The 110,866-nt window shown below is 50.7% G+C and carries 100 protein-coding genes and 1 other annotated feature (1 of these 101 running past the window's edge); of the genes, 53 read left to right on the top strand and 47 right to left on the bottom strand.

The window, feature by feature from the left end; translation table 11 throughout:
* Positions 1-249: 249 nt before the first annotated feature.
* Positions 250-1,602 (bottom strand): molecular chaperone, encoded by a 1,353-nt coding sequence (gene yegD / locus NUX24_RS13710; RefSeq protein WP_257832194.1) that lies wholly within the window; start codon positions 1,600-1,602, stop codon positions 250-252.
* 130 nt (positions 1,603-1,732) lie between these two features.
* On the opposite strand from yegD, the gene alkA reads away from it, so the two are divergent.
* Complete coding sequence (alkA, locus tag NUX24_RS13705; protein ID WP_257832192.1) at positions 1,733-2,611, top strand: DNA-3-methyladenine glycosylase 2; 879 nt, start codon at positions 1,733-1,735, stop codon at positions 2,609-2,611.
* Here alkA and NUX24_RS13700 read toward each other — a convergent pair.
* On the bottom strand, positions 2,570-5,899 hold the full coding sequence (locus tag NUX24_RS13700; RefSeq protein WP_047652475.1) for a diguanylate cyclase: 3,330 nt from the start codon (positions 5,897-5,899) through the stop codon (positions 2,570-2,572). The genes alkA and NUX24_RS13700 overlap by 42 nt on opposite strands.
* Positions 5,900-6,243: 344 nt before the next feature.
* On the opposite strand from NUX24_RS13700, the gene udk reads away from it, so the two are divergent.
* From udk to asmA, 3 genes are all read left to right on the top strand, one after another.
* Positions 6,244-6,885: a uridine kinase gene (udk, locus tag NUX24_RS13695; protein ID WP_008500855.1), complete on the top strand. Its 642-nt coding sequence runs from the start codon at positions 6,244-6,246 to the stop codon at positions 6,883-6,885.
* Positions 6,886-6,976: 91 nt separating this feature from the next.
* Positions 6,977-7,558 (top strand): dCTP deaminase, encoded by a 582-nt coding sequence (gene dcd, locus NUX24_RS13690; RefSeq protein ID WP_023312408.1) that lies wholly within the window; start codon positions 6,977-6,979, stop codon positions 7,556-7,558.
* A 22-nt stretch (positions 7,559-7,580) separates the two neighbouring features.
* Positions 7,581-9,431: an outer membrane assembly protein AsmA gene (asmA, locus tag NUX24_RS13685; protein WP_257832188.1), complete on the top strand. Its 1,851-nt coding sequence runs from the start codon at positions 7,581-7,583 to the stop codon at positions 9,429-9,431.
* 109 nt (positions 9,432-9,540) lie between these two features.
* Here the strand turns inward: asmA and NUX24_RS13680 are convergent, their stop codons facing one another.
* Positions 9,541-11,124, bottom strand: coding sequence for a TerC family protein (locus NUX24_RS13680; RefSeq protein WP_023312406.1), 1,584 nt, complete (start codon positions 11,122-11,124; stop codon positions 9,541-9,543).
* 693 nt (positions 11,125-11,817) lie between these two features.
* On the opposite strand from NUX24_RS13680, the gene NUX24_RS13675 reads away from it, so the two are divergent.
* The 36 genes from NUX24_RS13675 (at position 11,818) to ugd (ending at position 52,068) form a co-directional block, all read left to right on the top strand.
* Entirely contained in the window at positions 11,818-12,957 is a 1,140-nt protein-coding gene (locus tag NUX24_RS13675) for a polysaccharide export protein (protein WP_014170829.1), read from the top strand.
* Between the two features lie 6 nt (positions 12,958-12,963).
* On the top strand, positions 12,964-13,407 hold the full coding sequence (gene wzb, locus NUX24_RS13670) for a low molecular weight protein-tyrosine-phosphatase Wzb (RefSeq protein WP_023312405.1): 444 nt from the start codon (positions 12,964-12,966) through the stop codon (positions 13,405-13,407).
* A gap of 2 nt (positions 13,408-13,409) precedes the next feature.
* Complete coding sequence (gene wzc, locus NUX24_RS13665) at positions 13,410-15,572, top strand: tyrosine-protein kinase Wzc (protein ID WP_257832185.1); 2,163 nt, start codon at positions 13,410-13,412, stop codon at positions 15,570-15,572.
* A gap of 95 nt (positions 15,573-15,667) precedes the next feature.
* A complete protein-coding gene (wcaA, locus tag NUX24_RS13660; RefSeq protein ID WP_023312403.1) occupies positions 15,668-16,510 on the top strand; it encodes a colanic acid biosynthesis glycosyltransferase WcaA in 843 nt (280 codons plus the stop codon).
* Positions 16,510-17,001, top strand: a complete 492-nt coding sequence (gene wcaB / locus NUX24_RS13655) for a colanic acid biosynthesis acetyltransferase WcaB (protein WP_023312402.1) — start codon at positions 16,510-16,512, stop codon at positions 16,999-17,001. The genes wcaA and wcaB overlap by 1 nt, the downstream gene beginning before the upstream one ends.
* A complete protein-coding gene (gene wcaC / locus NUX24_RS13650; RefSeq protein WP_257832182.1) occupies positions 16,998-18,215 on the top strand; it encodes a colanic acid biosynthesis glycosyltransferase WcaC in 1,218 nt (405 codons plus the stop codon). The genes wcaB and wcaC overlap by 4 nt, the downstream gene beginning before the upstream one ends.
* A complete protein-coding gene (gene wcaD, locus NUX24_RS13645) occupies positions 18,190-19,410 on the top strand; it encodes a colanic acid polymerase WcaD (protein ID WP_257832180.1) in 1,221 nt (406 codons plus the stop codon). Before wcaC ends, wcaD begins: the two co-directional genes overlap by 26 nt.
* Before the next feature lie 16 nt (positions 19,411-19,426).
* Positions 19,427-20,173: a colanic acid biosynthesis glycosyltransferase WcaE gene (gene wcaE, locus NUX24_RS13640; RefSeq protein ID WP_257832178.1), complete on the top strand. Its 747-nt coding sequence runs from the start codon at positions 19,427-19,429 to the stop codon at positions 20,171-20,173.
* A 15-nt stretch (positions 20,174-20,188) separates the two neighbouring features.
* A complete protein-coding gene (wcaF, locus tag NUX24_RS13635; RefSeq protein ID WP_257832176.1) occupies positions 20,189-20,749 on the top strand; it encodes a colanic acid biosynthesis acetyltransferase WcaF in 561 nt (186 codons plus the stop codon).
* A 155-nt stretch (positions 20,750-20,904) separates the two neighbouring features.
* Positions 20,905-22,026: a GDP-mannose 4,6-dehydratase gene (gene gmd / locus NUX24_RS13630; protein ID WP_014884502.1), complete on the top strand. Its 1,122-nt coding sequence runs from the start codon at positions 20,905-20,907 to the stop codon at positions 22,024-22,026.
* 2 nt (positions 22,027-22,028) lie between these two features.
* On the top strand, positions 22,029-22,994 hold the full coding sequence (locus tag NUX24_RS13625; RefSeq protein ID WP_024908102.1) for a GDP-L-fucose synthase: 966 nt from the start codon (positions 22,029-22,031) through the stop codon (positions 22,992-22,994).
* A gap of 2 nt (positions 22,995-22,996) precedes the next feature.
* On the top strand, positions 22,997-23,476 hold the full coding sequence (locus NUX24_RS13620) for a GDP-mannose mannosyl hydrolase (RefSeq protein WP_126330696.1): 480 nt from the start codon (positions 22,997-22,999) through the stop codon (positions 23,474-23,476).
* Positions 23,473-24,696, top strand: a complete 1,224-nt coding sequence (gene wcaI, locus NUX24_RS13615) for a colanic acid biosynthesis fucosyltransferase WcaI (protein WP_047647341.1) — start codon at positions 23,473-23,475, stop codon at positions 24,694-24,696. The genes NUX24_RS13620 and wcaI overlap by 4 nt, the downstream gene beginning before the upstream one ends.
* 3 nt (positions 24,697-24,699) lie before the next feature.
* Positions 24,700-26,136: a mannose-1-phosphate guanyltransferase gene (gene cpsB / locus NUX24_RS13610; RefSeq protein WP_257832170.1), complete on the top strand. Its 1,437-nt coding sequence runs from the start codon at positions 24,700-24,702 to the stop codon at positions 26,134-26,136.
* Between the two features lie 110 nt (positions 26,137-26,246).
* A complete protein-coding gene (gene cpsG, locus NUX24_RS13605) occupies positions 26,247-27,617 on the top strand; it encodes a colanic acid biosynthesis phosphomannomutase CpsG (protein ID WP_029742028.1) in 1,371 nt (456 codons plus the stop codon).
* A gap of 46 nt (positions 27,618-27,663) precedes the next feature.
* On the top strand, positions 27,664-29,058 hold the full coding sequence (gene wcaJ, locus NUX24_RS13600; RefSeq protein WP_257832168.1) for an undecaprenyl-phosphate glucose phosphotransferase: 1,395 nt from the start codon (positions 27,664-27,666) through the stop codon (positions 29,056-29,058).
* A 1-nt stretch (position 29,059) separates the two neighbouring features.
* The gene (gene wzxC, locus NUX24_RS13595) at positions 29,060-30,538 is read left to right on the top strand and encodes a colanic acid undecaprenyl disphosphate flippase WzxC (protein WP_023312393.1); all 1,479 of its coding nucleotides are present in this window, start codon (positions 29,060-29,062) and stop codon (positions 30,536-30,538) included.
* Between the two features lie 17 nt (positions 30,539-30,555).
* Positions 30,556-31,836 (top strand): colanic acid biosynthesis pyruvyl transferase WcaK, encoded by a 1,281-nt coding sequence (gene wcaK, locus NUX24_RS13590; RefSeq protein ID WP_047652464.1) that lies wholly within the window; start codon positions 30,556-30,558, stop codon positions 31,834-31,836.
* Positions 31,833-33,053: a colanic acid biosynthesis glycosyltransferase WcaL gene (gene wcaL / locus NUX24_RS13585; protein ID WP_257832166.1), complete on the top strand. Its 1,221-nt coding sequence runs from the start codon at positions 31,833-31,835 to the stop codon at positions 33,051-33,053. Before wcaK ends, wcaL begins: the two co-directional genes overlap by 4 nt.
* Before the next feature lie 12 nt (positions 33,054-33,065).
* Positions 33,066-34,457, top strand: a complete 1,392-nt coding sequence (wcaM, locus tag NUX24_RS13580; protein WP_257832164.1) for a colanic acid biosynthesis protein WcaM — start codon at positions 33,066-33,068, stop codon at positions 34,455-34,457.
* 176 nt (positions 34,458-34,633) lie between these two features.
* Positions 34,634-35,527: a GalU regulator GalF gene (gene galF, locus NUX24_RS13575; protein WP_023312389.1), complete on the top strand. Its 894-nt coding sequence runs from the start codon at positions 34,634-34,636 to the stop codon at positions 35,525-35,527.
* Between the two features lie 319 nt (positions 35,528-35,846).
* Positions 35,847-36,440 carry a CatB-related O-acetyltransferase gene (locus NUX24_RS13570; protein ID WP_257832160.1) on the top strand — a complete coding sequence of 198 codons (594 nt, stop codon included), beginning with the start codon at positions 35,847-35,849 and terminating at the stop codon, positions 36,438-36,440.
* Positions 36,440-37,024, top strand: coding sequence for a DapH/DapD/GlmU-related protein (locus NUX24_RS13565; protein ID WP_039262641.1), 585 nt, complete (start codon positions 36,440-36,442; stop codon positions 37,022-37,024). The genes NUX24_RS13570 and NUX24_RS13565 overlap by 1 nt, the downstream gene beginning before the upstream one ends.
* Positions 37,025-37,056: 32 nt before the next feature.
* Positions 37,057-38,139 carry a dTDP-glucose 4,6-dehydratase gene (rfbB, locus tag NUX24_RS13560; protein ID WP_039262640.1) on the top strand — a complete coding sequence of 361 codons (1,083 nt, stop codon included), beginning with the start codon at positions 37,057-37,059 and terminating at the stop codon, positions 38,137-38,139.
* Positions 38,140-38,171: 32 nt separating this feature from the next.
* A complete protein-coding gene (gene rfbA / locus NUX24_RS13555; protein ID WP_257832157.1) occupies positions 38,172-39,047 on the top strand; it encodes a glucose-1-phosphate thymidylyltransferase RfbA in 876 nt (291 codons plus the stop codon).
* Positions 39,048-39,073: 26 nt separating this feature from the next.
* Complete coding sequence (gene rfbC, locus NUX24_RS13550) at positions 39,074-39,634, top strand: dTDP-4-dehydrorhamnose 3,5-epimerase (RefSeq protein WP_039262638.1); 561 nt, start codon at positions 39,074-39,076, stop codon at positions 39,632-39,634.
* A complete protein-coding gene (locus NUX24_RS13545; RefSeq protein ID WP_126331311.1) occupies positions 39,627-40,451 on the top strand; it encodes an NAD(P)-dependent oxidoreductase in 825 nt (274 codons plus the stop codon). Before rfbC ends, NUX24_RS13545 begins: the two co-directional genes overlap by 8 nt.
* Before the next feature lie 2 nt (positions 40,452-40,453).
* On the top strand, positions 40,454-41,911 hold the full coding sequence (locus NUX24_RS13540; protein WP_257832153.1) for an oligosaccharide flippase family protein: 1,458 nt from the start codon (positions 40,454-40,456) through the stop codon (positions 41,909-41,911).
* Between the two features lie 18 nt (positions 41,912-41,929).
* The gene (locus NUX24_RS13535) at positions 41,930-42,826 is read left to right on the top strand and encodes a glycosyltransferase family 2 protein (protein WP_126331307.1); all 897 of its coding nucleotides are present in this window, start codon (positions 41,930-41,932) and stop codon (positions 42,824-42,826) included.
* Between the two features lie 13 nt (positions 42,827-42,839).
* On the top strand, positions 42,840-44,114 hold the full coding sequence (locus tag NUX24_RS13530; RefSeq protein ID WP_257832151.1) for an oligosaccharide repeat unit polymerase: 1,275 nt from the start codon (positions 42,840-42,842) through the stop codon (positions 44,112-44,114).
* Positions 44,111-45,166, top strand: a complete 1,056-nt coding sequence (locus tag NUX24_RS13525; RefSeq protein ID WP_257832149.1) for a glycosyltransferase family 1 protein — start codon at positions 44,111-44,113, stop codon at positions 45,164-45,166. Before NUX24_RS13530 ends, NUX24_RS13525 begins: the two co-directional genes overlap by 4 nt.
* Positions 45,167-46,276 carry a glycosyltransferase gene (locus NUX24_RS13520; protein WP_257832147.1) on the top strand — a complete coding sequence of 370 codons (1,110 nt, stop codon included), beginning with the start codon at positions 45,167-45,169 and terminating at the stop codon, positions 46,274-46,276.
* Positions 46,277-46,284: 8 nt separating this feature from the next.
* Complete coding sequence (gene cpsB, locus NUX24_RS13515) at positions 46,285-47,712, top strand: mannose-1-phosphate guanyltransferase (protein ID WP_257832145.1); 1,428 nt, start codon at positions 46,285-46,287, stop codon at positions 47,710-47,712.
* Between the two features lie 18 nt (positions 47,713-47,730).
* Complete coding sequence (cpsG, locus tag NUX24_RS13510; protein ID WP_257832143.1) at positions 47,731-49,101, top strand: colanic acid biosynthesis phosphomannomutase CpsG; 1,371 nt, start codon at positions 47,731-47,733, stop codon at positions 49,099-49,101.
* A gap of 167 nt (positions 49,102-49,268) precedes the next feature.
* Complete coding sequence (gndA, locus tag NUX24_RS13505; protein WP_257832141.1) at positions 49,269-50,675, top strand: NADP-dependent phosphogluconate dehydrogenase; 1,407 nt, start codon at positions 49,269-49,271, stop codon at positions 50,673-50,675.
* 226 nt (positions 50,676-50,901) lie between these two features.
* The gene (gene ugd / locus NUX24_RS13500; protein WP_257832139.1) at positions 50,902-52,068 is read left to right on the top strand and encodes a UDP-glucose 6-dehydrogenase; all 1,167 of its coding nucleotides are present in this window, start codon (positions 50,902-50,904) and stop codon (positions 52,066-52,068) included.
* A 52-nt stretch (positions 52,069-52,120) separates the two neighbouring features.
* Here ugd and NUX24_RS13495 read toward each other — a convergent pair whose 3' ends face one another.
* A complete protein-coding gene (locus NUX24_RS13495) occupies positions 52,121-53,125 on the bottom strand; it encodes an NAD-dependent epimerase (protein ID WP_126331263.1) in 1,005 nt (334 codons plus the stop codon).
* 192 nt (positions 53,126-53,317) lie between these two features.
* Here NUX24_RS13495 and wzzB point away from each other — a divergent pair, with 192 nt between their 5' ends.
* On the top strand, positions 53,318-54,298 hold the full coding sequence (gene wzzB, locus NUX24_RS13490) for an LPS O-antigen chain length determinant protein WzzB (RefSeq protein WP_257832136.1): 981 nt from the start codon (positions 53,318-53,320) through the stop codon (positions 54,296-54,298).
* A 39-nt stretch (positions 54,299-54,337) separates the two neighbouring features.
* Here wzzB and hisIE read toward each other — a convergent pair whose 3' ends face one another.
* From hisIE to hisL, 9 genes are all read right to left on the bottom strand, one after another.
* Positions 54,338-54,949 carry a bifunctional phosphoribosyl-AMP cyclohydrolase/phosphoribosyl-ATP diphosphatase HisIE gene (hisIE, locus tag NUX24_RS13485; protein WP_257832134.1) on the bottom strand — a complete coding sequence of 204 codons (612 nt, stop codon included), beginning with the start codon at positions 54,947-54,949 and terminating at the stop codon, positions 54,338-54,340.
* Positions 54,943-55,719: an imidazole glycerol phosphate synthase subunit HisF gene (gene hisF, locus NUX24_RS13480; RefSeq protein ID WP_023330862.1), complete on the bottom strand. Its 777-nt coding sequence runs from the start codon at positions 55,717-55,719 to the stop codon at positions 54,943-54,945. The genes hisIE and hisF overlap by 7 nt, the downstream gene beginning before the upstream one ends.
* Entirely contained in the window at positions 55,701-56,438 is a 738-nt protein-coding gene (gene hisA / locus NUX24_RS13475) for a 1-(5-phosphoribosyl)-5-[(5-phosphoribosylamino)methylideneamino]imidazole-4-carboxamide isomerase (RefSeq protein WP_257832131.1), read from the bottom strand. The genes hisF and hisA overlap by 19 nt, the downstream gene beginning before the upstream one ends.
* Positions 56,438-57,028 (bottom strand): imidazole glycerol phosphate synthase subunit HisH, encoded by a 591-nt coding sequence (hisH, locus tag NUX24_RS13470; protein ID WP_032646447.1) that lies wholly within the window; start codon positions 57,026-57,028, stop codon positions 56,438-56,440. The genes hisA and hisH overlap by 1 nt, the downstream gene beginning before the upstream one ends.
* A complete protein-coding gene (gene hisB / locus NUX24_RS13465; RefSeq protein ID WP_032636078.1) occupies positions 57,028-58,095 on the bottom strand; it encodes a bifunctional histidinol-phosphatase/imidazoleglycerol-phosphate dehydratase HisB in 1,068 nt (355 codons plus the stop codon). Before hisB ends, hisH begins: the two co-directional genes overlap by 1 nt.
* Complete coding sequence (hisC, locus tag NUX24_RS13460; protein ID WP_257832127.1) at positions 58,092-59,153, bottom strand: histidinol-phosphate transaminase; 1,062 nt, start codon at positions 59,151-59,153, stop codon at positions 58,092-58,094. The genes hisB and hisC overlap by 4 nt, the downstream gene beginning before the upstream one ends.
* Entirely contained in the window at positions 59,150-60,454 is a 1,305-nt protein-coding gene (hisD, locus tag NUX24_RS13455; protein ID WP_257832125.1) for a histidinol dehydrogenase, read from the bottom strand. Before hisD ends, hisC begins: the two co-directional genes overlap by 4 nt.
* A 5-nt stretch (positions 60,455-60,459) precedes the next feature.
* On the bottom strand, positions 60,460-61,359 hold the full coding sequence (gene hisG, locus NUX24_RS13450) for an ATP phosphoribosyltransferase (protein WP_000886595.1): 900 nt from the start codon (positions 61,357-61,359) through the stop codon (positions 60,460-60,462).
* 45 nt (positions 61,360-61,404) lie between these two features.
* Positions 61,405-61,528 (bottom strand) — a sequence feature (His leader region).
* Positions 61,504-61,554 carry a his operon leader peptide gene (gene hisL / locus NUX24_RS13445; protein WP_001364200.1) on the bottom strand — a complete coding sequence of 17 codons (51 nt, stop codon included), beginning with the start codon at positions 61,552-61,554 and terminating at the stop codon, positions 61,504-61,506. Its footprint overlaps the feature before it by 25 nt.
* 175 nt (positions 61,555-61,729) lie before the next feature.
* Between hisL and NUX24_RS13440 the strand changes: the two genes are divergently transcribed.
* The 4 genes from NUX24_RS13440 to NUX24_RS13425 all read left to right on the top strand — a co-directional run bounded on the left by NUX24_RS13440 (position 61,730) and on the right by NUX24_RS13425 (position 65,155).
* A complete protein-coding gene (locus NUX24_RS13440; RefSeq protein ID WP_214576578.1) occupies positions 61,730-62,554 on the top strand; it encodes an SDR family oxidoreductase in 825 nt (274 codons plus the stop codon).
* 41 nt (positions 62,555-62,595) lie between these two features.
* Entirely contained in the window at positions 62,596-63,525 is a 930-nt protein-coding gene (locus NUX24_RS13435) for a LysR substrate-binding domain-containing protein (protein ID WP_047652440.1), read from the top strand.
* Positions 63,526-63,744: 219 nt separating this feature from the next.
* A complete protein-coding gene (gene yoeI, locus NUX24_RS13430) occupies positions 63,745-63,807 on the top strand; it encodes a membrane protein YoeI (RefSeq protein WP_099458931.1) in 63 nt (20 codons plus the stop codon).
* Entirely contained in the window at positions 63,797-65,155 is a 1,359-nt protein-coding gene (locus NUX24_RS13425) for an APC family permease (protein WP_010432055.1), read from the top strand. The genes yoeI and NUX24_RS13425 overlap by 11 nt, the downstream gene beginning before the upstream one ends.
* Before the next feature lie 64 nt (positions 65,156-65,219).
* Here NUX24_RS13425 and sbcB read toward each other — a convergent pair whose 3' ends face one another.
* Positions 65,220-66,656 carry an exodeoxyribonuclease I gene (gene sbcB / locus NUX24_RS13420; protein ID WP_374693107.1) on the bottom strand — a complete coding sequence of 479 codons (1,437 nt, stop codon included), beginning with the start codon at positions 66,654-66,656 and terminating at the stop codon, positions 65,220-65,222.
* Positions 66,657-66,854: 198 nt separating this feature from the next.
* Here sbcB and dacD point away from each other — a divergent pair, with 198 nt between their 5' ends.
* The 4 genes from dacD to NUX24_RS13400 all read left to right on the top strand — a co-directional run bounded on the left by dacD (position 66,855) and on the right by NUX24_RS13400 (position 70,259).
* The gene (dacD, locus tag NUX24_RS13415) at positions 66,855-68,021 is read left to right on the top strand and encodes a serine-type D-Ala-D-Ala carboxypeptidase DacD (RefSeq protein WP_032658759.1); all 1,167 of its coding nucleotides are present in this window, start codon (positions 66,855-66,857) and stop codon (positions 68,019-68,021) included.
* Between the two features lie 119 nt (positions 68,022-68,140).
* The gene (gene sbmC, locus NUX24_RS13410) at positions 68,141-68,614 is read left to right on the top strand and encodes a DNA gyrase inhibitor SbmC (protein ID WP_126331292.1); all 474 of its coding nucleotides are present in this window, start codon (positions 68,141-68,143) and stop codon (positions 68,612-68,614) included.
* A 92-nt stretch (positions 68,615-68,706) separates the two neighbouring features.
* Entirely contained in the window at positions 68,707-69,765 is a 1,059-nt protein-coding gene (locus NUX24_RS13405; protein ID WP_047346451.1) for an FUSC family protein, read from the top strand.
* 158 nt (positions 69,766-69,923) lie between these two features.
* Positions 69,924-70,259, top strand: coding sequence for a DUF496 family protein (locus NUX24_RS13400; RefSeq protein WP_008499467.1), 336 nt, complete (start codon positions 69,924-69,926; stop codon positions 70,257-70,259).
* Positions 70,260-70,306: 47 nt separating this feature from the next.
* On the opposite strand, the gene NUX24_RS13395 is transcribed toward NUX24_RS13400, so the two are convergent.
* Positions 70,307-70,642, bottom strand: a complete 336-nt coding sequence (locus NUX24_RS13395) for a gamma-glutamylcyclotransferase family protein (RefSeq protein WP_257832117.1) — start codon at positions 70,640-70,642, stop codon at positions 70,307-70,309.
* Positions 70,643-71,318: 676 nt separating this feature from the next.
* On the opposite strand from NUX24_RS13395, the gene NUX24_RS13390 reads away from it, so the two are divergent.
* The 3 genes from NUX24_RS13390 to NUX24_RS13385 are packed head-to-tail and all read left to right on the top strand — an operon-like array spanning position 71,319 to position 73,915.
* Entirely contained in the window at positions 71,319-72,098 is a 780-nt protein-coding gene (locus NUX24_RS13390; protein ID WP_257832115.1) for an ABC-three component system protein, read from the top strand.
* On the top strand, positions 72,082-72,306 hold the full coding sequence (locus tag NUX24_RS21845; RefSeq protein WP_110195076.1) for an ABC-three component system middle component 7: 225 nt from the start codon (positions 72,082-72,084) through the stop codon (positions 72,304-72,306). The genes NUX24_RS13390 and NUX24_RS21845 overlap by 17 nt, the downstream gene beginning before the upstream one ends.
* A complete protein-coding gene (locus NUX24_RS13385) occupies positions 72,296-73,915 on the top strand; it encodes a DUF2326 domain-containing protein (protein ID WP_135770574.1) in 1,620 nt (539 codons plus the stop codon). The genes NUX24_RS21845 and NUX24_RS13385 overlap by 11 nt, the downstream gene beginning before the upstream one ends.
* A gap of 151 nt (positions 73,916-74,066) precedes the next feature.
* Here the strand turns inward: NUX24_RS13385 and NUX24_RS13380 are convergent, their stop codons facing one another.
* The 6 genes from NUX24_RS13380 to NUX24_RS13355 form a co-directional block, all read right to left on the bottom strand.
* Positions 74,067-79,607, bottom strand: coding sequence for a DEAD/DEAH box helicase (locus NUX24_RS13380; protein WP_257832111.1), 5,541 nt, complete (start codon positions 79,605-79,607; stop codon positions 74,067-74,069).
* 14 nt (positions 79,608-79,621) lie between these two features.
* Positions 79,622-80,686 carry a hypothetical protein gene (locus tag NUX24_RS13375; protein WP_257832109.1) on the bottom strand — a complete coding sequence of 355 codons (1,065 nt, stop codon included), beginning with the start codon at positions 80,684-80,686 and terminating at the stop codon, positions 79,622-79,624.
* Positions 80,683-83,508, bottom strand: a complete 2,826-nt coding sequence (locus NUX24_RS13370) for a hypothetical protein (protein WP_257832107.1) — start codon at positions 83,506-83,508, stop codon at positions 80,683-80,685. Before NUX24_RS13370 ends, NUX24_RS13375 begins: the two co-directional genes overlap by 4 nt.
* 20 nt (positions 83,509-83,528) lie before the next feature.
* Positions 83,529-84,749 (bottom strand): Druantia anti-phage system protein DruA, encoded by a 1,221-nt coding sequence (locus NUX24_RS13365; protein WP_095101392.1) that lies wholly within the window; start codon positions 84,747-84,749, stop codon positions 83,529-83,531.
* 256 nt (positions 84,750-85,005) lie between these two features.
* A complete protein-coding gene (locus NUX24_RS13360; protein WP_060854645.1) occupies positions 85,006-85,344 on the bottom strand; it encodes a type II toxin-antitoxin system RnlB family antitoxin in 339 nt (112 codons plus the stop codon).
* 5 nt (positions 85,345-85,349) lie between these two features.
* Positions 85,350-86,432 (bottom strand): type II toxin-antitoxin system RnlA family toxin, encoded by a 1,083-nt coding sequence (locus tag NUX24_RS13355; RefSeq protein ID WP_211751104.1) that lies wholly within the window; start codon positions 86,430-86,432, stop codon positions 85,350-85,352.
* A gap of 809 nt (positions 86,433-87,241) precedes the next feature.
* Here NUX24_RS13355 and NUX24_RS13350 point away from each other — a divergent pair.
* Positions 87,242-88,189, top strand: coding sequence for an ArdC family protein (locus tag NUX24_RS13350; RefSeq protein ID WP_257832098.1), 948 nt, complete (start codon positions 87,242-87,244; stop codon positions 88,187-88,189).
* Positions 88,190-88,382: 193 nt separating this feature from the next.
* Here the strand turns inward: NUX24_RS13350 and mobC are convergent, their stop codons facing one another.
* From mobC to NUX24_RS13220, 26 genes are all read right to left on the bottom strand, one after another.
* Positions 88,383-89,129: a MobC family replication-relaxation protein gene (mobC, locus tag NUX24_RS13345; protein WP_110195070.1), complete on the bottom strand. Its 747-nt coding sequence runs from the start codon at positions 89,127-89,129 to the stop codon at positions 88,383-88,385.
* A gap of 9 nt (positions 89,130-89,138) precedes the next feature.
* Positions 89,139-90,998: a type IV secretory system conjugative DNA transfer family protein gene (locus tag NUX24_RS13340; RefSeq protein WP_110195069.1), complete on the bottom strand. Its 1,860-nt coding sequence runs from the start codon at positions 90,996-90,998 to the stop codon at positions 89,139-89,141.
* A gap of 748 nt (positions 90,999-91,746) precedes the next feature.
* A complete protein-coding gene (locus NUX24_RS13335; RefSeq protein WP_044612897.1) occupies positions 91,747-92,052 on the bottom strand; it encodes a hypothetical protein in 306 nt (101 codons plus the stop codon).
* An 18-nt stretch (positions 92,053-92,070) separates the two neighbouring features.
* Positions 92,071-92,373, bottom strand: a complete 303-nt coding sequence (locus NUX24_RS13330) for a TrbM/KikA/MpfK family conjugal transfer protein (RefSeq protein ID WP_044612898.1) — start codon at positions 92,371-92,373, stop codon at positions 92,071-92,073.
* Between the two features lie 49 nt (positions 92,374-92,422).
* On the bottom strand, positions 92,423-93,451 hold the full coding sequence (virB11, locus tag NUX24_RS13325; RefSeq protein WP_044612899.1) for a P-type DNA transfer ATPase VirB11: 1,029 nt from the start codon (positions 93,449-93,451) through the stop codon (positions 92,423-92,425).
* Positions 93,441-94,745: a VirB10/TraB/TrbI family type IV secretion system protein gene (gene virB10 / locus NUX24_RS13320; RefSeq protein WP_044612900.1), complete on the bottom strand. Its 1,305-nt coding sequence runs from the start codon at positions 94,743-94,745 to the stop codon at positions 93,441-93,443. The genes virB11 and virB10 overlap by 11 nt, the downstream gene beginning before the upstream one ends.
* Positions 94,742-95,632, bottom strand: coding sequence for a P-type conjugative transfer protein VirB9 (gene virB9, locus NUX24_RS13315; RefSeq protein WP_374693106.1), 891 nt, complete (start codon positions 95,630-95,632; stop codon positions 94,742-94,744). Before virB9 ends, virB10 begins: the two co-directional genes overlap by 4 nt.
* Positions 95,629-96,312, bottom strand: a complete 684-nt coding sequence (locus NUX24_RS13310; RefSeq protein ID WP_044612901.1) for a virB8 family protein — start codon at positions 96,310-96,312, stop codon at positions 95,629-95,631. The genes virB9 and NUX24_RS13310 overlap by 4 nt, the downstream gene beginning before the upstream one ends.
* Positions 96,305-96,445, bottom strand: a complete 141-nt coding sequence (locus NUX24_RS13305) for a hypothetical protein (protein WP_015696803.1) — start codon at positions 96,443-96,445, stop codon at positions 96,305-96,307. The genes NUX24_RS13310 and NUX24_RS13305 overlap by 8 nt, the downstream gene beginning before the upstream one ends.
* 89 nt (positions 96,446-96,534) lie before the next feature.
* Positions 96,535-97,566: a type IV secretion system protein gene (locus NUX24_RS13300; protein WP_032699265.1), complete on the bottom strand. Its 1,032-nt coding sequence runs from the start codon at positions 97,564-97,566 to the stop codon at positions 96,535-96,537.
* Between the two features lie 73 nt (positions 97,567-97,639).
* Positions 97,640-97,915, bottom strand: coding sequence for an EexN family lipoprotein (locus tag NUX24_RS13295; RefSeq protein WP_050888043.1), 276 nt, complete (start codon positions 97,913-97,915; stop codon positions 97,640-97,642).
* Positions 97,916-97,925: 10 nt separating this feature from the next.
* On the bottom strand, positions 97,926-98,645 hold the full coding sequence (locus NUX24_RS13290) for a type IV secretion system protein (RefSeq protein WP_044613678.1): 720 nt from the start codon (positions 98,643-98,645) through the stop codon (positions 97,926-97,928).
* A gap of 23 nt (positions 98,646-98,668) precedes the next feature.
* The gene (locus NUX24_RS13285) at positions 98,669-101,416 is read right to left on the bottom strand and encodes a VirB3 family type IV secretion system protein (protein ID WP_044613677.1); all 2,748 of its coding nucleotides are present in this window, start codon (positions 101,414-101,416) and stop codon (positions 98,669-98,671) included.
* 11 nt (positions 101,417-101,427) lie between these two features.
* On the bottom strand, positions 101,428-101,706 hold the full coding sequence (locus NUX24_RS13280; RefSeq protein WP_032699349.1) for a TrbC/VirB2 family protein: 279 nt from the start codon (positions 101,704-101,706) through the stop codon (positions 101,428-101,430).
* On the bottom strand, positions 101,687-102,352 hold the full coding sequence (locus NUX24_RS13275; protein ID WP_044613676.1) for a lytic transglycosylase domain-containing protein: 666 nt from the start codon (positions 102,350-102,352) through the stop codon (positions 101,687-101,689). The genes NUX24_RS13280 and NUX24_RS13275 overlap by 20 nt, the downstream gene beginning before the upstream one ends.
* A 76-nt stretch (positions 102,353-102,428) precedes the next feature.
* On the bottom strand, positions 102,429-102,650 hold the full coding sequence (locus NUX24_RS13270) for a hypothetical protein (protein WP_044613675.1): 222 nt from the start codon (positions 102,648-102,650) through the stop codon (positions 102,429-102,431).
* A gap of 395 nt (positions 102,651-103,045) precedes the next feature.
* The gene (locus NUX24_RS13265; protein WP_044613674.1) at positions 103,046-103,255 is read right to left on the bottom strand and encodes a TraR/DksA family transcriptional regulator; all 210 of its coding nucleotides are present in this window, start codon (positions 103,253-103,255) and stop codon (positions 103,046-103,048) included.
* Positions 103,245-103,832: a DUF2857 domain-containing protein gene (locus tag NUX24_RS13260; RefSeq protein WP_044613673.1), complete on the bottom strand. Its 588-nt coding sequence runs from the start codon at positions 103,830-103,832 to the stop codon at positions 103,245-103,247. The genes NUX24_RS13265 and NUX24_RS13260 overlap by 11 nt, the downstream gene beginning before the upstream one ends.
* A gap of 14 nt (positions 103,833-103,846) precedes the next feature.
* Positions 103,847-104,041 carry an AlpA family transcriptional regulator gene (locus NUX24_RS13255; RefSeq protein ID WP_032699280.1) on the bottom strand — a complete coding sequence of 65 codons (195 nt, stop codon included), beginning with the start codon at positions 104,039-104,041 and terminating at the stop codon, positions 103,847-103,849.
* A gap of 301 nt (positions 104,042-104,342) precedes the next feature.
* Positions 104,343-105,047, bottom strand: a complete 705-nt coding sequence (locus NUX24_RS13250; protein ID WP_306460115.1) for a hypothetical protein — start codon at positions 105,045-105,047, stop codon at positions 104,343-104,345.
* A 161-nt stretch (positions 105,048-105,208) separates the two neighbouring features.
* Positions 105,209-105,709 (bottom strand): cupin domain-containing protein, encoded by a 501-nt coding sequence (locus NUX24_RS13245; protein WP_044643385.1) that lies wholly within the window; start codon positions 105,707-105,709, stop codon positions 105,209-105,211.
* Positions 105,710-105,733: 24 nt separating this feature from the next.
* Positions 105,734-106,492 (bottom strand): SDR family NAD(P)-dependent oxidoreductase, encoded by a 759-nt coding sequence (locus NUX24_RS13240; RefSeq protein ID WP_044643384.1) that lies wholly within the window; start codon positions 106,490-106,492, stop codon positions 105,734-105,736.
* A gap of 12 nt (positions 106,493-106,504) precedes the next feature.
* A complete protein-coding gene (locus NUX24_RS13235; RefSeq protein ID WP_032699289.1) occupies positions 106,505-107,677 on the bottom strand; it encodes an acyl-CoA dehydrogenase family protein in 1,173 nt (390 codons plus the stop codon).
* 60 nt (positions 107,678-107,737) lie between these two features.
* On the bottom strand, positions 107,738-109,180 hold the full coding sequence (locus NUX24_RS13230; RefSeq protein ID WP_050500304.1) for an FAD-binding oxidoreductase: 1,443 nt from the start codon (positions 109,178-109,180) through the stop codon (positions 107,738-107,740).
* Between the two features lie 4 nt (positions 109,181-109,184).
* On the bottom strand, positions 109,185-110,294 hold the full coding sequence (locus NUX24_RS13225; RefSeq protein ID WP_070550043.1) for a GNAT family N-acetyltransferase: 1,110 nt from the start codon (positions 110,292-110,294) through the stop codon (positions 109,185-109,187).
* A 21-nt stretch (positions 110,295-110,315) separates the two neighbouring features.
* Positions 110,316-110,866 carry the end of an MFS transporter gene (locus NUX24_RS13220; RefSeq protein ID WP_257832071.1) on the bottom strand. 634 nt of this gene lie beyond the right edge of the window, so 551 of the gene's 1,185 nt are visible here — the last part of the coding sequence; its start codon lies off the right edge, out of view; it ends in the stop codon at positions 110,316-110,318.

The following is a 110,866-nucleotide window of genomic DNA, read 5'->3' as shown; positions in this document are numbered from 1 at the left end:
GTGCCAGTACCATGCGGCGGCAAGGATCACCACAATGATGCCAGCGGCGATTGCCCAGCGGGATTTGTTACTGCCTTTCATCGTTATACGTTCTCATCCTGAATACTTCGGGGAATGATACTAGTTTAGTCAGCTAACACAGCGGAAAAATGGAGGAAATATGGAAGACTGTCAGGAATGGTCTGAGAGTAGCGCCGCGGTTTTCTCCCTCTCCCACAGGGAGAGGGAGAAAACCGGACCGCAACAACATTAGCTAAACATCACCTGCGCCCAGCGCGCCAGCCCTGCGGTAACGGAGCCAAAGTCATCGCCACCGGCAATAGGAATGCCCGGCAGCTGTTCCGCCAGCGCTTTTTTGATCAGCGGCGAACGGGCGCTACCCCCGGTCAGGTAAATCACGTCCGGCTTCTCTTTGCCGTTCTCCAGCGCCAGCTGCACCTGCTCCAGAATACGCTGCAGCGGCTGCGCGAGCGCCGTCTCCAGCCCGTCCTGCGAAATCGCGGTGGCCAGATCGTCGCTGATAAACGGCAAGGAGACCGCATGCTCAGTACGGTCGGAAAGGGCTATTTTGCTCTCTTCGGCAGTACGCACCACGCGGTAGCCCAGGCGCTGACGCCACACTTTATACAGCAGCGCGACTTTTTCGGCGTCCTGCGCGTCGCGAACCAGATCGTTAAGGAAGCGGCCGTTCGCGGTGCTGTAAAAATCACTCTGCGCAGGCACGTCGTTGATGGCAATTGCGTTCCACCACGGCAGGATCGGCAGGGCAATGCCTTTTTCCGTCTGACCGCCCATGCCGAGCAGCGGCATCAGGCTCTTGAATGCCAGCGCGATATCGAGATCGTTACCGCCTACGCGGCAGCCGCTGTGTCCGAGCAGGCTGTTTTCACGATCGCGACGGTTATGCCACTGCGGCCCCATCAGCAGCAGCGAGCAGTCCGTGGTGCCCCCGCCGATATCCACGACTAACACGCGCTTCTCTTCCGTCAGCGTGGCTTCAAAGTCCAGCCCCGCGGCAACCGGCTCGTACTGAAACACCACGTCGCGGAAGCCTGCCCGGTGCGCCGCGCGTTCAAGGATCCCCTGTGCCTGCTGGTTAGCCTCATCGCCGCCCAGCCCCTGGAAGTTGATCGGGCGGCCAATGACCGCCTGGGTAATCACATCGGAGACCTGCGTCTGCGCCTGATTGCGAATATGCAGCATCATCGCGCACACCAGGTCTTCGAACATCGCTACCTGCTGCGGCTTCAGCCCGCTGGCGCCGAGGAAGGATTTTGGCGACTTAACGAAGTAGACCTCTTCAGGATCTTCAATGTAGTGCCCAAGCGAAGAGAGGCCGAACTGCACGCTGGACGGCGTAACGTCGATGTCTTCCTCGCGGTTAAAGCTCACTGCCCGGCGCAGCAGCGCCTGGGTCTCCGCCGCCGTGGCCGGAACCTGATGGTGGCGGAACAGCCATTCGCTCACCGCTTCACGCGTCGGCGCGCAGAGCATTGACGGCAGCAGCGTGCTCTCTTTTTCCATTTTCAGGAGCCGTGGCTGCCCGTTTTGCATAATCGCAACCGAGCAGTTTGCCGTACCGTAGTCGAATCCAATAAACACGATAAATCCCCATGCCAGTGAGAAGGGGCGAGACTTTAACGAAATGTCTTCATGGCGACAACAGGAATATGAAAGCAAGGCAAAACAGGACCTTTCCGTTTATGCTGTGGAGAACCTAAAAGGAGAGACGATGTACACCCTGAACTGGCTTCCCCCTTACGACTGGCAGTGGATGTTTGGCTTTCTCGGCGCGCGTGCGGTGACGGGCATTGAAACCGTCACGCATGACTACTACGAGCGCAGTTTTGCCTGCGAAGGGCATCAGGGAATATTTCGCGTCACGCCGGATATCGCCACCCATACGCTGACCGTGACGCTCAGCCCGGGGTTAATCCCGGTTGCGCAGACGTGCCTTGAACGCATAGAGCGCCTGTTCGATCTCACCTGCAACCCGCAGCACATAGCGGATACGCTGGGCGATCTCGGCGCAGCCCGGCCAGGCTTGCGTTTGCCGGGGGCGATGGACGCGTACGAGCAGGGCGTGCGGGCGATCCTCGGGCAGCTGGTGAGCGTGGCGATGGCGGCGAAACTGACGTCGCGCGTGGTGGCACTGTGCGGCGAACCGGTGGCGGACTGTGCGGGCTATCTCTGCTTCCCCACGCCGGACGCGCTGGCGGCAGCGGACCCGCTGGCGCTGAAAGCGTTGGGCATGCCGGTAAAGCGCGCGGAGTCGTTAATTCACCTGGCGCAGTCGGTCATTGACGGGACATTTCCGCTTTTCCCGCCCGAGAATATTGAGGCCGGGATGAAGGCGCTACAGCAGCGGCCGGGGATAGGGCGCTGGACGGCAAACTACCTGGCCCTGCGCGGCTGGCAGGCGAAAGATGTCTTTCTGCCGGATGATTATCTGATTAAGCAACGCTTTGCCGGGATGACGCCCGCGCAAATTCGTCGTTATGCCGAACGCTGGCAGCCGTGGCGCTCTTACGCGCTGCTGCACATCTGGTACACCGACGGCTGGGCGCCGTCAGTTGATGGCGAAATAGCTGGTGTTGAGCAGAAGATCTAATGGCTGCGGCTCGGCGATAGTGTCGCCATAGATGAAATCAATGCCGATGCCGGAGAGCGTATCCATCATGATGGGCTGATTGCACGGGCCCGCGATGGTTTTCATCCCCAGACGCTGGGCGTGGCCCTGAACAATTGTCACCATCATCTCATCCATCAGGTTGCCATACACGTTGCTTACCACCTCCGCGTCCAGCATCAGATAGTCGGCCATATTGGCGGTCAGGTGGGTAAAGACGTTCATGTCGCGGCCCACTTGGCTGAAGATCACGCGGCAGCCCGCCTGACGAAGCTTTTGCAGACTCCGCTGCAGGTTTTTATCCGGGCTGCACACCACGTCGGCAGAGATAACCAGATGCAGGAGACGGCCAGGCATGGGGCTTTTATCCAGCAGGTCGAGAAGTTCATCGACCAGCGTTACGCTGGCTAAACCGGCCTCAGATAGCGGCAGCGCCACTCCCATGCCTTTACTGGCGATCTGGGCGGCAGAGGCGCGGAAAAACTCATTAAAAATGCGCCTGTCGAGGGCGTGCAAAAGCTCAGGCTCAGCCAGGCCCGAGCGGAAGGCATGCTCTTCCTGGACTTCACCCTGGCTGGTCCACAGGCGTAACGAGAGCAGCCAGAAATTACTGCTTTCCGGGATGCGCGGGGAGGCGACGCTGCGGGCGATCATCATCAGGTGATTGTCTTTAATCATGTGCCACTGTTCATCAAGCGACATCATGCTGCGCGTGTTGTGATCCCGCTCCTGCTGGGGTTCGTAAACCGTCACCATGCCGCGCCCGCTGTTTTTCGAGGCATAACAGGCAATATCCGCCTGCGACATGATTTCCGACGCCTGATGGTTATTTTCATCAATCAGCGTGATACCTGCGCTGGCGCCGATCCGGTGCAGGCGGCCTTCCCACATAAAGTGATAGTCATTGATCGTGTGGATCAGGCGCCCGGCGATATAACGCGCGCTTTCAATATTGCAGTCCGGCAGCAGTAACCCGAACTCGTCCCCGCCCAGACGCGCCAGCACGTCGCTGGAGCGGAGCATGGTCAACATCAGGGAAGAGAGCTCCCGCAGCAGGGCATCACCCGCCGCATGGCCTGCCGTATCGTTGACGGCTTTGAAGCGATCGAGATCGATAAAGACCAGGGCATGACGCTGGCGCGTTTCGCGAACGGTCTGCAGGAGCCGTTTAAGATGATTTTCGAAGCTGACCCGGTTTGCCAAATGGGTCAGGGCATCGTGGGAGGCGCTATAGCTCAGCTGACGCAGCATTTTGCGCGATTCGGTCACGTCCTGAATCACGATAACCGAGCCAATATTCTGCCCGTCCAGCGTGCTGAGCGGCGTAATGCTGTAGTGAATATCAAAATTGCCGCCGGTACGGCAGTTCAGCACCACGTCCTGATCGATATCGGAACGGGACATATCGCCGCTGTGGATATTCTCCATCAGCGGCCCTTTTTCACCAAAGGTGATGTGCAGCACCTTCAGGATCGGCTGGCCGATAGCCTCGGTCTGCAGCCAGCCGCTCATTTTTTCGGCCACCGGGTTCATAAAGGTGACGTTCATGTTGATATCGGTACACAGCACCGCTTCACCGATGGAATCAAGGGTAATGTGCAGACGCTCTTTTTCCTGGAAGAGGGCCTCGTTGAGCTGCTTCACCTCGGTCATATCCATGTTGATACCGAGCAGCCGTTCGACTTCACCCTGCTTATTGAGCACCCGGTTCGCCAGGGAGCGAATATGGCGCACGCCTTCCTTCACGCGGATGCGAAATTCCAGCTTAAACGGCAGGCGGGATATCAGCGAGTCCCGCAGCACCTGCTCGGCGTGGGCACGATCTTCCGGCAGCATCGTGTCATGCCAGAGCTGCCAGGTGGGCTTGATGTGCGGCGGGATTTCATACAGCTCGAACATCCGCTTGTCCCAGCTGATAATGTCTGGCTCCAGATCCCACTCCCAGATGCCGATGCCGCCCGCTTCGTTGGCGAGCGTAATGCGCTCCATCAGGCGTTTATTAACCCACTCGGTCTGCTTCAGGTCGTTAATGTCTTCAATCTGAGCAATAAAATAGAGCGGCGAACCGTCGGCATGGCGCACGACGGAGACGGCAAGCAGCGCCCAGACCACTTCCCCGTCGCGGGTGTAATAGCGCTTCTCGAGGGTATAGGTATTGATGTCGCCGTTGACCAGCTGTTCGAGCTGTTCCAGGTCGGTGTGCAGATCTTCCGGCCAGGTGAGCTGCTGGAAGGTCAGCGACTGGAGCTCCGTCTGGCTGTAGCCGAGGAAATTGCACAGCGCCTTGTTAGCCTGCAGCCATTTGCCCTCAATGCTGACCAGCGCCATACCGATAGCGGAATACTCCATCGCATTGCGAAAACGCTCCTCGCTTTCGGTGATGTGTTTGCGCTCGGCGCGGAAGGCGTACATCACCATGGTCATCACGTTGGCAGGCAGGAGCAGCATCAGGAACGGCAGCCAGGGAGCGTTCAGCATCGCCCCGACGTGCTGGGTTGTCAGCGCCACAGGATTTTGGGCAATCATCAGCGACACAACCATCACGGTGACCAGAAACACCAGGAACGCTTCCATTCGCGGCAAGCGCACGGCGCTCCACATAAGCAAAACGATAACGCAGGTGAAAGGCCACGGCAGCCAGGTGATGGCTGCCCAACTGAGGGCTAGCGTTACGGCCAGCGTGGTCAGGGTTTCCAGCAGCAGTCTCGGGTCACGGTGGCGCAGCAGATAATGCGGTTTAAACAACAGCCCCAGCGGTACCACCGCCAGCGCGCCGATGGCTTCGGACAACACCCAGACGAAGAAATTACGCAGGGGTTCGGGGCCGGGCGCCAGCAGGGAAACCAGCAAGCCGCCAACCAGCGGCGGTATCACCGCGCTGCCGATGGCCACGCGGATCCAGTCATTCAGATTCTGCAGCGGGTTGTACCATGGGAGCAACTTGCGCAACAACAACGCACCGATAAAGGCTTCAACCACGTTAACTGAGGTGTAGGTAAGGTTTATCGATCCCCACGAAAAGAGCATCCAGGTGGCCAGAATATTGCCAAACGAACAGGCCAGGGCGATTCCGGGCCACATTTTTCCTGCGTGGCGATAAAACGCCACCATCATAATGGCGGTGGGGAACCAGAGGGGGGCCAGCAGGGTGCCGAACCGGGTGAGCTCCAGGGAAAATAAGGTAAAGATAAAGGTGACCAGGCCCAGACAGACAAGTCGTATTAAAGGATGTGGGGTGGTAACCAAAACCCGCTGGTATTGTTTATTCATTACCGCTTTATCCAGAGACGCCATGCCGTCAGGGAAGATGTCCGAACGCGTGAATTTGATAATTTGGTTTATGCTAGTACAAACAATTTACAATTCATATGGTGACCGCTCAGAATTTGACACCACAGACTTATTAAATAGAGGCTCCGTGAGAAAAAAACGGTTAAACGCTGAAAAAACGTTCATTTAAATTTCACTCAGGGAATAAAACGTCACTTTTCGGCCAGTCTCGCAGAACCTGTGCATTCGACTGGTATCACGCCCGCGAAATCCCTATAATTGCCGCGTTTGACGCTCCGGCGTCGTCCTTCCTTAACATCCAGGTTAATCAGGTCGCTAAATTTATGACTGATAAGTCTCATCAGTGCGTCATTATAGGCATCGCCGGCGCATCGGCTTCAGGTAAAAGTCTAATTGCCAGTACGCTTTATCGCGAACTGCGTGAACAAGTAGGTGATGAGCATATCGGCGTCATTCCCGAAGACAGCTATTACAAAGATCAATCCCATCTGTCGATGGAAGAGCGCGTCAAAACCAACTATGACCACCCAAATGCAATGGATCACAGCTTGCTGTTCCAGCATTTAGAAGCGCTTAAGAGCGGCCAGGCGATTGAGCTGCCCGTTTACAGTTATGTAGAACACACCCGCACGCAGGAAACCATCCGCATCGAGCCGAAAAAGGTCATTATCCTTGAAGGCATCCTGCTCCTGACCGACGCTCGCCTGCGTGAATCCATGAATTTCTCTATTTTCGTTGATACCCCTCTGGATATCTGCCTGATGCGCCGCATCAAGCGTGACGTGAATGAACGAGGCCGTTCGATGGACTCCGTCATGGCGCAGTATCAGAAAACGGTTCGCCCGATGTTCCTGCAGTTTATTGAGCCATCCAAACAATACGCCGATATCATCGTGCCGCGCGGGGGTAAAAACCGCATTGCTATTGATATCTTAAAAGCGAAAATCAGCCAGTTTTTTGAATAAGCCGCGTGAATTGTGTACCGTTCAGAGATAACCTGGTTTTACCCTGAGCGCTTACCGCCTCAGGGTACGATGCATGAAAGGAGAAATTGGCATGCGTCTTTGTGATCGCGATATAGAAGCCTGGCTGGATGAAGGCCGTTTATCTATTACCCCACGCCCACCTGTTGAGCGTATCAATGGCGTGACCGTTGATGTCCGCTTGGGGAATAAATTCCGCACCTTTAGTGGCCATACCGCACCGTTCATTGACCTCAGCGGGCCGAAGGACGAAGTCAGCGCCGCGCTCGATCGCGTGATGAGTGACGAAATCGTAATCGACGAAGGCGAAGCTTTTTATCTGCATCCAGGTGAACTGGCCCTGGCGGTGACGTTTGAATCCGTCACCCTGCCTCCGGACCTGGTCGGCTGGCTTGATGGTCGTTCTTCGCTGGCGCGACTGGGGCTGATGGTTCACGTGACCGCGCACCGTATCGATCCAGGCTGGTCGGGACGTATCGTGCTGGAATTCTTCAATGCCGGTAAATTGCCGCTGGCGCTGCGCCCGGGCATGATGATCGGCGCGTTGAGCTTTGAACCGCTGTCAGGCCCGGCAGATCGTCCTTATAACCGTCGGCAGGACGCAAAATATCGCGACCAGCAGGGCGCGGTTGCCAGCCGTATTGATAAAGACTGATCGTTAGTCCATTGAGGATGCCATGAGAAGAGTTCTGACAACGCTGATGATTTTGCTGGTGGTGCTGGTGGCTGGCCTTTCGGCGTTGGTTCTGCTGGTTAACCCTAACGATTTCCGCGCTTACATGGTGCGGCAGGTCGAGGCACGCAGTGGTTATCAACTGAAGCTTGACGGGCCGCTGCGCTGGCACGTCTGGCCGCAGCTCAGCATTCTCTCTGGCCGCATGTCGCTCACCGCGCCGGGAGCGGCCCAGCCGCTGGTGTCCGCAGACAACATGCGCCTCGATGTGGCGCTAATCCCGCTCATTTCCCATCAGTTGCAGGTTAACCAGGTGATGCTGAAAGGCGCGGTTATTCAGCTCACCCCGCAAACCGAAGCCGTGCGTGATGCCAGTGCGCCGGTTGCGCCGCGCGAAAATACCCTACCTGATGAACCGTCCGATACCGGCTGGTCCTTTGATATCGGCAAGCTGAAAGTTGCCGACAGCGTGTTGGTTTTCCAGCATGAGCACCAGGAGCAGGTGACCATTCGCAACATTAACCTGCAGATGGAACAGGATGCTCACCATCTTGCGTCGCTGGAATTTAGCGGGCGCGTGAACCGCGATCAGCGTGATTTGACCCTGTCGCTGAATGCTAATGTGAACGCCTCGGACTACCCGCATCAGCTCACGGCCGACATTCAGCAGCTGAGCTGGCAGCTGACGGGTGCCGATCTCCCCACCCAGGGGATAACCGGGCAGGGAACGCTGCAGGCCGTGTGGCGCGAAGAACAAAAGCAGCTGGAGCTGGATAATCTCAACCTGCAGGCAAATGACAGTAGCCTGAAGGGGCAGGCGAGCGTCACGCTCGAAGAGAAGCCGAAGTGGGTGCTGAATCTGCAGTTTGACAAGCTCAATCTGGAAAACCTGCTGCCGCCTCTGCCGGCCAGCGCCACGGATAGCGATGCCACCCAGACGGGGCAAAGCCAGGCACCGGCATCACGTCCGGTTATCTCGTCTAATCTCGATCAGCCTGACTATAACGCCCTGCGCGGATTCACGGCGGATATTCTGCTGAAAGCCAATAGCCTGCGCTGGCGCGGCATTGATTTTACCGACGTGAGCAGCCAGATGTTTAACCATAACGGTTTGCTGGTGATCTCCGAGCTGAGCGGGAAGATGGGCGCAGGAAACCTCTCGCTGCCCGGCACGCTGGATGTCCGTAAAGACGTTGCCAGCGCCGAATTCCAGCCGCGTCTCGACAACGTTGAGATAGGCACCATCCTGAACGCGTTTAACTATCCGATATCCCTGACGGGGCAGTTGACGCTCGCGGGTGACTTCTCAGGCACGAAAATTGATGCAGATGCTTTCCGCCGCGAGTGGCAGGGGCAGGCGCATCTTGAGCTGAGAAATTCCCGTATGGAAGGGCTTAACTTCCAGCAGCTGGTGCAGCAGGCGGTTGAGCGCAGCAGCGATGTGAAGGCCCAGGATAACTACGACAGCGCCACGCGCCTCGACAGCTTCACCACGGACCTGACGCTGGACAACGGGCAACTCACACTCGACGGGATGCAGGGTGCCTCTTCACTGTTATCAATGACCGGTGAAGGTAAGCTGGATCTGGTGAAAGAGACGGCGGATACGCGCTTTAACGTGCGGGTACTTTCCGGCTGGCAGGGTGAAAGCAAGCTCATCGACTTCCTGAAAGAGACGCCGGTCCCGCTGACCGTATACGGCAAATGGCAGGCTCTGAATTACAGCCTGCAGGTGGATCAGATCCTGCGCAAGCATCTGCAGGATGAAGCGAAACGTCGGCTTAGCGGCTGGGCGGATCGCAATAAAGATTCACAGGACGGTAAGGACGTGAAGAAGCTGCTGGATAAGCTTTGATGTCCGTTGCGCCGGGGGGCGTTGCGGCCTGATGCCCTCATCCCGGCCTTCTCCCGTGGGAGAGGGAGCAAACACTAAAAACGGCAACCGTGTTGCCGTTTTGTTTTACCTAAACCTCAAAATCCAGTTCTTCCTCATCCCGCAGCGGAATGAGCTGAACCTTCTGCACGCGATGGTTTTCAATCTGCAGCGTTTTGAGCAGATAGTCGCCCACCTGAACCTCTTCTCCCGGCTGCGGGATACGCTGCAAATACTCCATCAGCAGACCGGCAATAGTGTGATATTCCCGTTTTTCATCCAGCGGCAGCGGCACGTATTGCACCAGGTCTTCCAGAGGCATATGGCCGTTAGCCGTCCACGAACCGTCTGCGTTTTTTTGAATATCATGGCGGGCGTCAATCTCATCCACCTCGTTAGGCAAATTACCGGCAATGGTTTCCATCACGTCGCTGAGCGTGACCAGCCCTTCCACCGAACCAAACTCATCCACCACAAAGGCAAAGTGCGTGCGCGCGTTACGGAATTGCTCAAGGGCGGAAAGCAGCGGTAGTCCCTCCGGGAAAACCAGCGGCTGGCGCACCAGGACGCGCAGATTGAGCGCCTCGCCGTGCAGCTGCTGCTGGAGCAGGTCAATAACGTGCACCACGCCCAGCAGCTCCTCTTCCTCTTCACCGCCGGTCACTACCACGCGGGTGTGCTGGTTTTTATCCAGCAGGGCGCGAATGTGCTCTTCCGGTGCCGTCAGGTCGATATGCTCAATGTCGTGCCGCGAGGTCATGATGCTGCTGACCGTCCGCTGATTCAGATTAAGCACCCGCTCGATCATCCGTCGTTCCTGCGGGTCAAAGATCAGCCCGTCGCTGTGATCGGCCAGCATGGCGGAGGATTCGGCATCCAGCTCCGCATCCTCTTTCTTACCGCTTAGCAGGCGCATAACCGTGTCGGCCGTACGCTGACGCAGAGTCTGATTCGCGGACAGGAAGCGGCGGCGGTTAAATATTGCCAGCTGGTTGAGCGCTTCTATCATGACGGAGAACCCAATGGCGGCGTACAGATAGCCTTTCGGAATATGGAAGCCAAAACCGTCGGCCACCAGGCTAAAGCCAATCATCAGCAGGAAGCTCAGACAGAGGATCACGATGGTCGGGTGACTGTTCACAAAGCGGGTCAGCGCCTTGCTGGCCATGACCATCAGTGTGATGGCAATGATCACCGCAGCCATCATCACCGCAAGGTGGTCCACCATCCCGACGGCGGTGATCACCGAGTCAAGTGAGAAGACCGCATCCAGCACCACGATTTGCGCCACTACCGGCCAGAATTTCGCCCCGCGGCGCTGGGTCGGGTTCTCGCTGTCTTTGCCCTCAAGCCGCTCGTTGAGCTCCACCGTGGCTTTGAACAGCAGGAACAACCCGCCGAAGAGCATGATCAGATCGCGGGCGCTAAAACTCAGGCCGTGAATGGAGAACAGAGGCTGAGTGAGCGTCACCAGCCAGGAGATAGAGGCCAGCAGCAGTAAACGCATCACCATCGCCAGCAGCAGACCCGTTACGCGCGCGCGGTCGCGCTGGGAAGGGGGCAGTTTTTCAGCAAGGATGGCGATAAAAACCAGATTATCAATCCCGAGCACCAGCTCGATGACGACCAGCGTAACCAGCCCGGCCCAGATTGAGGGATCGGCAATCCATTCCATAGTAATAGCAATACCTTCTGTTATATGACGAATGTCACACTTCGATCATGGATAAAGCTGGGGGAAATTGCAATGCCGGGCTGAGATTTCTCTTAATACGACGGTTAAAAAAGAGAGCATTCTCAATAATGTGTAAATAAGCGAAATGCGAATATTTAATTGCAGAGATATCATTTTAGGATATATCGCAGGTGGTGTTTTTTACTCTCATTTTGTCAATATAAAGAAAATCCTAAAAGGTCAAAAATTTGCTCTTAATATTAATCTTAAAAACCGATATTAGGACTGTTGTCTCCTTGCCTGCTATTAGGTTAGCTGCAACAATTCTCCCAGCATCAAATGTTAAATCTCAGTGTTGCTATTAATGTTCGGTCTTCAGGAGATGGTTATTCATTATCCGTTGGGTTTCTCAAGCGACTGATATATTTCCAGAAGACCTTGCTCAAGAGGGTGTCTATCCATAACACATTGTTTAGTCAGTGGATTGGTAACTGAAAGCCAAGGGCGGTAGCGTGCCTGAAAGCGTGTGAATCAGCCTCGATTATTCTGTCAATAGCCAATGGATGAATAAGCTTTTTTTAGGACTGATGCCAGTTATATTTCTATTTGATTAACTGCATGCTGAAACCCAATACGACTCGAGCTTATTTAAATTGCACAGGATAATTACTCTGCCAAAGTGATAAATAATCAATGATGAAATCCAAAATGAAATTGATGCCATTATTGGTGTCTGTGACCTTGATGAGTGGTTGCACGGTCTTTCCCGGCAGCAATATGTCAACAATGGGTAAGGATGTGATCAAGCAACAGGATGCCGATTTTGATCTCGACAAAATGGTGAATGTTTATCCACTTACGCCTCGTCTGGTCGAGCAATTACGTCCACGTCCGAATGTTGCCCAGCCGAATATGTCGCTGGACCAGGAAATTGCGTCTTACCAGTACCGCGTGGGGCCGGGTGACGTGATCAACGTGACCGTCTGGGACCACCCTGAACTGACCACGCCAGCGGGCCAGTACCGTAGCTCAAGCGACACCGGTAACTGGGTGCAGTCAGATGGCACCATGTTCTATCCCTACATTGGTAAAGTCCATGTTGCAGGGAAAACGCTTGCCGAGATCCGTAGTGATATTACCGGCCGCTTAGCGCAGTACATCGCCGATCCGCAGGTGGACGTTAATATCGCCGCATTCCGCTCGCAAAAAGCCTATATCTCCGGCCAGGTGAACAAATCCGGCCAGCAGGCCATCACCAACGTTCCTCTGACCGTACTGGATGCCATTAACGCCGCGGGCGGGTTAACCGACGGCGCCGACTGGCGCAACGTCGTGCTCACCCACAACGGGAAGGAGCAGCGCATTTCGCTGCAGGCGCTGATGCAAAACGGCGATCTGACCCAGAACCGCCTGCTCTATCCGGGCGACATTCTCTACGTACCGCGCAATGACGATCTGAAAGTCTTCGTGATGGGTGAAGTGAAGAAACAGAGCACCCTCAAAATGGACTTCAGCGGTATGACGCTGACCGAAGCGCTGGGCAATGCTGAAGGTATCGATCTGACGACCTCTAACGCGACCGGTATCTTCGTTATCCGTCCGCTGAAAGGTGAGGGCAGTGCGAAAGGCAAGATTGCCAACATTTACCAGCTGGATATGTCCGATGCGACCTCTCTGGTGATGGCAACGGAGTTCCGTCTCCAGCCATACGATGTGGTGTACGTCACCACCGCGCCGGTTGCCCGCTGGAACCGTCTGATCAACCAGTTGCTGCCAACCATCAGTGGCGTTCGCTACATGACGGATACGGCGCGCGACATTCATACCTGGTAATCCGCGATGTTTAACAAAATTCTGGTGGTATGCGTGGGGAACATTTGCCGTTCCCCTACGGCTGAACGGTTGTTGAAACACTACCAGCCCGAACTGACCGTTGATTCGGCAGGGCTGGGTGCACTGGTCGGTAAAGGTGCCGATGAGCGCGCAACGAGCGTGGCGCGGGATCATCACCTCTCTCTCGACGGCCACGTGGCCCGCCAGGTCACTGGCCGCATGTGCCGCGAGTATGACCTGATCCTGACGATGGAAAAACGCCATATTCATGCGCTGTGCGATATCGCTCCGGAGATGCGCGGCAAGGTGATGCTGTTTGGTCACTGGGACAATGAACGTGAAATCCCCGATCCGTATCGCAAAAGCCATGAGGCCTTTGAGGCGGTTTACACCTTACTTGACCAGTCTGCCCAACAGTGGGCGCAGGCACTGAAAGTTCAGCAGGGATAACAATGACAGAAAAAACAAGACCTTCTGCCGCCCCGACTTCGGGCAGTGATGAAATTGATATTGGGCGCCTGGTCGGCACTGTTGTAGAGGCAAAGTGGTGGGTGCTGGGCATTACCGCCGTGTTCGCCGCGGCGGCCGTCGTCTACACGCTCTTCGCCACTCCTATCTACAGCGCCGACGCGCTGGTGCAGATCGAGCAGAATACCGGCAACTCGCTGGTGCAGGATATCGGCTCCGCGCTGGCGAACAAGCCGCCGGCATCCGACGCCGAAATTCAGCTCATCCAGTCACGTCTGGTGCTGGGTAAAACGGTTCACGACCTCGGGCTCGATATCTCCGTCACCAAAAATACCTTCCCGGTCTTTGGTGCCGGCTGGGATCGGCTGATGGGGCGAAGCAACGACACGGTGAAAGTGACTGACTTCGTGCTGCCAAAAGGGGCCGCCGATCAGACGTTTACCCTGACGGTGCTTGGCCCGAAACAGTATCAGCTAACCAGCGACGCAGGTTTTAGCGCCCGCGGTGAAGTGGGGCAGATGCTGACCAAAGACGGCGTCAGCATGATGGTTAGCGCCATCAACGCCCAGGAGGGGGGCGAATTCACCGTCACCAAATTCTCCACGCTGGGAATGATCAACAATCTGCAAAACAACCTGACCGTCACCGAAAACGGTAAGGACACTGGCGTGCTGAGCATGACCTTTACCGGTGAAGATAAGGATCAAATCCGCGACATCCTGAACAGCATTACCCGCAACTATCTTGAGCAGAACGTTGAGCGTAAGTCGGCGGAAGCGGCGAAAAGCCTGGCGTTCCTGTCAAAACAGCTCCCGGAAGTGCGTGCCCGTCTGGATGATGCCGAGAACAAGCTGAACGCCTATCGTCAGGATAAAGACTCCGTTGACCTGCCGCTGGAGGCGAAATCGGTCCTCGATTCGATGGTCAACATTGACGCGCAGCTCAACGAGCTGACCTTCAAAGAGGCGGAGATTTCCAAGCTTTATACCAAACGTCACCCGGCCTACCGCACGCTGCTGGAGAAACGCCGCACGCTGGAAGAGGAGAAGGCGAAGCTCAATGACCGCGTGACCGCGATGCCGAAAACGCAGCAGGAGATCGTGCGCCTGACCCGCGACGTGGAGTCAGGACAGCAGGTTTACATGCAGCTGCTGAACAAGCAGCAGGAGCTGAAAATCACCGAAGCCAGTACCGTCGGTGACGTGCGCATCGTCGACCCGGCCATTACCCAGCCTGGTGTGCTGAAGCCGAAGAAAGCGCTGATCATTCTCGGCAGCATTATTCTCGGCCTGATGCTCTCCATCGTGGGTGTGCTGCTGCGTTCGCTGTTCAACCGCGGTATCGAAAGCCCGCAGGTGCTGGAAGAGAGCGGTATCAACGTCTATGCCAGCATTCCGCTGTCTGAGTGGCAAAAATCGCGTGACAGCGTCAAAACCATCAAGGGCGTCAAGCGTTACAAACAGAGCCAGCTTCTGGCAGTGGGTAACCCAACCGACCTCGCCATCGAAGCGATCCGTAGCCTGCGTACCAGTCTGCACTTCGCCATGATGCAGGCCAAAAACAACGTCCTGATGTTAACCGGCGTGAGCCCGTCGATCGGTAAAACCTTCGTCTGCGCCAACCTGGCGGCGGTGGTCAGCCAGACCGACAAGCGCGTGCTGCTGATCGACTGCGATATGCGTAAGGGCTACACCCACGAACTGCTGGGCACCAACAACGTGAACGGTCTGTCGGAAATCCTGCTCGGCAAAGGTGACATCAGCCAGAGCGCGAAACCCACAACGGTGCCGAAATTTGACCTGATCCCACGCGGTCAGGTACCGCCTAACCCATCCGAGCTGCTGATGAGCGAACGCTTCACCCAGCTGATCGAGTGGGCGAGCAAAAACTACGACCTGGTGCTGATCGATACGCCGCCAATTCTGGCCGTAACCGATGCGGCCGTCGTTGGCCGCCACGCGGGCACCACGCTGATGGTAGCGCGTTACGCGGTGAACACCCTGAAAGAGGTGGAAACCAGCCTGAGCCGCTTCGAGCAGAACGGGATTGAGGTGAAAGGGGTGATCCTGAACTCCATCTTCCGCCGCGCGACCGGGTACCAGGATTACGGTTATTACGAGTACGAATATAAATCTGACAGCAAATAAAAATCCCCCTCACCCTAACCCTCTCCCCAGAGGGGAGAGCAACTTTCTCCCTCTACCTCCGGGAGAGGGGCGGGGTGAGGGATAAGGGGAAGACTATGACCACACAACGCCCTTTAGTTTCAATCTATATGCCGACATGGAATCGTCAGCAGCTGGCGATCCGCGCAATCAAGTCGGTGTTACGTCAGGATTACGATAACTGGGAGCTGATCATCGTTGATGACTGCTCTTCCTCGTATGAACAGCTGCAAAAGTTTGTGACTGACCTCAACGACCCGCGGGTGGTCTATACCCACAACGCCATCAACTCCGGCGCGTGTGCGGTGCGTAATCAGGCGATTATGCAGGCCAAAGGGCAGTATCTGACCGGAATCGACGACGATGACGAATGGACGCCGAACCGCCTGTCTATCTTCCTGTCGCATAAAGAACAGCTGGTCACGCACGCTTTCCTGTATGCCAACGACTATGTCTGCCAGGGCGAGGTCTACTCGCAGCCCGCCAGTCTGCCGCTCTATCCGAAATCACCGTACTCTCGCCGCCTGTTCTACAAGCGCAACATTATTGGTAACCAGGTCTTCACCTGGGCGTGGCGTTTCAAAGAGTGCCTGTTCGATACCGAACTCAAGGCCGCGCAGGATTACGATATCTTCCTGCGCATGGTGGTGGAGTACGGCGAGCCGTGGAAAGTGGAAGAGGCTACGCAGATCCTGCACATCAACCACGGGGAGATGCAAATCACCTCCTCGCCGAAGAAGTTCTCCGGCTACTTCCATTTTTACCGCAAGCACAAGGACAAGTTTGACCGTGCCAGCCGTAAATATCAGCTCTTTACCCTCTATCAGATCCGCAATAAGCGCATGAACTGGCGCACGCTGCTGACGCTGCTGTCCGTGCGTAACGGCAAGCGCCTGGCTGATGGACTTCGGGGGAAATAATGTTTCTGGAAGATTGCCGCGCTAACAGCTGGAGCCTGCGTCCGTGCTGCATGGTTCTGGCGTACCGCATCGCGCACTTTTGCTCGGTGTGGCGTAAGAAAAACGTGCTGAACAATATCTGGGCGGCGCCCGTGCTGGTGCTGTACCGCATCATTACCGAATGCTTTTTTGGCTATGAAATTCAGGCCGCTGCCACCATTGGCCGCCGCTTTACCATCCATCACGGCTATGCGGTGGTGATCAACAAGTTTGTGGTCGCCGGGGATGATTTCACCATTCGTCATGCGGTCACCATTGGCAACCGCGGGCCTGACAGCCTGGCCTGCCCGGTCATCGGCAATAACGTCGAGCTGGGGGCGAACGTGGTGATCATCGGTGACATCACGATTGGTAACAACGTCACGATTGGTGCTGGCAGCGTGGTGCTGGACAGCATTCCGGATAACGCGCTGGTGGTGGGGGAAAAAGCCCGCGTGAAGGTGATTAAATGAAGATTCTGCAATTTAACGTACGCCTCGCAGAAGGCGGAGCGGCAGGCGTGGCCCTGGATCTGCACCAGCGCGCGCTACAAAAAGGACTTCAGTCGCGTTTTATTTACGGTTACGGCAAAGGCGGCAAGAAAAGCGTCAGCCACGATAATTTCCCGCAGGTGTACAAGCACACGCCGCGCCTGACCTCCATTGCCAACATTGCGCTGTTCCGTCTGTTTAACCGCGACCTGTTTGGCAACCTGAACACGCTGTACCGCACGGTTACCCGCACCGCGGGCCCGGTTGTGCTGCATTTTCACGTGCTGCACAGCTACTGGCTGAATCTGGAAGAGGTGGTGGCGTTTTGCCAGAAGGTGCAGGCCCACAAGCCCGACACCCGATTCGTCTGGACGCTGCACGATCACTGGAGCGTGACCGGACGCTGCGCGTTTACCGACGGCTGCGAAGGCTGGAAAGATAACTGCCAGAAGTGCCCGACGTTAAGCAACTACCCGCCGGTGAAGGTGGATCGCGCGCATCAGCTGGTGGCCGGAAAGCGTCAGCTGTTCCGCGACATGCTCTCGCTCGGCTGTACGTTCATCTCCCCGAGCCAGCACGTGGCCGATGCCTTCAACAGCCTGTACGGGGCAGGGCGCTGTCAGATTATCAACAACGGCATCGACGTAGCGACGGAAGCCATTCTTGCCGAACTGACCCCGGTGGCCGAAACCGCGGGCAAACCGAAAATCGCTATTGTTGCGCATGACCTGCGTTACGACGGTAAAACCAACCAGCAGCTGGTGTGCGACATGATGGCGCTGGGTGACAAGATAGAGCTTCACACCTTCGGCAAGTTTTCCCCATTCGAAGGGGCTAACGTGGTGAACCATGGGTTTGAAACCGATAAGCGCAAGCTGATGAGCGCGCTGAACGAAATGGACGCGCTGGTGTTCAGCTCCCGCGTGGATAACTATCCGCTGATCCTCTGCGAAGCGCTTTCCATCGGCGTGCCGGTGATTGCCACCCACAGCGATGCGGCGCGCGAAGTGCTGGAAAAGTCCGGCGGGAAAACCTTCACGGAGCAGGAGGTCCTGCCGCTGGTACAGCTGCCGAAGGCGCAGATCGCTGAGATCGTTTTTGGCACGGACCTGGAATCGTTCCGCAACCGCAGCCGCAAGGCCTACAGTGGACAACAGATGCTGGAGGAATATGTCTCGTTCTATCAGAATCTGTAGTTATCTGCTGCTGCCGCTGATCTACCTGCTGGTCAACGTCAAAATTGCCCAGCTCGGCGAAAGCTTCCCGATAACCATCGTAACCTTCCTGCCCGTTCTGCTTCTGCTGTATGTCGATAAAATCAACCTCAAGAAGCTGATGATTGCCCTAGGGCTGGGCACGGGCCTGACGCTGTTTAACTACATCTTTGGCCAGTCTCTGGATGCGAGTAAATACGTCACGTCGACCATGCTGTTTGTTTATATTGTTATTATTATCGGAATGGTCTGGAGTATTCGGTTTAAAACTATTTCTCCGCACAATTATCGGAAAATCCTTAGGTTCTTTTATATTGCCGTTGCGTTAATTGTTATGCTTGCCGCGCTGGAGATGGCGCAAATTATTCTCACCGGTGGCAGCAGCCTGATGGAGATAATTTCGAAATATCTCATTTACAGTAACAGCTATGTATTGAACTTCATCAAGTTTGGCGGGAAGCGTACTACGGCCCTCTATTTTGAACCGGCGTTTTTCGCTCTGGCGTTAATCTCAATTTGGCTCAGCATCAAACAGTTTGGTATCAAAACGCCTAAGACCGATGCTATGATTCTTGCAGGAATTGTTCTGTCTGGATCGTTCTCAGGGGTAATGACATTTATCCTGTTTTACCTGCTGGAATGGGCGTTTCAGTATCTGAACAAAGATGCGATTAAGAAAAAGCTGCCGCTGGCGATTATCTCCCTGACGGTGTTTATGGTAGGCGTGATATTTGCCTTCCCGTACATCTCAGAACGTCTGGGTGATTTGGGAACGGAAGGGTCTTCGTCCTATTATCGCATCATTGGGCCACTGGTAATGGTGGGTTATTCCTTAACCCATATTGATGGCGTAGTAAGATTCGGCTCACTTTACGAATATGTTGCATCATTCGGAATCTTTAACGGTGCGGATGTCGGTAAAACCATAGACAATGGTCTGTATCTGTTAATTATTTATTTTTCGTGGTTCGCCGTACTGTTGACCCTGTGGTATCTGTTTAAAGTTTTCAAAATGATGATTAACGCGTTTGGTGATAACCAGAATTTTCGCGTTCAGCTTTATCTGTTTACTCCGGTGTCGCTGTTTTTTACCGGGTCAATATTTAGCCCGGAATATGTTTTCTTGATTGTCTGTCCGTTTATTCTGCGCAAGGCGCTTAATATTACGAACGTATGACGAAATGAGGTGATTTATGTTTCTTAGCGTCATTACTGTCGCTTTTCGTAATTACGAAGGGGTGGTAAAAACCTGGCGCTCGCTGCGCAACCTGGCGCGCGATCCAAGCCTCACCTTTGAGTGGATTGTGGTCGACGGCGGCTCGAACGATGGCACGGCGGAGTTTCTGGAAAAACTCAACGGTGAGTTCAACTTACGCTACATCAGCGAGAAAGATAAAGGCATCTACGATGCGATGAATAAAGGCATCAGCATGGCGCAAGGCCGTTATGCCATCTTCCTGAACTCGGGCGATATTTTCCATGAAGACGTGGCGCTGTTTGCCCGTCAGCTGGCTCGCCAGAAAGAGGACGCCATGTATATTGGCGATGCGCTGCTCGATTTTGGCGACGGACATAAAGTGTGCCGCAGCGCGAAGCCAGGCTGGTATATCTATCACAGCCTGCCGGCCAGCCATCAGGCCATTTTCTTCCCGGTAAAGGGTCTGAAAAAACAGCCTTACGATTTGCAGTATAAAGTGTCTTCCGATTATGCGCTGGCAGCCAGCCTGTATAAATCAGGTTATCCGTTCCGTCGAATTAAAGGGTTGGTGTCTGAATTCTCCATGGGCGGCGTGTCAACGTCTAATAATCTGGAATTGTGCCAGGATGCCAAAAACGTACAGCGTAAAATATTACGCGTACCGGGATTCTGGGCGGAATTGTCTTATTTATTACGCCTGCATACCACAGGCAAAACGAAAACCTTATATAACAAAGCCTGAATATAAGGAAACGCAATGCAGGATTTAAAAGGTTTCTCCGTGCCGAAAGGTTTTCGGGGCGGGAACGGTATTAAGGTGCAGCTGTGGTGGGCCGTTCAGTCAACATTATTTGCCTGGTCGCCGCAAATAATGTACCGCTGGCGAGCTTTTTTATTGCGCCTGTTTGGCGCAAAAATCGGAAAAAACGTAGTCATCCGACCTTCTGTGAAAATTACCTATCCGTGGAAATTAACGCTGGGGGATTACGCATGGGTTGGGGATGATGCGGTGTTATATACCCTTGGCGAAATTACGATTGGTGCAAATTCGGTGGTTTCACAGAAATGTTATTTGTGCACCGGCAGCCACGACTTTATGAGTCAGCATTTTGATATTACCGCTTCGCCTGTTGTGATTGGCGAAAAATGCTGGCTGGCAACGGATGTTTTTGTTGCACCGGGTGTTTCTGTTGGCGATGGCACGGTAGTCGGTGCCCGCAGCAGCGTTTTTAAATCGCTACCGGCAAATAAAATTTGCCGTGGCAACCCCGCAGTGGTGATACGCGAACGCGTTGAAACGAAGAGCCTTGTTAAGTAGGCGTAATCGTTGCAGGCAGTTTGAACGCGGCCTGCGCGCAGAAACCGGAACGTACTTAGGTACGTGAGGATTTCGAGCACAGCCCACGTTCAAAATGACAAAAAAGATAGCCTACTTAACGGCTCTGATTAAATTCATAAGTAGAGGAATAAAACATGTCTAAAGTCGCTCTCATCACCGGCGTTACCGGGCAGGATGGTTCTTACCTGGCAGAGTTCCTGCTGGAAAAAGGGTATGAAGTACACGGTATTAAACGTCGTGCGTCTTCTTTCAACACCGAACGTGTGGATCATATTTATCAGGATCCTCACGCGGCGAACCCGAAATTCCATCTGCACTACGGCGACCTGACCGATACCTCCAACCTGACCCGTATCCTGCAGGAAGTACAGCCGGATGAAGTCTACAACCTGGGCGCGATGAGCCACGTAGCGGTCTCCTTCGAATCCCCGGAATACACCGCTGACGTTGATGCCATGGGTACGCTGCGTCTGCTGGAAGCGATCCGCTTCCTCGGCCTTGAGAAGAAAACTCGCTTCTACCAGGCATCCACCTCCGAGCTGTACGGTCTGGTGCAGGAAATCCCACAGAAAGAGACCACGCCGTTCTACCCGCGCTCTCCGTATGCGGTAGCAAAACTGTACGCCTACTGGATCACCGTGAACTACCGTGAATCCTACGGCATGTACGCCTGTAACGGCATCCTGTTCAACCACGAATCTCCGCGTCGCGGCGAAACCTTCGTGACCCGCAAAATCACCCGCGCCATCGCCAACATCGCGCAGGGTCTGGAATCTTGCCTGCACCTCGGCAACATGGATTCCCTGCGTGACTGGGGCCATGCCAAAGACTACGTGAAAATGCAGTGGATGATGCTGCAGCAGGAACAGCCAGAAGACTTCGTGATTGCGACCGGCGTGCAGTACTCCGTACGTCAGTTCGTTGAAATGGCCGCGGCACAGCTGGGCATCAAACTGCGCTTCGAAGGTACCGGCGTGGAAGAGAAAGGTATCGTGGTTTCCGTGACCGGCCATGACGCTCCGGGCGTGAAGCCAGGCGACGTGATTGTCCAGGTTGACCCGCGCTACTTCCGTCCTGCTGAAGTGGAAACCCTGCTGGGCGACCCAACCAAAGCGCACGAGAAGCTGGGCTGGAAACCAGAAATCACTCTGCAGGAAATGGTTTCCGAGATGGTAGCTAAAGATCTTGAAGCAGCGAAAAAACACTCCCTGCTCAAGTCTCATGGCTACGAGGTTGCCATCGCGCTGGAGTCCTGAGAATGACAAAACAACGTATTTTTGTCGCCGGTCATCGCGGAATGGTGGGTTCCGCGATTGTTCGCCAGCTGGAGCAGCGCGGTGACGTGGAAGTGATTGTCCGCACCCGCGACGAGCTGAACCTGCTCGACAGCCGCGCGGTACAGGACTTCTTTGCTAACGAACGCATTGACCAGGTGTATCTGGCGGCGGCGAAGGTGGGCGGTATTGTCGCTAACAACACCTACCCGGCGGATTTCATCTACGAAAACATGATGATCGAGAGCAACATTATTCACGCGGCGCATCTGCACAACGTGAATAAGCTGCTGTTCCTCGGGTCGTCCTGTATTTATCCGAAAATGGCGAAGCAGCCGATCGCTGAGAGCGAACTGCTGCAGGGCACGCTGGAAGCGACCAACGAGCCGTACGCGATTGCCAAGATTGCCGGGATTAAGCTGTGCGAGTCCTACAACCGTCAGTACAACCGCGACTATCGTTCGGTGATGCCGACCAACCTGTACGGACCGCACGACAACTTCCACCCGAGCAACTCGCACGTGATCCCGGCGCTGCTGCGCCGCTTCCACGAGGCGACCGCCGAGAACGCGCCGGACGTGGTGGTGTGGGGCAGCGGTACGCCGATGCGTGAATTCCTGCACGTGGACGACATGGCTGCCGCCAGCATTCACGTGATGGAGCTGGATCGCGAAGTGTGGCAGGAGAACACCGAGCCGATGCTGTCGCACATCAACGTCGGTACCGGCGTGGACTGCACCATTCGCGAGCTGGCGCAAACCATCGCGCAGGTAGTGGGCTACAAAGGCCGCGTGGTGTTTGACGCGACGAAACCGGATGGCACGCCGCGCAAGCTGCTGGACGTGACCCGTCTGCATCAGCTGGGCTGGTATCACGAGGTGTCACTGGAGCAGGGGCTGGCCAGTACCTACCAGTGGTTCCTGGAAAACCAGCACCGCTTCCGGGGGTAAAGATGTTTTTAAGTCAGGAAGATTTTGCCACGGTAGTGCGTTCCACTCCGCTCATCTCGATTGATTTGATCGTGGAGAACGAACGCGGCGAGTTCTTGCTGGGGAAACGAACCAACCGTCCTGCACAGGGCTTCTGGTTCGTGCCCGGCGGGCGCGTGCAAAAGGATGAGACGCTTACCGATGCGTTTGAGCGTCTCACTCTGGCGGAACTGGGCCTGCAGCTGCCGATGGCAGCGGGCCAGTTTTACGGGGTCTGGCAGCACTTCTATGACGATAACTTTTCAGGCACCGGATTCACCACGCACTACATCGTGCTGGGGTTCCGCCTGAAGGTGAGTGAGGCAGACCTGCGTCTGCCTGATTCTCAGCATGACGACTACCGCTGGCAGACGCCAGAGGCGCTGCTGGCGAGCGACAATGTGCATGACAACAGTCGTGCCTATTTCCTGGCAGATCGTCAGTCCGGAGTGCCGGGCTTATGAAAATTTTAGTGTACGGAATCAACTACTCGCCGGAATTAACCGGCATCGGGAAATACACCGGCGAGATGGTCGAGTGGATGGCGAGCCAGGGACATGACGTGCGGGTCATTACCGCGCCGCCGTACTACCCGGAGTGGAAAGTCGGGGAGCGCTACTCAAGCTGGCGCTACCGTCGCGAAGAGGGCGCTGCGACCGTCTGGCGCTGCCCGCTGTATGTGCCTAAGCAGCCCTCAACGCTGAAACGGTTACTTCATCTGGGCAGCTTTGCCCTGAGCAGTTTCTTCCCGCTGATGGCGCAGCGTCGCTGGAAGCCGGATCGCATCATCGGCGTTGTGCCAACGCTGTTTTGCACGCCGGGCATGCGTCTGCTGGGCAAACTCTCCGGTGCGCGCACTCTGTTGCACATTCAGGATTACGAAGTTGACGCCATGCTGGGCCTGGGGATGGCAGGCAAAAGTAAAGGCGGCAAGGTGGCGAAGCTCGCCAGCGCCTTTGAGCGCAGCGGCCTGCATAACGTGGATTACGTCTCGACTATCTCGCGCTCGATGATGAACAAGGCGCAGGAGAAGGGCGTTCCGGCAGAGAAGGTAATCTTCTTCCCGAACTGGTCCGAAGTGGCGCGTTTTCGCGACGTGACTGAGCAAGACGCTCAGGCCCTGCGCGCGCAGCTCGGCTTGCCTGAAGATCAAAAAATCATTCTTTACTCAGGCAACATCGGCGAAAAGCAGGGGCTGGAAAGCGTGATTGAAGCGGCCCAGCTGCTGAGTGAACATCCGTGGACGTTTGTGATTGTCGGGCAGGGCGGTGGAAAGGCGCGGCTGGAAAAAATGGCCGGGGAACGCGGCCTAACCAACGTAAAATTTTTCCCGCTTCAGTCTTACGAGGCATTGCCTGCGCTGCTGAAGATGGGCGACTGCCATCTGGTGGTACAAAAACGCGGCGCCGCGGACGCGGTGCTGCCGTCCAAGCTGACCAACATTCTGGCAGTGGGCGGTAACGCGGTGATTACGGCAGAAGCCGAAACAGAATTAGGCCAGCTGTGTGACAGCTATCCGGGGATTGCCGTGTGCGTGGAACCGGAATCGGTCCCGGCGCTGGTAACCGGAATTGAGCAGGCACTTGCCATGCCAAAAGTGAACACGGTGGCACGTGAATATGCCGAACGCACGCTCGAGAAAGAGAACGTGCTGAGCCAATTTATTGCAGATATACGGGGATAAATCATGAGTCAAACCACTTTGTATCCGGTTGTGATGGCTGGTGGCTCTGGTAGCCGGTTGTGGCCGCTGTCCCGCGTGCTCTATCCAAAACAGTTCCTCTGCCTGAAAGGGGATCTCACCATGCTGCAGACGACGGTGAACCGTCTGCACGGCGTGGAGTGTGAAAGCCCGGTGGTGATCTGTAACGAACAGCACCGCTTTATTGTTGCCGAGCAGCTGCGCCAGCTGAATAAGCTCACCGAAAACATCATCCTGGAGCCTGCCGGACGCAATACCGCGCCTGCGATCGCCCTGGCGGCGCTGGCGGCAAAACGCAGCAGCCCGGACTGTGACCCGCTGATGCTGGTCCTGGCGGCAGACCACGTTATCCAGCAGGAAGACGCGTTTCGCGACGCGGTGCGTGCGGCGATCCCATACGCCGAGAGCGGCAAGCTGGTGACCTTCGGCATCGTGCCGGATCTGCCGGAAACCGGCTATGGCTATATTCGTCGCGGCAGCGTGACGCCGGGTGAAGGCGACAGCGTGGCGTTTGACGTGGCGCAGTTTGTTGAAAAACCGAATCTGGAAACCGCGCAGGCGTATGTCGCCAGCGGTGAGTATTACTGGAACAGCGGGATGTTCCTGTTCCGCGCCGGACGCTACCTGGAAGAGCTGCGCAAATACCGCCCGGATATTCTGCACGCCTGCGAGAAAGCGATGGCGGTGGTGGACCCGGATCTCGACTTCATCCGCGTGGATGAAGAGGCGTTCCTCGCCTGCCCGGAAGAGTCCATTGACTACGCGGTGATGGAACGCACGGCGGATGCCGTCGTGGTACCGATGGATGCGGGCTGGAGCGATGTCGGCTCCTGGTCCTCACTGTGGGAGATCAGCGCCCATACCCCGGAGGGTAACGTCCACCACGGCGATGTGATTAGCCACAAAACGGAAAACAGCTACGTCTACGCCGAATCCGGCCTGGTGACCACGGTCGGGGTGAAGGATCTGGTGGTTGTCCAGACCAAGGACGCCGTGCTGATTGCCGACCGTAACGCCGTGCAGGACGTTAAAAAAGTGGTGGAGCAGATCAAGGCCGATGGCCGTCACGAGCACCGTATTCACCGCGAAGTCTACCGTCCGTGGGGGAAATATGACTCCATCGACTCCGGTGACCGCTACCAGGTGAAACGCATCACCGTGAAGCCGGGCGAGGGGCTGTCGGTGCAGATGCACCATCACCGCGCTGAGCACTGGGTGGTGGTGGCGGGTACCGCTAAAGTCACTATCGACGGTGAAATCAAACTGCTGGGTGAAAACGAGTCCATTTATATTCCGCTGGGGGCGACGCACTGTCTGGAAAACCCGGGGAAAATTCCTCTCGACTTAATTGAGGTGCGCTCCGGCTCGTATCTGGAAGAGGACGATATCGTGCGCTTCCAGGACCGCTACGGGCGGGTGTAGCACTCTGCATTATGCCCGGCGGCGCTGCGCTGACCGGGCCTGCGAATGACAAAAAATCAATTTGGCCATTTAGTGGTCAGGGCCGACTGTTGCCTGAAAAAGGGGTCATCATGGAAAAATTAACCTGTTTTAAAGCCTACGATATTCGCGGCAAGCTGGGCGAAGAGCTGAATGAAGACATCGCGTGGCGCATTGGCCGCGCGTACGGCGAATATTTAAAACCGCAGACCATCGTGCTGGGCGGCGACGTGCGCCTGACCAGTGAATCCCTCAAGCTGGCCCTGGCGAAAGGGCTGCAGGACGCGGGCGTGGACGTGCTGGATATCGGCCTTTCCGGGACCGAGGAGATTTACTTTGCCACCTTCCACCTGGGCGTGGACGGCGGTATCGAAGTGACGGCCAGCCACAACCCGATGGACTACAACGGCATGAAGCTGGTGCGCAAGGGCGCCCGTCCGATCAGCGGCGACACCGGCCTGCGCGACGTGCAGCGCCTGGCGGAAGCCAACGACTTCCCGCCGGTGAACGAGGCGAAGCGCGGCAGCTACAAAAAAATCAACCTGCAGAAAGAGTATATCGACCACCTGCTGGGCTACATCAACGTGGCGAACCTCAAGCCGCTGAAGCTGGTCATCAACTCCGGTAACGGCGCGGCGGGTCCGGTTGTCGATGCGCTGGAGGCGCGCTTTAAGGCACTGAACGTGCCGGTGACCTTCGTGAAAGTACACAACACCCCGGACGGCAACTTCCCGAACGGTATTCCTAACCCGCTGCTGCCGGAGTGCCGCGACGACACCCGCAACGCGGTGATTGAGCACGGCGCGGACATGGGGATCGCCTTTGACGGCGATTTCGACCGCTGCTTCCTGTTCGATGAGAAAGGGCAGTTCATCGAGGGCTACTACATTGTCGGCCTGCTGGCGGAAGCGTTCCTCGAGAAAAACCCGGGCGCGAAAATCATCCATGACCCGCGCCTTTCCTGGAACACCGTCGACGTGGTCTCCGCGGCGGGCGGCACGCCGGTGATGTCCAAAACCGGCCACGCCTTCATCAAAGAGCGCATGCGCGAAGAAGACGCCATTTACGGCGGCGAGATGAGCGCCCACCACTACTTCCGTGATTTTGCCTACTGCGACAGCGGGATGATCCCGTGGCTGCTGGTGACCGAGCTGCTGTGCCTGAAGGGACAGACGCTGGGCGAGCTGGTGCGCGACCGCATGGCGGCGTTCCCGGCGAGCGGGGAGATCAACAGCAAGCTGGCGCAGCCGGCAGAGGCCATTGCCCGCGTGGAGCAGCACTTTGCGATCCACGCGCTGGAAATTGACCGTACGGACGGCATCAGCATGGCGTTCCCGCAGTGGCGCTTTAACCTGCGCTCGTCCAACACCGAGCCGGTGGTGCGCCTGAACGTGGAGTCCCGTGCTGACACGGCGCTGATGGAAGCCCGAACGAAGGACATTCTGGCGCTGTTGAATCAGTAACAATTGCCCCTCCCGGCGGGAGGGGGAACCGAATACAGGAACAACGATGACGAATCTAAAAAAACGCGAACGAGCGAGAACGAATGCATCGTTAATCTCTATGGTGCAGCGTTTTTCTGATATCACCATCATGGTCGGCGGATTGTGGGCGGTGTGTCGGATCGGCGGGCTGCCGTTCTTATATATGCATCTGCTGATGGCACTCATTGCGCTGGTCGTGTTTCAGATGATCGGCGGGATGACCGATTTCTACCGCTCGTGGCGCGGCGTCAAAATGACCACTGAACTCATGCTGTTGCTGCAGAACTGGACCCTGAGCCTGATCTTCAGCGCGGGCCTGGTGGCGTTTAGCCATGATTTTGATAATCGCCTCGTGACCTATCTGAGCTGGTATCTGTTAACCAGCGTCGGCATGGTGGTCTGCCGTTCCCTGATCCGTTTCGGTGCGGGCTGGCTGCGTAACCGCGGTTATAACCGTCGCTTCGTTGCGGTAGCGGGCGATCTGCCGGTTGGTAAGGTTCTGCTCGACAGCTTCCGCAAAGAGCCGTGGTTAGGGTTTGAAGTGGTGGGTATTTACCACGACGCGAAGCCTGGCGGCGTGCCTGCGGACTGGGCGGGCAATTACGAACAGCTTATTGAAGACGCGAAAGCCGGTAAAATTCACAACGTCTACATCGCCATGCAGATGAGAGACGAATCCCGCATTAAGCAACTGATGCGCGAGCTGGCGGACACCACCTGTTCGGTGATCCTGATCCCGGACGTCTTTACCTTTAACATCCTCCATTCACGCATTGAAGAAGTGAACGGCGTGCCGGTGGTACCGCTGTACGACACCCCGCTGTCGGGCATTAACCGCGTGCTGAAGCGCGCGGAAGATATTGTGCTCTCTTCGCTGATTTTACTGCTCATCTCCCCGGTGCTGTGCTGCATTGCCCTCGCGGTGAAGCTGAGCTCTCCCGGCCCGGTTATCTTCCGCCAGACCCGCTACGGTATGGACGGTAAGCCGATTATGGTGTGGAAATTCCGCTCCATGAAGGTGATGGAAAACGACAAGGTGGTGACCCAGGCAACGCAGAACGATCCGCGCGTCACCCGCGTGGGGAACTTCCTGCGCCGCACCTCGCTGGATGAACTGCCGCAGTTTATCAACGTCTTCACCGGCGGCATGTCGATTGTTGGCCCGCGTCCGCACGCGGTGGCGCACAACGAGCAGTACCGCTCGCTGATTGAAGGCTACATGCTGCGCCATAAGGTGAAGCCGGGCATTACCGGCTGGGCGCAGATCAACGGCTGGCGCGGCGAAACCGACACGCTGGAAAAAATGGAAAAACGTATCGAATTCGATCTGGAATACATCCGTGAATGGAGTATCTGGTTCGATATCAAGATTGTTTTTCTGACCATCTTCAAAGGTTTCGTGAACAAAGCGGCGTACTAAGATGAGCTTACGTGAAAAAACCATCAGCGGGGCGAAATGGTCAGCGATGGCGACCATCGTCATCATTGGCCTCGGTCTGGTGCAGATGACCGTGCTGGCGCGCATTATTGATAATCACCAGTTCGGCCTTTTGACCGTCTCGCTGGTGATTATCGCGCTGGCCGATACGCTGTCTGATTTTGGTATCGCCAACTCGATTATCCAGCGCAAAGAGATCAGCCATCTTGAGTTGACCACCCTCTACTGGCTGAACGTGGGGCTGGGGATTTTCGTGTTCGTGCTGGTGTTCCTGCTGAGCGACACTATCGCCAGCGTGCTGCATAACCCGGATCTGGCTCCGCTGATGCGCACGCTGTCGTTTGCGTTCGTGGTGATCCCGCACGGGCAGCAGTTCCGCGCGCTGATGCAGAAAGAGCTGGAGTTCAACAAGATCGGCATGATTGAGACCAGCGCGGTGCTGGCGGGCTTTACCTTCACCGTGGTGAGCGCCCATTTCTGGCCGCTGGCGATGACCGCCATCCTCGGATACCTGGTTAACTCTGCCGTGCGTACGCTGCTGTTCGGCTACTTTGGCCGCAAGATCTACCGTCCCGGGCTGCATTTCTCTCTTGCATCCGTCTCGTCCAACCTGCGCTTTGGCGCGTGGCTGACGGCGGACAGCATCATCAACTATGTGAATACCAACCTGTCGACGCTGGTGCTGGCGCGTATTCTCGGCGCGAGCGTGGCGGGGGGCTACAACCTGGCCTACAACGTCGCGGTGGTGCCGCCGATGAAGCTGAACCCGATCATCACCCGCGTCCTGTTCCCGGCGTTCGCCAAGATCCAGGACGACACCGAGAAGCTGCGCGTTAACTTCTACAAGCTGCTTTCCGTGGTGGGGATCATTAACTTCCCGGTGCTGCTGGGGCTGATGGTGGTGTCCAGCAACTTTGTGCCGCTGGTGTTTGGCGAGAAGTGGAACGGCATCATCCCGATCCTGCAGCTGCTCTGCGTGGTGGGGCTCCTGCGCTCCGTGGGGAATCCGATTGGTTCCCTGCTGATGGCAAAAGCGCGCGTGGACATCAGCTTTAAGTTCAACGTGTTCAAAACCTTCCTGTTTATTCCGGCGATTATCGTCGGCGGGCATATGGCGGGCGCCATCGGCGTCACGCTGGGCTTCCTGCTGGTGCAGGTAGTCAATACCGTTCTGAGCTACTTCATCATGATCAAGCCGGTGCTGGGCTCCAGCTACCGTCAGTACATCCTGAGCCTGTGGCTGCCGTTCTATCTCTCGTTGCCGACCCTGGCGGTGAGCTACGGCCTGGGCATCATCCTCAGCGGCCACCTGCCGCTGGCCGCGCTGCTGGCGGTACAGGTTGCCGCGGGGGCGCTGGCATTTGGCGTGATGATTGTGCTGTCACGCAATGCGCTGGTGGTGGAGATGAAGCGCCAGTTTTGCCGTAACGAAAAAATGAAAACGCTGCTTCGCGCAGGCTAGTTATTTAAGAGGCCATTATGAAATTATTAATTCTTGGCAACCATACCTGCGGCAACCGTGGCGACAGCGCCATCCTGCGCGGTTTACTGGATGCAATTAACACCCTTAAGCCTGAGACCGAAGTGGACGTGATGAGCCGTTATCCGGTCAGCTCATCCTGGTTACTGAACCGCCCGGTGATGGGCGACCCGCTCTACAGCCAGATGAAACAGCACAACAACGCCGCGGGCGTGATGGGCCGCGTGAAGAAAGTGCTGCGTCGTCGCTACCAGCACCAGGTGCTGCTTTCCCGCGTGACCGATACTGGCAAGCTGCGCAACATCGCTATCGCGCAGGGCTTCACCGACTTTGTTCGTCTGCTGTCCGGCTACGACGCCATTATCCAGGTCGGCGGATCGTTCTTCGTCGATCTCTACGGCGTGCCGCAGTTTGAGCATGCGCTCTGCACCTTTATGGCGAAAAAGCCGCTGTTTATGATTGGCCACAGCGTCGGGCCATTCCAGGATCCGCAGTTCAACCAGCTTGCAAACTACGTGTTCGGCCACTGCGACGCGCTGATCCTGCGCGAGTCGGTCAGCCTCGATATGATGAAGCGCAGCGAAATTGACACCTCAAAAGTTGAGCACGGCGTGGACACCGCGTGGCTGGTGGATCACCAGGACGACAGCTTCCAGCCGAGCTACGCGGTACAGCACTGGCTCGACGTGGCGGCGAAACAGAAAACCGTTGCCATTACCCTGCGCGAGCTGGCGCCCTTCGATAAGCGTTTAGGCACGACCCAGGCGGCGTATGAGAAAGCTTTCGCCGACGTGGTGAACCGCGTGCTGGACAGCGGGTACCAGGTGCTGGCGCTTTCCACCTGCACCGGTATCGACAGCTACAACAAAGACGACCGCATGGTGGCGCTGAACCTGCGCAGCCTGGTGAACGATCCGGCGCGGTATCACGTGGTGATGGATGAACTGAACGACCTGGAGATGGGCAAGCTGCTCTCCGCCTGCGACCTGACCGTCGGCACGCGCCTGCACTCCGCCATTATCTCCATGAACTTTGGCACGCCGGCCATTGCCATCAACTACGAGCACAAATCAGCAGGCATCATGCAGCAGCTCGGTATGCCGGAAATGGCCATGGATATCCGTCATCTGCTGGATGGGTCGCTCGGTGCGATGGTGGGCGACACGCTCGGCCAGCTGCCTTCGATCAATGAACGCCTGGCCGTGGCGGTGAAAGCCGAGCGCGAGAAGGGCATTGGGATGGTGAAATCGGTACTTGACCGCGTGCGGGAGGGGAAATGAAGGTTGGTTTCTTCTTACTGAAATTTCCGCTGTCGTCTGAAACGTTTGTCCTGAACCAAATCACCGCGTTTATCGATATGGGATATGACGTGGAGATTATCGCCCTGCAAAAGGGCGATACCAAAAATACCCATGCGGCGTATGCCCAGTATGGGCTGGAGGCGAAAACCCGCTGGCTGCAGGATGAGCCGTCCGGGAAGCTGAGCAAGCTGCGCCACCGTGCCAGCCAGACGCTGCGCGGGATCCACCGCGCGTCGACGTGGCGGGCGCTGAACGTTTCCCGCTATGGGGCCGAATCCCGCAATCTGATCCTGTCGGCCATCTGCGGGCAAACCGCGCAGCCGTATCGTGCCGACGTGTTTATCGCCCACTTTGGCCCGGCGGGCGTCACCGCCGCGAAGCTGCGCGAGCTGGGCGTGATTGACGGTAAAATTGCGACCATCTTCCACGGTATCGACATCTCCAGCCGCGAAGTGCTGAACCACTACACGCCGGAGTATCAGCAGCTGTTCAGGCGCGGCGACATGATGCTGCCTATCAGCGAACTGTGGGCCGGACGCCTGAAAAACATGGGCTGCCCGGGAGAGAAAATTGCCGTTTCGCGCATGGGCGTGGATTTAACGCGCTTTACCCGCCGTCCGGTGAAGGTGCCGGGCAAACCGCTGCAGATCATCTCCGTTGCTCGCCTGACCGAGAAGAAAGGCCTCCATGTGGCCATTGAAGCCTGCCGCCAGCTGAAAGCGCGCGGGGTAGATTTCCACTATCGCATTCTCGGCATTGGGCCGTGGGAGCGTCGTCTGCGCACGCTTATCGAACAGTATCAGCTGGAAGATGTCGTAGAGATGCCGGGCTTCAAGCCGAGCCACGAGGTCAAGGCCATGCTCGACGAGGCGGATGTCTTTCTGCTGCCTTCAGTGACGGGCGCCGATGGCGATATGGAAGGCATTCCGGTGGCGCTGATGGAGGCGATGGCCGTAGGTATTCCGGTGGTATCAACCCTGCACAGCGGCATCCCGGAGCTGATTCAGTCTGACCACTCCGGCTGGCTGGTGCCGGAGAATAACGCGATGGCCCTTGCGGACCGATTGGCAGCCTTCAGCGATATTGACCAGCAGGCGCTGGAGCCCGTGCTTCATAACGCCCGACAAAAAGTGGAAACCGATTTTAACCAGCAGGTGATTAACCGCCAGTTAGCGAGCCTGCTGCAAACGTTGTAACGCCGAGGATGTATGCTGAAAAAGATTACCCGACGCACCTTTGTCTCTTCTCTCTCCGTTCTGGCGGCCACGCCGCTGCTGTCGTCACGCATCGCGCGGGCGGCAAGCGGCAGAACGGTCTCTGTTAATCAGTACAACAACAACGACTGGATCGCCGCTTTTAAGCAGGCGTTTAATGACGGCGACACCGTTGTGGTCCCGGCCGGACTCACCTGCGAAAACATCAATACGGGCATTTTCATTCCCGACGGTAAAACGCTGCTGATCCGTGGGGCATTAACCGGCAACGGGCGCGGCCGCTTTGTTCTTCAGGAAGGCAGCAAAGTAATCGGTGAAGGTGCTGGTCGCACGGAGAACATTACGCTCGACGTTCGCGGCTCTGACTGCGTTATCAAAGGGCTGGCCATGAGCGGTTTTGGCCCGGTGACGCAGATCTACATCGGCGGCAAGAAACCGAGCGTAATGCGTAATTTGCTGATTGATAACATCAGCGTGAGCCAGGCCAACTACGCCATCCTGCGCCAGGGGTTCCACAACCAGGTGGACGGAGCCCGCATCACCAACAGCAAATTTAGCCATCTGCAGGGGGATGCGATCGAGTGGAACGTCGCCATCAACGATCGCAATATCCTGATCTCCGATCATGTCATCGACAACATCAACTGCACCAACGGCAAAATCAACTGGGGCATCGGCATTGGCCTCGCCGGCAGCACCTATGATAACGACTACCCGGAAAAACAAACCGTTAAGAACTTCGTGGTGGCCAACATCACCGGCAGCAACTGTCGCCAGCTGGTGCACGTGGAAAACGGTAAACATTTTGTTATTCGCAATATTAAGGCCAAAAATATAACTCCCGACTTCAGTAAAAAGGCGGGAATAGACAACGCCACGGTGGCCATTTATGGCTGTGATAATTTCATTATTGATAATGTCGATATGGTGAACAGTGCCGGAATGTTAATCGGCTATGGGGTCATAAAAGGCGATTATTTGTCCATCCCGCAGAACTTCAAGCTCAACAATATTCATCTCGATAACCGCCAGCTTGCCTATAAACTGCGCGGAATACAGATTTCATCCGGGAACGCCACCTCGTTTGTGGCGATAACTAACGTGGAAATGCAGCGGGCGACGCTGGAACTGCACAACAAGCCGCAGCATCTTTTTTTACGCAATATCAATGTGATGCAGGAAGCCGCTGTGGGGCCCGCCCTGAAGATCAACTTCGACCTGCGCAAGGATGTGCGTGGCAAGTTCATGGCGAAAGACGAGACGTTGCTGTCGCTGGCGAACATTAAAGCTGTGAATGAGAAGGGGCTGAGTTCGGTCGATATTGACCGGGTCGACCAGCAGGTGGTGAATGTGGAAAGGCTTAACTTTGCGCTTCCGCACAGATAATCGACAATCATCAGTTTTGAGACTATTCCTGGCATAAAAGCGCGATCTAATCAGATTACAACTACAGAAATTTGTGATGCTAAGGCGTAACATTGCCCAAGGATTACGGCAAATCATGCTGGCGAAAACAGGTTTAAGAGCTATAATTCGTCAACCATTTTAAGGTGGAAGAAATAATGATTAATTTGAAAGCAGTCATTCCGGTAGCAGGCCTGGGCATGCATATGCTGCCAGCCACAAAAGCCATTCCTAAAGAGATGCTGCCGATCGTCGACAAGCCAATGATTCAGTACATTGTCGACGAGATTGTTGCTGCAGGGATCAAAGAAATCGTCCTGGTTACGCACTCCTCCAAGAATGCGGTAGAAAACCACTTCGACACCTCTTACGAACTCGAAGCGCTGCTTGAGCAGCGCGTTAAGCGCCAGCTGCTGGCGGAAGTGCAGTCTATTTGTCCGCCGGGCGTGACCATCATGAACGTGCGTCAGGCGCAGCCGCTGGGGCTGGGCCACTCTATCCTGTGTGCCCGTCCGGTTGTGGGTGATAACCCATTTATTGTTGTTCTTCCGGACATTATCATCGATACCGCTTCTGCCGATCCACTGCGTTACAACCTGGCGGCAATGGTGGCGCGTTTCAATGAAACCGGCCGTAGCCAGGTGCTGGCGAAACGCATGAAGGGCGATCTCTCCGAGTACTCTGTGATCCAGACTAAAGAACCGCTGGAGACGGAAGGGCAGGTGAGCCGCATCGTTGAGTTCATCGAAAAACCGGATCAGCCACAGACGCTGGACTCCGACCTGATGGCTGTGGGTCGTTACGTTCTGAACGCCGATATCTGGGCCGAGCTGGAAAAAACCGAGCCAGGCGCCTGGGATCGTATTCAGCTGACCGACGCGATTGCCGAACTGGCGAAGAAGCAGTCCGTGGACGCTATGCTGATGACCGGCGACAGCTATGACTGCGGTAAGAAAATGGGGTATATGCAGGCGTTCGTGAACTATGGGCTGCGTAACCTGAAGGAAGGGGCGAAGTTCCGTAAGAAAATCGAGCAACTGTTAGCTGAGTAGCTGTTTGGTTATTAGACAAACACAATAGCGGCAGAAGAGCAAATGATACATTCTCATCGCTCTCTGCCGTTTTTTATTTAAAAATCAGCGGGTCACGTACTGATGCTAAGAAACGCCATTAAGTTAAACTGTGGTTTTTTTCTTGTTTTGATGTGCAATTAGGACCACAATATCAGATTAAATCTTTCATACTCAATGTGTAAGAAAGATAGATTTTGAACAATTTGCCCATTGTTTCAGTGAACTGGTAGCTGTTGAGCCAGGGGCGGTAGCGTTGATTTTTCAAACTAAATTGATATTAAACAGTGTAGGTCACTATATGAAGCAAGCTTTATCGAGAATGAAAATAAAATTGTTATCATATTTTTATAAAAGAAAAAATCGGTCTACACAATTCGGTCGTTACACTGTGTTATTTCGTCGTGCAAATATAACTAATTCTATAGTTGGTGATTATACGTATTTTGCAGGTACCGCCTCTGTCAACAATTGTCAGATCGGTAAATTTTGTTCGATTGCAGAAGGTGTCAAAATAGGTCTTGGAAAACATCCAGTTGATTTATTTTCTACACATCCAATATTTTACTCTGAAAATACATGCTTCCCTTATAAATTGAAAAATCATAGAGTTAGTAAAAAAATAATTGAGTCTATTACTGAATCCGAGAAAATCATCATAGGCAATGATGTTTGGATTGGCGTTAATGCCATCGTAATGGATGGTGTGACTATTGGCGATGGAGCCGTCATTGGGGCTGGGTCGGTTGTTACCAAAGATGTACAACCTTATACTATTGTAGGTGGTGTTCCTGCGAAATTTATTAGGGACAGACATAACATAAAATGTTCCTGGTGGGAGTTTGATGTAGATACCCTTGTAGAATTTTCCTCAAATTTTAAAAAGGGATTATAATGTACGAATTGATGTTCAAGGTCAGGCGTAAAATAGCCACTCTTTTTTCTTCATTAATTTTTCGTATTTCATTTAAAAAATTCGGAATTAAAAGCGGTATTTTTAAACCTGATATATTGCAAGGGGTAAGATATATAGAGGTTGGAGATAGAGTGGTAATCCAACCGGGGTTGTGGGCATTGGCATTAAAAATTGATAACCATAATCCGATTCTGAATATAGGTGATAACGTTTATATTGGTCGCTTTTTACATATCGTAAGTGTGCGCCGTGTAATTATCGAAAAAAATGTTCTTATCGCCGATAAGGTATATATATCAGATAATCTTCATGAATACAAAAATATTCATATTCCAGTAAGCCAACAACCTGTAATATTCAAAGGGGATGTGGTTATTAAAGAGGGTGCTTGGATAGGGGAAAATGTCTCCATCATAGGTGCTTGCATTGGTAAAAATAGTGTGATCGCAGCAAATTCTGTAGTTACGAAAGATATCCCCGATTATTCTGTTTGTGCCGGTGTACCTGCAAAAGTTATCAAAAAATACTGTTTCGAACGAAATGAATGGATCAGTGTTTCTTAATGCAATCCATTTTTACTTATTTGAGATAAAAAATGAAAATATTAGTTACTGGTGCTGCCGGATTCATCGGTTCGGCATTAGCGCGTTATATAATTAATTCAACAACTGATTCTGTGGTAAATGTTGATAAGTTAACCTATGCAGGTAACCTTCAATCTTTAAAAGACATTGAAAACAGCGATCGTTATGCTTTCGTTCATGCTGATATTTGCGATGCACAGGTATTAGACGCAATTTTTTCAACTCATAAACCTGATGCAGTAATGCATCTGGCAGCAGAAAGTCACGTTGACCGTTCAATCACCGGTCCGGCTGCGTTTATTGAAACGAATATTGTTGGAACCTACGTCTTGCTTGAAGCAGCCAGAAAATACTGGCAAAACCTGGAAGGTGAAAAGAAACAGGGATTTCGTTTCCATCATATTTCAACCGATGAAGTGTATGGGGACCTACCTCATCCTGATGAATGGGATAATAACAAAAGTCTTCCATTGTTTACTGAGCATACCGCCTATGCTCCAAGCAGCCCGTACTCTGCCTCTAAAGCATCAAGCGATCATTTAGTACGCGCGTGGCATCGGACTTATAATTTCCCAACTATTGTGACTAACTGTTCAAACAATTATGGACCTTACCATTTCCCAGAAAAGTTAATCCCGTTGGTAATTCTCAATGCATTACAAGGTAAACCGTTGCCTATTTATGGCAAAGGTGATCAGATCCGCGACTGGTTGTACGTTGAGGATCATGCCCGTGCACTCTATACCGTTATCACGGAAGGTATCGTAGGTGAAACCTACAATATCGGCGGTTATAATGAGAAAAAGAATATTGAAGTAGTACAGACCATCTGCAATATTCTTGACGAAATAAAGCCGAAGAATACCTCATATAGCGAACAAATCACTTATGTTGCCGATCGCCCAGGCCACGATCGACGCTATGCTATCGATGCCAGTAAAATCACTCTGGAACTCGGCTGGAAACCTCAAGAGACCTTTGAATCTGGTATTAAGAAAACGATTCATTGGTATCTTGATAACCAGGATTGGGTCCAAAATATTATGAGTGGTGCCTATCAGGACTGGATCAATAAAAATTACGAGCAACGCTAATCTTTTCAACCCCGTCATAAGAAGCATTGAACATGTCAAAAAGAAAAGGAATTATTTTAGCCGGTGGTTCAGGTACTCGCCTTTACCCTGTGACGATGGCGGTTAGTAAACAGCTGCTGCCAATCTATGATAAGCCGATGATTTATTATCCGTTAAGCACGCTGATGCTTGCGGGTATTCGGGATATTCTCATCATCAGCACACCTCAGGATACCCCGCGCTTTGAGCAATTACTGGGTAACGGTAAAAAATGGGGACTGAACATTGAATATAAAGTCCAGGAAAGTCCTGATGGTCTTGCTCAGGCATTTATCATTGGTGAAGAGTTTATCGGTAACGATTCTTGTGCTTTAGTCCTTGGAGACAATGTTTTCTATGGTCACGATTTGCCAAAAGAACTTGAAATGGCAATGAATCAGGAAAAAGGAGCTACAGTCTTTGCCTATCATGTGAAAGACCCTGAACGTTATGGTGTGGTAGATTTCGATGAGAATGGCAAAGCGCTTTCTTTAGAAGAGAAACCACTGAAGCCAAAAAGTAATTACGCTGTGACTGGTCTCTATTTTTATGATAATGCCGTCATTGAGATGGCTAAACAGCTGAAACCGTCAGCGCGTGGTGAATTAGAGATCACTGATATTAACCGCCTCTACCTGGAAAAAAATTCGCTCTCAGTTGCTATTATGGGACGTGGATATGCCTGGCTTGATACAGGAACGCATGAGAGTCTAATTGAGGCAGGTAACTTTATTCAGACGATCGAATCACGTCAAGGTCTCAAAGTTTCTTGCCCGGAAGAGATTGCTTATCGCAAAGGTTTCATTGATAAGAAACAGTTAGCAAAATTAGCCAAAGAACTCAATAAAAATGACTATGGCAAATATTTGCAGCATTTAGCTAAAGACTGAAAATCTAACATAAAGTACTAAAAAGTATGAAAATTATTGAAACGCCCTTAAAAGATGCTGTAATTATTGAACCTAAAGTTTTTGGTGACGAACGTGGCTATTTCTTCGAAGTATATCAGAAAAAACGTTACCAGGAATTAGGATTTGGTCTGGACTTTGTTCAGGATAATCGTTCTAAATCGACGAAAAATGTTCTGCGCGGGCTTCATTTTCAGAAAACAAAGCCTCAGGGTAAGTTAGTCTCAGTAACCCAGGGTTCTGTTTTTGATGTGGCCGTTGATCTCCGCCCAGAATCACCAACATTTGGTCAGCATCATTCAGTCATTCTATCCGAAGATAATTTTCTTCAGTTTTATATTCCTCCTGGTTTCGCTCATGGTTTCTGTGTATTAAGTGATACTGCTAGTTTCCAGTACAAATGCACAGATTATTATGATCCAACTGATGAAGGTGGTCTTATCTGGAACGATCCAGATCTGGGTATAGAATGGCCAGTTTCTAATCCTGTAGTTTCTGCTAAAGATTGTATTTTACCTTCACTTGCAAGTATCAAAGAACAGATTCTTAAAGGCTGGACAAATGGCTAAGTATACAGTTATTGGGGGTAACGGTTTTATTGGTTCACATATCGTTACATTGCTTAAAGAGCAAGGGCATGATGTCGTTGTTCCTGATCGTAACAGCTGCAATTCTCTCAATGGTGAGTTGGGCAAAGTCATTTATTGTGCTGGTAATGGTGATTGTGCTAAAAGCTATTTTTCTGTGCTGGAAGCAAATACGGTTTTGTTGGCAAAGTTACTGCAGGATGCACAGTTTGAAAAGCTGGTATATATATCCTCAACTCGAGTTTATATGAACCATCATAGCGCGAATGAAACTGACGATCTGGTAGTAACTGCGGATGATAACAGGAAGCTGTTTAATCTGACCAAACTGGTAGCAGAAGAATTGTGCCTTAAGAGCGAACGTGATGTTACTGTAGTTCGACCTAGCAATGTCTATGGTTTAGCGCTTAATAGTACATTATTCCTGCCGTCCATTATTCGTCATGCCATTAATAATGGTGAAATCAACATGTTTGTTGCACCTGAATATGCTAAGGACTATGTTTCGGTCAATGATGTCGCTAAAGCATGTGTGTGGTTGGCTGAAAACCAAAACACCAATAAAGAAATATACAATGTCGCATCTGGATTTAACGTCACAGCTAAGCAAATCGCTGATGTCATTGAAAAAGAGACGGCTTGTAAAGTTAACTGGCATGACGGTCATTTTCCTCGTGAAGAGTTCCCCGTAACAAGCATAAATAAGTTATCTACTGAAATTCCGGATTATAAACCACAACATGTGCTTGATGATTTGAAAATTATGATAGCTAGTTATAAAGAAGAACTGGCGAGATAAATATGAGTGGTTTTAAGCGGTTACTTAAAAACTCTTTATCTAATATAATAAATGGCTTCTCAAATGTAATACTTGGAATAGTTATCTCTCCAGTTTTACTACACAATCTTTCAAAGGTAGATTTTTCGATTTGGTCCCTTACTCTTCAGGTCGGGGTTTTGATCGGCATTTTTGGAATTGGTCTTCAGGTTACGGTAGGGCGTTTTGTCGCCCTTCATTTAAGTAACCCACAGAAAGTTCAAAAGGCAATGCATCAGTCATTGCTTTTTTCGTTACTGCTCAGCATGGTATGTTTGGGCGGAATATTTATTTTAGCAAAATTCTTTTTCTCATTTTTCCCTGAAGTTTCAGAAACCAACGCTAATGCTAAACTAATTCTTATATTAATTGGCAGTTCATTTGTCATTAATAACGTTTTTTCACCCTTTGTTGGTTATTTTACTGGTATAGAACGCAATGATATTACCGCTGGCATAAATATATTTTTTAAAGTGATTCTGGGCACGTTGATTCTGTTGCTTGTTCACCATGGTCTCGATGTTATTGCATGGGTTTATTTTGCAATAAACAGTTTTAATCAGATTGCATTTTATATTTTATATAAATTAAAAAATACATCTCAAAGAACAAAGTTATCATTGGATATAAATTTATTTCGAACAATAGTTGTCTTTTTCAGCGGGCTCTTAGTATGGAATATAGCCCAGTTCTTAATTTCCGGTATAGGCACCTTTACCGTCGGTAAATACTCATTTCAGGAACTAGCTGGTTTTGCCGTATTAATGACGCTTGTTAATGCTGGGGTGGGAATTTTGGGAGCCATGATTAATCCTATAATTCAACCTATGATAAGGATGCACAATCACGGGAATAACCAGCATGTTGAACTTTTGGTTAACAAACTTATCTTCATTTTCTCGATGATTGTCTTTATCGGTGTCTTTATTGCCTGGTTTGCCGCTGTTCATATACTCGGTGTCTGGTTGGGCTATCAGCAAGCGAAGAACCTGCACGTAATGTTTTCTTTGCTGCTTGCAGCTTATCTTATCCGAATGATTGCAGCGCCCTACGGACTTATGTTAGTCGCCTACGGCAAACAATTATCAATCGCCTGGCTGCCGGTGCTCGAAGGACTATTAAACTTTGCGTTGTCGATTTTCTTTGTTCGTATCTATGGCGCGATTGGAATTGCCTATTCGACGTTTATTTCAGGCGTATTAATCATGGCGGTTTACGCATGCAAGTATCGGGCTGAAGCTGAGTGTAAATCAAAACTGATATTTGTCTCGTTTCTGGTAATACCTGTGATGATAGCCATCTGCCTGGTCAGTCTGGTGATGACTCAGTCGGTAACTATCCATTGTGTTATTTATGGCATCCAGATAGCTTTTATTGTTGTATTTACTGTCTTCATAATAAAACAAGTAAAAAGCATCAAGAATCTGTTAAATCAATACTAATATTGCTTAGGTGAAAGTGTGAAAAAAGTTGGACTCGTTACTGTTTTGTTCAATTCTCCAGGTGTGCTGCCTGACTTTTATTCGAGTGTTGAAAAACAAAAATATCATAACAAGCATCTTTATATTGTGGATAACAGTACAAATCAGGATTCTTTTAACTTAACGCAAGAAATTCTCTTGAGGAAAGACATAGAGTATACCTATATTAATAATGACGGAAATAATGTTGGGGTTGCGCAGGCCAACAACCAAGGCATTGAAGAAGCTTTAAAGGATGGGTGTGAGTATATATTACTCACTAATAACGATTTACTTTTTGAACAGGAAGATACCCTCAGCAAAATGATGAGTGTTGCTGAGGAGGGACAATACAAACTTGTTTCACCTGTAATATTCAGTTATCCAGAAAAAAAAGTCTGGTACGCAGGCGCATTTTTTAATAAGAAAAAAGCTATTGCCCCTCATCTTTTTGAGGGAGCCGACTACGATGATATTTACGCTAATATTCCAGAAGAGTGCGATTATGCACCAACATGTTTTTTACTTGTACATGCTTCGATGTTTGCCACTATAGGTATGATGGATGCTCGTTACTTTGCTTATTACGATGATACTGATTTTCTCTATCGTGCAAACATAGCTGGCACCCGAGTTAGAATTATTAATGAACCTCTAGTGTTTCATAAGGTTAGTACTTCTACTGGGGGGGGGTTAAGTCTATTTGGTGCATATTATTTGACAAGGAACCGTATATTTTTTGCCAGAAAAAATATTGAAGCTCCTTATTATATTGTTAGCGTTTTATTTACCATTGTAACCCGGTTGGTTTATCCACTTTGTCGCAAAACGCCATATAAGGTTTATAAGGCTTTTGTCAGGGGTATTATCGACGGGCTAATGTTAAAAAATAAATGACTAAGAGGTTAAGGTGAGCGAAATTTCCAGTAGCACACTTGTCAATAACTATAATTTATCTACAACTTTTATTGTCAAATCACTTGTTGGGCTGTTATTAATTAATTCGCTTTTTAGTGGTGTTGACTTTTCTCAGATTGGTTTGATGAAAGGTCTTTCAAGTATTGCTGATTTTGGCCTGAAGATCATCCTTGTAATCGTATTGCTCCTACTTTTCAGGATTCGCAGTCTTAACCTTGCAAAGATATTCTTTTTTGCCTTTATCCTTCTCTTAGGTGCTGCGCTTGGTGCATTCTATCATGGTGCTGAATATGATAAAACCTTCGCACTTTTACTAAATATGCTCTTATGGTTTGTTATATTTAGTTATGCTAAAGAACTTGAAAGTAACTTTGATATATATAGTTTTAGTGTCAAGATATCAAGTTTATTTCTTGGTGTGGCGCTGATACTTTACATCATGGCGAAGTTTGGTTTTCATGTTAAAGTATTAGGTGGGGCTTGGTTATATGATGAAAACTTTCGCTTTGCAGGCACTTTTGCAGAGCCAAGTTTAAATGGCTATTTTTATGGTCTAATGTTCTTGATGGTGATGTTGTCTAATCAAAAGTACAGACTAATTCTTGCGTGTATGTTTGCCATTACCACCTATATTTCAGGTGCTAAATTTTCATTCCTGATAATCCCAGTGCTCCTTGGGCTAGTCTATTTTTTCAAGGTGAAGGGTTTTTATAACTATACATATCAACTCATTCCGTTATCTTTTATTGTTCTTTTTGTCAGTCTTGCATTCATCTATTATGACCTTTTTGCACTCATTGCAGCTAATTTGTCAAATTCTGCAACGATGACGTATGTAACTCGTCTGGGTTTCCCTATTGTCAGCATATGGCATCTTAGTGATTATCCACTTGGCAGTGGAGTATATGGTTTCAAGAGCACGCTATCACCTTTTATACATGACTATTGTCAGGCTCTTTCTGGATTGGACGTAAACTGTAATGAGATGAGATCTTATTTATCTTCGTCGGATCCCAGTGCCTATGAAAGTTTTGCACCAAAAGATGTCTTAAGTTTTATTATTTTAAGTTTCGGCCTGCCGGGCTTGCTCATATTTGTCCTGGGTATATGTTTGTTGTCAGCCAGACTTAAAGCAAATAAGAACCACTTTATCATTCTAATGTATATTGTTGCTTCGATGCTCTTTACATTACCTTTTAGATTTATTCTTTTTTATTCCTTCTTTATGTTTCAGTGTTACATCTACAGAATGCCGAGTAATAAATGATCTATATTAATGCGAGATTTTTGACTCAACGTAAAACTGGTGTACAGCAATATGCATTGGTGCTATGTCGGGAACTCGTTAAACACGTTCCTGATATCTGTTTTTTGACACCGAAAACTGACCTCATTGATGAGAAATGGAGGAAGGAATTTAATATCCTTCAAATAGGAAGTCGTAACGGTCACTTCTGGGAACAAATCGAATTACCTCGTTATCTAAGAAGCATCGGTAACCCGTTACTGCTCTGCTTCACTGGGTTATCACCTGCGTTTTACAAGAACTGTTACTTTACTATCCATGATATGTCATTGTATGCATATCCAAAGTGGTTCCGTTTCTTATACCGTGCTGTATACAAGGTTAACTATGCCATTCAGTCGAAAATTGCGAGAGGTATCTTTACGGTTAGTGACTTTTCAAAATCAGAGATAGAGAAATATTTGGCGGTTGATCCAGATAAGATCACTGTATTGCCAAACTCCGTAGATACATCTATTAACCTCAAGAATCATATTGCAAGCGAAGCGGTTAAGCATAAAGAGATTTTATTGGTTGGTACCTTAGAGCCGAGAAAAAATATCGAGTTTGTTATTAATGCTTTTTTGAATTCAAAAATCGAAGATTATAAACTCATCGTGGTGGGAGGGTTAGGGACAGCTTTCTCAAAAGTGACGTTTTCACAGCATGAGAACATTGTCTTCTGTGGATATCTATCAGATGACGATTTAGAGTTAAAATACAGAGATGCTTCTATTTTTGTCTATCCGTCACTATATGAAGGTTTCGGACTTCCTCCTCTGGAAGCAATGCAACGCGGTTGTCCTGTAATGGCTTCTGACCGCGCAAGTATCCCTGAAGTTTGTGGCGATGCGGCATATTATTTTAATCCAGAGGACTCATTAGATTTTAGTTCTAAGTTGCGTGAATTGATTGAAAATTATGATGAGCTCAGTCCTGTATTGATTCGCAATGGATATCATAGGTTAGAAAAATTTGACGTACGTGATGTTGCATCGAAACTTATGGATGTGATCTCTCAAAGGAATATTTGAATGAAGGTTTTACAGTTTAGCAAATTTTACCCTCCAGTACATGGTGGAATCGAACAGGTAGCATTCGATATAAGTGAAGGTATCGCAAAAAGTGATGACCAACCTGTTGATGTACTCTGTGTTGATCCAATTGGAGAAAGAAAAAATGACGACAAACTCCGTTATAAAGTTTACCGTCAGAAATTGTTTGCACAGCTTTTTTCAACACCGTTATCATTTTCCTTAATATCCCGATGGAGAGCGATAAGAAATAATTATGATGTTATCCATGTCCATCTTCCAAATCCACTGGCTGTTTTGGCACTCTTTTTATTCCCGCCCAAAGGGAAGATAGTTCTCCATTGGCACAGCGATATTGTTAAGCAAAAAAAATTATTGATGCTTTTTGCTCCGCTACAAAAATGGATTTTAGATAAGTGTACCAAAATTATCGTCACTAGCCCTGTGTATGGGCAGTCTTCTCCAACTTTACAGCCTTATCAGGATAAAATTGTTTGTATTCCAATTGGGGTTGATACCCATGTTATGCCACTGAATGAGGATCTTGAAAAAAGTATCAAGCAACGTTATCAAAATAAAAAGATAATTTTTTCTTTGGGGCGCCTTGTTTACTATAAGGGTATGGAATACCTGATTGATGCTGCGAAGGAACTTCCTGAAGATTACATTGTTCTTATTGGCGGTACTGGCCCATTGATTGATTCATTAATGCAAAAAATTGCTAATGATGGATTGTCAGATAAAGTAATTCTTCTTGGTAGTATCAATTATTCGGATTTGGCTTCTTATTATAAAGCATGTGACGTTTTTTGTCTGCCATCTATTCATGAATCTGAAGCTTTTGGTGTGGTTCAGTTAGAAGCTATGAGTTTCTCCAGACCGCTTGTGTCGACAAATATTCCACGAAGTGGTGTGGCCTGGGTTAATCAGCATAACGAGACTGGCATCGTTGTTGAGCCGAATGATGCTAAAGCACTTGCTAAAGGAATTGTTTCTGTTATTCAAAGCAGTGAGACATATAGTAAAGGCGCGAAAGCCAGATTTGATACTATGTTTACTAAAGAGTTGATGGTTAAGAATATAATTAATTTATATTCATCATTAAAGTGAGTTCAATCATGTCATTATTTCCTGTTGTTATGGCCGGGGGCTCCGGTAGTCGTTTATGGCCGCTTTCTCGTGTTCTCTATCCAAAACAATTTCTCTGTCTGGAAGGTGAACTGACAATGTTACAAGCGACAATTAACCGATTACAGGGCATTGAATGCGAAAGTCCCGTCGTCATTTGTAACGAACAGCACCGCTTTATCGTTGCCGAGCAACTGCGCCAGATGAATAAACTCACTGAGAATATCATCCTTGAACCGGTTGGTCGTAATACTGCTCCGGCGATAGCGTTGGCTGCACTTGCTGCAGTTCGAACCCAGCACGAGGGCAATGCGCTCATGCTGGTTCTGGCCGCCGATCACGTCATACAGGATGAAGAAGCTTTCCGTAATTCAGTTCGTAAGGCGCTGCCTTATGCTGAAAATGGAAAGCTTGTGACCTTTGGCATCGTCCCGCATAAACCAGAGACTGGCTATGGTTATATTTGTCGAGGTGTGCCATGCGTTGAAGTTGAGCATGCAGATGCATTTGAGGTCGCGCAATTTGTTGAGAAACCTAATCTTGAAACGGCGGAAGCCTATGTTGCCTGCGGTGAATACTACTGGAATAGCGGGATGTTTCTCTTCCGTGCCGATCGCTATCTTGAGGAACTGAAAAAATATCGTCCGGATATTCTTAAGGCGTGCGAAAAGGCCATGAGCTCTGTTGATCCTGACCTCAACTTTATTCGCGTTGACGAGGAAGCTTTCAGAGCTTGTCCTGATGAGTCGATTGATTATGCTGTGATGGAACAGACTTCAGATGCTGTTGTTGTGCCAATGGATGCTGGCTGGAGTGATGTCGGCTCCTGGTCTTCGCTTTGGGATATTAGCCATAAGACTCCAGAGGGTAACGTCGTTACAGGTGACGTCTTGTCCTGCAATACCGAAAATAGTTTCCTGTATTCTGAATCCGGGCTATTGACTACTGTTGGGGTGAAAGATTTAGTCGTTGTGCAGACCAAGGATGCTGTATTGATTGCCGATCGTAACGCCGTTCAGGATGTGAAGAAAATTGTCGAATCGATCAAAGCAGACGGCCGTCATGAACATCATACTCACCGCGAAGTTTATCGTCCCTGGGGTAAATATGACTCGATTGATACGGGAAGCCGCTATCAAGTTAAGCGATTGACCGTAAAGCCGGGCGAAGGTATCTCTCTTCAGATGCATCACCATCGTGCTGAGCATTGGATAGTCGTCGCAGGAACTGCGCAAGTTACAATTAACGAGCAAACCAAACTCCTCGGTGAAAATGAGTCTATTTATATTCCTGTTGGAGCAACGCACTGTCTGGAGAACCCTGGAAAGATCCCTTTGGAATTGATTGAGGTTCGCTCAGGCTCTTATCTTGGAGAGGATGATATTGTACGTTTTGCTGACAGGTATGGTCGTGTTTGAGATTACGGTAAAATTATCATGGAAAAATTAACCTGTTTTAAAGCCTACGATATTCGCGGCAAGCTGGGCGAAGAGCTGAATGAAGACATCGCGTGGCGCATCGGCCGCGCGTACGGCGAATATTTAAAACCGCAGACCATCGTGCTGGGCGGCGACGTGCGTCTGACCAGCGAGTCCCTCAAGCTGGCCCTGGCGAAAGGGCTGCAGGACGCGGGCGTGGACGTGCTGGATATCGGTCTTTCCGGGACCGAGGAGATTTACTTTGCCACCTTCCACCTGGGCGTGGACGGCGGTATCGAAGTGACGGCCAGCCACAACCCGATGGACTACAACGGGATGAAGCTGGTGCGCAAGGGCGCCCGTCCGATCAGCGGCGACACCGGCCTGCGCGACGTGCAGCGCCTGGCGGAAGCCAACGATTTCCCGCCGGTGAACGAAGCGAAGCGCGGCAGCTACAAAAAAATCAACCTGCAGAAAGAGTACATCGACCACCTGCTGGGCTACATCAACGTGGCGAACCTCAAGCCGCTGAAGCTGGTCATCAACTCCGGTAACGGCGCGGCCGGCCCGGTGGTGGACGCGCTGGAAGCCCGCTTTAAGGCGCTGAACGTGCCGGTGACCTTCGTCAAGGTGCACAACACCCCGGACGGGAACTTCCCGAACGGTATTCCTAACCCGCTGCTGCCGGAGTGCCGCGACGACACCCGCAACGCGGTGATTGAGCACGGCGCGGACATGGGGATCGCCTTTGACGGCGACTTCGACCGCTGCTTCCTGTTCGACGAGAAGGGGCAGTTCATCGAGGGCTACTACATTGTCGGCCTGCTGGCGGAAGCGTTCCTCGAGAAAAACCCGGGCGCGAAAATCATTCATGACCCGCGCCTTTCCTGGAACACCGTCGACGTGGTGTCAGCGGCGGGCGGCACGCCGGTGATGTCCAAAACCGGCCACGCCTTCATCAAAGAGCGCATGCGCGAAGAAGACGCCATCTACGGCGGCGAGATGAGCGCCCACCACTACTTCCGTGATTTTGCCTACTGCGACAGCGGGATGATCCCGTGGCTGCTGGTGACCGAGCTGCTGTGCCTGAAGGGGCAGACGCTGGGCGAGCTGGTGCGCGACCGCATGGCGGCGTTCCCGGCGAGCGGGGAGATCAACAGCAAGCTGGCGCAGCCGGCCGAGGCCATTGCCCGCGTGGAGCAGCACTTTGCGATCCACGCGCTGGAAATTGACCGTACGGACGGCATCAGCATGGCGTTCCCGCAGTGGCGCTTTAACCTGCGCTCGTCCAACACCGAGCCGGTGGTGCGCCTGAACGTGGAGTCCCGTGCTGACACGGCGCTGATGGAAGAGAAAACGCAAGAAATTCTGGCTTTGCTCAGGAAGTGAGGGTCTGCCGCCAGCGTATTTCTGGCGGCTTGACTGTACCTGGATTGTGCAATCAGTGTGACATAGATCAGCAAAAGCTATTCATGTCACCTAATACTGAGTTAACATCTCAACCACATTTCAAGCCGCGCATAAGCCGTGGTGACCACACCTGACAGGAGTATGTAATGTCCAAGCAACAGATCGGCGTTGTCGGTATGGCAGTGATGGGGCGCAACCTGGCGCTCAACATCGAAAGCCGTGGTTATACCGTCTCCGTTTTCAACCGCTCCCGTGATAAGACCGAAGAAGTCATTGCCGAAAACCCAGGCAAGAAACTGGTTCCTTTCTATACGGTGAAAGAGTTCGTTGAGTCTCTGGAAACGCCTCGTCGTATCCTGTTAATGGTGAAAGCGGGCGCAGGTACCGATGCAGCTATCGACTCCCTGAAGCCTTACCTCGAAAAAGGTGACATCATCATTGATGGCGGTAACACCTTCTTCCAAGACACCATTCGTCGTAACCGCGAGCTGTCTGCCGAAGGCTTTAACTTCATTGGTACCGGTGTTTCCGGTGGTGAAGAGGGCGCTCTGAAAGGCCCATCTATCATGCCGGGCGGTCAGAAAGACGCATACGAACTGGTTGCACCTATCCTGACCAAAATCGCAGCCGTGGCTGAAGATGGTGAGCCTTGCGTAACCTATATCGGTGCGGACGGTGCGGGTCACTATGTGAAGATGGTTCATAACGGCATCGAATACGGCGACATGCAGCTGATTGCAGAGGCTTATTCCCTGCTGAAAGGCGGTCTGAACCTTTCCAATGAAGAACTCGCGGAAACTTTCACCGAGTGGAACAAAGGCGAGCTGAACAGCTACCTGATCGACATCACCAAAGATATCTTCACGAAAAAAGATGAAGAGGGTAAATACCTGGTTGATGTGATTCTGGATGAAGCTGCCAACAAAGGTACCGGTAAATGGACCAGCCAGAGCTCTCTGGATCTGGGCGAACCGCTGTCTCTGATCACCGAATCCGTCTTCGCGCGTTACATTTCTTCTCTGAAAGAGCAGCGCGTCGCGGCATCTAAAGTGCTGTCTGGCCCACAGGCTAAACCAGCCGGTGATAAAGCCGAATTCGTTGAGAAAGTGCGCCGTGCACTGTACCTGGGTAAAATCGTTTCTTACGCGCAGGGCTTCTCTCAGCTGCGTGCAGCGTCAGACGAGAACAACTGGGATCTGAACTACGGTGAGATCGCGAAGATCTTCCGCGCTGGCTGTATTATTCGTGCGCAGTTCCTGCAGAAAATCACCGATGCCTATGCTGAAAACGCCGGTATCGCCAACCTGCTGCTGGCACCGTACTTCAAGAAGATTGTGGACGAATATCAGCAGGCGCTGCGTGACGTGGTTGCCTACGCTGTCCAGAACGGTATCCCGGTTCCGACCTTCTCTGCTGCAGTAGCTTACTACGACAGCTACCGTGCTGCTGTGCTGCCAGCTAACCTGATTCAGGCACAGCGTGACTACTTCGGTGCGCATACTTACAAGCGTACCGATAAAGAAGGCGTGTTCCATACCGAATGGATGGAATAAGTTAACTTACTCGCTGTAATCAAAACCCGGAGCCTGTCTCCGGGTTTTTTTATGCAAAAAATGTCGCCTGTTATTCGAAGTAGTCTGAATCTCGCCCCGCTCGTAGCCATTACTCCTGGTTTGCCTTGACAGTTCAGTTTGCCAGGAGGTACAAAGCCCAACAGTTATGTTTATCGCGATGGTCTGGCGGCCATCAGTACAGTTAACTCACAGAAGTCATTAGCGAATGAAAATAACAATCTCCGGAACAGGGTATGTCGGTCTTTCTAACGGCATTCTGATTGCCCAGAATCATGAAGTGGTTGCGCTGGATATCGTGCAGGCCAAAGTGGATATGCTCAATCAGAAAAAATCGCCGATTGTGGATAAAGAAATCCAGGACTATCTCAGCAATAAATCGCTGAATTTCCGCGCCACGACAGATAAAGAAGATGCATACCGCGATGCGGATTACGTCATCATTGCGACGCCTACTGACTACGATCCTAAAACCAACTACTTCAACACCTCAACTGTAGAGGCGGTGATCAAAGACGTTATCGCGATCAACCCTGATGCGGTGATGGTCATTAAATCGACCATTCCTGTCGGTTTTACCAAATCCATTAAAGAAAAATTCGGTATTGATAATATCTTCTTCTCGCCGGAATTCCTGCGTGAGGGGAGAGCGCTTTACGATAACCTGCATCCTTCGCGTATCGTTATTGGCGAACGTTCTGAGCGCGCTGAACGTTTTGCTGCGCTGCTTCAGGAAGGGGCGCTGAAGAAAGATATTCAGGTGTTGTTTACCGACTCCACTGAGGCTGAGGCGATTAAGCTCTTCGCGAATACCTACCTGGCAATGCGAGTAGCTTATTTCAATGAGCTCGACAGCTACGCAGAAAGTCTTGGCCTGAATACCCGCCAGATTATTGAAGGGGTGTGTCTCGACCCGCGTATTGGCAACCACTACAACAATCCGTCATTTGGCTACGGCGGCTATTGCCTGCCAAAAGACACTAAGCAACTGCTGGCAAACTATCAGGCTGTACCTAACAATCTGATATCGGCGATTGTTGACGCTAACCGTACACGTAAAGATTTCATCTCTGATTCTATCCTTGCGCGTCAACCAAAAGTGGTGGGCGTATATCGTCTGATCATGAAGAGCGGTTCCGATAATTTCCGCGCTTCTTCTATTCAGGGGATCATGAAGCGTATCAAGGCGAAAGGCGTGCAGGTCATCATTTATGAACCTGCAATGCAGGAAGATGAGTTCTTCCACTCACGAGTGATTCGTGATCTGGATGCGTTCAAGCAAGAAGCTGACGTGATCATCTCGAACCGCATGGCGGAAGAGCTGGCAGATGTGGCGGATAAGGTTTATACCCGCGATCTGTTTGGTAGCGACTGATTCTCTGCTTTATCCTCTAAAAAACCCGGCTGAATTGCCGGGTTTTTTATTTTCAGACCTTGTAGAAATCGCGATACCAGTCAACGAAGTTCTTTACTCCGTCTTTGACTGAGGTTTGCGGTTTAAAACCAATCACGTCATACAGTGCTTTAGTGTCTGCGCTGGTTTCCAGTACGTCTCCTGGCTGGAGAGGCAGCATGTTTTTCTCGGCTTTTTTACCCAGCGCGTCTTCCAGCGCGGTAATGTAATCCATCAGTTCAACTGGCGAACTGTTACCGATGTTGTAAACCCGGTAGGGCGCTGAGCTGGTTGCCGGTGAGCCGGTCTCAACGGTCCAGTTTGTGTCAGATTGAGGAATAACATTCTGCAGACGAATAATGGCTTCGGCGATGTCGTCGATGTAAGTGAAATCGCGCTTCATCTTGCCGTAGTTGTAAACGTCGATGCTTTTGCCTTCAACGATCGCCTTAGTGAACTTAAACAGGGCCATGTCCGGGCGTCCCCATGGACCATACACGGTAAAGAAGCGCAGGCCGGTGGTCGGCAGATTGTAGAGATGGGAGTAGGTATGCGACATGAGCTCGTTGGCTTTTTTGGTCGCGGCATAGAGCGATACCGGGTGATCCACGGAGTCGTCAGTGGAGAAAGGCATCTTCCGGTTGAGACCGTATACGGAGCTTGATGAGGCATACAGAAGATGCTGAACGTTATTATGGCGGCAGCCTTCCAGCACGTTGAGATGCCCAATAAGGTTGGCATCAGCATACGCGTGTGGGTTTTCCAGGGAGTAGCGTACACCCGCCTGCGCGGCAAGATGAATCACACGATCAAACTTCTCAGCCGCGAAAAGCGTAGCCATTCCTTCCCGGTCAGCTAATTCCAGCTTGTGAAAGGTGAAACGCTCAGATTTTAACAGTTCCAGGCGTGCCAGCTTCAGGTTGACATCGTAGTATTCATTGAGATTATCGATACCGATAACCTGATGACCAGCCTCAAGGAGGCGTTTACTGACATTCGCACCGATAAAACCTGCTGCACCCGTGACCAAAAATTTCATAGCTTCCCTCATAAACCCTATTCTACAGATGCCGTAACGCATCAGATGACGTCTATGATAGCGCGAAGGGTGTAAGTTACATAACCCATCTTTCCGATATTACTCATCGGATTCTTATAGAAAAATCGCCAGTAATCGATAAACTATACAAACAAAATTATGTTTGCCCTTTTTTTATCAGTTAGGGATTGTATGACGCAAAATAACAATAGCCAGGTCAGCCGAGGCAATGACCCGGAGCAAATTGATTTACTTGATTTAATGCTGCAGCTGTGGCGTGGGAAGTGGGTGATAGCCGCCTTTATTGTTGTTTGTATCGCCCTGGCAATTGGATATCTCTCTGTCGCAAAGGAAAAATGGACCTCAAGTGCGATTATTACGCAACCAGATGCGGCCCAGATTGCCAGTTATTCTAATGCATTGAACATCCTTTATGGTACCGCAGCACCTACAATGCTTGACAACCAAACGCGCGCTATCGGTCGTTTTAGCTCCTCATTCTCGGCGTTGTCGCAGGCTCTTGAAAACCAGGCAGTGCCTGAAAAACTGACGATCGAGCCCACGGTTAAAGAGCAGCCGCTCCCATTAATAGTATCGTATACCAGTACATCTGCAGAAGCTGCGCAAAAGCAATTGGCACAGTTCATCCAGCAGGTAGATGAGCAAACGGCTAAAGAACTGGCCGCTGACCTTAATGATAACATCAAAGCGCAGATAAAGGCCCTGAATGATTCCCTGCAAAACCAGGAGAAAGTCGCTCAGGAACAGAAAGATCTGCGTATAAAACAGATTGCTGAGGCACTCAAGAACGCTGAAGCAGCGAAAATTACCTCGCCGCGTCTCCAGCAAACCCAGGAGGTGACTCAGGAAACGATGTTCTTGCTGGGAAGTGAGGGACTGAGATCAATGATTGACAACGAAGCTTCTCTCCCTTTGGTCTTTCCCAGAGCTTATTACCAGACCAGGCGAAATCTGCTGGACATCCAGAATCTGAGCGTTAACCCAGACACGATCCACGTTTACCGTTATGTCATGAAGCCGGAACTCCCTGTGCGCCGTGACAGCCCAAAAAAAGCAATTACTCTTATTCTTGCTGTACTGCTGGGCGGGTTGCTTGGTTCCGGTTTTGTGCTTGGCCGCAACGCATTGCGCAACTACAAACCAAAAGTCTGATTTGCAGATTAAAAAAACCGGGGATATTCCCCGGTTTTTTTATTTGTGACGTTTTCGAAGATTTTCAATCACCGCCGTCAAATCCAGCTCCTGATCCTGCAGCAGCACCAGCAGGTGATACATCAAATCAGACGCTTCATTTGTCAGCTCCTCGCGGTCATGCACGGTCGCGGCCAGCGCGGTCTCAACGCCTTCTTCACCTACCTTCTGTGCGATACGCTTGGTACCGCTGGCGTACAGCTTCGCGGTATAGGAACTCTCGGGATCTGCAGTCTTACGCTCTGCCAGCAGTTGCTCCAGTTGATACAGGAACAACCACTGGTGGCTCGCCTCGCCGAAGCAGCTGCTGGTGCCCTTATGGCAGGTTGGGCCGATTGGGTTTGCCAGCACCAGCAGGGTGTCGTTATCGCAGTCAGGCGTTATGCTCACTGCATTCAGGAAATGACCCGAGGTCTCGCCTTTGGTCCACAGGCGTTGTTTCGTGCGCGAGAAAAACGTCACTTTGCCGCTGTCGATTGTTTTCGCCAGCGCGTCCTGATTCATATACCCCAGCATCAGCACTTCGCCTGAGACGGCGTGCTGGACGACCACCGGCAGTAATCCGTCCGTTTTTTCCCAGTCCAGCTGCGCCTGTTGTTGCTCTGTTAACATACCCTGATCTCCACGCCCTGGTCGGCCAGGTACGTTTTTAACTCACCAATATTAATAATCTGTTTGTGGAACACGGAAGCGGCCAGCGCGCCGTCCACGTTGGCGTCGCGGAAGGCTTCGAGGAAGTGTTCCATGGTGCCTGCGCCGCCGGAGGCAATCAGCGGAACGTGGCAGACCGCACGGACTTTTTTCAGCTGCTCGAGGTCATACCCGTTACGCACGCCGTCCTGGTTCATCATGTTGAGGACAATTTCACCCGCGCCACGCTTCTGCACTTCCTGCACCCAGTCGAGCGTTTCCCACTGCGTCACGCGCGTGCGGCTTTCATCTCCCGTGTACTGGTTGACGTGATACTTTCCCGTTGCGGCGTCATACCAGGTGTCGATCCCGACCACAATACACTGCACGCCAAAGCGATCGGCAAGGCGGGTGATCAGCTCCGGGTCGGCCAGGGCAGGGGAGTTGATAGAAATCTTGTCGGCGCCAAAAGAGAGAATTTTGGCCGCGTCGTCAGCGGACTTAATCCCGCCCGCCACGCAGAACGGGATGTCGATCACTTCAGCCACGCGTGCGACCCAGCTTTTGTCGACCACGCGTCCATCGCTGGAGGCGGTAATATCATAAAAGACCAGCTCGTCTGCACCTTCATCGGCATAGCGTTTTGCCAGCGGGACGATGTCGCCAATGATCTCGTGGTTGCGGAACTGCACGCCTTTCACGACCTGGCCGTCACGTACGTCCAGGCAAGGGATTATCCGTTTTGCCAGCATTGAATCGCCTCCGTCACAGTAAATTTACCTTCCAGCAGGGCCCGGCCCACAATCACGCCCTGCACACCGGTACCGCGCAGCGCGGCTACGTCGCCTATATCACCAATTCCGCCTGAAGACTGGAAGGCTACCTGCGGATAACGCGCACAAACCTCTTCATAAAGCGAGACGTTGGAGCCAGCCAGCGTACCGTCGCGGGAGATGTCAGTGCATAACACGTGCTTCAGGCCAACGGGCAAATAGATATCAACCAGCTCTTCCAGCGTCACGCCGGAGTTTTCCTGCCAGCCGCTGACGGCCACCTGTTTATGACCCTGTTCGTCAATACGCACGTCCAGCGCCAGGACCAGGGCATCGGCGCCAAAGCGGCGGAACCAGCCTTTCACGATCTCAGGATCTTTCACGGCGGTTGAACCCACCACCACGCGGGCCACGCCCGCGTCCAGCAGCGCCGCGACGTCATCTTCCGTACGCACGCCGCCGCCGACCTGGACGGGCACATCAACACCCGCAACAAGTTGTTTAAGCAGCGGGATCTGGCGCTTCGCCGGATCTTTCGCGCCCGTCAAATCCACCAGGTGCAGTACCTGCGCACCCTGGGCGGCATAATCCTGCAGACGCGGCAGCGGGTCGTTTCCGTAGTCGCGCTGCTGGCCGTAATCGCCCTGATGCAGACGGACAACCGTACCGTCAATTAAATCTAACGCGGGAATAATCATTACATCTCCAGGAAGTTTTTCAGCAGCTGCGCGCCCGCGGCGCCAGAGCGCTCCGGGTGAAACTGCACGCCGAAGAAATTGTCTTTCTGTACGGCCGCCGTAAATGCCTCGCCGTAGGTGCACTGGGCGATCGTATTCACGTTCACCGGCATGGCGTAGCTGTGCACGAAGTAAAAATACGCGCCGTCTTCGATGCCGCGAAACAGCCGGTCGCCCGCTTTGGCGTAAACGCGGTTCCAGCCCATATGCGGCAGAGGCAGGCCGTGGTCGGTCATTTTCGGCACGTCTTCATCAATAATGCCCAGCAGGTCAACGCCGTTGCTCTCTTCGCTGCGGCGGCCCAGGATCTGCATGCCCAGGCAAATGCCCAGCACCGGCTGGGTACAGGCTTTGATCAGGTCGACCAGCTCGCGTTCGCGAATTTGATCCATCGCCGCCTGCGCGGTGCCCACGCCCGGTAAAAAGAGTTTGTCGGCGCGCAATACCACGTCCGGGTCACGGCTCACCACCGGCTCATAGCCGTGGCGCGCAATGGCCGATTTTACGGAGTTCAGGTTGGCGCATCCGGTATCCAGAATGACCACATTCATTACAGCACTCCTTTCGATGAAGGCAGGGCGTCACCTTCCACGCGAATTGCCTGGCGCAGGGTACGGCCAAAGGCTTTGAAGAGACTCTCCACGCGGTGGTGGTCGTTCTTACCTTTGGTCTTCAGGTGCAGCGTCAGGCCCATGGTGTAGGACAATGAACGGAAGAAATGCTCCACCATTTCGGTGCTCAGATCGCCCACGCGCTGGTAGGTGAAATCGGCTTTATACTCCAGATGCGGACGACCGGAGATGTCCATCGCGCAGCGCGCCAGACATTCGTCCATCGGCAGAACAAAGCCAAAACGGTTAATACCGCGCTTGTCGCCGAGCGCCAGCTTCAGGGCTTCACCCAGCGCCAGGCCGGTATCTTCCACGGTGTGGTGATCGTCAATGTAGAGATCGCCTTTTACCGTAATTTCCATGCGGAAACCGCCGTGGGTGGCAATCTGGTCGAGCATGTGGTCGAAGAAACCGACGCCGGTGTGGATCTTGCTGCCGCCTTCACGGTCCAGCCAGACCTTCACGTCAATCTGTGTCTCTTTGGTGTTGCGCTCAACGTGGGAATAACGGTCGCGTTTTGTCAGCTGCTCGCCAATCTTCGCCCAGTTAAGGTTGTTGCGGTCGTAGCGCAGTCCCGCGATGCCCATGTTTTCCGCCAGCGTAATATCGGTGATGCGATCGCCGATGACATAGCTGTTGGTTTTATCCAGCGCATCTTCAGCCAGGTAGCGCTCTACCAGCTTCACCTTTGGCTTACGGCAGTCACACTCGTCGGCCGGCATGTGCGGGCAAATCAGCACTTCATCAAATACCACGCCCTGAGAGGTCAGCACCTGCATCATCAGATTATGCGGGCCGTCAAAGTCCGCCTGCGGGAAGCTGTCGGTACCCAGACCATCCTGGTTGGTGATCATCACCAGCTTAAAGCCTGCTTTTTGCAGTTTGAGCAGAACCGGGATCACGTCCGGTTCAAAGGCCAGCTTGTCGAATCGATCGACCTGAAAATCGGCTGGTGGCTCCGAAATGAGGGTGCCGTCACGATCGATGAAAAGGATCTTCTGGGTCATACTTTCTCCGCTTTCAGGGCGTCAATCACGCGCTGGCTCTCTGCGCGGGTGCCGACGGTAATGCGCAGGCAGCCACTCAGAGAAGGTTGTTTATTCTGGTCTCGTAAGATAATGCCCTGATCCCATAAAGATTTAAATACGGCACTCGATGCGGTGAAGCGCACCAGGATGTAGTTAGTTTCCGAGTCGAATACCTGCTCCACGCAAGGGATACCCTTCAGGGCGGTCACCAGATACTGACGTTCCTCCAGAATTTGCGCCACGCGCTCGCGCATCGCGTTGATCCCCTGAGGCGTCAGCGCCTGTGCCGCAATATCAGCAACCGGCGTCGAGAGCGGGTATGGGGCGATCACTTTCAGCAGCAGGTCGATGACCTCTTTATTCGCCAGGGTGAATCCGCAGCGCAGGCCCGCGAGGGCAAAGGCTTTCGACAGCGTACGCAGCACCACCAGGTGCGGATACTCTTCCAGCCAGCCTGCCAGCGTCGCCTGCGGGCAGAACTCGATGTAGGCTTCGTCGGCCACCACCAGCGCTTTACCGCGCGTCATCTCCAGCAGGGTGCGAATATCCTGCGGGTTGATAACCTGTCCGGTCGGGTTGTTCGGGCTACAGACAAACACGACTTTTACGCCATCGAGATTGTCGGCAATCCCCTGAAGATCCAGCTGCCAGTTCTCCAGCGCCTGCACGTTGCGACACGCTACGCCGAAGGTTTCCGCGCTGACGCTGTACATGCCGTAGGTAGGCTGGCAGTACATCACCGCGTCTTTGCCCGGCTCGCAGAAGGCGCGGATCAGCAGTTCAATGCCCTCATCCGCGCCGCGGCTGACCAGCACCTGCTCTGGCTTCACTCCCGCGTACTGCGCGTAGTTTTCAATCACCGCTTTCGGCTGACACTCCGGATAGCGGTTCAGCGTTTGCTGCGACAGTTCAAACTGTACCGCCGTCGGGAATTCGTTAGCATTCAGCCAGACATCTCCTTTGCCTCCGAGACGACGCGCCGACTGGTAAGGCGTCAGGCGACGGACATTTTCGCGGGCTAACTCTTCAATGTTCATGCTTGCTCCTTCAGGGCTGCAACGCGCAGCGTAACGGCATTTTTGTGGGCGGTCAGCCGCTCGGCGGCGGCCAGGGTTTCAATAGTTGAAGCCAGTGACGCAAACCCTTCGCGGGAGAGCTCCTGCACGGTCATGCGTTTCTGGAAATCCGCCAGACCCAGGCTCGAACAGGTTGAGGTGTAGCCATACGTGGGCAGCACGTGGTTGGTGCCGGAGGCGTAATCGCCCGCGGACTCCGGTGACCAGTCACCGAGGAACACCGAGCCTGCGCTGGTAATGCTGTCGACCAGATCGCGCGCGCTGCGGGTCTGAATAATCAGGTGCTCCGGGCCGTACTGGTTGGAGATGGCAATGCACTGGTCCAGGTCGCGCGCCACAATCAGGCGGCTGGCCGCTAATGCCTGGCGTGCCGTGTCGGCGCGGGGCAGGTCGGCAAGCTGACGCTCAACGGCTTCGCCCACGCGTTTCGCCATATCGGCATCCGGCGTCAGCAGGATGACCTGCGAGTCCGGGCCGTGTTCCGCCTGAGAAAGCAGGTCGGACGCCACGAAGTCCGGCGTTGCGCCGCTGTCGGCAATCACAAGCACCTCAGACGGGCCGGCAGGCATATCTATGGCCGCGCCGTCCAGGCGCTGGCTGACCTGGCGCTTGGCTTCGGTCACATACGCATTGCCCGGACCAAAAATTTTGTCGACCTTAGGAATGGAGTCTGTGCCAAACGCCAGGGCCGAAATCGCCTGCGCGCCGCCCACTTTATATACCGCCTGCACGCCGCACAGCTTCGCCGCGTAGAGGATCTCGTCGGCAATCGGTGGCGGTGAGCACAGCACCACTTTCTGACACCCGGCAATTCGCGCGGGAGTCGCCAGCATCAGTACGGTGGAGAACAGCGGGGCAGAGCCGCCGGGAATATAGAGGCCAACGGATGCAACCGGGCGCGTGACCTGCTGGCAACGCACGCCGGGCAGGGTTTCGACATCCACGGTCTGCAGCTTTTGCGCGGTGTGGAAGGTATCAATGTTTTTCACCGCAACGGCCATCGCCTGCTTGATATCGTCACCCAGACGATTGCTGGCATCAATGATTTCCTGCTCGGTAACCTGTAATGCGCCGACTTCCGTCTTATCAAACTTCGCGCTGTATTCACGCAGCGCGTCATCGCCACGGGCTTTGACGTTATCCAGGATCTCCGCCACGGTGCGTGAGATGCTCTCAGAGGCGGAAATCGCCGGGCGCATCAGCAACTCGCGCTGCCGTGCGTCGCTACAGGTATTCCAGTCGATGATTGTGTTAAAGCTCATGGCCATTACTCCATCATCTTCTCAATCGGCAGCACCAGGATGGAGCTTGCGCCCAGCGCCTTCAGTTTTTCCATGGTTTCCCAGAACAGGGTTTCGCTGCTCACCATGTGCATCGCCACGCGCTGCTGATCGCCCGCCAGCGGAAGGATGGTTGGGCGTTCGGCGCCCGGCAGCAGGGCAATCACTTCATCCAGACGCTCGGTTGGGGCGTGCATCATGATGTATTTAGACTCACGCGCCTGAATCACGCCCTGAATACGGGTCAGCAGTTTGTCGATCAGCTGCTGTTTGGCGTCGGCCATCTCGCCGTCACGCTGAATCAGGCACGCTTTAGAGCGGTAGATAACCTCCACTTCGCGCAGACCGTTGGCTTCCAGCGTCGCCCCGGTAGAGACGAGGTCACAGATGGCGTCCGCCAGACCTGCACGCGGCGCCACTTCAACAGAGCCGTTCAGCAGGCAGGACTTAAACTGCACGCCTTTCTGGTCGAGATAACGCTTTAACAGGTGAGGGTAAGAGGTGGCGATACGTTTGCCGTTCAGCGCGGCCGGGCCGTCCCACGCTTCGTCAACCGGCGTTGCCAGGGACAGGCGGCAGCCGCCGAAGTCCAGACGACGCAGGGTGAAGTAACGCGGGTCTTCGCCCTGCGCGCGGCGGGTCAGCAGCTCTTCTTCAAGCACGTTTTCCCCGATAATGCCGAGGTCAACGACGCCATCCATGACCAGGCCGGGAATATCGTCATCACGCACGCGCAGAATGTCGATGGGCATGTTTTCAGCCAGAGCAATCAGGCGCTGGGTGTGCAGGTTAATTTTAATCCCGCAGCGGGCCAGCAGTTCGCGTGAGTCGTCGCTCAAACGGCCTGATTTTTGAATAGCTATGCGTAAGCGTGAGTTATCTAACATTCTTTATTCCTCGTTAACCTGTTTTAACCTGTCTGAATTCGGTCCAAAAAAAAGCCCCCGGAAGAAGATCTTCCGGGGGCTTTTTCATGCGTTCATGCACCACTGGAAGATCCAAACGTCTTCCAGCACACATCGCCTGAAAGACTAGTCAGGATGATGGTGATGATGGTGGTGTTTAAATTGAACGCGTGTCATATAAATTCTCGATGAATGCTTATTCATTTGATGTCTTTTAACCTAAACCAGTTGTACGACATATTGCAAGGGCTTTTTTTGATCATTAATTCATTTCATATTGATGCTATGAATTGTGTGTTCTGCCGGGCTGGCGTAGCCTTATAAAAGACGAGTGAGAGTCAGGAGAATTTGCATGAAAAAGGTCGCGATTGTCGGTTTAGGATGGCTGGGAATGCCGCTGGCGATGTCATTAGCCGCGAAAGGCTGGCAGGTGACCGGGAGCAAAACAACGGCGGATGGGGTAGAGGCGGCGCGCATGTGCGGTATTGACGGCGTTGAGCTGCGCCTTGAACCGGAGCTGGTGTGTGATGCTGACGATCTGGACACGCTGATGAACGTCGATGCGCTGGTGATCACGCTCCCCGCGCGGCGCAGTGGACCGGGCGAGTCGTTTTATCTGCAGGCGATGCAGGAGATCGTCGACAGCGCGCTGGCGCACCATGTTCCGCGCATCATTTTTACCAGCTCGACGTCGGTGTATGGCGAAGTTGAGGGCGTTGTTAAAGAGAGTTCAGAGCGCCGTCCCGTGACGGCGAGCGGTCAGGTTCTGAAAGAGCTGGAAGACTGGCTGCATAATCTTCCCGGCACGCAGGTCGATATCTTACGTCTGGCGGGGCTGGTGGGTCCTGGCCGCCACCCGGGACGCTTTTTTGCCGGAAAGTCTGCGCCAGACGGCCAGCATGTCGTCAATCTTGTGCATCTTGACGATGTTGTAGGCGCGATTGAGCTACTCTTGCAGGCTCCGAAAGGTGGACACATCTATAATATATGTGCACCTTCTCATCCGGCACGCAGTACGTTTTACCCGCTGATGGCACGTCAGCTGGGCCTGGCTCCGCCGGTTTTTGGTGAGGCAAAGGATGACAGCAAAGGCAAAATTGTTGATGGCAATCGCATTTGTCATGAGCTGGGGTTTGAGTATCAGTATCCCGATCCGCTGGTGATGCCCATGGAATAAGACCCGCAGCGGAGACGATCGCGCACCAGAAGGGGGCGAGCATGAAACCGCTGCTGGATGTTCTTATTATTCTGGATGCTCTGGAAAAAGAGGGGAGCTTTGCCGCTGCGTCAGCAAAGCTCTACAAAACCCCGTCAGCGCTGAGCTATACCGTTCAAAAACTGGAAAGCGATCTCAATATCCAGATCCTCGATCGTTCCGGACACCGCGCACGTTTCACCCGTACCGGACAGATGCTGCTGGAAAAAGGCCGCGAAGTCCTCCATACCGTTCGTGAACTAGAAAAACAGGCCGTGAAACTCCATCAGGGTTGGGAAAACGAGCTGGTTATTGGCGTGGATGATACTTTTCCGTTTTCTCTCCTGACGCCGCTGATTGAAGCCTTCTATCAACACCACAGCGTGACCCGGCTTATCTTTATCAATGGCGTGCTGGGTGGCTCCTGGGATGCCTTAACGCAGGGCAGGGCGGACATTTTCGTCGGTGCACTCCATGAGCCTCCCCAGCTGAGTGATTTTGGTTTTGCCCGCCTCGGCGTGCTGGAGCAGGTATTTGCCGTGGCACCCCATCACCCGTTGGCTCAGGAATCCGAGCCGCTTAACCGTCGCGTAATTAAAGGCTACCGCGCCATAGTTGTTGGGGACAGCTCTCGTCCGGAATGCTCGGTCTCCTCGCAGCTGCTTGATGAGCAGGAGGCCATTACCGTTTTCGACTTTAAAACCAAGCTGGAACTGCAAATAAGCGGCCTCGGCTGCGGCTATTTACCGCGCTATCTGGCGCAGCGGTTTATTGACAGCGGCGCGCTTGTTGAAAAACAGGTACTTGCTCAAAGCAGTAATGAATCGGTGTGGGTCGGCTGGAATGAACAAACTGCCGGGCTTGCCAGCGCCTGGTGGCGGGACGAAATTTTAGCAAATAGTGCTATCGCCGCCGTTTACTCTCAGCCCGGCGTCCAGAAATCAGCCAGTTAGCAAAAAGAAAATCGGCCCGCGCTTTGCAAAGTATTGCCTTTTGTATCCGAAGTGGGGCAAAATGCGGCCGCTGCAACCAAATGAATAATCGACGATATAAAAGGCGTCGGTTATTTTTTTTTGCATGTACGAAACGAAACTAAAAACCAAGAGGCCGGGCTTCGTACCGGATAGATATTTACTAAAATCCGACAGTTGTTGTCGCTGAGGAAGAAACAAATGGGGCAATTTTTCGCTTACGTGGCGGTTATCACCGTAAAGGAGAATAACTATGTCGCATAACGCAACTCCAAACACCTCTCGCGTGGAATTACGTAAAACGCTTACGTTGATTCCGGTTGTTATGATGGGCCTGGCCTATATGCAACCGATGACGCTGTTCGATACATTCGGTATCGTATCAGGCCTTACTGACGGTCACGTTGCAACGGCGTACGCCTTTGCGCTGGTCGCCATTCTCTTTACAGCGCTGAGCTACGGAAAACTGGTTCGCCGTTTCCCGTCTGCAGGCTCTGCCTATACCTATGCTCAGAAATCCATTAGCCCGGCGGTTGGCTTTATGGTGGGCTGGTCATCTCTGCTGGACTATCTGTTCATGCCGATGATCAACATTCTGCTGGCAAAAATTTACTTCGAAGCGCTGGTGCCTTCTGTTCCATCGTGGATCTTCGTTGTCGCGCTGGTGGCCTTTATGACCATCTCTAACCTGCGCAGCATCAAGACCGTGGCGAACTTCAACACCCTGATTGTTATTCTGCAGATGGGTATCGTTGCGGTTATCGTGGGGTTAATCATTTACGGCGTGTCCCACGGTGAAGGCGCAGGTACGCTGGCCAGCACCCGTCCGTTCTGGTCTGAAGGCGCGCACGTTGTGCCGATGATCACCGGTGCAACCATCCTGTGCTTCTCGTTCCTGGGCTTTGACGGTATCTCTTCTCTGTCTGAAGAGACCAAAGACGCCGAGCGCGTGATCCCGAGAGCGATTTTCCTGACCGCGCTTATTGGCGGCATGATCTTTATCGGGGCTTCCTACTTCCTACAACTGTACTTCCCGGACATCTCTCGCTTTAAAGAGCCGGACGCATCACAGCCTGAAATCATGCTGTATGTTGCAGGGAAAACCTTCCAGTGGGGCGTGCTGATCTTCTCCAGCGTAACCGTACTGGCATCCGGTATGGCGGCACACGCAGGTGTTTCTCGCCTGATGTACGTAATGGGTCGTGATGGTGTGTTCCCAACCCGTTTCTTCGGCTACGTTCATCCGAAATGGCGTACTCCGGCGTGGAACGTACTGCTGGTTGGCGCAATCGCACTGATGGCCATTAAATTTGACCTGGTGACTGCAACCGCGCTGATTAACTTTGGTGCGCTGGTGGCATTTACCTTTGTTAACCTCTCGGTGATCTCTCAGTTCTGGATCCGCGAGAAGCGTAATAAAACGCTGAAAGACCACTTCAACTATCTGGTGCTGCCAATGTGTGGCGCGCTGACGGTGGGTGCGCTGTGGATTAACCTGGAAGAGAGCTCTATGGTTCTGGGTCTGATCTGGGGTGCTATCGGTCTGATTTATCTGGCTTGCGTAACCAAAAGCTTCCGTAACCCGGTACCTCAGTACGAAGACGTCGCGTAAGCGCAGCGACATCGGACAAAAAAAAGCCGGAGACATCGCCTCCGGCTTTTTTTATACCCCTCGCTCAGACAATCTCTTGAGCGTACTGGAACAGGGATTTCAACAGTGCCTGCTTTTCAGCATCCCCTTCATACTGGCCATAAAGCATTTCCAGCTCCTGGGCATAGCTATTAAGGAACTCCGGGGTAAAGACATTACGACGATGCTGCAGCCAGCGATCCTGCTCTGCTTCGTCCAGCGTGCCGGGATAGTTACGCGCGCGGTAGTTAAACATCAGCTTTTCGATGCGTTTATCTGCGAAAGTAATATCCAGCGCCGGTAAGTTACGCGGCTCGGTTTGCAGAACGATATTCATCGCCGCGCGATCGGCATCGCTGAAGAAACCGTTATAGAGCTGGGCATCCACGTTTTCAGACGGCACGAACGGCTCCGCCTCGGCAAAGATGGCAACCACTTTCTCGCGCACCTGCGGGTTTTCGCGCAGCACTTTCAGGTTATCGAGGCAGTGCTGACGGTTAATGCCCAGTCTGTCCGCATCTTCCGGGCGCAGCGTATTCGCCTGCGCGAGTACCGGACATTTATTGATATGCACCAGTTTGACCGGCACCGCAGGCAGATCGCCGAGCTCATTTTTCGGGGTATAAAGCCGTTCGCGCAGTGTATCGCTGTCGAGCTCAAGCAGCGGCGAAATATCGCCAGCTAAATCCACCATGATGACCGCATTACGGTTGTCCGGATGCCAGGCCAGCGGGGCAACCCAGCTGGTATTACCGCGCCAGGCGCCAAACATGCCGGAAATATGCACCAGGGGTTTCATCTGCGGTACGTCGATAAGGGTCATGAGCTTCTGCTTGCTGCGGTGGCTCAGCAGATACTCAAACAGCCGGGGCTGCGCGTTTTTCACCAGCTTCGCCATGGCAATGGTGGCATAGACGTCCGCCATCGCGTCGTGGGCATTGCTGTGCTCGATGCCGTTGGCGCGCGTCAGGTGTTCCAGCCGGAAGCTGGTCAGCCCTTCCTCATTTTCCGGCCAGTTAATGCCCTCAGGACGCAGGGCGTAGCAGGCGCGCATGATGTCGAGCAAATCCCAGCGTGAATTGCGGTTCTGCCAGCTCCAGGCATAGGGATCGTAGAAGTTGCGATAGAAGATGTTGCGCGTGACTTCGTCATCGAAGCGGATGTTGTTGTAACCGACCACGCAGGTATTGGGGACGGTAAACAGATCGTGGATGCGTCGGGCGAATTCTGCCTCGTTAACGCCTTTCTCGCGCGCTTCCTGAGGAGTGATCCCGGTGACCATGACCGCCCCGGGCTGCGGCAGGTAGTCATCAGCCGGTTTGCAGTAAAAGACCTCAGGCTCGCCAATAATGTTGAATTCGTCGTCGGTACGGATGGCGGCAAACTGCGCCGGTCGGTCCAGCGCCGGGTGCGTGCCAAAGGTTTCGTAGTCATGAAATAAAAAAGTCGGGCGAGCGGCAGAGTCAGACACCAGTAATACCATCCTGTTAAAAAATGACGTCACTATGGTAAACGATCGTGCGGTTCAGACCGAATAAAAAGCACCGCCGTCGAGCAAATTTGCGCGTCAGCTTCAGAGAAAAACCTGTGCTCTGTCACATTTTTTTGCAATTAAGCCAGGTAACGACATCAGAACTCCCGTAAAAAGGTCATCGATTTTTAATGACCTGAGGATATACCGTTGAAACGCCGTCTGTTTATTGCTGTTTCTTTACTCGCTTCGAGTGTCTCATCTGCTTTTGCGGCCGAACCGCTGGATTTTTCGCCGCAGCCTCCGGCCATTCAGGCTGGCTCCTGGGTGCTGATGGACTACACGACTGGTCAGATCTTAACGGCGGGCAACGAACATCAACAACGTAATCCGGCGAGCCTGACCAAGCTGATGACGGGGTATGTGGTTGATCGGGCCATTGATAGCCATCGCATTACGCCGGACGACATTGTCACAGTAGGGCGTGACGCCTGGGCAAAAGGTAACCCGGTTTTTGACGGCTCGTCTCTGATGTTCCTGAAAGAGGGCGATCGCGTCAGCGTGCGCGATTTAAGCCGCGGTCTGATTGTCGATTCCGGCAACGACGCCTGCGTGGCGCTGGCCGATCACGTGGCGGGCGGTCAGCCGCAGTTTGTGAAGATGATGAACGACTACGTGCAGAAGCTTAACCTGCGCGATACGCACTTTGAAACCGTCCACGGGCTGGATGCGCCGGGCCAGCACAGCTCGGCCTATGACCTGGCCGTACTCTCCCGGGCCATCATTCACGGCGAGCCTGAGTTTTATCATATGTACAGCGAAAAGAGCCTGACCTGGAACGGGATCACCCAGCAAAACCGTAACGGCCTGCTATGGGATAAAACCATGAACGTGGACGGGCTTAAAACGGGGCACACCTCGGGGGCGGGCTTTAATCTGATTGCGTCCGCCGTTGACGGGCAGCGCCGTTTAATCGCGGTGGTGATGGGGGCGGACAGCCCGAAAGGGCGTGAGGACCAGGCCCGGAAACTGCTGCACTGGGGGCAGCAGAATTTCGATACGGTGCAAATCCTGCATAGCGGTAAAAAAGTGGGGACAGAGCGTATCTGGTACGGCGATAAGGAGCAGGTGAAACTGGGCACCGACCAGGACTTCTGGCTGGCCCTGCCGAAAGCGGAAGTGCCGAACATCAAAGCCAAATACGTGCTGGATAAAAAAGAGCTGGAAGCGCCGATTGCTGCGCACCAGCGGGTCGGGGAGATCCAGCTCTACGATCGCGACAAAGTGGTGGCACACTGGCCGCTGGTGACGCTGGAAGCCGTTGATAAGGGCGGCCTGTTCTCACGCATGAGCGATTATCTCCACCACACGCTTTAACCGCTGATGGGCAGACTGGCAGGGTTGCGAGTCTGCTCACATAATAAACACTCCTCGTTTGCCGATAATAGTAATCCAGCTTTATAGTGTATAAATATACAGTAATAAATGGAGGCAGCATGGACTACAGCATCAAGCAGCAACAGAAACGTAAGATTGCCGGTTTTCATTTGGTCGGACCGTGGGAACAAACGGTAAAACAGGGCTTTGAACAGCTGGTCATGTGGGTGGACGGGCGCCACATTGAGCCGCTGGAATGGGTTGCGGTCTACTATGATAACCCCGACGAGGTCCCGGCAGAAAAACTGCGCTGCGATACGGCCGTTACGGTGCCGGACGATTTCGTTATCCCGGAAAACAGCGAAGGCGTCATGATGACGGAAATCGCGGCCGGGGATTATGCCGTGGCGACGGCGCGCGTGGAAAACTACGACTTCGCCACGCCGTGGTATCAGTTCTTCAACTCTCTGCTGCAGGACAATAAGTACCAGATGGCGCTTAAACCCTGCTTCGAACGCTATCTCAATGACGGCAATGCAGACGGCTACTGGGATATCGAAATGTATATCGCGGTAGAGCGTAAAACGGCTTAAGCCTGCTAAACGAAGGGTTTTTCAGCCGGGGGCGATCCGCCCGGCTGAAAACACAGTACAATTGTGATTTGCCGTGTAGCTGGAGAGCGGGTGTGCGTCCCGACAAATCATTAACCCCTTTTGAAATTCGGTTGTACAAACATTACCGCGTGGTGCACGGGTGTCGCATCGCGCTGGCGTTCGTATTGACGTTTGTACTGGTCCGTTTGCTTGATGTTCCGGAAGGGACGTGGCCGCTGATCACCCTGGTGGTGGTGATGGGGCCCATCTCGTTTTGGGGGAACGTTGTTCCGCGCGCCTTTGAGCGAATTGGCGGGACGGTTTTAGGCTCGGCCCTTGGGCTTATTGCCCTCAAGCTGGAACTCATCTCATTTCCGGTGATGCTGGCATGGTGCGGTGCCGCCATGTTCCTGTGCGGCTGGCTGGCGTTGGGTAAGCGTCCTTATCAGGCGCTGCTGATTGGTATCACGCTTGCGGTGGTGGTTGGCGCACCCGCCGGGGATATGACCACCGCGCTGTGGCGAAGCGGGGATGTCATCCTGGGGTCACTGCTGGCCATGCTTTTTACCGGTATCTGGCCGCAGCGCGCTTTTCTGCACTGGCGTATTCAGATGGCGAACTACGTCACCGCCTTTAACCGCGTCTATCAGGCCGGTTTTTCCCCTAATCTGGTCGAGCGCCCGCGGCTGGAAAAGCATCTGCAAACCATCCTCAACGACGTGGTCAAAATGCGCGGCCTGATCACGCCCGCCAGCAAAGAGACCCATATTCAGAAAGCGATTTTCGAAGCCATCCAGACGGTAAGCCGCAATCTGGTCTGCATGCTTGAACTGCAAATCAACGCCCACTGGGCCTCGCGTCCCAGCCATCTGTTGATGCTTAATGCGCAGACTCTCAAAGAGACCCAGCAGATGACGCAGCAAACGCTGTTGACCATTGCCCATGCGCTCTATGAAGGGAACCCGCAGCCGATACTGGCCAACAGCGAACGACTGAATGAGATCGTCGCGGAGCTGAAGCAGTTAATCAATGAACGCCAGAGCGATAACGTGGCGGAAACGCCTATTCATGGCTACGTCTGGCTGAGCATGGAACTGGCGCGGCAGCTTGAGCTGTTATCGCACCTTATTTGCCGGGCGCTGCGCAAATAAAAGGCGTATGTGACGCCTGCTGCTTCGATTCAGCAGCAATTGGGGTTATGATAGCTTTAAACGATATACTCATTGTCATTCGCAGCCGCTGTCAGTAAGGTTATTGTTACAACGGTTGCCTTAACGAATCCGAATCTCACATTATCAGGGGTGTAAAAATGGAAACTACCAAGCCTTCGTTCCAGGATGTTCTGGAATTCGTCCGCCTGTTCCGCCGCAAAAACAAGCTGCAGCGTGAAATCCAGGACGTTGAGAAGAAGATCCGTGACAACCAGAAACGTGTTCTGCTGCTCGACAACCTGAGCGACTACATCAAGCCAGGCATGAGCGTTGAAGCTATTCAGGGCATCATCGCCAGCATGAAGAGCGACTACGAAGACCGCGTTGATGACTACATCATCAAAAATGCTGAGCTGTCCAAAGAGCGCCGTGACATCTCTAAAAAGCTGAAAGTGATGGGCGAAATCAAAAACGGCGAAGCAAAAAGCGAGTAATCGCAGCGAATGGTGAAAAAGGCTCTCTGGTGACAGAGAGCCTTTTTTTATGATTCAGAACGCGGCTGTAGCTGATAAATCCAGGCCTTAACCTGCTTGCCTTCAAGGGTGGTCACCGTGACCTCAACCCGATCGTAGCCGTCTTCAAACTCATCCAGCATCTGCCAGTGTGCGGCAAGGTTATCCGAGATAAACAGATAGCCTTCGACGCGGGGGCCGTCAGGGTGGAGCACAATTCCCGGGAAGTCCGCCGCAGCGCCCCAGCCGCGTTCGTAAAACGTGCCGGATACGGAACCGGCCAGCCATTCGCCGCCGATGTTTTCAAGAATATGCGCATTACAGTGGCCCGGGCGCAGCGTGCCGTAGACAAACAGAGCGTTCATTTTCCCTCATCCGCAAAGCAAAAAGCCTGCTTTAAAAGCAGGCTTTTTAAATTTGGCTCCTCTGACTGGGATCGCCTTTGCCAGTAACAGGCTAATACATAAGCTAAACTTGAATTCACTTGTTGTCAAGACCACCAGAATGACCACCATTTTTCTCCCCTATACGCCGATAGAATCACTGGGGGATAATTACACTTTAATCATTTATATAAAAATTAGTTAAGGATTCGCGGGTAATCATGAAAAAACATGGCACCCTAACTTGGATCTCATTTGCCAGTGACTGGCGAAAAATTAAGCAAAAAGAGGATTCTTATTTGCTCAAGCCAACCAGAATAATCACCAAACTAATGAGCTAGTAAACCATTAAGGTATAGGCTTGGTTTACACCAGATAGGGTGTAACTAGTTGTATGGAATGCTTAAAAGTGATCATATGCAACTCTCATGGTTGATTGCATCTTTAATCATACATTCTGGTAATTGCACTTAACTACAAAATCTGAGATCGTTTTAACATTTGATGACTTCAAATGAATTCGGTGAGCTATCCTTAGGTTGTACTGACACTAGGCTAAGGGATTGTAAACAGCCGTAGCCGTCAGTTCTGAGGGATCCCTTCTGCTCACCATGCTTTTGAGTCCATTGGCAAAAAAAATCGAGCAGGATTCAGACATATGGCAAATATAAGGATTAAATACCATGCTAATGAACACAGCATTCTATATGCGGAGACTGGAGGCTGTTGCCCGCTCTGTACATCACCTATGATGTTCAAGAAAGCAAGTTCTAGACATCCTAGTATAGGATATGAGATTGCTCATATTTATCCATTAAATCCGAATAAATCGCAGGCAAAGGCTCTTGAGCAATATTCAGTACCTGATGACATCAATTCCCTTGAAAATGTAATTCTCTTATGCCCAAATTGCCATACAAAGTATGACAAAGATTTCAAAATCGAAGAATATCTTAGGCTTTATAATATTAAATATGGCTATCTTAGTGAGACAAAGGCAAAACAAACAGCTTCTCAATATGCTCTGCAAGATGAAGTGTGCGAAATATTAGATCTCATTGTGCTTGGTGATGATAATTTTGCAAATTTTTCTGAGACTAAACTAGATGTCAGTTCGCTTAATGAAAAACTCAAGACCGATATGAGTCCTTTGCAGAAGCGAGAAATTCGTTCAAATGTTATCGACTATTTTGTACCTATTAGGAATCATATCCGACTTCTCGAACAGTTGGATCAAGCCGCCATACGAATACTACAGAATCAAGTAAATACCTATTATCTGATAATGGAAAAGCAAAACCCTAAGAATAAGGATTTAGTTTTTAACTATGTTTCACAATGGATAAGCTTGAAGTCTGGTAAATCCATTATTGCATCCAAGATCCTTACATCTTTTTTTATCCAAAATTGCGAGGTATTCGATGCTAGTTCCAACTAAATTCACGAGTCTTGAAGAGTCGACCATTTTTAAAATGCTAGTCATTTTAAAAAACAAAGTAGACGACGAAAAATTGTCGGATTTATTGACAAGAACTTCGGCGAGCTTTCAAGATGCTTCGGAATTTTTACATGCTTTAGATATCCTATATGTTCTTGGTTTGATTGATGTTGATGTTTCGATGGAAACGATAAAATATGCTAAGTAAAATAATCTGCTCACTTTTCAATCATGGTGGAATATCATTCAATTATGGCTTGAATGTAATTCTTGGCGATGATAATGCTAAAAACTCAATTGGAAAATCCTCTGCTTTGATGGTCATTGATTTTGCTATGGGTGGTATGTCTCTTTTGGATGATAAGGCTGGTATTATCAAGTCTATGGGGCACCATAGTTATATCTTTGAATTTATTTTTGACGATGTTGTATATTATTTTAAACGGTCAACAAGTGAATCCAATGTGGTTCATGTGTGCAATATGCATTATAAAGTAATTGATGAAATTAGCATTGGTGATTATACAGATAAACTCAAAATACTCTATAACTTAGAGCATCTAAAAAGTAGTTTTCGTTCACTTGTTAGTCCTTTCAGTCGAATATGGAATAAAGGTGCTTTAGACCCTGAGCAACCATTTTCTGGCGATGTGAAAGAATCAGCAGGAGTAGCTATTGGACGACTCATCGATCTCTTTGAATATACGGAAGATATCGCTGAAGAGAAGTCTACTTTAGATGAATATAATGAAAGGAAAAAACTCATATCCAAGTCGATGAATGCTCAAATCATTCCCAAGATCAACAAGGCTCAATACAAGACCAATCAGAAAATAATAACTGACAACAATGATGCTATTAAAGCCTTGAAACAGGGGTTTACGGGAGCTCTAAGCGCCTATGAAGCTCTCTTTGACGAAGAACTGCGTAAACTTCATCAGCAAAAAAATGAATTAGGTAGCCAAAAAAATGATGTGCTAATAAAAATAGAACGAATTAATCGAGATATCTCAGGGGTAACACCGAGATTAACTGCTAATATTGCTCTTATTAAGGAGTTTTTCCCTAATGTAGATTCAGAACGTCTTGAGCAGGTTGAGTCTTTTCATCAAAATATCACTAAAATAGTGCAAAAAGAACTTAAAAAAGGTCTTGCATTGTATTCTGAAAACTTATTGCAAATCAATACTAAGATCGTTGCTTTGGAGAATAAAATACGAACTGGTTTGGCAGCAAAAGGAACGCCAGATGATTTGTTCATGCGAGTGTTCGAACTAAAAGAACTTGCAGATAAAGCTGCTGAAGAGAATAGCTTTTATGATAAAAAGGTAGCTATCGGCAGGGACGCGTTACTATCCAAAGAACGTTTGGAAGCGATATACTTTGGTATATTCCTTAATATAGAAAATGCACTAAATATAAAATTAAAAAACTTCAATAAAGTAGTTTACGGGCCGAGCAGAAATGCATCTCAGCTTAGGATAAAAAATGCAAATTCATACAACTTCATCTCGCCCGAGGATACTGGAACTGGAAAGTCTTATGCAGGCTTAGTTGCATTCGATCTTGCTATGCTTTCACTAACTAACCTGCCGTTCATAATCCATGATTCAGTTATCTACAAGAATATTGAGGTTCCTGCCACAGGGAATATAATCCGAATTCTAGCATCTGTTAAACGTAAGCAGATATTCCTTTCATTTGATGAAGCCGCAAAATTCGGTGCCAAAGTTGAACGATTGCTGCGGATTCATACCGTTCTCAAGTTGAGCGATAACGATCTGCTCTATACGAAAGACTGGAGGGATCAGCAATAGTTAATTGATATGTATTAACAATAATTACTGGCTTGAATAGCCAGTAATTAGAATAAATGACTAGTACATCATCAATATTTTCTTTTAATGAACCATTTCGTAAGGGGGCGGCGAGGACTCCGTCGCCGCCAAGTGTAAATTCACTATGGTCTTATCTCAGTTTTCCTCGAAGTTGCAAACTTGCCTCTGGTAAATGTCTACGAATAATAAGGTCATCTGCGCACTCCATTTTTTCTGACCCTTGAGGACTAAGTTTCTGGAGTTTATGATCTGTCGGAATCGCCGGGGCTAGTGGAGAACTGAGTGATATCCAAGTTTCTGCACCCGTAGCCAGGCGTGTAGCAACAATTGGAATTACTATTTCTCCAGCTTCATTGTCATATCGTTGAACTTCACGAGAGAAAGAAAATTCGGTTCCATACTGCCGAATCAGATCACGGGCGAGAAGATCAAGCGATCGTCGAGTACGCTCGGCAGGATAAGGCGGATATCCACCATCAAACGCATGTTCAATAAACTGAATGCCGAGTTTGCGATCTAGGAGCGAGTGGTCCATTCGATTGCGGAAACTTTGCAGGCAGCGATAGCAGGATGTGTCGCAGTTTTCTGGACAACTTGCTAGAAGATTTCGCGTGTGCTCAAACAATTCTCTTGCCCGATTCACAAGTTCGGTCGAAAACCCTGCACCTCCTGCCAATGTGTCATATAGGAAAATTTCAACTTCGTTACCGCTTGCGCCTTTTTCTGTCAAAGCTGGGCGGTATTCGGCTAGAACTTCTCCCGGTTCAATATCTAGTGTTTGACACGCAGCCTTGGCCATAGCTTCGCATAGAGTTCTAAGTACAGAATCAGCTTCTATACTGCCGGGCAAGAGTTGGAACGGCTCTGTTAGCGGGAATGAAAATAATGCAATGTCAGTTTTGAAATCAGTCCCAAGAATTACGTGACGTTTTGCCGCTCCTCCTGGGCAGATGGAGCCTTCTTCACTGCGGAATGGCGTAGCGTGTGGTTGTGAGAGTAGTTCCTCAGGAGCCGCCGATGACTCGATTCGACCACAGGCGAGACAATAATCGTAGCCATCTTTATCGACACCAGTATTTGATACTAAGAGAAATTCTCTCGCTTTGAAAGCACGCACCCGCTCGGATACCTGAATCCAGTTCTTGTCAGGATTAGGCGTTTGCATGACTAACTTGGCACGCGTCGCTCTTGCGGTCTCGTTTGGTGAGTCTGGCTCAGTTTCCGGCGGTGTATCGATTGGGTGCGCAAAGCCGACAGGACGGAACCAGACCCTTGCCGGGCCGAAAGAGTTGGGTGTGTTGCAGGCTGGACAAGTCTCTGTCGTGTTCTCCCTCTCTTTTAAGTAATCGTCAGTCCTTGCATGGGAGCAAGTGCTGCACTCGAAGTAGAGTTTTCGTTTTCCCCAAGCGTCCCGTCGTTCGGCTGGATAAGGAGAATATATAGCTTTGGATGTATACTGTTTGCCGTTTATCCAGAGTTGCTTGTTTGGTGCGTATTGAGATAGAGCCAGTGCAAGCCCCTGAGCGGGAGCATAATCTATAACCGATGTGAACGGGGTTGATCTCTCTTGATTGAAAACGTGAAATGCCACAACATCGGTTGGAAACGCATACCGTGGAACTACTCCCCGGTAAAGGAGACGGTCAAGTAGTTTATCCGTGGCGGGATCAACAATATGTACGTTATCCTCTGACTCGGTCATTATCTCATTCTCGGTTTGATCACCAGAGTCGTCCTTACTTTTTTCTAGGGCGGCGTTGACATCTTGGTTCTCTGATTGAATAAAATCTATGGCTTCGTCAATCGTATCTGTCGCGTCAACCATCATTTCAGCAATCAACCTATGGCGATCATCTGGTGACAACTCAGTGGGTAGCCAGCGATCAGCCGCGTTAGCGAGGTCTTGTGCATTATCTTCTAGCCATTTAGCAAAATCATAACGATTGAGCAAAGGTCCCCGAGTTTTGAAATCACCGACTTTGCCCAAAACGGAAAACAAATTAGGATCGGCACCTGGGATTAATCCAGGAATACGGTCTTCATGATAGCGCTGAAGCAGGTAGGCGCGAAGATGGCGTCGCGTTATTTCCGGATTTTCTAACGTGAGGCGTGGATCAATGACATTACCCCGTATCATTTCCTCTGGATCCGTAAAATAATGGTCGTCATGGCTGTCCGAGCTGCCAAATGCTACAACAGTCGCAACTGCATTAGCACGTCGGCCTGCTCGGCCAGCACGCTGCTGATAATTGGCGCGGGTTGGAGGCATATTACGAAGTGCCACGCCTGAAAGATCACCGATATCAATACCTACTTCCATAGTCGTGGTGCTTGAAAGCACATCAATAGCGGGTTCACCAGGGCGGTCCTTATCTCTCCAGGCGACATCGATATCCTGAAATCTTATTTCGTGTCGCTCAGAGTGAGAGAAGGCTTCATCCGGCTGTGCCGCTCCAAGTTGAGCTGTGTGCTCTGCTGCAATAATGGTCATTAGTTGGGGATCTTCAACATCAAGTGCTGAAGCGATAGGGTCGCGATAAAAACCACGACGTGCCTTGTAAACCTCATCTAAAGCGGGATCAAAGTTGCTCACATCAGAACTTTCACAGTCAATACATCTACTGAGAGTTCCGACTGGGCGATGAACAGATTTGCAACTATTGCATCGCTGCCACTGACCATTTAAATAAAGAGAAAGCTTCGAAGCAACTAAACGATGTCCCCCTCCCATTGTTTGCTCGGTAAAAATGGTCAGAAGAGTTGGAAGCCAATTCTTTTTGAATATTGATTTCGATTGCTTCGATACAAGAACTCGGTTCATGGCAGTAAATACCCCTTGATGGGATCTCACTCGTTCATTCCACCAAGAGTCAGGCATGTCTGAAAACCAGATTCCCGGATCAAGCGTCCAGCATCGCAGCCAAGCTCGACAGACTGTCAATTTAGCCTCCTCGGTTTCGGCGACTCCTGGTAGATCGGGAAGTTTTACAATCTTGGACGAGATTTGTGGAGGCTCGCCAATCGTGGCGATCGCCAAGGCCTCCAGATCAAGTCCCATGTTCGTATGTTTAAACGTATCGGAGATTGCCTGCATAAGACGCTGCGGGCATCGGGACAACGAACTGAGGAGTTGAAAGAGCTGTATACCTGCGGGAGATGGGCCTGGACTTGGTCCTTCTACCTCTGAAAGTGTTTCTGCATCACCAAGTTGGGGCCTTAGTCGAACGCCTAACTTATGGGCAGCCACTAAAACTGATAAGTACGCATGGTTGAGCACAAGAGTTTTGGAGAAGTCCGGATCGCGGCTAAGAATCTTATAACCCAACGGAAGGAGTGCCCGCACAGCATCACGTAAGGAATAGTTCTGAAGTGTGCCAGCCAGACGAGCGGCTACTTGGCGAGAATCAGAGAAGATTAGAACCTTACGCCCACGAAGTGGCGCAAAAGAAGTTTGTTGCTGTGGACCAGGGGGCTGTATTCTTAGCTGTGATCCCAATAAAGCCTGAAACGGTTGATCGCCCTTGGTCTGATGATCTTGAACGCTAGATTGTCCATGACCTGCCATCTGGTTGCAACATGCACAAGGAGCGAATTGCCCTGGACCTGCTCCACGGGTTGTATCTTTCGAGCCATCTGTTACGGGCTTTGCAGGAGCAAGGAAGACGGTTCGATATTTCTCTCCTAGTACATCTGGATTAAGCTGCCCCGATACAAGATCATAGTAAGCGGCTTTGGCTTTATCATCCGATGGCGGTTCTTCAATAAGAAGATCAAGAGGATGAAGAGCCTCTATAAGCCCTGAAGCAGTCTCAATTCTTTCACCTTCTTTGGACCATAAATAGCGTGGCTGCGCAACATCATTTGTATAGGCCCTGGCATATGAAGTGCCACAATGACGGCAAGTATAATATTCCAAAACCGGAGCGCCGCAACTGCATCGCTCGTGTGGTTGCGAGAACAATCTTCCGGCAGGGCTTCGCCTGTCTCTGAGGGCATCGGGGCAATTGGGATCCATGCATATCCATAAGCCAGGAAGTCCACGGAAGAATGAATGTATTCTGCATGGAAGAAGGCTAGCTTCGTTTGGTGTTTTTTTCGCGCGGCTCCCAAACGCGAGTAATACCGTTGTGGCTTTTTCCAAAAGATTCGATGGTATTGTATCGTCAAAGATTATTTCTGGTAGTTTGGAGAGCGATACCGCAGCAGTCATAGTCTCATTTACAAGTCGATTAAATGGCGCGTAATCGTACAGCGCCAGATAAAGTTTAGCGTCCACATCACTTACATCTTTGACTGATACCCCTCGAAACTTTAGAAAGTTCTCAATCGCTGCCAATTGTTGACTATGGTCTGCTGAATAGAACTGTTTAAGATTAACAGCAGCAAGGGTGTTTATATCGACCATTGATCCACGGTCCTCAGGAGAACGTAACTGTAGTTCTCCTACTATTGACACGAATGATTCGGCCGATACTCCGGAAAGCTGTGCGCCGAATACACCAGCATTTTTCTTACCCTCATCACTGAAGCTTGCGGTCGAGCATATGACTTGGAACCTCTCGGCTGGTATACCAAGACGTTCTCTTAGTCTACGTATCAATAATCCGACTTCAGCACCTTGTGCTCCTCTGTAAAGATGAGCTTCATCAAGAACGATAAGAAATTTCTCGTCCGGGCAAGCGTCCAACCATTCTTTTGTTGCGTCAAATATGCCACGCTCAATGGGACGCATCATCATATATTCAAGCATCGAATAGTTTGTAATGAGAAGATCGGGTGGAGATGCATGAACTTCATGGCGTGTAATTAGTTCAGAATCGTGTGGACGGCAGATTGCTCGCTTCGCCCAAGGCACAGGAGCTTTACCCAACCAGTCGGAAACACTTTCTTTGGATGGCCATTTTCCCCGTACCTTTAAGGTATCAAAGAGTTTAGCCGCGCGGTATTCTTCCCCGTCGGAAGGGGAATGTTCATAGCGTCGTTTCGCATCCTCGATCTCCCCGAAAAATTCACCAATAGATGCTAGTCGTTTACTATCTTTATTAGGTGTGCGCAGGCCCGCATATGGGGTACGGCTGGTATAACGCGCGAAGAGGACGGGACGCTTAGCCCATTTTTCGAATAGAGCAACGGTTTGAGGGGAACCGAACATTGTTCGCAATCGACTTAATTGGTCGTTCACGAGGGCGTTCATAGGATAAAGCACTAATGCGCGAACAGCATTATATTTTTTAAAGCGCTCTGGGTTCTCGCAGGCTTCAATTGCGAACTTGCCTAATATCGGTAAGAGGAATGATTCAGTTTTGCCAGAACCTGTTCCCGTCATAATCATAAGGTTTCGATTATTGTTGAGAATCTCTTGTAGGGCCTCCAATTGATGGGTATAGGGGGAAGGGTAAATTACTGGTTTTCCTGATTTTGTGTCAGAAAGAACTCTCAATGCTTCAAGTGCCGCTGGTGGCAAACTATCAATCTCATTATAAGGACTGGCGCTCTTATAGCGGGGAGTCGATTCCAGATATGGAGCCTGATAGATGCCACCGATCTGATTCAATAGTTCACGACGCTGTTTGACTATGGAAGGGTGGCCGATGTGATATGTCGCCTCGATATAATGCGTCAGGCTCTGCCGTAATTCGTCAATTGTTTGTTGTATTGTGGCTGTTTTCATTTAGTGCTCCCATACTAATCCCGAGTTAGCCAGAGGGATTCCTCTAGCCAATGAAGTTCTTCTTCACTATTATGTAAAGGCAGTGAAAATTGCAGCAAGGCGCGATGAGGCTTTAAACGTTCACCGACCAGACTAAGACGCCTAATCGCCCAAGAAGGAAGAGGAGATGTAAAGGACAGCACAGTTATCTCCTTTTCATAAACAACTCTGACCTGTTGCGGAGAGCCAGTAAGTGCATCCATCGCAGCGAGTAATCGCCAGGCTTCATCACAATCTCGAAAGCGCGCATCTCCTGAATGAATATCAACGAAGCGTTGGACTAATCCGTCCCGAATTTCGGCAAGGCACCACAGTCTTGCCCCGTAGCGTTGTGGGCGTCGGGCAAAATAAATTCCAGCATGTTGTTCGTTTAGTGACTGCCATCTGCCTTTATAGTATGAAGTTGTATTGCTAATATCAATTATCTCAAAATTCTCTATTTTTTCCGGGTGTATATCGTTGGGGAGTCTGCTGATCCACGATTTTACAAGTTTGTCGGCTGTAATCGAAACTGGTGCACGTAGCCATGTAATCATAGGTAACTCAATAAGTCCTAGATCGATAAGTGTTTGCCGACATGATTGCGTATTGCTTGGTGTGAGTATTCTTAAACCACTCGGGTAATAAACGAGATTAAAGTCATTTACCTGTGGCGGAGTGACATCATCACCAGCCACTCCCACTATAATGAATGTCCCATCTCTTCGAAGCACAAACGCCGGTGGAGCAGGGCGCAAAATGAGGTTCGTTTCCCCCGCGATTTCGTCCCGCATTTCAAGAAGATCACCCAAGTTGACAAGGTCGTCAATAATATCGTAGATGAGTGTCTTTAAGTTCTCAGGCTCGTCAGTTAATGGACCTAGGGAATTCATTACGAGTGAGCATACTGTCCGAATCGAACAAGGAGCTTCAATGAAAACGGTTCTCCGCAACGCTTGAGCGATTAATGCATTATCAAGTTTTTGCAAGTCAGGAAGTCCTAATGAGCGAGATGAATACTTTAGGCAATCAGCCCGGCTAAGTATTTTAATATTGTTCATAAGACCTCCGTCTTAGAGCTCGTTTTCTGGCAGTGTGCCACTAGACGCGCAAAATACGCTCCGCGGATTAGCGCAGAGTTTTTCCGTAGCATATCGAATGCATTTGGTGATGCGAGGTCCGAGGGTTTCACAGTATGCGGTTGAAATGCCAATTTCAGTGCAAGACGATAGAGGATGTCTGTTTCCGGAATTTTATAAGCATGAGCCAGTCGAAAGAATTCTAGTTCAGCAGTTTCTGCATCATGATCATATTGCCAATCTTGTGCGCTCAATAAGCCTGAAGCGAATCCTTGTGAATAATAAACTCGCCTATAAAGAAATCCAATGTCCCTTTTACCAGTTTGAACCTTGTTTATATCTTCTGCCCAGTCATTACCGCATAGATATCGTTCAAGTTCTTTTTCAAGTGTGAGAATAGCGTTGCGCCGAGCCAAAAAAGCCATTGGTCCTATCAGCCTCCGAGCTCCCTGCCAATACCGCAGAGCATTGATAATGGTTAGCGGCTGTGGTTCTTCTGCGGACACATGAGTCAGAATATTCAGATCTCGAAAATCAGAAATTTGGCGCTGCGAAGCCATAGCGATCACTTCGTAAGTTTGATCATTGATGCTTGCAACAAACAAACCGCCCTTACCACGAAGCTCTAGTCCGGACAGAGCCTGTTCATAGTCCACTTCGTGACCAATTTCAACAGCGTTCAAATCATATCTCTTTACAGAAGGCAGACTTGTTTCCTCTGTATCATCGGTGAGTCGGATAGTACGTTTGTCTAAACGTAGCCACCGTAAAGGTTCTGCTTTCTTGTCGAATCGCACGCTCTCTAGGCCATATTCGTCCAACGATATGAGCAATTCTATACACGCGGAACGATCAACATGTTCAATGTAGTTGTCTGCTGTCAGTTTCTGTACGATAAGTTTAGATATTCTCTCATCGTCAACAGGAGCCTTGTAATTGCCAATCGGCTCTATATGAAAAAGCGTGCCGTCTGCGTTGAAGAAACGGATTTCCAGTTTAACAATACGCCCGGCAGGAGCCATAAACCTCAGGGTGGCTGCGTGGTCAAGAAACTGCTCTAATGTGGCTCCCTGCGGTTCAAGCTTGAGGCTAACCCCTGCTTTTCCGGAGACAGTCTTTTGCCAAGGTGCTGCTAAACGCACCCTAATGAGGATTTCTTCGCTTATTATGTTGCTGCCGGTAGCTACGCCGAGTGCAGATAAAGATACATAATACAAACCTATTGGAAGCTTACCGAGCGAAATAAACGTTTTTCCGTTGGGTTCCGGACGCAGATGTACAGGAGGATGTTTATTAATAATGATCTGTAATTCGTCGGCTTCAACATCCGATGCTAGGTAAAACATGACAACTTCTGTGTCAAGAAACTCCAGCGCGTCATCTACATTGTTCCATCGGGCAGTCATACCTATTGATTCGGCTCGTATGCCTAACTTATATCCAAGCCCAATCGACGATAATGCTGCTATTTTTCTAGCATCTACTTTCGTAGGAATTGAAAATTGCCAAACGTCGGCTCCAGTTGTCTGTGACTGAACAGGAGTAAGCGATAGACTATCGATAACTTCAGTGGGCACTGTATTCGAACAGACAAGTAAATAAGCTTGGTTAGCTTTTACATGCCGTCCCGTGACTTCAACAGCCGTACCATCTGAACGTACCTTTAGTAGCCGTAAAGTCGTTGCAGGGAAAAGCAGCCTTTCCTGCAAAGAGGCTGTAACTTTTTCAAAAGGGCGATCGAATTCGAAAACAGAACGATTATCAGTTGGGTATGCCGAGAGTGGTTCTTCTGTTCCTCCGGTGTAAGAAAATAATGCCCGGCCCGGCATCCATGCATTGCCTCCACCATAATAACGAAAGCGCATATGAGAGTGTTCTAAATCAAGCGGGGATAGTCCGGCCTGACGAAGAGATGTTGCAATGTCGGGAATTACGAGCCTTAGGTTCCACTCTGTTAAACCTCTTTGCCGTGCAATTAGCCGAGGTTTTACTGTACAAGTTTTCGAGATAGTTACATTTTCTTGGATACTTATTGAAGAAGATATAAAGCTTGTACTATACAAATTGACGAAACGAGCCTCACGGAGTACTCGTCTTACTTCCTTTAGGCGAGTACCAAATGAACCAAGCTTATCGAAGTCGTCTATGATGCGGCGCAATGTGCTTTTCTCAATGGGGGAGATAGCATCAACGACATCTTCAAGACGCATCGCCATTACAATTCGTGCTGTTAGAGTTTTTTGTTGTAAGAAACCCTCGAACCGAGATGAACCACCATGATATTCATCGCTTAGTAGTTCACCTATTTCTTCTAATGTAAGCTCACCACTTCTAGTCAGTAAATGGCGAAGATTGTATAGGTGATCGGCAAAAAAACGTTGTAGATATCTTGGCAGAATGGCTTGCGTGATTGGCCAAGAAATAATAGGGAACTGCTGTGCCCATGACCCGGAGGGGGTGACACTATTAAAATCAGTAGTAAATCGTCTATACCATATACGGATTTGATCACGGTCTCCAAACTTAGGCCAGGAGGGAAAGGCTATAGCAAAGGAATCCCAATATTCGGTTCCGTCATATGTGTAACCTATCTCAGCAGCGGCAGCGATCCATACCAGCCAAAAAGTGCGAGTAGCACGTTTTGTTGTATTCAAGTTGGCATTGAGAAGCGATTGAGCAGTAGAAATCTCTGCTTCGCTCAGACCATGCTCGATCGCATAAACGGGATAATTTTCGGTAGTCCGCAGATCACGTAGTCGAGAATAATGCTGGTATAGCCTCTCTTGAAGTTCTGCTAGATTCACTTCTCCTCCTCCCAACTCCTTTAGGCAATTTTACTAGTTATTACGTCCAGTTTTAATCCTTTAATTAGTAAGGATATATCGTCCCGTCTCCAGTTCTTATAATAACCCTGCCTTAGAGCTCGCGGTTCAATCCATCTCTTACGCGCAAGTTCAGATATTTCATCAATAGTTTTTAAGGTTGAAAGGTCGGGTGTACCCCTACCAGTCGCGAGAATTTCTTTTGCATTTTCAGCGAGCTGGCAGAAAAATACCTCTCTTTGGATTCCATGACGTAAAACCGCTTGGTTAATCCCGAGTTGTTTCAGGGCAGCTTTGATAGTTCTGAGCCGCCAATTTGAGCCTTCGCCAAAGCAATGTTGATCGGCATACGGGTGCTCTGCGAGTCGAAGATATTCACGCATCTCCCCAAATAACTCATCGGTAATATGAAAATGCCCCCAGCCGACGGTATAACCGATTGGTTCAAAATAACTTATGCTATCTAGCTTCAGTCGATTATAAAGTGATGAACGCCCCATGGAAGAACTTGTTGTTACTGCGAGTAAGTGAGCGTATTTATCTTTACCAGAAATAATGCCCGTCGTTGAACCATAATTTCGTAGGAAATCGTCATAAACTTCTCGTGAGCGGATTAAACAGGCAATCGCTTTACCGCCTAAAAGCATATTGTAGGGGGGAACCGCTCCAAGAACGTAAGCATCAAGTATGTTAACTAGCCGACTTGATCGATCATTAGATGTCCATCCGATTAAATTATCACGTACAGATAAGTTAAAAACTGGATCTCCTAATGCAAATATTCCAGCAAGTCGGTCATGCCCTCTGTCCCACACGAGGTACCGCATGCGGCGACCGTAACCATTTGATACTGGAACAGACCAGGTTAAAGATGCTGCCCTAAAGAGTTTGGATTCGAACGAATTCGCAGAAACTTTTATCAATGATAAGCGAATCTTAGTTGGATCAATCTCATTTCCGTTGGCAAAATATGGTATGGCACTTGGCAAGAATTCAGATATAAATTGCTCAGAGGAGCGTAGACGTTCTTCACGTTGAGCGCTGTGCAGTTGACGGATAGATTCTTTTCCTGACTCAGGACGAACTAGTGTTCCATCCGGCCCTTTTTGAAACCCCAGTTGTGTAAAATGTGAGCGTATTTTGCGTTTTAAGCTAGCCTCTGGGGTAAAGGCTTGTGCTACTGGGGCTTTCTCTCCATTGCTCTTACACTTAACTGATTTCAATGCCTTACCTTAATCTTCTAATTCAGTTAGTTAATGTACAGTTTATAATACTTGCAGGTTACTTTCATCACAATGGACATAAAATTTTTCTTACTTCCATAGTTTTAACATTGGTCTTCTGGTGTGGGGCATTGATTAGCGGTCTAACATAAAAGATTTGATAATCTGTGTTTCTCTATTGTATTGAAAATGATATGTTTTTATTTTTGTAAGTATTGAAGAATCTATGTGAGGTGATCAGGAAAAAACGGCTGGATTAGTGTGTGAACTTTTCAATCTCAGTGGATGAGAGTACGCTCCCAAGTAGAAATGTCTGATCTTGTTTAGCAAAAGCATCCTGTTCATTTTTGATACTTGGATTTACATTGGATTCTAGCACGAACGAGGAACGAACAAATTTTCTATTGGTAAATTTCATAGATGCAAAGCGGTTCTCTGCTAAGCCATTTACAGCTAATAGGTCAAACAGCACTACACCCTCAAAACCAAGTTGATCGAGTTCAATTGCCAGACCTTTTAATTGACGCAAAGGGTGAAAATCCGCTGTGGCAGTTATAACAGCTATTTCACCAATAATGCGTATTTTTTGAATCATAATTTTCACATTCTCGCTGTATATAAGCTATCGATCGCAGAATATGTGTTTTTAGATAAACTTATTGCCTTTTCAAGGGTATCTATCATGCGACTGCCATCTGCAAACTCTTCCATATGGAAAAGTGTATGACGATGTTTCCTATAGAATGTATAGCCGTTATTCAAAGCATCCTGCATCCCTATATTTCTAACCATTGCACTGTATTGAGGTTTTAAAGTACATAACCCACGATTGATATCAAAAAAGTCGCCAAAACCATGTTCTGCATCTTCAACAGACATATTGTAAATGCACATCTGCTCTTTCAGCACTCCTTCGAGAGCCCGTAGGTCCGGATAGAGTAATAGGCAATAATCTGGTAACTGTGGTGAGGCTAATTTCACACAACAGCTAGAGATTAGCAGTTTTTTTACTGATTCAGGTAAGAGTTCATAGCTTCTAGGAAATGCCGTTTTTATATAGTCATCGGCCATCTCCTTTCTAACTATCTCAGCGCTACTATCATCTTTACGATATAAGACTTGTTCTAATCCTTTGAGATCCAGTAAATCTGTAAGCATGAAAATAACACGACGATAACATGACAAAGGTTTACCCTGTATTTGTAAAACTCTTGTGCGTCGATGGTGAGTGAGAGTTAAGTGGTCTTGATGTGCAATACTTTTCAGCGTTACCTGCTTACAGTTGTCCTCATCACGTAAGAGATTGAGTTCAATATCACCAGCCTCCAAAACGCATTCTAATATAGGATCGAATGATTCTGTAGTTATTCCTTTCAATGAATAATTGACGTTTTCAAATTCTGCTGGGTCGATTGTATCCCTTAAATATGAAGCAAGTGTTTCACCAACTGGTTGATTTTTACCTAGTTTCCACTGAATCGTAGTTGTACCTGTATGGTTGAGGTGAAAATCAACAGTTGAGAATTCCGACCCAGTAGAGCCAAAAACCACCCTTTTCCTTTTGGGAAATGTTTGTATATCTCCATCAAGCTGATAGCCGTGAGATTCCAGAAAGTTCTGGATATTGAGATCAAGGTTTTCTCGGTTAAGATTCAGATCTCTGTAGTCAACCACGATTTTCACACCCCTTTCTCTCAATTATTTGTAATCTTTTAACGGAAGATTATAACACCATTTTTAAATTAAGTCATGCTCTAAAAAGTGATGATGGCGAAGATTGGTATTCCAGTAAAAATCCTAGTTTATTAGATAGTTAAACGGCAGTGTGGAGTCGCCTCGGTGAGGCAAATGCAAAGGGAAGGTGGCATATAGCGAAGACTCAAGCCACACGCTTTCATGCGGAACGGAATTATTTTTAATGGAATGCAATTAATTATAAGATCAGAGTCAATTTATAATAACACCATATAACTATAGTGGTGGTTTTAAATTGATTATTCTAACTGAAAAATTGGAATTTCAAGTGAATTTGCGATCAACTAAAAGATTTTCACATATTTAGAATACCTTTTAAAGGCTGGTTGTAAAATAATCACCTACAGTTCATTATTTCCTCCTTAGGAACAATATATTAATCTCTGCCAGTTATGCTTATACTATATCTAAAATCCCAAATCCCAAATCCCAAATCCCAAATCCCAAATCCCAAATCCCAAATCCCAAATCCCAAACCCCAAACCCCAAACCCCAAACCCCAAACCCCTTTCACCGCTGCAACTGAGGGGCGCTAAGCCCGGCTATATAGGGGCAAGTTTTTCTCCTGTGAGCTTTTCGTTCTTCATATCAGCTTCTGGTTAATCGTTTCCCAACACAACCCGTCCTGCAAGGGTAAATGGCACGCATGCTGCGCCCTTGCAGGACAGAACGATGTCGGGAAAGCGAACCGTCAGGCGATACGAAGACGAAAATCACACACTGACGGAGAAAAAAACATGACGATTTCCCTGCATACCTCCCGGACGAGCGCCCCTAACACCGCAGCGGCGACCAGCGTATCCCCGCTGGACCCGTCAGGCTCCTCAAAAACGAAATTTTCTAAAACCAGAACCGACATTTACCAGACTGTTACTGACAACATCATTACAGCGCTGGAAGCCGGTGTAAAACCGTGGTCCTGCCCGTGGCAGCGTGTAGATGGCATGTCTGGTCTACCTTCCAATTACGCCACTGGTGCGGCTTATAGTGGCATGAATATCATGTTGCTGTGGTGCAGCGCATCTAAACAGAGTTTCAGCGATTACCGCTGGATGACCTACAAACAGGCACAGGCAGCAGGTGGACAGGTTCGTAAGGGTGAACGTGGCACAACAGCCATTTTCTACACCACACTCGAAAAGGAAAACGACGCCGGAGACGTTGAACATATCCCGATGCTGAAAACCTTTACCGTATTTAACGTTCAGCAAATCGACGGTTTGCCCCTGACAACTGAAACGGGCAGTCCGGAAGCAACCTTTGACTCGTTGCCCGATGCTGAAAACCTGTTCAGGAAGAGCGGCGCAAAAATCATTGAGAAAGGACAAAACGCCTTTTTCAGCCCATCAACTGATGAAGTCTGGTTACCGGAGCGCCATCTATTCGCTGATGCGGCTAACTTCTACGCTACCGGTCTGCATGAGCTTGTCCACTGGAGTGGTGGCAAAAAACGCCTGAACCGTGAAATGAAAGGGAAGTTTGGCAGTGCGGATTATGCAGAGGAAGAACTGGTGGCGGAGCTGGGAAGTGCCTTTCTGATGGCGGATCTGGGGATTGATGGCGAAGTACAACATGAAAGCTATATTGCTTCCTGGCTGAAAGCGCTGAAAAACGACAAGCGCTATATTTTCAAAGCGGCCAGCGCCGCCTCTAAAGCGCATTGTTATCTGATGAATAAACTCTGAGTCCGGAGCCGGACAACCGCAAGGGAGTGCGGTTACATGGTTTTTAACCGGCAACGCTGCAAGGCGCAGACTGAGGCGGAACGCAGCACCGCGAGTACCGAACAGTCTGCGCCTCGCAGTGGAATAAAAAATTTCCGGCCTGGCGGTATCGCCGCCAGCCCGGTGAGGCCATCACGATGGCCTGAGTCAAAGCTTACGTATAACTGTCTAATGACAGGCGCTTCAGTTCATCAAGGGTATAAATGCGAAATACCCGGCGGTGACGTTCTTCCAGCGGGACGTGCTGATGGTTGATGATGACATGTTTGATGCTGTCAAACAGCAGTTCAAGTGCCCGTTTTTTCTGTGGGTCAGGCACAACATAAAAAACGTAAATCCACTGCTTGCGGGTACGGGCCAGCAGGTGGCTGGCAATAATCGACTGGTAGCGGGCTCGGGTTTTCAGGCGGCGCTCGGTTTCAATGGCAATAACGTTACCGTCGGGCAGCGTCAGTAATCCGTCCGGGCGATGTTTTACCTGATACTGGCTGAGAAAGGTGGCCCGGTCGCCGTTAATCCATCCCGAAGCGCCTTTCTTCTCCAGAATAAGCCTGGCGGCCTGATTATCAAGATGGTGCTCCAGCGTCCAGCCGGTGATTTTTGATGGTTCAAACCGCGCAGGAAAGATTTTATCATTCGGGGTTAACACCACCGCTAGCCCGTCGCTGGTGATCCCCCATAATGAAATCTTGATTGTCCGTGATTCAAGCATATGCTTCTGGATTAACCCCATTCGCTCCGTTTTTGCCAACAGCGAATAAAGCGACTTATGATCCCGGAAACCAAATAACAGCATCAGCGTTTTAAAATCACTGTAAGTTTCTTCTTTCAGGAAGTTCAGCAGTTGTTTTATTTTTTCGTTGTTACGCGTCTGGCGCTCGTGAAAGGACGAAATCAGCATAACCGCTCCTTAAAAATCCTGCGGGGACAGGTGTTCTTCATCATCAGGTTTCGGCTTTACCGGTTTTACTTCTATTTCGTCGAAGAAAAGAGCCGGGTGCGTTGTCATCACATCCCGCATGGCTGGTTTATCATCCTCGCCAAAATCCAGCATGATCTTCACCGGGGCTGCCCCTGCGGCAATATCAGGGGAAACCGAAAAGATTTTTAGCTGACGCTTTCTGACCTTTATCGGCGAGATCAGTGAAGCAGAAGGTAGCGTTTTTGTCGTAAAGATAAAGCTGACAAAATCGGGCAGGTTCAGGATCATATTGCTGTCAATAAAGAAACGTTCGGCCTGGCGGATTGTGCGCTCACTGTCGATGGTTTCCGTCAGCATATTATCCGTCTTAGCCTTACGGAGTTCGTCATCCACCAGAATCGTGCCTGACATTCTTGCCACCCATTCCGCTGTATCCGGGTCCATAACCCGGTATACCAGCTTGAATTTTGCATTTTCTACCACAGCGCCGACAACTGCGTCACCTTTCAAATCTGCCGGGCAGTCTTTTAAATCGGCGATGGACTGGTGGTCCATAATAATATGCACACCTTTATCCCGCGCCGCACCTAGACCTTCCAGCGCTGGTCTGGATAAATGGTATTTCAGTTCGGAAAGATAAACAGCAATGGGGCGGGGGACGTCTGTTACACGGTCGCGCCTTTCTGCTAACTGGTAAAGGCGAACCAGCAGCATCCGCTGTGCGGTTATAATTTTGCTGTTTCGCATGGAACCGACAACATAACAGCAACCACCTTCATCAAATATTTTCCTGAGTGAAAAACCTTTCGGTGAATTAACGGCATTGAGTAATGCCAGTTCCTCAATCTTGCCGAAAAATGCTTTGATTCTTTCAGCAATACCCTGAACATAATCACCGTTATAAACATCCCGGAGTGTTGCCGATGGATTATCGCTGACAAAATGCGCGGCGATACGCGCGGCTTTTCGGTCATCAATGCGATAAAAGTCAGATTCCTGTCCTTTTTCCGCAAGGCTGAACCCTGCAACAAACAGTTCTTCCAGTTCATCGGGCGTAATATCTTCAATCAGGTTTAACTGGTATTGCTGTTTTCGCAGGTCAATTAAGGCAAAAGGCTTGCCTGCATCCTCACAGGCTTTGCGGTAAAGGTGTGGAGCCCATTCATCATCCTTGGGGTCCATAACAAAGACACCTTCACCGGCCAGAATGCTCTGGTAGAGCAATATCCCAGCTGCGACCCCTTTACCGGCTCCGGTGGTGCCAATAATGTCCGCGTGTTGTTTCTGCCAGTCCTTTAACGGGAGATACATCGGTTCATTCTCCCTGTCCATGCCAGTAAAGATTCCTTTATTCAGGTCGATATAATCCAGTGGGTTATAATGCAGAGTTTCCGGTAGCAGGGATTTCACGGTGCGGACATCAGTACGTAATTCCCGTTCAAGGGTGGTCTTTTTAACAAGGCGTTTCTTAATTCTATCCAGTTCCGGCGTGAATACCCGACGAAGCATAATATGAAAAATAATCCCGGTTACAGTGAATACAATCCGTACTGACCAGGCCAGTACTGTATTATCACTGGTGAGTTTTATTTTATACAGCCACTGAAAGGATCCGATAACTATCGGGGCCAGTGTGCCATAGAGAAAACACAGCAGGGAAAAAGCAATAATCAGCTTTTTCCAGAGCGGCGCTTTCTGCCGTTCATCGCTTTTCATCGACGCAAAAAACGGCATCGTCAGCCCCGCTAATAACGCCAGTATCAGTTGTTGCTGTTGTACAAAAGCGAGCAGCGCCAGCATCCCGTTCACTATCGGCGACAGTGAAGCGGCAAGCTTATTTAAAATCATCGTGCCTCCTTCGTCAGCTATTCGCCCCATGACATCTCCCCGTCAATTCGCCCCACGGTGTCGGGCGAAAAGGCGGGGCGAGTGTATGGGGTAAAGAAGGTGGCCGCTGTGCGACCATGTGCAGGAAAGCATGCTTCCCTGCACCAAACGGCGTGCGCCAGTACATGCGGGCTGGACGCCCTTATTGCCTGTCGCATGGGGGTAATGTCGTGGCTGGACGCCGCGTCAAAACCCCCGAGGTCAAAGGCGGCACACCGTCGCACGCTACGCGCGACCACCCCCTTTAAGACGGTCGCTTTCGCCTTTTTCTTCCCTTTGCTCGTGCCTCGCAGCGGGAATAAAAGGGAAGCTGACCTTTAAAGAGGGTGGTCGCGCCACGCTACCGGCTTTTGGCCGGAGACTTAGCCGCGACGGTGTGCGGGGCTGTGCCCCCCAAATAAATCGCTGTCGTGGGCGACAGCTTTTCGCTCGCTGGGGCGGCGAAATTTATTCGGCTCCCCCCGGCCGGCAAAATCCGCGTGGGCGCGGCTGTTTGCCGGTGAGGCGCGGTGCCTGAACTATTTTCGCTCCTTAACCCGCGAAAATAATTCTGTCCGCTGCCTCATTTTTACGGCCCGCATTTCTTCACTCCTTAATTCGCGAAAAATGTGCTAGACCGTAAAAACCTGAAAACCGCCACGCCTTAAGCCTGATTCGGCTGAAATATTCCGCTGTCGTTTGAGAACTGAGAATAAAATAATAGCAGGGGTTAATATTGGTTCTCGCGGATTTCCCTGATGATGTCGGAATAACACTGACGACTTTCTTTAATGCTGGTTTCATCAAGCGTAAACCCTCGACGGTTAGCTTCTTCTGTCAGCGTTATTCTGTCGGTGCCGTTCAGCGTTTGCAGTAATTGCAATAACCGGCATATAACCCGGTAGTGATATATTTCATAATAAAGGCCGCATCCGTGCATCGACTCATTTTCAATGTGCTCAATAACACAGGCTGCGCGCATGGAATCTCCGCGCTGATGTGTCCAGGGATGCTGAATAAAACCCGGTTTCGTCATAAAGATAACCTCCGCTAATTAACCACGAATGCGGCCAAATTTATTGATAATCTGGCTGATAATGGCGGGGTCTGCCGAATCACATTCAAGTAAAAACGATTTTCTGGCATCGGCAGTATGGTCCGGCAGAAAACCGTGCCTGTTCTTTTTGACTATGTTAAAGAATGCTCGTTCGGCCGAATGGCATTCATTGCCGCCGCCGTTCCCGGTGGCTTTACCGTACATGCATAACACCACTTCACAGGCGTCAGCGGCCATGACGGAGGTGGAATATGACGCCATAGCGCTGAGTAATAAAGCGGAGGATATTACTTTTTTCATTTCGGTCACCTTCACATTTAAACTAGGGTAGCGTATTTGGATATGTTATTTACTGGAGTCCTTTGCTGAATACACCTCTCATGTCATTGAGATGAAGGGGTTTAAAATAAACATCACTCATCCGGCGTATGTCACCGTGAATATCAATGCTGACTATCACATCAATGCTCTTAAGCAACTTGCGTAACAGCACTTCGAAAGGCATGTTCCGGCAGTCGGGGTTTTCATAGCAGCGGTCAATTAACCCTTCGATACATTCTTCCGGGCTGCCCGCATGCAGGGAGGTTATCAATCCCTCATGCCCTGAACCGACGATTTTCAGGGCATCCCAGGCTTCCCGACCGCGAATTTCAGCCAGTAATATCCGGTCAGGGTTCATACGATAATTGGCGCGTATCAGTCTGCCGGGCGTGATAATGGCATTATCCCCGGCGTCCGCTGGATAAAAGAGATGGACATAATTGGTGTGGTGATAGAGCCGGATTTCGGGATTATCCTCAATGGTGGTCAGCCTGAGGTGCCGGGGAATCGAGTGCAGCAGCGTTTTCATATAGGTGGTTTTACCGGACCCGGTTTCACCGACGATAAAAATCGTCTTGCCGTATTCCACCGCTTTTTCCATAAAGCGGGGAATATCCTCACTCTGATAGTAGCGGGTCAGTTCAACATCTTTGCCTTCCGTTCGCTCCCTACCGGTCACCCGGTTATAAAATCCCGCATCAATCCATGACTGATGCGTTTTCTGCCCGAATGAGGGTTTGCGCAGGGTAATAGACACGGTATTACGCTCACAGGCCGGGGGAATAATGGCCTGAATGCGCTCGCCTGATTCAAGCGTGGCGGAAAGGATCGGCGAGGTGTCGTCGATATTATCGTCCTGCCACGACGCCAGCGCTCTGGCAAAGGCGTAACACTGGCGCAGCGTAATGGGGGCTTCATGTCTTCGCCATTTCCCCCGAATTTTGGTATGCAGTTCACCCGGCCGGTTAACGGCAATTTCCGTCAGGCCGTCCTGCGCAATAAACTCACCAAACAGCTGTTTTTTCATAAAATCCAGCGACAGGTTTTCAGCGTTCATACCACCTCTTTTTCAGTCGTAGCTGCCAGACGGATGAGAAATCAATGTCGGTGCCGGTCATGATCCCGATGACATCACCCTGATTCAGGTAAAGGGTGGGCGGGATATTGATGCTGTTGTCCAGCGTCGTTTTCGCCATTTCCGCCGTGGCGGCGCGGGTGTTTTCGGTGTAGTCGGTATTGCGGTCTTTCCCCGGGGCAGCATCCGACGCCGCCGCAGCCACGTCCTGCACGGTACTGAGCATCAGGGCATTGCCGAAGCGCTCCCAGAAGTGATTGTCGATCCAACCTGAGATCCCCGCCTCGCCGAGCGGGCCGCTGGCCTGCGTATCAGTTAGCGGGATTTGCAGGCTGCCGGGCTCAGGCGTACGCAGCTCCGTCCACAGCACAAACATCCTGCTGCGTCCGTGTTGCAGCGCCCCGGTGCGGTAGATGCCACGGGCGACCGTTCCCGCCGGGATCAGCGTCACATGGTTGCTGGCGCTGTAAACATCTTCACTGACCAGGCAGGAAATATGCCCCGCGACATCGGACACGAAGCGCCACATCATCGAACACGGGATATAGCGGTCCACCGGGATATAGAGATCAGGATCGAGGCCCAGCCGTCTGACGCCGGTGACACGGGCGACGCCCGGATTGTCGTTATTACCCGTTTCCGGCGAGGCAGTCTCCGGGCAGCGCAGGCGGCCATCTTTACCCCTGGTCAGTACTGACGGACAGGATGTGTACGTCGTGGATGATGACGGACTGTTGGACGTTTCTGCGTTGCTACGCATTTCACCCGGGGACGTGCGTGCATTATCACCCGGCATTGTTCGGGCGTTGTTCAGCCCGTCAGCCAGTGCGGCTGCCTTGTTCAGAGCGGGTGGGGCTGGTGGCAGGGTGGGTGCGGGAGTGACGGCTTGGCGGGCAGGGTCTGTTTCGTCCTGTGTGTGCGGCCCGAACAGGCCAAACGGGTTACTGTCCATGCCCAGATTTTGACGCTCATGCAGCGTCTTCCCGGCGGAGGTCGGCGGCGAGGTGTCGGCTTCTTTCTCATTACCCTCTTTCAATGCACTGAAAAGATGATCGCCGCCGGATGCCAGGGCGATCACCAGCGCCAGACTCAGCAGGCTGACGGTCAGCGTGCGGCGACCGGATGCCTTACGAAAACGGGTCACTTCCGGCTGGCCGGGCGGTGTTCTTTGCTCCGGCTCCTGATACGCCATTGCCGCACGGGCGCGTTCGCGGGCTTCCGCTTCCCGCTCTGCGGTAGTTTTTTCCGGCTTGTCCGGGACAGGTTTATCGGTCATCTGGCCTCCAGCGTAACGGACGGTGAAACGGTGTCGCTGCGGGTTATCGCGATGCGCCCGAACCCGTCGTTTTCGATCCCTACCACTGAGGTGCCGTAACGCAACACCAGTTGTGGCGCTGCCGGCACCACCATCACAATGTAATTACCCTGCTTAACTGTCCGGGGCGTGAGCGCCTGCTCCCGTCCGTTAACCACCCGGAAAACAGACGGCAGGGTTTTGATGGGGGAAAAACCGATATAAGCAAAACGACCATCATCCCAGGCAAAATCCGGTGCGATGGAGACCGAACCGGCGGCGACCCGTTTGGTGTAGCGCCAGTTGCGCGGCGTGCTGGCCTGTCCGAATGCCGCCGCTATCTGCTGCTTCTCCTGTCTTTCACGCTGCTGCGTCTGACGCTCGGCGCTGGCGGCGGCGGATTGCTGGCGAACCTCGGCCGGATAGTGGTAACGGATAACGAACGCCTGCGCGTGGGAATCGTGGTCCAGCACGTTCAGCTCCAGGCTGTAATCACGCTTTGAGGTCACCACGAAGAGGTTGGTCTTCCAGTCCTTTGCCGTGGGCAGGAACACCTGGCTGACGTTGTTGCCGCTGGCGTCCGTCACCGGCTGGGTTATGGGGTTCGGGCTGACGCCGACCCGGTTATCACTTTTCGTGACCGTCCAGCCTTTTGGAAAACCCGCTTGTGCATCAATCACAGTTTCATCGTCGTCAAACAGCAGCGTGGTGACGTAGCCGGGACGGGTATTCACCACGGTGGCGTTCTGGCTGTTATACGATACGTTCTGCATCCGGCTGTCATAGCCGCTGCCGCGCGGGGTGGCGGCGCTCCATGTCGCGCATGACACCATTAAGCCCGTCAGGAGCAGGATGTTTTTCAGCATCATTCGCTCCTCAGTTCTTTATCGCGCTGGTAGCTGGTGACGATAAAGCCCAGCGGGTTCACTTCCCGCTGGCTGTCCGTCAGTTGCTGATGCGGGACATAGCGGTAAGTGAGGCGGATATTCCAGAAGTCCGTTTTCACTGAATTATCAGAAATACGACGGAGGGTGCGCTTAATACGCAGTGTTGCCAGGTTATCGGGTCCGGTGGCAGGTGCATGCACATTAGAAATAATGTCGATATAGACGACATATTCGGCTTTATTAAAAATAACGTCCGGAGCCTGGTCGCCGTTAAACCTGTCCAGATAATCCCGGTTCACAGTGTCGCTGTTAAATAACTGTACGTCGTCGTAATCACGCTGGAGGGAGAAGTAATTATACCCTTCGCGAAGACTGACATAGTGTGCCGCCAGTGAGTGGGCCAGTGCTTTTTCAGACGCAATATCCCGCACTTTAAGGCGGGTCATATACTCATAACGACCGGTCTGTTTGTCCACCGACCACAATTCAATGTCAGTGGTTTTCAGCGGCAGCAGAATAATAATGGCTGCGACCGCCAGTGCAGCCAGAATCAGCCCGGCAGCGGCCACCCGCCAGGCAGTTTTGCGGGAGCGCTCTTCCTTTTCCAGCAGGATGGATTCAAAAGAGCGCGAGACATCGATGATGCGCTGAATATCAGACATGGTGAGTCAGCTCCTGAATTATGGCGGGGGAATTAACCGGCTGGGGATCGCCGGACACCGGTGGGAGGTCGCCCTGATGCTGCGCGCAGCCCGTAAGCGCGCACAGCACCAGAAGCAAGATGCTGAATTTCATGGAAGCCTCTTATCGGATAAATGCAGGAAGGCCTCACCGCTGGCAGAGGCCACGGCGTGACGGAGAAAAGAAATTAGCGGTCGGGAGGATTAACGATGACGCTGCTGATTCTGGCGTTTCATGCTTTCAATGGCGGTGGCACGTTTCTGCCAGGTGCTCACGGTTTTGCCCGCCCCTGCGGCAATGAACCTGCCGGTTGTCGCTGCTGCGGCCATGCCACCTTTGGCGGTCAGTCGGCCCCCGGTCTTTATGCCGGGTTTGGAGACGTCGGCAGATTTGCTCGCCAGCCCGCTCAGTCCGCTCATAGCTGCACCCTGTAACACGGCCTGCACGGCGGCACCGCTCAGCGCAGTGGCTATTTTCGCTGAAAAATACACCAAGACGCCTGCGGCAATCCCGGCCAGCAAACATTGCGCCGCCAGGGTCACCATATTGCTTTCTGCAGACGTTGCTGTGGCGGCATCCAGTATTTTATTCAGGTAGTTGATGGCGATCCGGACAGACAGGGCAGAGAACATGATCGTTAAGATTGCGGTAAATAGTGTTTTCAGCCAGTTATCAAACATGGGTTTAAGAAAACCGTACAGCAGGCAGAAAATAAAGAGTGGGGCGGTGGTGGTCATTAACAGAATGGTGATTTCGGCGAGCAGGTTGACAAAGGTTGCAGCCAGTAACAGAACGATTGCACCGCCCCAGACCAGCACCTCGGCAAAGCCGCCATTCATTTTAACGTAGGTAGAAGTGTCCAAATTGAACAGCGTTTGCCCCAGCGCTTGTGCCTTTTCCCACACCGTGTCGAGCAGCGCCCAGACATTATCATCGCCACTGATGCCGTCCTTAAGCCCTTCAATGGCCGCAATGATGGCATCCAGCCAGCCATCGCGGTTTAAAACAAAGGTGGTGATCAGCAACATGCGGCCCACATCCCAGACAACATCTTCAACAGGTGTCTGGAGTTTGCCGCCAAGGGTCTGATACCCGCGATACGTAATAAATAGGGTAAAGGAACTGACGATAATCACACTGATTAGGGTGCCGTAGGTAGAAGACTGACCTTCTAACACGGCATTGAATCCATCCATGATGTTTTTGTCCATACCAACAAAAATACCACCGGACATGGTGCCTCTCATTAGTCAGGAACAGACAGGGGATAAAAACAGGGAAGTACCCCTGTTTTTGTTGGTGGGGATCTTACTGAGTGACGGATTTTCTTTTTTGGGCTTCCTGCTGAAACAGTGTCTCGAATTTTTCCCTGATGCCGGGTTTGCCTGTCTGGGCAAACATGAGTGCTGCCCGGTGCGCAAACTCGCAGTTGTCGCTTGCCTCACCATCCATGAGGCATTGCGTATAGACTTTATAGGTTTCATCGGGATGTTCTTTATACCAGGCTTCTGATTTCGTCTCTTTACAACCGGATAAGACGAGAATGCCTGACGTGATGCATAAGGTTAATACGGGTTTTAACATGTTAACCTCCCTATAGAGAGTTCAGATCGGCAACGGGCGCAGTTAATTGCTGTTGCTCAAAGGCTTTCTGTTTTTGCTGTTCCAGCAGCGTTGTTCGCTGTTCAGCCTGTTTGACTGACATTTCCCACTGGCTGGTCAGCGCATTTAATTGTACGCTTTTGGCCGCGATGGCGTTAGCCAGGTCCTGCGACTCTTTCGAATCCTGCGCATTAGCAATACGGTCTGATAAATCTGATATATCGCCGAGCGTGCCCGTGATCTTGTTTTCAACCTCGGACGTATTTTCTATCGCTACGGCCTGATTCAGGATCATCTGTTTGCAGCTGTCCAGATAGCGTGGTGAAGCGCTGGACGGGTTACAGGTATCGAACGTTTTATATTTGTTATACAAGCTATTAAGTTCAGACGAATATGACCCGCTTTGGTTGCTCAGCAGGTCATCCAGTGAAATACCGTGCTGACGAAGATTATCAATATCGGTTTTCAGACTTTTGGCCTCGCGGAGAAATGCCTGAACGTCACGCACGCCCGTTGCCGTGGCTAATTGCTGCTTGTAGGCATCAAGTTCACTTCTGTAATGGGTAACGGTTTCCTGCCACTGCTGGAGTTTCTGGATCCACTGATTCATGGATTCGGTATTCTGTACGGCGTCGAATACCGGTATTCCGGCGCTCATCGCCTGGGTGGAAATAAACAGTGATAATGCCAGTATGGTATCTCTGAACCGCATTTTTATTACCTCCGTCATGAATATTACAGGGCTTGTTCAAGGAAGGCGGCTTTCCAGTCATCAGGCTGCATTCCTTCCAGATACAGGGTGTCGAACAGCTTCAGGTTGTCTTCGCTGCCGCTGAGCATTTTGGTAAGTTTCCCGAGGCCCGATAAATCCATTTTCGCCATCGCCACAAAAGGCCGGGTTTCACCCGCGCGTAACGGCGTTTTCAGGACCACCATAGATCGCTCACCCGGATCGAGGTTTCTGACGATGTCGTACACGCTTTCCGGCACTTTCATCTTTTCCACGTAATCCGCCCTGCTGGCCTTCGGGTTGGCGAGAAAAATCTGCGTGCTGCACTGCTCGATAATCGCCGGGGCAATCGGGTGCTTGACGATTTCGTCAGGCGACTGCGTGGCGGGGACGAAGATGCCGTTCAGTTTGCGGATCACTTTCAGCATATTGAGCGAGAAGCGGGAGAATTCGACATCGGCCAGCCATTTCCAGAACTCGTCCATGAACATCACCAGCCGGCGACCGTCCAGCAGGCTGGTGACGCGGTAAAGCAGATAAAACGTAATGGGGCCGCGAATGTCGTCATCATCGAGAAATTCCGTACCGTCGATACCAAAATTTTCGACGTCGCTGATATTGAAGGTGTCCTCCTCATTGTCGAATACCCAGCCGAACTCGCCGCCCTGCGCCCACTGTTTAAGGCGAATACGTAGCCCGTTGATGCGGGCGTCGGGGGTTGGCGGCTCCGGCAGGACTTCCAGCAGCCGGGTGATACCGAACTTGCGGTATTCCGGCGGGTAGTCGAGCATAATGGTATCTACGGCGGCACTGATCCGCTCCTCATCGCGCGGATCGAGCGGCTTGCCGTTGCGGCCGCACAGCATGCGCACCAGTCGTTTGATAAAGCTGATATTCCGCCGGGTCGGCGCAAGCTTAAACGGGTTAAACCCGGTGGGCGTGCCGGTGCGGATACGGAAGTAGCGTCCGCCCATCTGGCGTATCGCCATCTCCGCCGCCCGGTCCTTGTCGAAATACACGGTGGTTAGCTGCTTAAGGGGGGCTGATTCAGAGAACGTCGCCGGATTGCGGTACTTCTGCATTAGTTGCTGCATCATGGTCATCAGCATCGTTTTCCCTGAGCCGGTTTTACCGATAATCGCCGTATTACCCGGCGTTTTTTCGTTGAAGTCATCCCGCCCGCTCTGGCTGTCGTGCAGGTTCAGGTAATACCCGCCACTGCCAGGGGATTTAAGTATCGCGATGGCATCGCCCCAGGGATTGCCGTTTCGTTTATGAGGATGAAAATTGTGCAGGCTCGCCAGGTCGGCAAAGTTCTGGCTGCTGACGGCCACCAGACGGGGGCGCAACGTATACACCCCCGGCAGTTGCGCCAGGTACGCGGCGGGCAGCGACAGCGTGGACAGCGTCGTCATGATGCCGAGGTCGGCGAAGGGTTGCGCCAGCGCGTTGGTGTCCTTGACCACCTGGTCGGCGCTGTCTGAAGATACCAGCAGGGAAAAGTGGTATTTTCCGCAGGAGACATGCCCGGACTGGAGCAGGTCACGCAACACAATCAGCTCTTCGCGCTGTGAAATGGCGTCGTCATCTGCCGAAGTTAGGCGCTTTTCCGCCAGGCGAATATGCTTCTGCACCTCATCGCGGGCCATGCAGGTGAAGGACTGCGTCAGCACATACTCGCTTTCGGCATACAGCAGTGCGTCCAGCAGGCCGGTCGCGGTCTCCGGCGAGTAGTCTTTGATTTCCAGACTTCGAAAAAAGCGGGAGCCGCCGACGGTCTGGCACTCGGCGGTGTCGGTGGTAAAAAAGACATCCGGCGTGCTTAACGTTTCATAAAACGCCGCAGGCGTGACCGCCACCTTTTGCCACTGGCCGGTGAGCAGACGGTGGTAAAAGGACAACTGGGCGGAATATACCCGCCCGTTTTCTTCATACATCCCCAGCGGCGTCGTCGTATAGCGGGACAGCGTCGAAGCCAGCGCATCCCGGTGTTCCAGCATCACTTTCAGGGCATCATCCAGCGCCGCTTTGCGTTTACCGTACGGTTGCGCCTTCATGGCCTTTTTCCCCAGCGGAGAGAAGGGCGCGTAGCAGACGGTGAAAAACAGCCGGTGCCGCCAGAACGGCTTTTCGTTGATCGGCTGGTAATACCGCCGGGTCACTTCATCAGAAAAGGGAATACCTGAATTCGCGTCAAAGGCATCGTGGTATTTTTCCCGGATACGGTGAAGATAGAAAGTGACCGGCAGGCCTTCATATGAACGAATAACGTTATTGAGATGCGTCGCCATTAACGTCAGATGGTGTTCGTCCTCGCATTCAAAAATGGTGCCCTCCAGCTCCCAGCTGGCAACCAAATCACCCTGGCGGTTTCTGATGACGTACGGGTGAATATGGGAGGAATACGGAATGTATTTCTCCAGCGTAACGCGCTCGTTTAACTTCATTTTTTCAATAAACTCCGAGACGTCGACAGCGTCATAGCGATTTGCCAGCAGGGCATTGGCACCAAAATGTTTATTGGTGCCAAACCGGCCACGGGTTTTAAAGGCCAGCCAGAGCAGCCCGAAATAGTGAATATCGGTTCTGGCTTTTGCCTTCATCTCCAGCCAGGCGGGAATAAGCAGTAATACCAGGTAATAGCTGACATAAACCGCCAGCAGGACGATAGCCCCGCTGACCATCACGAACGGCACGAGGGGAATACCGGCTATGGCGGCAGGCCGCGTCAGCGCTTTGTTCAGCGTAGCCATCGTTACCTCCCTTATGACGCCCAGTAGGCACCGAAACCTGACGCACCGACGATAAGGATGGCGCCAATGATGACGTTGCGCATGTCGTGCAGGCTCTTGCCGTCAAACAAGACTTTGTATCCCACCCACATGGTGGCCAGCGTGATGGTGACGGCGGCCAGCCCGAGCAGGCCAGTGGAGGTGTTACTCAGCGTCTCATTGGCTTTATTAAATCCGCTGTCTGCTGCCAGCACCGGGCTTGCCATTAACAAGGAAGAGAGGGCGGGCCAGTCAGTCTGTTTTCGTTTCATCATTGTTCCTCCTGGGGTCGGGAATGGGTAACGCGCCGCGTATCAAGGCGTTGGGGTAGTGCAGGGATGTCAGAACTGGCGTGGCGTTATCGGTAAGCTCGCCACGCATGACGGCGGCGGGGTAACGGATTGTCGGCACGAGCTTTTCGGCGGGAAGTCGCTGCCGGTCTTCCCGCGTTGACGGCACGGCGTAGCCGATGCGCTGGATGTAGCTGGTCTGGTTAAACGCAGATTCCGGCTGTTGGCCGGTCGTGAAATTTCCTGAGTAGTAGCAACTGAGCGCACGTTTGAGGGAACCGCCGCGGCGGTAGCAGTCGGTGAGGATGTGCTCAAACACGGACAGGTTGGTACAGGGGTTAAGAAGGTCACGGGCGCTCGCGCGGTAATGACGGAAATTGGTGCTGGTGATTTGCATCAGCCCGACCGAATAGCGTCGGCCCTGTGCTGCCAACCGTCCGGTGAGGCTGACGGCCTCATCCCTGCTCGTGGGGAAATGTGAAATCACGCCTTTGCCACCGGGCAGAATTTCAGCGATGGCATACGGATTCAAACCGGATTCGACCCGCGCCACATCAAGTACCGTAGACGGGTGAATGCTGGGGGCGCACTGCATAGCCGCCGCCAGAAATACGGTGGTGGAAAGCATGATGGCCTCGGAATGATAAACCGGGCAACGCGTACCGCCATCAGACGGCACAGGGCCGGAAAAAGGGTAAGGGTGGTTAAACGGGATGAGTATCCTGTGTTGTGTCGCCGTCATCCCGGGGCTCAAGGAGCACCAGCTTTCCGGAAACGGCAATGCCGGGTGTCAGTACCACGTTCAGTCCGGGTTTATCGTGATGGGCGAAAGCGACGCCGACTTTCGTCCACCAGGTGTTTTTTTCACCCTGTGGGTCGGGCTGACTTTCCTGGGTGACAAATACGTGATAAATGGGTTTTCGCATGACGCCTCCTCTAATAAAAACAACAATGAGTTAAATGAATGTCACATCCCAATTCTGCATTCCGGTTTTAACGGGTCAGCGAGAACATTCAGCGGCACCCTGAATTGTGGTTTCGTGACAGCCCGAAACTTATTTTTAAAGAGCAGTACCCGACCCGGGGGAATTAACGTCCATTCGGGTGGCTATTATGTAATGAGGTTTTCAGGATCAGATATCCGGGGCGGTATATAAACTATAAATTCAAAGTTAAAATGAGAGAGATAAATTAGTGGTGGAGGGGGTAAGCTCTGCGAAAAATAAAAGTAAGTGAAATAGTTAATAAAGACGACTGTATATTCATAGTTAATGATAAAGACATGCAGGGGAAATATTCCTGCATGTCTTTATGACCATTATTAACGTGTTCGACGTTCAAGTTTTTTCTGGCATTCTGTGCAGGTGGTTATGCCCGGGAGTGCCTGCCGTCGCTTTTCAGGAATGGGCTTACCGCATAGACGACAATGGAATAATGATGGCGTAGACCCTGGCTTAAAACGACTCTGTTCAATCATATCCTCCAGTCGTTGCTCATTAAATTCCTGATCGCGGTCGATCTCATCTGGCATGTGCGGCCCTCCGGTCTGACGTCTCCTGTTCACAAAGTGCGATCCGCTTCCAAACGATGGTCAGTGACAACCCTTCGACTTTCGGCAGCAGGGTTTGCGTTACCTGCATCATGGCGGCCAGCGCATCGGCCGAGTCCAGGTTGGCCACCCGGCATTGTTGCCATTGCCGCCAGATGGCCGCATCCGTCTCTTCGTTCGGCTCTGGCGTCCGGCCATAAGGCACACGGACGCCCAGTAACCGGCGGCGAAGGCAAACTTCGTTGGAGGTGAGGCCAAAATATTTGTTGAGTAGCGCAATTGACCCGCCGAGCCGGATGGCATGATTAATACGTTGCTGCTGCAGAACCTCCTTACGGGATTTAGCCAGAAGCAGGTGTAATGCGTCGTGATGAACCGTCACAGCCAAAAACTGCGCAGACTCCCGACTGATGATAAACAGCTCGTCTAGTGATAATTGGTTGAGGGCATTCATTTCGTCGAAAGTGAATCCGAGCGATTCACAGTAGCGAATGTTGCCATCCTTCAATGCATGCAAGGCATCGGTTAAAACGGCGTAATTCAGTGACGGGATTATCATGGTGTTTTCTCCCTTCAGCTTATTGAGCGGCGGGCTAATTTAATATTGATCCATTCGTCAATTTCCGATTCGAGCCAGGCGACACTGGCTGGGCCAATCTTGATTGAGCGAGGGAAGGTGCCGTCTTTCATATACAGATAGATTTGAGAGCGCTTCAGGCCCGTTTTTTCTTCAACCTGTTTCAGACGTAATAACTGATGAGATGTCACGGTATTCTCCTGTGGCAGATGTTGCGCTAGCCGGGAGATAACACGACAACACAAAGTCGTGGTGCGGAGAAAGTTGATGAACCCGTATTACGGAAAATCCAATCCTTAATACGGGTTTTCATAGCGAAGGGCATCATCTTACTTTTGTGTTGGTAGGGAAGGGGGCGAGCCGCGCTCAAGCGCAGTTTTGAGCGTGTCGCCACTGAATCGATCGGTAATGCCTTCCTCTGATGCCCATTGCTCAAAAATGGATAGCAACTTGTAAGGTTTTCCTATCAACGGGCTGATAGTTTCATTATTTCTACAGGCAAGCCAAAATAGTCTTGATAGAGGGGATGATATGCGTGTGGAAGAGTCCGAGAGTGATTTTTTTTCCAGCCAGCCAGTTGACTATTTTATTTAACTCAGTTTGCCTGATAACAAAACATGCATCCTTCGGTAAGTTATAAATAGGTAAGTAGGCATCATTAAAACTTAAATCTATGCCATTTAATGAGATTCCATTGCGTAATGAAATTCTATTGTGAACTAGAAAGTTTTCCCCTGATAAGGAAACAGTGATGCCATAGTTATTGTTCCCTCTAAGTACAGGTGATGGTATTTTTAGATTGTGAGCAAGTAGGCATTGTATGAGAAAATATTCATATCCAAAAAGACTTGTATCAATGACGCCATGAGCAGTGTGAAAATATTTACCTTCGGTGCTGAAAGTTAAATTACTCTCGCTAAAAAAAACGATTTCATCCGACGTAATTTTGCCGTCAGGTAAATTATTATCTTTAGGTTTTAGCTTTAATTTATGGTTATAGGATTTTATTTTCCTCAAGGTAATTGGAGACTGAAAGTATATCGAAAGGAGGATTTTTCCCTGCAGAGCATATCGATAGATATCACTTTCTTGTATTTTTCTAATGCCGTTTTTCTTTGATGCTTTAACTGCTTCTTTGATAGTTAACCAGTCTGAGTTTACATTTTTATTCTTAAGAAAAGCGAGTCTGTCTGACATAACATATCTCCTTTTACATATCCGTGCTGATAAATATAATGCCCTCTCATAAGGTGAATAAAGAATGACTGTTGATGGAAGGTTGGATATTTTTTTCAGTATTATCCATTCGTATTGATTTGCAATATAAGAATGCCGCAAAAAATTCGCGGCATTTTGGTTTATTTTAAATTTGGATTGATGTCGGGATTTTCAAAATCAGGAACAAAAGAAAGATATTTTCCACCAATCTTTATAGCCCGTCTGTTTGCTTCTGCATCATGAATGTGTAACGGTGGGGGAACACCCTCTTTCGCTACAATGCCTGTTTCTCTAAAGAACCCTTCGAAACCTGCGGGAGAGAACATCAACAATATCTTGATAGGTTTAATGCTGTTATTTCTAAATTGGTGATAAATGCCCTTTGGTACATAAACAAAATCGCCAGGGTTTGCCTGAAAGATATTTTCTCCGGCTCTTACGGTTAATTGGCCGTCTAGTACATAAAATATCTCATCAGCGTCTTCATGAAGATGCCAGATCGGACCACCACCAGGCCCAACAAATCCCTGAATAATAGAAATGCTGCCGCCGGTATTTTCTTTGTCAAGCTTGATAGTATAGGTGTCATTATTTAACCAAAGCGGAACGCCTTCATTATCTCTAATAATAAATGGTTGCATTATTTGTACCTCACGGTTATGAATTTAAAGAGAGTGGCCGCCATCGATAACTATTCGTGTACCCACTAAGTAGTCAGACTGGCCTGAGCAGGACCAAATAATGGCTTGAGCGATCTCTTTAACATCGCCAATACGCCCAATGGGGATCAAATCGCGCCATCTTTTGTCACGGTCTGCCGCCGATTCGCCGGGAAGTTGGGTCATTTCGGTGGCCAATGGACCTGGGTTTATTGAGAAAACTCGCACGCCGTGCGTGATAGCCTCTTTTGCCGAGACGCGGGTCAATGCATCGACGGCAGCCTTTGAAGCGGTGTAGGCTGCCGTGCCCGGAATATTCAGCCCGATAGACATATTTGATGAAATATTAACGATAGTCCCGGCCCGGTTTTCTTTCATCGACTGAAGTTCGCGCTTCAGACTTTCAAACAAACCAATGACATTAGTAGTGAATACGTGATTAAAGTCTTTACTGGAGGTTTCATCGACAAAACCAAAAGAAAATACTCCGGCGTTATTAACGGCAATATCAAGAGTACCGACTCTATTTTTAATTTCATCAAACAGGTTATCTATTGATTGATTATTATTTACGTCGAAAGGAATAACCCATGATTTGCCAGGAGTCTCGGAGATCGCTTGCGCTGTCTCTTCTAGTTTCTGCTTATTTCGACCTGCAAGAATAACGGTTCCGCCAAGTCGTGAAAATGCCAAGGCTATTTCTCTGCCAAGTCCACTGCCTGCGCCGGTTACAAGAATTTTCTTTTGCGAAAAAATACCACTCATCGGTTCTCTTCCTTATATAAAGTAATCTTCGACTTTGCCACCAAGGAGAATATCGCCGCACACCTGCAGGACTTTTTCCTGCGCGACAGCGTGCTGGCAAATAGTGTTGATATCACGTAATGCGCGATCAAAAGGTGTTTCATGGGTGTAGATAGAACCCCCACCCTGTAGGTCATACAAGCTTGAAACGATGGTTCGTGCGGTTTGAAAGGCATTTCTTCGACTCAAAGCTGACTGCACGCGCCAATGAGTAATATCGTCATGAGCGGCATCGGCTTCGAGCGCCTGCCATAATGTACTTACGCTGGTGAGCGCCGCGTTTCTAGTGATAAATAACTGATTCTCTGCGTTAGCCACCGCCGTCTGTACGCGCTTTGAGTTTCGCCATTTCACATCATTGATTCTGTCTGTGCGGTCGTCGGCGACGTCGTAGATATAGTCCAGACAGGCTCTCGCAAGCCCCAGCGGGATACCGGCCATTTTGCGTAAAATTGCATCCGGCGTTTTGTGCAGTGGCCCTTGACGTTTTGGTTCCGAGAAATTGAACGCGTGCTGTTCGGGAATGAACAATCCTTGCGTGGAGTAGTCCTGACTGCCGCTTCCCCGCAGGCCGGTGGTGAACCAGGTGTCGGAAAAAAGGTAGTCGGCAGGACGCGCCAGCATGACTCGCCAAAGGGGCTTGCCGTTATCATCCAGTATAAGATTGCCGTTACGGTAGAGGAAGCAACCTGCCGAGATGACATCGCCATGAGGCGATCCGCTGGCAAAACGCCATTTGCCAGTGACAATGTAGCCGCCATCAACTATCTCGGCTTTTCCCTGCGGGTGTATCCAACCCGCCACGGCCAGATTGGCGTGTGGAAAGATCTCTTTGGCGCTTTTTTCTTCCAAGAAACCTGAATAAATACCTGAGTCACAACCAATCATGGCGCACCAGGCGGTAGCCGTATCGCCCCGGGCGAGTTCTTCCAGCACAAGGATTTGCTCAATCGACGTCAGTCCGGCACCGCCCCATGATTGCGGGAAACACATTCCAAATATCCCAATGCCACGTAGCCTTTCAATAATATTGAGTGGTATCCTGCGATGCTCTTCTATTTCACGAGCGGAGTTACGTAATTTGCCACGTAAATCTCTTAGATTAACTAATATATTGCTAAATGTATTTTCTTCATGAGTTATCATGGATGTGCCTCAATAAATGAACCTATATGATTAAATCTTAAAAGTACATATTGGTTATTATTAATAACTATATCGCCCGGATGCGAAAATTCCCTTTGGGTCTAAAGTTTTTTGCAAGCTTCTAATGATTTCACCTTCACGAAGCGTTCTGGCATTACGACTATTGGCGAGAGGATGTTCGACGTCCAAACGATAAGGATAAAAACCGGAAGCACTAAATTTTTCATGAAGAAGTTTCAGAGCACGATGAGCTTTTCTTATTTCCTCTTCTACGCGTTCAAAACGAATGGATACAACGAGATCAATAATCTGATCACTCAGCGTATTAATTGTGGCGCCGCAGCGCACGCCAGTAGACTCGAAGATATCGTCGAAATGTAGATAAGCCTGTTTAATAGCCTGACCGGTAAAAGGAAGCAGAGGCAAGAAAAATATCCAGCCTTTGCCTTCGGCATCTATTTCAGCCGGTGTAGTACCGAGCGTCTTCTCCAGAAGGATATCATGATATTTAGTATCCCCTTGATAAGCAGCGTTGACTAGATTGGCGACGATATCATCTTGATAAGGATTCGTAGGGCTGTCGTTCCAGATCAAAGAGATGAATTTCTCGCCAGCTTTTACAAACTCGGTTTCCAGCGCGGTGGAAAGTGCCGATACTACTGAGGCAGCTCCCGAAAGAGGCAAATGAACGAGAAACTCGCCCTTATTCGCACCATACGTCAGTGTTGAGGTTTCATCATAAACCTTAAGTACACCGTGAATTAACCCTTGTGCTGACCAACGCTGGAAAGTATTGATAGCATACTCTAAGTTTTCGGGAGAAAAGGAAATATAGGCGACGCGAGATTTTTCTGGTCGATTAAGTAGACGTACAACGCCACCGGTTATAATTCCGAGATTCGATTGGGTGAATAATTGCACCAGTGAAGGGCCAATCCCGTGGGAGTATAATGCGCTATGTTTTCCCTGTTCCGGCCACCAGCCCACTCGGTGCAGTGTCCCGTTGGCGAGAACAATTTCCAGGCCGAGAAGATCTTCTGTACGCTGGTGCCTCAACCCGACGCCCCGATCGAGAGCATTACCTAAAAAACTCGTTTCTGCAGATGAGGCTGTCACATTAATAAAGCGATGGGTGTTCAGTAATTTTTGCGATAATATTCCCTGCGTCACACCTGGCTCAATGACAGCATAACCCTCTGCGATATTAATCTCGCGAATTTTATTTAATCCGGTCAGCTTCAACTGCACGGCGTTGTCTGACGGAGGTTTTGTTGAACCTAGCCCCCAATTGTATCCAGTTGAGTAGGGATAAAGCGCTGTTTCTCCGTCAAATTGATCTGCTAGCTTAACAATACGAATTACTTGTTCAATACTGGAAACATCCACTCGGCCAGAAACCGATGGGGAAGTATATTCACCAACATCATTCGGTGTTTTTACATAGGCGACGACGTTTTTATGATCTAAATGCTGTTCGAGAAAGGAGATGAACTTTTTGCTCATTTAATCAATCCTCTATTTTGCGATAGCTAATATTCGGGTTCAGAAAGAAATAGTGCATTTCATTACTGTATGAACCATCGTGATTTTTCAATCGTCCCGGACGCATCCCCTCAAATTCAAACCCTCCCTTTTGCGCGACTCTTTCTGACGCGATATTGCCTTCTTTGACACCAAGTTCTAAACGTACATAACCAGCTTCATTAAAGGCCCATTTTTTCAAAAGATTCAGTGCCCTTACGGCGTAGCCTAAACCACGATATTCCGGCAATATCCCGTAACCCACATCACCTACATGAGGTGGTACAACATTGCGGATAACAATTTTTCCTACAGCATTACCAGTTGAGCATTCTATAATAGTTAGTAATATATTAGGACCTACGGCTGAATTAAGCCCGCAACGCCTGACTTTTTGTTTTATTTCATCAAGTGATGCTGTTTCGAATAAACCCCACTTCGATGATTCAGGATTTGATTGCTCTAACCATATACAAAATGTGTCTTTTGTTTCGGCTAAACGTAGTGCAATTTTTTCATCGCGATAAATATTACTATCCACTGCAGGGAATAATAGGCTTTTTCCCGTGTTAGTTTGATCCTTCAATAATGAAAATACTGCAAATTCCTCTAGCTCTGAATTTACATTAAATTTTTGTGTAATACCTTCAAAAGTATACCCGCTCAATATAAGGCTATTAATGATTTTATGATGATCAATCAGAATGTGAGTCTCAACTCTCAGTGTCTTATATTTTTCAAATAAAAAAAATGAAAGTTTACGGAATAGTCCGGTTTTTATTTTTTCTCCTAATGGCGTATGAATGTTAATGTCTAGAATTATGCTGCTATAATCATTTTCTGATGGCCGCAAGAAAATGTCTCCTATATGCTCCGGCTTGCATTTTCGTATAACAAATATTTTATGTGTGCATGATTTTTTATTGGGCGTGTCATTTAATAACCTTGCCTCGCAACTTTGGTCGATAATTTTATCACTCTCGCTATGGTAAATGATTGGGATCTCATGCTTGTATTTTTTTTCGGGAAATGAGTGCGATTCCGGAATAGTTTGAATGTTATTTTCATAGCCTAATGAATTAGTTTCACTGTTCATGGTCTATTCCTATTGGTACAGTCAGATATTTGTCTGAGGATTAACAGCAGGAGTATCGTAACGGTTGTTTCTCAAAACAGGGAGTAGGGTGACAATCGCCAATCCTGCTAAAAAAATACCGATGAGAGTTGGTGCACGGTAGCCATAACCTTGGTCGATTGCATAGCCACCGGCCCATGAACCAATAACTACTCCAAGACAAATAACGGAGGTATGCATAGTGTTAATTAATGAAGTATTAGGGGCTGCTTTAAACACGCGTGAGGACATGGCAGGAGTGAGAGTAATACCAGTAAGTCCTAAAATCATTACAGATATCAGCACTAATATTTTATTATCGTAGAAGGTATAAAGCCCAAACAGTGCAAGTACTAGCACGACGCTTCCGGTGAAAACAACTTTAATCGGCGATTTATCTGCTAGTCGACCTACAAGAAAGTTACCAATTACCGTGAATACACCGTAAGCGAAAAGAATAGCCGGGATATATGGAATATCGAAACCGACAGTGTTTTCAAAATAGGGAACGAAGTAACTGAATGTCGCGAATGTAGCAGCAATAATAAAGAAAC

Origin of the sequence: Enterobacter sp. HG048 (genome assembly GCF_024702055.1) — a bacterium.
Lineage (GTDB): Bacteria > Pseudomonadota > Gammaproteobacteria > Enterobacterales > Enterobacteriaceae > Enterobacter > Enterobacter dykesii.
Note: the sequence above shows the minus strand (reverse complement) of the source record. Positions and strands in the feature narration are given on the sequence as shown.

Bases quoted from the DNA above. Each gene is read 5' to 3' on its own strand.
- NUX24_RS13360 (WP_060854645.1), bottom strand. From the start codon at position 85,344: ATGATTCAAAAAATACGCATTATTGGTGAAATAGCTGTTATAACTGCC.
- virB11 (WP_044612899.1), bottom strand. From the start codon at position 93,451: ATGAACGCTGAAAACCTGTCGCTGGATTTTATGAAAAAACAGCTGTTT.
- wcaI (WP_047647341.1), top strand. From the start codon at position 23,473: ATGAAAATTTTAGTGTACGGAATCAACTACTCGCCGGAATTAACCGGC.
- cpsG (WP_029742028.1), top strand. From the start codon at position 26,247: ATGGAAAAATTAACCTGTTTTAAAGCCTACGATATTCGCGGCAAGCTG.
- NUX24_RS13265 (WP_044613674.1), bottom strand. From the start codon at position 103,255: ATGCCAGATGAGATCGACCGCGATCAGGAATTTAATGAGCAACGACTG.
- NUX24_RS13375 (WP_257832109.1), bottom strand. From the start codon at position 80,686: ATGAACAATATTAAAATACTTAGCCGGGCTGATTGCCTAAAGTATTCA.
- NUX24_RS13520 (WP_257832147.1), top strand. From the start codon at position 45,167: ATGAAGGTTTTACAGTTTAGCAAATTTTACCCTCCAGTACATGGTGGA.
- NUX24_RS13565 (WP_039262641.1), top strand. From the start codon at position 36,440: ATGTACGAATTGATGTTCAAGGTCAGGCGTAAAATAGCCACTCTTTTT.
- mobC (WP_110195070.1), bottom strand. From the start codon at position 89,129: ATGCTGATTTCGTCCTTTCACGAGCGCCAGACGCGTAACAACGAAAAA.
- wcaM (WP_257832164.1), top strand. From the start codon at position 33,066: ATGCTGAAAAAGATTACCCGACGCACCTTTGTCTCTTCTCTCTCCGTT.
- udk (WP_008500855.1), top strand. From the start codon at position 6,244: ATGACTGATAAGTCTCATCAGTGCGTCATTATAGGCATCGCCGGCGCA.
- NUX24_RS13245 (WP_044643385.1), bottom strand. From the start codon at position 105,709: ATGCAACCATTTATTATTAGAGATAATGAAGGCGTTCCGCTTTGGTTA.
- gndA (WP_257832141.1), top strand. From the start codon at position 49,269: ATGTCCAAGCAACAGATCGGCGTTGTCGGTATGGCAGTGATGGGGCGC.
- NUX24_RS13235 (WP_032699289.1), bottom strand. From the start codon at position 107,677: ATGATAACTCATGAAGAAAATACATTTAGCAATATATTAGTTAATCTA.
- NUX24_RS13435 (WP_047652440.1), top strand. From the start codon at position 62,596: ATGAAACCGCTGCTGGATGTTCTTATTATTCTGGATGCTCTGGAAAAA.
- rfbC (WP_039262638.1), top strand. From the start codon at position 39,074: ATGAAAATTATTGAAACGCCCTTAAAAGATGCTGTAATTATTGAACCT.
- dcd (WP_023312408.1), top strand. From the start codon at position 6,977: ATGCGTCTTTGTGATCGCGATATAGAAGCCTGGCTGGATGAAGGCCGT.
- NUX24_RS13250 (WP_306460115.1), bottom strand. From the start codon at position 105,047: ATGTCAGACAGACTCGCTTTTCTTAAGAATAAAAATGTAAACTCAGAC.
- NUX24_RS13495 (WP_126331263.1), bottom strand. From the start codon at position 53,125: ATGAAATTTTTGGTCACGGGTGCAGCAGGTTTTATCGGTGCGAATGTC.
- NUX24_RS13240 (WP_044643384.1), bottom strand. From the start codon at position 106,492: ATGAGTGGTATTTTTTCGCAAAAGAAAATTCTTGTAACCGGCGCAGGC.
- NUX24_RS13540 (WP_257832153.1), top strand. From the start codon at position 40,454: ATGAGTGGTTTTAAGCGGTTACTTAAAAACTCTTTATCTAATATAATA.
- sbmC (WP_126331292.1), top strand. From the start codon at position 68,141: ATGGACTACAGCATCAAGCAGCAACAGAAACGTAAGATTGCCGGTTTT.
- NUX24_RS13310 (WP_044612901.1), bottom strand. From the start codon at position 96,312: ATGTCTGATATTCAGCGCATCATCGATGTCTCGCGCTCTTTTGAATCC.
- NUX24_RS13700 (WP_047652475.1), bottom strand. From the start codon at position 5,899: ATGAATAAACAATACCAGCGGGTTTTGGTTACCACCCCACATCCTTTA.
- rfbB (WP_039262640.1), top strand. From the start codon at position 37,057: ATGAAAATATTAGTTACTGGTGCTGCCGGATTCATCGGTTCGGCATTA.
- NUX24_RS13545 (WP_126331311.1), top strand. From the start codon at position 39,627: ATGGCTAAGTATACAGTTATTGGGGGTAACGGTTTTATTGGTTCACAT.
- wcaE (WP_257832178.1), top strand. From the start codon at position 19,427: ATGTTTCTTAGCGTCATTACTGTCGCTTTTCGTAATTACGAAGGGGTG.
- NUX24_RS21845 (WP_110195076.1), top strand. From the start codon at position 72,082: ATGCTAGTTCCAACTAAATTCACGAGTCTTGAAGAGTCGACCATTTTT.
- wcaF (WP_257832176.1), top strand. From the start codon at position 20,189: ATGCAGGATTTAAAAGGTTTCTCCGTGCCGAAAGGTTTTCGGGGCGGG.
- hisF (WP_023330862.1), bottom strand. From the start codon at position 55,719: ATGCTGGCAAAACGGATAATCCCTTGCCTGGACGTACGTGACGGCCAG.
- NUX24_RS13675 (WP_014170829.1), top strand. From the start codon at position 11,818: ATGATGAAATCCAAAATGAAATTGATGCCATTATTGGTGTCTGTGACC.
- NUX24_RS13395 (WP_257832117.1), bottom strand. From the start codon at position 70,642: ATGAACGCTCTGTTTGTCTACGGCACGCTGCGCCCGGGCCACTGTAAT.
- wcaK (WP_047652464.1), top strand. From the start codon at position 30,556: ATGAAATTATTAATTCTTGGCAACCATACCTGCGGCAACCGTGGCGAC.
- alkA (WP_257832192.1), top strand. From the start codon at position 1,733: ATGTACACCCTGAACTGGCTTCCCCCTTACGACTGGCAGTGGATGTTT.
- cpsG (WP_257832143.1), top strand. From the start codon at position 47,731: ATGGAAAAATTAACCTGTTTTAAAGCCTACGATATTCGCGGCAAGCTG.
- NUX24_RS13335 (WP_044612897.1), bottom strand. From the start codon at position 92,052: ATGACGAAACCGGGTTTTATTCAGCATCCCTGGACACATCAGCGCGGA.
- NUX24_RS13295 (WP_050888043.1), bottom strand. From the start codon at position 97,915: ATGTTAAAACCCGTATTAACCTTATGCATCACGTCAGGCATTCTCGTC.
- wzb (WP_023312405.1), top strand. From the start codon at position 12,964: ATGTTTAACAAAATTCTGGTGGTATGCGTGGGGAACATTTGCCGTTCC.
- NUX24_RS13350 (WP_257832098.1), top strand. From the start codon at position 87,242: ATGACGATTTCCCTGCATACCTCCCGGACGAGCGCCCCTAACACCGCA.
- NUX24_RS13300 (WP_032699265.1), bottom strand. From the start codon at position 97,566: ATGTCCGGTGGTATTTTTGTTGGTATGGACAAAAACATCATGGATGGA.
- NUX24_RS13525 (WP_257832149.1), top strand. From the start codon at position 44,111: ATGATCTATATTAATGCGAGATTTTTGACTCAACGTAAAACTGGTGTA.
- NUX24_RS13290 (WP_044613678.1), bottom strand. From the start codon at position 98,645: ATGCGGTTCAGAGATACCATACTGGCATTATCACTGTTTATTTCCACC.
- NUX24_RS13380 (WP_257832111.1), bottom strand. From the start codon at position 79,607: ATGAAAACAGCCACAATACAACAAACAATTGACGAATTACGGCAGAGC.
- NUX24_RS13270 (WP_044613675.1), bottom strand. From the start codon at position 102,650: ATGCGAAAACCCATTTATCACGTATTTGTCACCCAGGAAAGTCAGCCC.
- hisC (WP_257832127.1), bottom strand. From the start codon at position 59,153: ATGAACATTGAAGAGTTAGCCCGCGAAAATGTCCGTCGCCTGACGCCT.
- wzc (WP_257832185.1), top strand. From the start codon at position 13,410: ATGACAGAAAAAACAAGACCTTCTGCCGCCCCGACTTCGGGCAGTGAT.
- sbcB (WP_374693107.1), bottom strand. From the start codon at position 66,656: ATGGTATTACTGGTGTCTGACTCTGCCGCTCGCCCGACTTTTTTATTT.
- ugd (WP_257832139.1), top strand. From the start codon at position 50,902: ATGAAAATAACAATCTCCGGAACAGGGTATGTCGGTCTTTCTAACGGC.
- hisB (WP_032636078.1), bottom strand. From the start codon at position 58,095: ATGACCCAGAAGATCCTTTTCATCGATCGTGACGGCACCCTCATTTCG.
- NUX24_RS13440 (WP_214576578.1), top strand. From the start codon at position 61,730: ATGAAAAAGGTCGCGATTGTCGGTTTAGGATGGCTGGGAATGCCGCTG.
- NUX24_RS13340 (WP_110195069.1), bottom strand. From the start codon at position 90,998: ATGATTTTAAATAAGCTTGCCGCTTCACTGTCGCCGATAGTGAACGGG.
- virB10 (WP_044612900.1), bottom strand. From the start codon at position 94,745: ATGACCGATAAACCTGTCCCGGACAAGCCGGAAAAAACTACCGCAGAG.
- rfbA (WP_257832157.1), top strand. From the start codon at position 38,172: ATGTCAAAAAGAAAAGGAATTATTTTAGCCGGTGGTTCAGGTACTCGC.
- NUX24_RS13425 (WP_010432055.1), top strand. From the start codon at position 63,797: ATGTCGCATAACGCAACTCCAAACACCTCTCGCGTGGAATTACGTAAA.
- NUX24_RS13260 (WP_044613673.1), bottom strand. From the start codon at position 103,832: ATGATAATCCCGTCACTGAATTACGCCGTTTTAACCGATGCCTTGCAT.
- wcaD (WP_257832180.1), top strand. From the start codon at position 18,190: ATGTCTCGTTCTATCAGAATCTGTAGTTATCTGCTGCTGCCGCTGATC.
- cpsB (WP_257832145.1), top strand. From the start codon at position 46,285: ATGTCATTATTTCCTGTTGTTATGGCCGGGGGCTCCGGTAGTCGTTTA.
- NUX24_RS13620 (WP_126330696.1), top strand. From the start codon at position 22,997: ATGTTTTTAAGTCAGGAAGATTTTGCCACGGTAGTGCGTTCCACTCCG.
- wcaL (WP_257832166.1), top strand. From the start codon at position 31,833: ATGAAGGTTGGTTTCTTCTTACTGAAATTTCCGCTGTCGTCTGAAACG.
- hisIE (WP_257832134.1), bottom strand. From the start codon at position 54,949: ATGTTAACAGAGCAACAACAGGCGCAGCTGGACTGGGAAAAAACGGAC.
- wcaB (WP_023312402.1), top strand. From the start codon at position 16,510: ATGTTTCTGGAAGATTGCCGCGCTAACAGCTGGAGCCTGCGTCCGTGC.
- hisA (WP_257832131.1), bottom strand. From the start codon at position 56,438: ATGATTATTCCCGCGTTAGATTTAATTGACGGTACGGTTGTCCGTCTG.
- hisD (WP_257832125.1), bottom strand. From the start codon at position 60,454: ATGAGCTTTAACACAATCATCGACTGGAATACCTGTAGCGACGCACGG.
- wcaC (WP_257832182.1), top strand. From the start codon at position 16,998: ATGAAGATTCTGCAATTTAACGTACGCCTCGCAGAAGGCGGAGCGGCA.
- NUX24_RS13275 (WP_044613676.1), bottom strand. From the start codon at position 102,352: ATGCTTTCCACCACCGTATTTCTGGCGGCGGCTATGCAGTGCGCCCCC.
- gmd (WP_014884502.1), top strand. From the start codon at position 20,905: ATGTCTAAAGTCGCTCTCATCACCGGCGTTACCGGGCAGGATGGTTCT.
- hisH (WP_032646447.1), bottom strand. From the start codon at position 57,028: ATGAATGTGGTCATTCTGGATACCGGATGCGCCAACCTGAACTCCGTA.
- galF (WP_023312389.1), top strand. From the start codon at position 34,634: ATGATTAATTTGAAAGCAGTCATTCCGGTAGCAGGCCTGGGCATGCAT.
- NUX24_RS13400 (WP_008499467.1), top strand. From the start codon at position 69,924: ATGGAAACTACCAAGCCTTCGTTCCAGGATGTTCTGGAATTCGTCCGC.
- NUX24_RS13390 (WP_257832115.1), top strand. From the start codon at position 71,319: ATGGCAAATATAAGGATTAAATACCATGCTAATGAACACAGCATTCTA.
- NUX24_RS13285 (WP_044613677.1), bottom strand. From the start codon at position 101,416: ATGGCTACGCTGAACAAAGCGCTGACGCGGCCTGCCGCCATAGCCGGT.
- NUX24_RS13680 (WP_023312406.1), bottom strand. From the start codon at position 11,124: ATGGAATGGATTGCCGATCCCTCAATCTGGGCCGGGCTGGTTACGCTG.
- NUX24_RS13225 (WP_070550043.1), bottom strand. From the start codon at position 110,294: ATGAACAGTGAAACTAATTCATTAGGCTATGAAAATAACATTCAAACT.
- NUX24_RS13570 (WP_257832160.1), top strand. From the start codon at position 35,847: ATGAAGCAAGCTTTATCGAGAATGAAAATAAAATTGTTATCATATTTT.
- NUX24_RS13330 (WP_044612898.1), bottom strand. From the start codon at position 92,373: ATGAAAAAAGTAATATCCTCCGCTTTATTACTCAGCGCTATGGCGTCA.
- NUX24_RS13230 (WP_050500304.1), bottom strand. From the start codon at position 109,180: ATGAGCAAAAAGTTCATCTCCTTTCTCGAACAGCATTTAGATCATAAA.
- hisG (WP_000886595.1), bottom strand. From the start codon at position 61,359: ATGTTAGATAACTCACGCTTACGCATAGCTATTCAAAAATCAGGCCGT.
- virB9 (WP_374693106.1), bottom strand. From the start codon at position 95,632: ATGATGCTGAAAAACATCCTGCTCCTGACGGGCTTAATGGTGTCATGC.
- cpsB (WP_257832170.1), top strand. From the start codon at position 24,700: ATGAGTCAAACCACTTTGTATCCGGTTGTGATGGCTGGTGGCTCTGGT.
- wzxC (WP_023312393.1), top strand. From the start codon at position 29,060: ATGAGCTTACGTGAAAAAACCATCAGCGGGGCGAAATGGTCAGCGATG.
- NUX24_RS13385 (WP_135770574.1), top strand. From the start codon at position 72,296: ATGCTAAGTAAAATAATCTGCTCACTTTTCAATCATGGTGGAATATCA.
- NUX24_RS13305 (WP_015696803.1), bottom strand. From the start codon at position 96,445: ATGAAATTCAGCATCTTGCTTCTGGTGCTGTGCGCGCTTACGGGCTGC.
- asmA (WP_257832188.1), top strand. From the start codon at position 7,581: ATGAGAAGAGTTCTGACAACGCTGATGATTTTGCTGGTGGTGCTGGTG.
- wzzB (WP_257832136.1), top strand. From the start codon at position 53,318: ATGACGCAAAATAACAATAGCCAGGTCAGCCGAGGCAATGACCCGGAG.
- NUX24_RS13625 (WP_024908102.1), top strand. From the start codon at position 22,029: ATGACAAAACAACGTATTTTTGTCGCCGGTCATCGCGGAATGGTGGGT.
- NUX24_RS13280 (WP_032699349.1), bottom strand. From the start codon at position 101,706: ATGAAACGAAAACAGACTGACTGGCCCGCCCTCTCTTCCTTGTTAATG.
- wcaJ (WP_257832168.1), top strand. From the start codon at position 27,664: ATGACGAATCTAAAAAAACGCGAACGAGCGAGAACGAATGCATCGTTA.
- wcaA (WP_023312403.1), top strand. From the start codon at position 15,668: ATGACCACACAACGCCCTTTAGTTTCAATCTATATGCCGACATGGAAT.